Source organism: Bradyrhizobium sp. 157, assembly GCF_023073815.1.
GTDB lineage: Bacteria > Pseudomonadota > Alphaproteobacteria > Rhizobiales > Xanthobacteraceae > Bradyrhizobium.
Genome location: NZ_JADPKF010000120.1, coordinates 339,405 through 436,332, shown reverse-complemented (window position 1 = coordinate 436,332; position 96,928 = coordinate 339,405). Strand labels below are relative to the sequence as shown.

Sequence of the window (96,928 nt, the reverse complement as noted above, 5' to 3'; positions counted from 1 at the left end):
CTGGTCAGGAAGATCTTCGGATGGAAGACCGATGGCAGCACCGCGAGATCAAGTCCTTCGACGTGGGTCGTGGTTGACTGTTTACGGGTAAGAATGAAGTGGTAGGAGAAGAAGTGCACCAGTGTGCGATAAACAGCCCGTGCTGGGCTGAATGAGTCGTCTCGTTCGATGGTCTTCTCACCAACGTTCAAATGTCACCTGAACTGTTTCCACCCCTTAGTAAAGGATCAAACCGGATGAATGTTCCTCAACGTTGCGAAGCCACTGACGCTTCTTCGGACTCGGCCCCGGGGTGCATCGTGTCGCCGTGTTGTGGAACCCTGACAATCCGACGAATGCTTACCAAGTCGAACTCGTGCTGGAGGCGGCACGGGGGCTCGGTCTGGAGCTGACAGCCCTCTCGGTGCGGCTGGCGGACATCGATAACAGCTTCGCCGCGCTGGGAGAGAGGAGCCTCGACGGCCTCGTCATCACCGACGATTCATCGCTAATTCCCCTCATCCCCCGGCGGATCGCGCTCACCGCAGAGCGGCGCTTGCCGGCGATCTATCCATTCAGCGACTCGGTTCGGAGAGGAGGACTGATGTCGTACTCGGCTAACCTTTTCAAACTATGGCAACGCGCCGCGGGCTAAGTTGATCGCATCCTCAAAGGGGCGCCTCCGGCGGAGCTTCCCGTCAGCAAGCGACGGACGTTACCCTGATATCAACCTCGATACCGCTAAGGCTCTCGGCCTCGACATTCCAATGACACTGCTCGCCGGCGCCGGCGAGGTGATCGAATAGCTACGATAACTGCTGCGGTGCACGAGTCCGTTCCTGGCAGATTTTGTTGCAAAAGTCGAAAATCGAACGATCCCGAAAATCTCGCGAAGGTGATTTTCAGAGAGCTGTAACGTTGCGAAGCCACATCACGCCGCTACGCAGGTCCGTGGTCGTTTTTCCGAGGAACGACGTGGTCCCTCACGTCGCCACGTGCAACACGCGTCAGCGCCCCTGAAAATTTTCGTTCGTCACCCCAAAAAGACTTTTACAACGAAATCGGCACAAAACGGACATCGATCCGGCAATGGTCGATGTCCGCCATCGAGGTAAAGCGGAAATGCGGTAGCGGTGCCATCACGTTGGCTTTTGACCCACACCGGAAGTCCCCCTTCCAATGAACCTCCGCTGTCATGTCGCAAAATATTCGGGTCGCAAAACATATATTGCACTAAACCGCTGTCGCGGTGGAGCACGACGGCTCAATGCCCGCGACTAGGGAAGTGGCTCCGCTGCCCGGCGACAGATCGGCCCGGGCGGGTCTGCCAGCCCTTAGCTGCGTATGGCGGCGCGGAAGCCGACGAAGCTCAACGCGCCCGCCACGGTGACGGCAATCCAGCTCGCCCAGAACGGCACATCGACGCCATTCAAGGTGACGGACCACCCCATCACAATCCGGATCAACTGCAGAAGCGCGATCAGGGCAAAGATGGCGGCGGCAAGCGTGCAAAAGGTTCTTATGGTCACTGCGCGTCTCCGATGGCACGCGAGGACGTGCTCGTTCCCCCGCAGCCAAAATGGGGAGGGGCCAGTGCGGCGGCCACTCCCCTTAAGCAGGGAAGTGGCTTAACAGAGCCATTCTCGATGTGTCGCACAATCGCCGTTTCGCGACGTCGCGAGTCGGGATCACTTCCGCCTTTGGCACAACCGGCGATTGGAGATCGGGCAGAGCATGTCCGCTCTGCCCGGGTATTTCAGACATCAACTTGTTCCGCTATTGCCAAGGCGAATGTGCCCACCCCGAAGGTCATCAAAGGATAGTTCGTCAGGTTCGTGTTGGTTTCCGGGGATGGAATAGCTCTTCGGTGGACTCTTTCGGGTCCTTGATCCGAGAGCGGTCCTTGCGATCGTTCTTCTGTGCTTCGAGCTTCTGCAGGAAACGGAAACGCGGCGATCGGGTCGCGTGCCCCGATCGGCCGTGCTTGGTCATGCCGAAACCCTTTTGGCCGCCATGCGTCACTTGATCACCAACGAAAGCGGTGCGGCTCATTTCTTGCGTGCTGGCGCCGCCACCGGGCCAAGCTTGATGCGGTTCGCCGAAAGCACAAGTCGGAACAGGATTTCTACGCTGCGGATCTCACCCGCACGTAAGAGCCCGGCGCGTTTTCGATAATCGAGAGCTTGCCACCGCCGGGTTCTCGCGCAGGAACGCGATCGGAATCAAGTCGCGTTACCCATTCGTCCCAGACCGGCCACCAAGAGCCTTGATGAGGCGTAGCGCCAGCAAACCATTCGTCAGGGCGCGGCGGCAAATTGTCGTTCGTCCAGTGACCGTAGCTGCTGCCTGGTGCGCTGATCACGCCAGCAATATGGCCAGACGCCGACAAAACGAACTTGACCGGACCGGAATAGAAGCGGGTCGCTGCATAGGTCGATTGCCATGGCGCAATGTGGTCCTCGCGCGCAGATAGAATGAATGTCGGCGTCGAAATTTTCGACAAGTCGATCGGGGTATCGGCGAGGTTAATACCGTCGGGTTTTGCAAGGAGATTGTGCTGATACATCGAACGCAAATAGAACGAATGCATCGCTGCTGGCATGCGCGTCGAATCGGAATTCCAAAACAGAAGATCAAAGGGCATTTGCTCTTTGCCGAGCAGGTAATTATTGACGACGAAAGACCAAATCAGGTCATTCGCCCGCAACATATTGAACGCCGTCGCCATATCTTGCGCTTCTAGATACCCGCGCTCGCGCATCCGTCTTTCGAGAGAAGCTAATTGCGCTTCGTCGATGAAGACGGCCATCTCACCCACGTCGGTAAAATCGACGAGTGTCACGAAATACGTGGCACTTGCAATACGGCCGTCGCCCTTCGCGGCCAAGTAGGCGGCCGTCGAGGCGAGGAGAGTTCCGCCGAGGCAATAGCCGATCGTGTTGACGCTCCGCTCTCCGGTTGCGGACTCGATGACGTCCAGTGCCGCCAAAGGTCCCTCGATCATGTAATTTTCAAAGGTCTTTTCCGCGAGCTTCTCGTCGGGATTTACCCAGGAGATGACGAAGACCGTATGGCCTTGATCGACAGCCCATTTGATGAAGGAATTCTTCGGCTGTAGATCGAGAACATAAAACTTGTTGATCCACGGCGGCACGATGAGCAGTGGACGCCTTCGGACTTCCGGCGTCGATGGCCCGTATTGGATCAATTGCATGAGGTCAGTCTGGTAGACGATTTTTCCTAGAGTCGTGGCGATATTTTCGCCGAGGCGGAAAGCCCTCATGTCGGTCATCGTAATCGAAAGCCGGCCGTTGCCGCGTTCCAGATCGACGAGAAGATTCTCCAAGCCACGTAGCAAGTTCTGTCCGCCAGAATTCAGCGTTTCGGCGAGGACCTCCGGATTTGTTGCGACGAAATTGGAGGGCGACAAAGCGTCGACGAATTGGCGAGTGTAGAAATCCACCTTGCGAGCGGTGGCCTCGTCCATGCCCTGGACTTCGCGGATTGCCGTAAGAATCGATTTGGCAGCAACGAGATAGCTGTCTTTCACGAAACCGAAGATGGCATTCTCGCTCCATTCCGGATGCTTGAAGCGCTTATCTTGCGGAGCATTGGCTTCCTGCGCGCAGGGCATGAGCATGCGTTCGGCGGTCTTTTGCCAAACATTCAAACCGCCGTAAAATAGATCGATCTGAGCGCTCGCGACCGCCGCGGGGTTGGTCATCATCTTCGTCATGAGTTTGAAAAAATCGAACCCGAGGCTCGACGTGTCGCCAATGCCAAGCTTGACCGCGTCCGGCTGATTCGACACGAAACGTTGCATCAGTATCTGGCCTTGTTTGGCGATTCTCTGCAATTGCGCCGCAAGGACGAGCGGGTCCCATCCGGGCTGCACTAGTTTGTCGGCCATATCTTTCCCCTAGTGGTTATCAGACCTGTACCAGGAGCTTTGGCTGGTTCTGAAAGACTACCACCTTGCGATCAGGTGGGATCAAGAAATGAACGGCTCGGTTTCCCAGCCAAGGTTGCCATTTTGCGATGCAATCAGAATTGTGCGTTGCGAGACTCCCTCCCGGCACGAGCCGTAACTTCGCCTGAATAGACATAGAGGGCGAGTGGAGCGTCTGTCTCCGCAACGCTCCAAGGAGGGCCAGGCGCGCATTCGTCGCACCGGGCTTCTCCATGAGCACTGTGTTCTATCGACCCTAAAGGAGCGCCAGCAGGGGCGATCAGGGACCCTTGCAACCTATTGCTTGTTGCCGTAAGCGTCGACACGCTATTGGCGGCGATCCAACAAGGGCAGTGGCCCTGCGCTGACGAAGCGGAGGCGCGCGAGAGCTATTGTTTGCTCCGAGGCTTGCTTGATTTCCGTAATGGCACCTTTGAGACATGCCACCCGGTTCTGAACTTGTCTGCTTTCGGGGCAAACCGGAAGCGCTCGGCGTACCGTCGGAATGACGCGATTGACCCCTTTCGGCCGTGTGGGTCACTGGTTTTGAGCGAATTGCTTCTGCCGCGCCCTGGCCATGTGAGGCCTCTTTTGGATGAACGTGGGATCGGGTAGTCTTCTTTAGAGCTGCTCATCGAGGCGGGACGTGCCGACGTCTCCGTTGGAGGTGAATGGGCAGCGGGGATCCGTCAGCGGGCATCGCACTCTCAATACAGCCCGACAGTCCTCTTGGCCGGTCTCTCCACTGAGCACTCGCTGCGCGCGCGGCACACGGCGATGATTACGCAAAATGCTTACTTTGAGCCTGCTAGCTCACCTCGGGCGCAGGCCGTGCCCTCATGTGATGCGATCGTTTGGGGCCCGCTTCAGTTGGCGCTTCACAACAAGGGAGGACGCACATGGTTAGAAAAATAAATCCCGAGCCAGGCGATCCGACGGCGGGTAACGGAGTTCTAAGCCGCCGAGGGCGCGACTCGTTTGCAAAGCTCAGTCCTGCGTTTCAGCCGCAAGAATGCCCAGTGACCCCAACTAACGGCGGGAGGCAAAATCATGACCATCTCCCAATTTCGGCAACTTGCGGCCTACAATCGCTGGGCCAATGCGCGCCTGTACGCCGCTGCACTTGATCTATCGGATCAGGCATATCGGCTTCACATCGGCGTCGTCTTCGGCAGTCTGCACGGCACATTAAACTACTTGCTGCTGACCGACCGCCTCTGGCTGAAACGGCTGACCGGTGAAGGCAACCATCCGAATCGCCTTGACGCTATTTTGTATGAAGACCGTGCCGAATTAACCTGGGCGCGTATCGATGAAGACAATCGGTTGATGGCGGTTGTCGATCAGTACGACGAAGTGACACTTGCCAGTCTCCACGGCTACAAGACATCCTCCGGGATGCCGCAGTCTCAGGTCCTCGCGGATATTCTGTTGCACCTATTCAATCACCAGACCCATCATCGCGGACAAGCACATGCGTGCTTATCGATCTTGACGGGTGGCGAACCACCTTCGCTCGACTTGCTGGCGTTTCAGCGCGGCGGCACAGCGCCCGATCTCAAAACGCTGATCCGACACGGACGGGTGTAGGGAGCCGGCCCTTTTGCGGCGGCAGGCTTTGGACTCGTCGAAGCACTGCTTTGATACGGGCGAGGAGTTCGCGGGGATTGAATGGCTTGCTAACGTAGTCATCGGCGCCTACTTCCTGGCCGACGATTCGATCGGTCTCCTCCGCCATGGCAGTCAACAGGATAACGGGGAGGTCCGTGGTGCTGCGCAGATGGCGGCAGAGCGACAATCCGTCCTCGCCTGGCATCATGATATCAAGAACCACCAGGTCCAGAGCACTTCGTTCGAGCAAACGGCGGAGTGCGACAGCACTCTCCGCAAGACTGATCCGGTAGCCGTGCTGCATCAAGTATTTGCCGACCAAGTCGCGAATATCACGATGATCGTCCACGACGGCGATGTGCGGTGTCGATTCCATCCAGGTGCTCCGTTCCGGATCATACCGAAGTCCAGCACCCAACCCATCGGAAAAGTGCAACAAAATGTATACGATCGACTGAAATCAAGTTTCTCGCCGCATAGTCTAGCTGACCGCAAACTACGCGGATTGCAGACGATATTGACATGCTCACGCACCGATATCTTTGTCGCAAACTATCGCAAACCCGCATGCCTGGTAAGACTTGATGCAATCTGGGAACCCGCATTGAAAGCAACTTCATTGAAGAGCGGATGACAGGAGCGGTCATCACCGACGGCCGCTCCAACTCTCGCGAACTATGCAACGCAGCATTCCTGAGACAGATAGCGACAATTCCCGGCAGCCGTCGGCAAAGTTCTGCGACATCGGGACCCCATCCTGCGCATGTTCAACGAAGCAGGAGCGTTACATGTACGATGCGATGCGCGCCGTTTCCCACGGGGCTGTTCCGGAAATCTCGAGAGGCTCGTCAGTTAAGGGACTACGCCACCCAGAAGAGACTGTTCCCTCGCAGAGCCGCAGTTCGGATAAGTTGGCTGCTGTTCTTCTGTTGCGGAATATCTCGACCTCGGCCACGCCCCTTGATTTGCCGTATAGTGGAGGTCGCATGGCTATTTCGCGCCTCGTGACGGAAGGCGACTGTTTGGCGTGCGAGCAAAATCTTAAGTTCGTATGCGGACTGCCCAATTTTACTTCTTCAACTAATGGGGCGCGCGGTCCATTTCGATTAGGGCAACCGAATTGAATAGATTGAAAGCTTGTGAATTCGACAGTTGCAGTCGGCTTATTGAAGCTGAAGGCCGTGTCACGCCGTTTTGACCAGCGCTTCGCGACGCTGCCATATTTATGTGCTCCGTGTTCGGCCGACGCGAAGCTGGTCACCGAGGGCGATGGGGTTGTAGTTCCGAGCGAAAGGCCCCTGCCATGGCTTTGACCCCGATGATCGGAGAAGGGCAACTCCGCGTCACGCATGAGGCTCCATCCGAGCCGCCGGACACGCGCTCATGGCTCGATGGCGCAATCGTCTTCGACCATCGCCGCTGGTCCTGCCGGGAAGCCGAACTAACCTGGACGGCGCCCTCGCATCTCATTGTGCTGACCCATACGGGCAAGACCGCGCGAACCCGCGTTTCGTGCTCCGGCGAACTCGTCTATGACGGCCGAGACGGGCCGGGTGCGCTCTCTTTCATCCCCGCAGGTGTCGAGCGCTCCGGCAGCTACCGCGAGGCGGATCTCGTCTACTCCGCCCTTTGGCTCGATCACGCTCAATTCAAACGTGAGGGTTCAGCGGAAACGCTGCCGATCCTGGTCAATCGTGCCGATGCGGTAATCACCACGCTCCTGACGGCGCTGCATGACGATATTGCGCACGGCAGCAAGCCTGACACTGCCTATGTTGAGCATCTCGCCGCCGTTGCGATGCATCGGGTCATGGCGCTCGACGGCGCGAAGCCCCCGCCAGCAACACACGGCGCGCTCGGCAAGGTGACGCTTCGCAGGGTCCAAGAGTATGTCGAGGAGCGCCTTGGCGGGGAAATAAGGCTAAGTGATCTTGCCGCCCTCGCAGATATGGAGATCGATTCCTTCGCGCGCCGCTTCAGGGCGGCGACCGGAATGGCTCCGTATGCCTTCGTGATCGAGCGTCGAATTTGCCGCGCCGAGCAGCTTCTAGCGAATGCCGACCACGAAATTGCGCTGATCGCGGCCAGGCTCGGCTTCTCCAGTCAGAGCCATTTCACCACTGCGTTCAAACGCCAACGAGGCATGACGCCTCGAGCCTACCGGCAACAGCTTTTTTCCTGAATCCTGCAAAAGCAGCCGGAATCCTGAAAGAACGCCCAAGCGGCCCACCCATCTCGCGTCGAGCAAGCACGCGATGCGAGAGGGAGCGAGTTCGACATGGCCGAATGCAGGAACCGGTGCCTGGAGAATAACGGGCCGACACGACGGAGCGTCATTCAAGGGAGCGCGGCAGCGACGGCGCTGCTCGCAGTTGGTATCTCCGACACCGTGCCGGCAGTTGCTCAGCCCAGCGGTCGTATCGAGGCCGCAGCTGGAACGATGAGGCTCTCCGTAAACCTGACCATCAACGCCGACCCGGCTTCAGTCGAACTCGATCCGCGCACCACATTGCTGGACGCGCTGCGCCATCAGCTTGGCCTGACCGGCTCCAAGAAGGGCTGCGACCACGGTCAGTGCGGTGCTTGCACGGTGCTGATCAACGGCAGGCGGGTCAATTCCTGCTTGACGCTCGCTGTCATGCATCAAGACGACGAGATCACCACGATCGAGGGACTGGCCGCGGGTGAGGCACTGCACCCAATGCAGGCCGCGTTCATCGCGCGCGATGGCTTCCAGTGCGGCTACTGCACGCCGGGCCAGATCTGCTCGGCTATCGGGATGCTGAACGAAGCCAAGGCCGGCTGGCCGAGCCATGTCACCGGCGATCTGGTTGCGCGGACAACGTTGAGCGATGCCGAAATTCGCGAGCGGATGAGCGGCAACATCTGCCGTTGCGCCGCCTATCCCAACATCGTCGCTGCCATCCGTGACATTGCCGAGAGGACCTGAGCGATGCAGCCGTTTACCTATGAGCGCGCATCCGGCCTGCGCGAGGCGGCCGCCGCGGTGGCCGCGCGTCCCGATGCCAAATTCATCGCCGGCGGCACCAACCTCATCGACCTGATGAAGCTGGAGATCGAGCGGCCGACGCATCTCGTCGATATCAGCCGCCTGCCATTGCGCTTGATCGATGAGACGCCGGAAGGCGGTCTGCGTATCGGGGCGCAGGTTCCCAACAGCGACCTCGCAGCGGATATGCGGGTGAGAACCCGCTATCCGCTGCTTTCGCAGGCGCTCCTCTCGGGTGCCTCCGCCCAGCTGCGCAACAAGGCAAGCACCGCCGGCAATCTGCTGCAACGTACACGCTGCCCGTATTTCTATTGCCGCGACATGCCCTGCAACAAGCGCTCCCCCGGCTCGGGCTGCAGCGCGCTCGGCGGCTTCAACCGTCTTCATGCAATTTTCGGTGCGAGCGAGGCCTGCATCGCGGTCCACCCATCGGATATGGCGGTGGCCATGACGGCGCTCGACGCACGCGTTGAGACGATACAACCCGACGGCCGCTCACGGGTTTTTCCAATTGGTGACCTGCATCGCCTGCCAGGGACGACGCCGCATATCGAGACTACGCTCGCCCGCGGCGAGATGATCACCGCCGTGACTTTGCCGCCACCGCCGCCAGGCCGGCAGCTCTACCGCAAGGTCCGCGACCGCACCTCCTATGCCTTCGCGCTGGTCTCGGTCGCGGCGATTGTCGATGCCGCCTCCGGACGCATCCGCAGCGCACGCATCGCGATGGGAGGCGTCGCGCCCAAGCCTTGGCGCTCCATCGAAGGCGAGCGTGCTCTTGGCGGACGTCCTGCGGGCGATGAGATCTTCGCCGCAGCTGCCGATGCGGCTCTTGCCGGTGCACGCGCCGAAGGCCACGCCGCCTTCAAGATCGAGCTGGCGCGGCGCACATTGCGCCGGACGCTCGCTGAAACCTCCCAAGGCGTTTGAAGAGAGACACCTGAAGAAAGACATCGGAGGAAAAAGACGATGGCTCAAGACCACATCGTCCAGGCGAAATCGCGCGCCGGCGCCACGGCAATCGGTCAGCCCGAGGATCGTATCGACAGCGTACTAAAGGTCACGGGGAGCGCACCCTATGGCTACGAGCACAAGCTCGATCGCGCGCCCGCCTATGGCTTTATCCTTGGCGCGAGCATCGCCAAGGGACGGATCGTCGAGATCGATACCGGCGATGCCGAGCGTGCGCCCGGTGTCAGCCTGGTGATGACACACAGGAACGCACCGAGCCAGCCGTCCTTCGGCCCGGCCGTGACGGCAACTGTGCCGGAGGTGTTCATGCGCGCGCGGCCGGTGCTGGTGAGCGAGCTTGTCCGCTATCATGATGAACCGGTCGCGCTGGTGGTCGCCGAGACCTTCGAGGAGGCGCGCGGGGCGGCGGGGCTAATCAGGCTGCGCTATGCGAGCGAGCCCGGCGCGTTCGACCCTGCGGCACCGGATGCGGAGATCTACCGGCCCGAACGCACCAATGCCGGCTTCGCGACGGACTCGACACTCGGCGATTTTGATCGCGCGTTCGCCCAGGCGCCGTTCAAGTTCGACGCCGTTTATGTGACGCCGTTCGAGAGCCATAACCCCATGGAGCCGCATGCGGCCATCGCCGAATGGGATGGCGATCGGCTGACCGTCCATACCTCGACACAGACGCTGGCGAACATCCAGGCCGGCCTGGCCAATACGCTGCGCATCCCGCCGCAGAATGTCCGGGTCATCAGCCCCTTCATCGGCGGCGGCTTCGGCGCCAAGCTGATCGTTCATCCCGAGACGGTCTGCGCCGCACTCGCCGCCCGCGTTCTCGGCCGGCCGGTTAAGGTGGCTCTGACGCGCCAGCAGATGTTCGCCAATGCCGGCCATCGCCCGGCAATGAGCCAGCGGGTCAGGCTCAGCGCGAACCGCGATGGCCGCCTGACCGCGATCGGGCATGAGGTCACCTCCTCGACATCCCGCTTCGAGGAGTTCGCCGAACAGAGCGCGGTCCCGACGCGGGCGCTCTATGCGGCGGCGAACCGCCGTACGACGCATCGACTCGCACGCCTCGACATCAATCGCGGCGAATGGATGCGGGCCCCCGGCGAAGCTTCGGGCCTGCTCGCGCTCGAATGCGCGATGGACGAGCTTGCCGAGAAGCTCGGCCTCGATCCGATCGACTTGCGCGTACGCAACGAGCCGGAGCGCGACCCGGAACGCAACGTGGCCTTCTCCAGCCGCAACCTGATCGCCTGCATGCGCGACGGGGCCGAGCGCTTCGGCTGGCGCGACCGGCCGGTGAAGCCGGGCAGCCGCCGGCAAGGCCGCAAGCTGATCGGCTATGGCATGGCAGCCGCGATCCGCGCCAATTATCTCGGGCCGGGCTCGGCGCGGGTCGCCATCGATGCGCTGGGCCAGGTCACGGTGAAGGCCGATATGACCGATATCGGCACCGGCACCTATACGATCCTGGCGCAGGTCGCGGCCGAACGGCTGGGCGTGGCGCTCTCGGCCGTCAAGGTCGAACTCGGCGACAGCCGTTTGCCACGCACCGCCGGTTCGGGCGGCTCATGGGGCGCATCCAGTTCGAGCACGGCTGTCCACAATGCCTGCCTGATATTGCGGGAGCAGATCGCATCGGCCGCCGCGTCGCATGAGCGTTCGCCCTTGCGAGGCGCGAACATGTCGGAAGCGCGTTTCGAGGGCGGCGAGCTCCGGCTCGGCTCGCGCTCGGAGAATCTCGCCAGCCTTCTGGCCCGGATCGCGCCGGCCGGACTGACGGCCGAAGGCTCTGCGGTTCGCGGCGAAACCTATCGTACCTATTCCCAACATGCCTTCGGTGCGCATTTCGCCGAGGTCGCGGTTGACATCGATACCGGCGAAGCACGGCTGCGGCGTATGCTCGGCGTTTTTGCCGCCGGGCGCATCCTCAACCCGAAGTTAGCGCGCTCGCAAATAGTCGGCGGCATGATCTGGGGCGTTGGTGCGGCGCTGATGGAAGAGACCGTGCTCGATCCTCGCCACGGCCATTTCGTCAACCACGATCTCGCCGAGTACCACGTGCCTGTGCATGCCGACGTTCCAAGCATCGAGGTCATCTTCCTTCCCGAGGAGGATGACAAGGGCAACCCGCTTGGCGCCAAGGGCATCGGCGAGCTCGGCAATTGCGGGGCGGGCGCTGCCGTCGCGAACGCAGTTTACAATGCAACAGGGGTCCGGGTTCGCAAGTTCCCGATCACGCTCGACAAGATATTTCCCGAGCTACCTGTCGGCTGAAGTCCATCCGACCGAACGCGCGGCCGCGAGAGGCCAATGCGGCATCGCGGGTAAAGGGACCATTCGCAATCGGCACGGCCGCTTTGGCTCTCGCGTCGCTGCACATTCACATGAGAGGTCGCAACTATGGCAAAAAGGAAATTCACCCGGCGGCAGGCTTTGAACGTTTCGGCGGTCGGGCTTGCCACAAGTGCGGCGATTCAGTTCGGAGTTTCGGGCAAAGCTTATGCTCAGACGCCGATCGCCGGCTCAGCTCTTCCGAACGGAGCCTATGCCCACAACGTCGATATCGTCGGTTATAGTGATCTCGATCATCGGCCAGCCTTCAAGATGGCGATCCGCGAGGTTGCGGGCAGATGGTATCTTTATGTGGGCCATTTCTGGCATCGCGGTTGGAGCATTATCGATGTTACCGACCCGTCGCGTCCGCATGTGGCGAGATTCGTCGAGTATCCGGGCGCCAACACTTGGACGCTCCAGGTCGACCTGTCTGGCGACACGATGATCACCGCGCTAGAAAAGCCTTTCGCCAATTTCGGCGGCGATCCCAGCGCGCCGTTCGGCGAGGGCGTGCTGATCTGGGATATCGCCGACCCGCTCAACCCGCGCCAGCTCGGCCATTACCGCACGGGTGGCATCGGCACGCATCGGAACCTCTACGCCGGCGGGCCCTATATGCATCTCGCGGCCGGCATGCCGGGATACAAGGGCAACATCTATGTCATTGTTGATATCTCGGACCGCGCTAACCCGCGCGAGGCAGGACGCTGGTGGGTGCCCGGTCAACATGAAGCCGGCGCTGAAATGGCGGCACTCGCCACTGTCGCCGCCGACGACCGATTCAGGACGCTGCTGAGGCCACAATGCAGATGCGGCGGGTTCTGCGGCGGCGAGGATGTTTCGCTGCACGGTCCGCCCTATGTCATCGGCAACCACGCCTACTTGCCCTATGGGGCGGCGGGGATCATCATTCTCGACATCAGCGACGTCACTCGGCCACAGCAGGTTGGCAACCTCGGCTTCAGTCCGCCATTCCATTCCCGTTTCGGCGTGCACGGCGTCCTGCCTATTCCAGAACGCGGCATCGCCTTCGCTAACTCCGAGAACGTCACCTATTCGCGCGGCGGCGCCCATCATGCGTCAATCATTGACATCTCCGATCCGCGCCAGCCGGAACTGCTGTCGTTGCTGCCCGAGCCGATTCCACCGGCGGAGGCGCCGTATCGCGATTTCACGACGAGGGGCGGCTGGCGCGGGCCGCACAATATGAACCACCATCAGCACCATCCAGACGTGCAAAAGCAGGGAAACCTCTTCTACCTTGCGCATTTTAACGCTGGCGTGAGGATCTACGACGTGACCAACGCGCGGCTTCCGCGCGAGGTCGGATACTTCATTCCGCCTGACCCCAAGCGGCGTTACGGTCCGATGCCGGAGGACAAGCTGGTTCTGCAGACTGAGGACGTCCTCGTGGATCGCCGGGGCTTCATCTACATCACCGACAAAAACCAGGGGCTCTGGGTCTTGAAGTACGCTGGCGCAGCATGAGCTTTCGACCTTCTCAAAATCTCGGAGGATTAGACAGGTCACTGGCGAATTCAAACCACTCTTAAAGTCGGTCAAACGGAAGCTAATCACCATTAGCGAATGTTGGTATCGGTGGTTGCGTGTCCACGATTGAACCTATCAGTCGGATTGCGTTGTGCAGTTGATCTCCTTCGACTGCCGATCTTGTCGTGGCGCGCAAGTGCGCCGCGGCGAAGTAACCCGTGCCGATCGTGCGCCTGCGTTGTTCGAGTCTTGGTGGTTCTGTGGTGAGCTTGGCTTTTGATTGTCAGCAGACTATCGAGATCGCGTATTGACGTTGTTGCAGACTCGACACGATTCGAACGCGTGAGCTCCAGAGGGGTCCCTATGCACTTGAGCTATGCGAGCATCTCAGCTGTTTACGCAACGCTTAACCACTTGCAGCCGCGATGCGCCACCGCATGGAGCGAACTCTCCAGTTCTATTACGACGTTGCCGAAACGGATGTCGTCGATTGGATCAGCCAAGTTTCTTGAGTGGCGTCGAGATCGCGTCGGCGGCGAGCGATTTTTGGCCACCGTGGTGAAGTGCCCCCATTGTGCCCCAAGTCGTTCGGGGCACACCCTAGGGAACGGATCCATTAAATCATTGATTGTAAAGGAGAATGGTGGACGCACAAGGGATCGAACCTTGGACCTCTCCCGTGTGAATCTAGCGCGCAGGTATAGCCGCTGGGTGCAAACAGGACGAATCGTAACCGTTTGTCACGAGGTTGTATGATGATGGAGGCGAACATGCGCCCCTTTTCGAATTTCCGCGAATTCGGCCGCTTTCGCCCGATACCGAGGTTCGTAGCCCTTTCAATGTATGTGTTTTAGAGAGTAAGAGCTGAACTCGCGGTGGCCTCATGAACTGCCCTATGCAAAGGATTGGATGAGATATCGTAGGTTTGGTTGGTGTAGGGAAAGGCGGTAGCGCTCCCCCGCTACCAAAGCTGCGATTTCCTACGCTTCTCTACGATTGTCTACGCTTTGTTCGATTTCCCGTGACTACTTTCCTTAGACGGAAGCATTCAAACGTGCAGTAAGCAATAGGCAGTCGTGGTCTCGGCGTGGAGCGCCGCTACGCGCTCATCTGCGCGAGCGCCCGGTCCTCGCGCGGCAGGTCGAGCCGCTCCCAGACATCGATCAGCGCCTTGGCGAGCGCGTCGATCATGCCATCGTCGTGATGTGGCGAAGGCGTGATCCGCAGGCGCTCCACGCCACGCGGCACGGTCGGGTAGTTGATCGGCTGGATGTAGATTCCATGTTTGGTGAGCAGGAGGTCGCTTGCCGCCTTGCAGTTCTCCGGATCGCCGACGAGGACCGGTATGATGTGCGTCTCAGTCGGCATGACCGGGAGCCCGGCCGCCACAAGCACGGCCTTCGTGCGCGCCACGCAGTACTGATGCTGCTCGCGCTCGCGGTTGGAACTCTTGAGGTGGCGGATCGCCGCGGCTGCAGCGGCACAAATTGCCGGCGGAAGTGCTGTAGTGAAAATGAAGCCAGGCGCGTATGATCGCACCGCATCGATCAGCGCGGCATCGCCCGCGATGTATCCGCCAAGACAGCCGAACGCCTTGGCAAGCGTCCCCTCGATGACGTCGACGCGGTGCGCTGCGCGCTCGCGTTCTGTGATACCGGCGCCGCGCGGGCCATACAGGCCGACCGCGTGCACCTCGTCGCAATAGGTTATCGCCTCGTAACGCTGAGCAAGATCGAAAATTCCGTTGATGGGGGCGACATCGCCATCCATGGAATAGAGGCTCTCGAAGACGATCAGCCTCGGCCGTTGGGGCTCGGTCCGCTTGAGCAGCTCTTCGAGGTGGCCGAGATCGTTATGGCGCCAGATATGCTTCTCCGTTCCGGATTGGCGGACGCCCTCGATCATCGAGTTGTGGTTGAGCGCGTCGGACAGGATCACGCAGCCGGACATTAGCCGGGCAATCGTCGCAATGCCGGCCTGGTTCGAGACATAGCCGGATGTGAACACGAGCGCCGCCTCCTTGCCGTGCAGGTCGGCCAACTCGCGCTCAAGCTCGACCAGTGGATGACTGGTGCCGGCGATGTTACGCGTGCCGCCCGCGCCGGTGCCCATGCGGATCGTGGTTTCGACCATGGCGCCGATCACGCTCGGATGTTGCCCCATGGCCAGGTAGTCGTTGGAGCACCAGATTACGACGCTACGCGGGCCTGCGGGCGAGTGCCAGATGGCGTGGGGATAGCGCCCGGCGATGCGCTCAAGATCAGCAAAGACGCGGTAGCGCCGTTCGTCCCGCAGCCGCGCGAGGGCACGAAGGAAATAGCCGTCGTAATTCATGACAGCCTCCCGATTGCGACGTCTCAGATGTCCGTGCGACATCCCTGGTCAGGACGCGCTCTCATTGCGTTGGTCGACCCTGATGACTGGCATTCTCGCGAGCCTTTGCGATGGCGCTGCGCACCGCCTCGGCAATGCGCTCGCCTGGCGTGTCGGCGTCAAAACCGCGCACGAATTTGCCTTCAGCGTCCATCAGGTAGAGGTAGGTGCTGTGGTCCATGACGTAGTCATCGGCGCCTGGCCCGTTCTTACGGGGTGCGTAGTAGACGCCATAATCCTGGGCAACGGCAGCGATCTGCTGTGGCGTGCCGGTGAGCCCGACGATCTTCGAATCAAATGATTGGGTGTAGTTCCCCATAACCGTCGGCGTGTCGCGCTGCGGATCGACTGTGATGAACAACGGTTGCAGCTTGTCGGCGTCGGGGCCGAGCTTCTCGAGCGTGGCGGAAATCTCAAGGAGCGCCGTCGGGCAGCTATCGGGACACGAAGTGAAGCCGAAATAAACCAGAAGCCATTGCCCACGGTAGGTCTGCTCGGTGACTGCCGTGCCCTCAGGTGAGGTGAGTGTGAACGGGCCGCCGATCGTCACCGGCAAGTTGGCTGCGCCCACGAGCGGTTGGCTCAACACCAACGCGGTCGCGACAGCAATGCCGAAAGGGATTGCCCGTCCGAGGTCCGAAAATATGGAACGGCGACGCATCAATGCCTCCCCGCGGCGGCGGTTGGCCGCCACAAACTTCCCTCCCGTTTCAGCGGGTATTTCTTAGACGATTTTTGCCCTCAGCGTTCATAAGCTTTGCTTAAGATCTCGCAAAGCAGTTCTGATTTTCCTAGTCCCTGCAAATGGCGGTTAGCTCTCGACGAGTTTTCCTGCGGACATCAAAGATCAACACCAAAGATCAAGAGAGTGCTGCGATGACTGGCTTAGTCGTTAAGTGGCTGATCGGGGCGTCGTCGATGGTCGCGGCGGTGGCAACGCCGCTCCCAACCCAAGCCTACGAAGCTGCCGCGGTTACGGGTGGCGGATCGATCACCGGCAAGGTCGTCTTCAACGGAACCCCCGGCACCCGCAAGGTCATTCCGACCAAGGACATCGAGGTGTGCGGTGGCCCCTTCGAGGAGACACTCATTCAGGTCGGGCCGGACAAGAGCGTACAGAATGCCGTCGTGTATCTGGCCGATATCGCGAAAGGAAAAGCCTGGCCGGCGGAAGCCAAGAAGCCGGAGATCGACAACAAGAAGTGCAAATTCGAACCTAGCATTCAGGTGATACGTGTGGGCGGCCTGGACGTCGTCAATAGCGACCCGATGCTCCACAACACGCACGGCTATTACGGCAAGCGCACGGTGTTCAACCTCGCGCTTCCCAACCAGGGTCAGCGAATTCCCGTCGAGTTGCCGCGGCCGGGCGAAGTGCGCATCGATTGTGACGCGCATGGCTGGATGGAAGCGTTTATCTATGTCGCCGACAATCCCTACTACGCCATCACCGGTGTCGACGGCAAATTCACCATCTCCGACATTCCGGCCGGAAACTACAAGCTGCTCGTGTACCACCCCTTCACCGGTCCGAATGAGCAAGCTGTTGCCGTTGCGGCGGGGAAGCCGAGCGATCTGAATATCGAACTGAAGAAGGGCACCTCCTTGATGCAAGGCGGCTCCGGCAAGTAACGGTTTTTTGCGGCTCTACTCGCGACAATCGAGCCGAAGAAGCAAGAAATGTGGTGACGTCGCGAACGGTCGGAACCCGCGTCGGGGAGAGGAGCGACGCTTTGTAGCGACCCATCGCAAGGGAGGAAACCTATGTCCGAGCTTGAGCGCGACCGGCGTGAAATAGCTGCGGTGCTCCAACAGCCCGGGGTGCATCCTGACCCCTCGCTGCGGATTACCCGGCGCACCTTTATTCACAAATCATGTCTGGTCGGGGCGGCGACCGTAGCCGAGACCTTCGCCTGGTGGCCGCTGCTCAACACTCTCGACGTCGCTTATGCGGCCGAGGCGCCGTTCAAGTTCGCCTGGATATCCGACACCCATCTCTATCCGAAGTCCCTCAATACGCGTTTCGTCGATAAGACGGTGCGTGCCGCCAAGGAGGTGCAGGCGATGAGTCCGCCGGCCGACTTCCTGATCTTTGGCGGCGACCTGGCTCAGCTCGGCAAGGTCGAGGAACTCGAGCTCGGCGTGGAGATCTTGAAAGAAATCAACATCCGCAAGGTCTACATTCCGGGCGAGCACGATTGGTACCTCGACATGGGTAAGAAGTGGGGCGAACTGTTCGGTCAGCCCAACTGGACATTTGACCATAAGGGCGTGCGCTTTGTCGGGCTCGACACCGTCAGTCGTGGTCCGGACTATTGGACGGCGAGGAAGATGAGTCCCGAGGAGCGCATGGGTCACATGGCCACGCTCGACGGCACCGTCGCTGGCCCGTGGGCGGGCGTCGGCCGCGATCAGCTCGACTGGCTGCAGAAAACGCTTGCCAATTGGGACCGGAACCGGCCGGTCATCATCTTCAGCCACAATCCGCTCTACGAGTACTATCCGCCGTGGAACTTCTGGGTGCGCGACTGGCGCGAGGTGAACGAGGTGCTCAAGCCCTACACCAAGGTCACCAACCTTCACGGTCACACGCATCAGGTGCTCTACAACGAGATCGGCACTATGCGCTCGATTGGCATGCTGGCAACCTCATGGCCTTGGCCTTACGCCCCGGAGGGGGTGCCGAAGTTGACGAAGCCGATGATTCGGGTCGACCCCGGCGATCACTTTGACGGGGTCGGTTGGGAGAAGATCAACGTCGACGCCCAGGACAAAGTCGACGTCGAATACATCATGTGGCGCAAGCAGGTGTTCGCGCAGTCTCCGGATGACTATGCGAAGAGCATTCCCGAGGTTATTCGGCCTCGGATCGCTGACAATATGTGGCCATACTAGGAGGAATGGGCATGACCGCGTCGATAACATGCCGTTTCATTCTGTTCCGCGCTGCCCCCGCGGTAGCGCTTGCCGTTCTGGTCGGCCCTGCGGGTGCACACAAGGACCCGGTGACGCCACAGCTGTTGGCCGCCTACCAGCAAGTGTTCATGGAGCAGGTCCGCAAGGGCGACCTGCTGTTCCACGGCGATGCTGCAACCGAGGAGGCGATGGGTGTCGTGTTGTCCAAAACGGGAATGGCATGCGCTATGTGTCATCCCATGACGGCCGATACCCACCCCGCCACCTTCCCGAAGTTCCAGGCGCAGATGGCCAAGTTCGCGACGCTGCGCGATATGATCAATTGGTGCATCGAGAAGCCCAACCAGGGAGAAAAGATCGCCGATGACTCGGACGCGATGAAGGCTTTGGAGGCGTACATCTACTGGTCGCAGACCGGCACGGTGTTGAACCCGGGCAAGTTCTGATTTCGACGCTGCGAAGCGGAGACTTCTAGCGCGGGTCATTGCTGTCGAAGCTGCATCCGCTTGAGAACAGGAGAGAATGCATTAGCAGACAGGCAAGGGGAATGCTCCATGGCGGATGTGTTTCCTGCTGAGAGACTGCGCGGCAGGTTCAGCGGGATCAATCTGGATGATCTGGTCGATTGGGTGGTTGTACGAACGTGGCTTTATTTCGGCATGTTCTGGCTCCTTGTCACGCCATCGATCGGCGTTGCTCTTTCAAGCCTCTTCAATCATCCCGATTATCTCGGCAACGAAATAGGGCTCACCTTCGGCAGGCTGCGGCCTGTGCACGTCAATGGCGTCATCTTCGGCGCCTTTTCGACGCTGTTCATCGGCGAATGCTATTACCTTGTGCCGCGCCTGTGTGGCGTCCGCGTGGTCTGGCCGCGACTGGGCGTTCCGCTGGCCTGGCTATGGAGTATCGCCGTTTTCGCCGGTCTGGTGTCGCTGGCATTCGGCCAGAATCACGGGCTCGAAGCCGGCGAACTTCCACTGTTCGCTGAAATCCCGATCTTCATCGTCGTCGCCACGGTGACCGCGCAATTCCTCATCACCATCGGGCAGCGACTGGAGCCGCCGCTTTATGTTGCGCTCTGGTACCTGATCGCCACCTTCATCTGGACGACGATGAATCTCGTCCTCGGCAGCTTTATCCTGCCCTACACGATTTCCGGCATCAACAGCGCGGCGTTCCACGGTTTGTACATCCACTACATCGTCGGGCTGTGGCTGACGCCGGCCGGCTATGTGCTGATCTACTATTTCCTCCCCGTTGCCGCGCACAATCCGCTGTTCGCGCACAAGCTCTCTCTGGTCGGCTTCTGGTCGCTCGCCCTGTTCTATCCGTTCGTCGGCATCCATCATTATCTCTACAGTCCAATCGCCGACTGGGCCGAAACGCTGGCGGTCATCACCTCGATGCTTCTCATCATTCCTGTGTGGACCGTTCTGGTGAATTTCTTCGGGACGATGACGGGCAAGTGGCACGAGTTCGGGCGGAACCTGCCTGCCAAGTTCCTGATCATGGGCTCGCTGATGTATCTCATCGGTTGCTTCCAGGGCTCGACCGAAGCCTTGCGCTCAATCCAGCAGCCCACCCACTTCTCCGACTTCGTCATCTCCCACTCGCATCTCACCGTATTCGGGACCTTCGTGGTCTGGGCGATGGGCGGTCTGGTCTATGTCTGGCCGCGGGCATTCAAGCGCGAGTTGTGGTCCTTCACGCTTGGCAATTGGTCGTTCTGGCTGATTACCGTCGGCATCTCCACCATGGGCCTGGTGCTGACCGCCGCTGGCCTGCAGCAGGGCTTTCAGTGGATGAGCGGCACCGAATGGCTTGATACCGTAGTGTGGATGCAGCCCTACTGGCTGGTGCGCACGATGTCTGGCATCAGCATGGACATCGGCATGTCTCTCTTGGTCATCAATTTGGCAATGACGGCGCTGACCAGTCAGGTCGTGGCCCGGGCGCCGGCGATTGAGCCCGGAGTGATCCCGGTTGGGAGGCCGGCCGAATGAGCGCGCATGACGACGGCACTCGGCCGCGTGGTGGAGAGGGCGAAAGCCGTGCCGCCCGGTGGCGGGCCTGGTTGCGCTGGCGCTGGAAGCCTGAAGCCATCAGCGCGCGCTTCGTCGCGCTGGTCGCCGGCATCATCTTCTTCTTCCTCGCCGTGCTTACCCAGGGCGTTCTCCCCTTCATCGAGCCATCGGCCCGTACCACCGAGGTGACTGCCGTCGTCCGTACCGATTACGGCCAGCTCAAATGGATGCTTAGCGACGCCACCGATTACACGCCGACGCAACAGCTCGGCCGCCAAATCTATCTGCGCGAGGGCTGCTGGTATTGTCATTCGCAGTATGTGCGCCCCGTAACGGGCGAGACGCGCCGCTGGGGCCCGGTGAGCGAGGCCGGCGAATACGCCTATGATGTGCCGCATCTGTTCGGCACCCGGCGCATCGGGCCGGACCTGACCCGGGTTGGGCTCAAATACAGCAACGAGTGGCATTTGGCCCACTTCTGGAATCCGCGCGAGCTATTGCCTGACTCGATCATGGCACCGTATCGGGCACTGTTCGAAACACCCCGGGATCCGGTCAAGATCGTCGATGACGGGGCCGGAAATCGCACGCTGGAAAATAATGCCATCACGCAAAAGCTGTTCGACTTCGAAAGCAAGGTGCAGATCAAACTCACCCCGAACGCCGCCGGGCTGCTGTTCGTCCCGTTGGAAGCACGCGATAAGGCCCCGGCGATCCTGATCCCGAACAACGAATATATCGGCAATACGGTCACGATCGCGGCCGAGACGAAAGAACTCGAAGGTCTGATCGCTTATCTGCAAAAGCTCGGCATGAACCGTGGCAAATGGCGCGACGTGTTCGAGCCGCAGCAGCTTGAGGTGACGCAGGCCACGCTGCCGCGCTCTTCCGAATGGATTGCCTATGGCCGGGTTGTCTATGAGCGGCGGTGTGTCGGCTGTCATGGCGTCAAGGGCGACGGGAACGGCCCCGCTGCGACGTTCCTGTATCGACAGCGGCCGCGAAGCTTTGCAGCGGCGGTCTTCAAGTTCAGGTTGACCAAGGAACCTGTTCCGACCGACGGTGATCTCTTGCGCACAATCACGCGGGGCGTGCGCGGCACCGCCATGCCGCCCTGGTATGAGCTGCCGCTTACGGATCGGCTCGCGGTCATCCAATATATCAAATATGAGCTTGCGGTCGATCGCTCCGATCCGGCGAAGCCGTATTCGTTTTTCATCGAGGAACCGCCGGGCGCTCCCTTATATATTCCGCAACCGCCGGTCCCATCGCAGCAGATCCTCGCGCGCGGCAAAGAGGTCTGGCGAATCGCCAAATGCTGGGAGTGCCATGGCAATACCGGCAAGGGTGACGGCGAAAAGGCTGCCGGCTTGAAGGACGATCTCGGCTTTTCGATCCCACCCGCCGATCTGACCACCGGTCAGTTCAAGTCGGGTCCGGCGGTCGAAGACATCTTCCGGACCATGACGACCGGATTGAGCGGTACGCCAATGCCTAATTATCGCGACTCGCTACCAGAGGAAGACCGTTGGGCGCTCGCCTATTACGTGCTCTCGCTCTCCGCCTTCACGGATCCCATCACGGGTGAGCCGCTCCCGATCGCGTCCGCCGATCGCACTGCGCTCAACGATCCCAAACTGCAAGCGGACACGCCGGACAAAGCCTATATTCCGAACGGGCGCGCGCAGAGGACCGGCAGCTCGAAGGCGGCGCGTGGCAGTTCGCGTGGGGAGGCCGCGGCCAAACAACCTTGAGCGGCCGCCAGGGAGAATGAACCATGATCACCAATTTCGAGATCGTCGGCCCCTATCTCGCCGCGTTGATGATGAGCCTCGGTGCGGTTTGCATCTTCGTTTGGGGCGTATTCTCGGGCGCGTTCCATGGGGCAGATGAAGCAGCTTTACGATTCTATCAAAGGGAGGTCGGCGATGACGGACCTGCAGCAGAGCGACCCGGAAAGCCCGACGCACCCCAAGCTGGAGGTGCGTGAGAGCTCGCCTCCGGAACTGGAGGAATATGCTGGCGGCACTATTCAGGCTCGCGTTGGGTATATCCCGGTGTGGCTGCTTGTCACCTACGCGGTCCTGTTCGCCTGGGGCCTGTACTACATGTACGCCTATTGGGGCGGCGTTGGGCCGGGGCGGCCTGACTAGGCCCGCTGAATCCGGGGACTGGTTAGGGGACTCGTTAGAGGGAGAGCGGACATGCTGGCAGCGAAGATTATTCTCGTGGCCGCGGGCCTGAACCTGCTGTTCCTGGCGGGCGAACTGGCCATGAACGTGGTGCTGATTTCCCTGCGCTGAGGGAGGAGACCATGCTGGAAAACACGGCTTTCTTGTTTGCTGATGCAGGCCCGTCCCAAGTCATCGCCTTCCTGATCTATGGGACCTGCACCATCGGCTTCTGCGCCTGGCTGATTTACCTCGTTCGAGAATAAGGGATGGCGCAGCCGAAGCGTGGACTCACGAGTAAGCAAGGCGTCTGCGATGATCGCCTATGTTGTCATTTTCGCAGCGGGGTTCGCCGGCAGCTTTCACTGCATCGGTATGTGCGGCGGGTTCGCCTGTGCGCTGGGCAGCGATCCGCAGGGACGCGGTGCGACAGTTCTGCGCCATCTGCTATATAATACGGGTCGATTGACAACGTACTGCTTTCTCGGTGGGCTCGCGGGTGCCCTCGGCCAGGTCATATGCACGCCGCAGGGAACGACAGTCCCGCTGCTGAGCGGTCCGCTTGACAGCGGTCAGCGAATTCTCACGATCCTCGCCGGACTACTGATGATCGCCATGGCGCTGCAGTTTTTTGGCCTGCTGCCACGCCTGCATCGCATCACGCCCAGCTCCGGCGCGGGTACCCTCGCGGCATCCCTGCGTAGCCTGTTGACAGCGCCGGGACATGCCGCCCCGCTCGCGTTTGGCGTATTCAACGGCTTCCTGCCGTGTCCGCTGGTCTACGCCTTTGCCGCGCAGGCAGCGAGCACGGCCGGGGCGCTGCACGGCTTCCTTACCATGGCCGCTTTCGGGCTCGGGACCTTTCCCGCGTTGTTGCTGACGGGAGGCGTCGGCCAAGCACTTGCGCCAGCGTGGCGGCAGCGTGGCGTCTGGCTGGCCGGCAGCTGCATTTTACTGCTCGGTCTCGTCACCCTCGGCCGCGGCGTCCTCCCTTTCGCCGCGCACCTCGCGCATGGCTGGCCAGGAGGATATCCCGCATGACGGCACAGGACCGTACACTTTGCAGCCATTGCCTGTTACCTATCGGGCGGCGGGCAATGCAACACTCCGTGAACGGTGAGGCTTGCGTATTCTGCTGCTACGGCTGCCGTATTGCCTACCAGGTGAAGAACGGCAAAAACGAGGAGTGGGAGGCCGCTTGGCTGCTGATTCGGCTCGGTGTCGGCGGCTTTCTCTCCATGAATATCATGCTGTTCAGCCTGCTCCTGTACAGCGACGCCTTCAGCGGCGCGGATGCGGAGATGCTTCCCTGGATTCATCTCCTGCTCTGGCTGTTCGCCACACCTGCGGTAATCATTCTCGGCGGACCGTTTCTGCGCGAGACTTGGCTCAACGGCAGGGAGGGGCGCCTGACCTCCTCGGCACTCATCGTGCTCGGCGTCGGCGCCGCCTACCTTTATTCCGCTTTTGCCACCATCGAGGGCAGCCCGCACGTTTACTTCGATACGGCCACCATGGTGCTGATGCTGTTCACCGCGGGCTACTATCTCGACGCCGCCGGGCGTGCACGGGCGGCGCGTGACCTGCAGCCGCTCTTGGCCGCGGAAAGTGAGTGGGCCACCGTCGTCATTGGCGACGGAGAGTACCGCCGGCCGGTGCGCGAGGTTGCCGCAGGTGTGCTGGTTCGAGTTCGGCCGGGCGAACGCATTCCCGTCGACGGCGTGATCATGGAGGGCGAATCGCACACCGACGAGGCCCTGATCACAGGCGAAAGCCGGCAGATCGCCAAGGGCGTCGGCTCGCATGTGATCGCCGGCAGCATCAATCTTGACGGGCCGCTCCTGATCCAAAGCAGCGGCGTGGCAAATGCGACCCGCTGGGCGCAGATTTGTCGATCGGTACGGGATGCATTGATCCGCCGCAGCCCAAGCCAGCGTCTCGCCGACAACATTGTAGGCGTCTTCGTGCCGATCATTCTCGTGCTGGGCATTGGAGCGTCCGTGTACTGGGCGCGGCACTTGCCGTTCGACCGTGCGCTATTGATCGGCCTTGCGGTACTGGTGGTGGCCTGTCCCTGCGCAGTCGGGCTGGCGGCACCGATGGCCACCTCGCTGGGCATCGGACGGCTGGCCCGACACGGCTGCCTGGTGCGCGACCCGGCCGCGCTTGAGGCGCTGGCGCGCATCAGGCTGATCGCCTTTGACAAGACCGGCACGCTCACCTCGGGTCAGGCGCGCGTTGTCGCTATCGACAGCGATGGAACCAGCGCCGATGTGGTGCTCGCGCATGCCGCCGGACTGGAGCGCCATTCCGAGCATGGCTTGGCCCGCGCTATCGCTGCAGCGGCAGCTGCGCGCGGGCTCGAGCCAGTCGCCATCCACGACGTTCGAGTCGTGCCGGGGCATGGCATCCGTGGCAAGTCGGACGGTCGGATCGTAGCGGCAGGCAGCGCCGCATTGATGCGGGAGTTGGGTTGGTCGCTCACGCCAAATCTGGCTGAGTACGGGAGACGGCGTGAAGCGAGCAGCCATTCCGTAGTCTATGTCGGCTGGGGCGTGCGGGCATATGCTGTGCTTTCACTTGACGATACGCCGCTGCCGGAGGCGCACTCGACCGTCGAAGCGCTGCGCCGCCGTGGGGTGCGCGTGACGCTGTTGACCGGCGATCTTCCGGCAGCCGCAGTGCGGATTGCCGCTGCGGTCGGAATTGAGAGCGGCGATACCGAGGCGGGCCTCACACCCGAGGCCAAACGTGCGGCGCTGGAACGCCGCCGGCGTGACCATGGCATGGTAGCGATGGTTGGCGACGGCCTCAATGACGCGCCGGTGTTGGCCGGAGCCGATGTCGGGATCGCCGTCGGTTCGGCGACGGACCTCGCTCGCGAGGCCGCAGCGGTCGTGCTCCCACCCGGGGGGCTACGGACGCTGCCGTGGGTGATCGACGTCGCTCGCGCAGTTCGCGTGACCATTCTCACCAACCTAGCGTGGGCGTTCGGTTATAATCTCATCGCCATCGGGCTGGCGATGGTCGGAGTCCTCCAGCCAGTGCTGGCGGCGGCGGTGATGGCCGGCTCAAGCATCATCGTCGTCCTGAATTCGCTGCGGCTGGAGCGGCTGCCCGAACCAGTTCCATCCGCCGCGGCGGAGAGCGCTCCTGCACCTCGCAGCGCGGCCGTTGCGGTCAACAATGAAGCCCTTCAAGCGGGTTGAGCCGCGGCTAGTGCCTATTTGAAGTTTCCACCGGAGTTGCTGCGAGCTCATCTCAGAAACTTCAAATCAGAAAGCGGCATAGCCGAACGTGTCACGCGTAAAGGCAGTGTACCAGCTTTGCGCCTCGAGCGCGGTCCGGTGGCGGGTTTCGCGGCTTTCCTGCACCTGGCTGACGAAGTTGTCGACGATCTTGATCGTTCCGGCCGCTGGCTTGAAGCTGACGGCATTGCTCACCGCATCGTCGGGACTAAGAAAAGTATAGCAACTGTTGAACAAGTGGGGCGGAACGCGCTCAGATCCGATAAGGGCCGCGGCGATAGCAAATGCACAAGCCTTGGCCTGGCTATTCGCAACGAACGCCGATTTCGGCATGTCGCCGGCACTGCTCGCATCGCCCACCACATGGATTCCCGGCTGTAGCTTCGATTCGAACGTTATGGGATCGATCGGGCACCAGCCAGATTGATCCACGAGGCCGTTTTGCTGCGCGAACTGGCCGGCCATTTGCGGGGGTATGACATTTGCGACCGCGGCCTTGAATGTCTCGCTCGCAGTCTTGACTGATCGCTCCTTCACGTCGATGGCCTTTATTCCACCGGTAAATTGGGCAGGTAGCCATTCGATCATACCCCGATAGTGTCGCTCCCACGCATCCAGAAATAGATCCTGCGCGTTGAAGCTATCTTTCGCATCGAGGATCAGAATCCTCGATCGCGGCTTATGCTGTTTGAAATAATAAGCAACCAGGGAGGCACGTTCGTATGGGGCGGGCGGACAGCGGAACGGGTTAGGGGGCGCAACGAGCACGAAGACGCCGCCATCCTCCATGCTTTCGAGCTGCCGTCGCAGCAGCTGCGTCTGCAGGCCTGCGTTCCAGGCATGCGGGATGACCTGCGTTGCCGCCTCGTCATACCCTTCGAGGGCCTCGTAATTGAACGCGATGCCAGGAGCAACGACGACGCGGTCGTAAGGCAAATTTGGACCACTCTTGAGCCCGACGGTCTTTGCGACCGGATCAACCGCTGCCACGGATTCATGAATAACATTGATGCCATATCGTTGCGCCAGCGTCGTATAGCCATGCGTAAGCGACTCGAGCGAGCATAGCCCGGCGAGATAGAGGTTGCTGAAAAAGCAGGTCGTATAGTTCGGATTTGGCTCAACCAGAGTGATCTCGATCGTTGGCGCGCTGGCGGCCAAGTACTTGGCGGCCGTGGCACCGCCGATGCCGCCGCCGACGACGACAACCCTTGCCTTGGCCTCGCTTGCTACCAATCGAGGGTTGAGCGCCGCGAGGGCCATCGTTCCCGTCAAGTAGCCGAACTCTCGACGCGTCCGGGACTTCATGGCCTAGCCTGCCTGTTCAGCGCTGCAAGATAGCGCGCCACGATCACGATTTCTTCATCGCTGAGCGACAGGGCGACGGCGCGCATGATATGGCCCGGGCGCTCACGCGATCTGTACGCAAGCATTGCGCGGGTGAGCATCTCCGGACTCATGCCGAGGATCGTCGGAATACTACCATCGCCGCCATCCAGACGATGGCAGGACGCGCACATCGCGGCGAGTTGGGCTCCACCATTGCGGCCCGCTGCCTGGCTGGGATCGGCGAAAGTAATGAACGAACCTGCAGCAATGGAAGCGGCGATGATTTTGCGCATGTTGAGTCCGGCTCCATCCCCGTATCTGCGATCGCCGATCCCTTTGCTCATGGCGTGAAATGGAGCATGGCAACATCACTACAACAACATTAGGCGACAGTGAGCTGGTGCTCCAATACATAGATGCCGCCGCCATCCTCCTCCCAAACGAATTCGAGCCGGCCGCTCTCTGTCGCGCGCAAGTAGAACTCGATAAAAGGATTCGCCGCCATGGCTTCGTGGAGATCGACGCTGAACACCACGACGCCATTGTGGCGGCAAGTAAACTTGTTGACGATCTTGCGCGGGATGACGTTGCCTCGGTCATCGTGCCGCAACCCGGTCTCCATCGGATGGCTGATCAGGGTCTTGACCGGAAACACTTCACCGCTCGCGGCGGCGCTTGGCACTTGTACACGGGGTGTCGGAGCGAACATTCCGCACCTCCTTCCGGGATGTCATTTGCATCCGTTGGTGGCGACCTCGACCCAGGTCTCGGTCATCAGCAACGTGCCGTCGTTCATCTCCGCCACCGCCAGAACATATTGCGGTTCGGCAAGGCGAATGCGCGTCGACACGCGGGACTCGCTGCGTTGCGGGACGAAATGAAACGTGGCGACCTCAATTAGCGGGTTTCGTGGCGCCAGCACAGAAACGTGCCTGACGTGATCGGCTTCCGTCATGGGACTATCGATCGCGAGCGTAAGCGGCACCGTATAGCCGTTCGGAAAGACCTGCGGCATGATCAGATGCAGACGATCCGATGCGATCGGGGTCTTTCCGGTCAGCTGCTTCACGAGTTTCCCCGCGTCGTCGCTCGGCGGCGATGTTGAGGCAAGGGCGGCGCTAGCAATTCCGGCGCTCCCGGCAATGGCGGCGCTCAAGACGCTTCGGCGCGTAATGCCGACTGGCTTTTTCTTCTCCAACGCGAGATCCTCCCTACCGACAGGTGGAACTCTCGAAGTGGGCGCTCGATATCTCTGGACGCTGAAATCTTACCATGGGAGTTCTCGCAAGACGATCCCTTCTCGCTGCTGCTACAACCGTCGGCGCGGCCCCGACATTGACGGGCTCACCCGACAGCCGCGCTGCAGGCGGTCGTGTGCGCGATCGCGATCGGCTCAGAATTCCATGTCGCCGCGATGGTGGTCGTGGTCATGGCCCGGCAAAGGTGGAGGCGGCGGCGTCGGCAGCTCGGCAACCATGACCTCAGTGGTGACGAGTAGGCCGGCGACCGAGACCGCGTCCTGCAGCGCGGTGCGTACCACCTTGGTTGGATCGATGATGCCCCTGGCGACTAGGTCGCCGTACTCGCCGGTCTGGGCATCATAACCCCAGTTGTACTGCTCCTTCTCCAGGATCTTGCCGATCACCACCGAGGCGTCGTCGCCGGCGTTTAGTGCTATCTGGCGCGCTGGCCAACAGACTGCCTTCTTGACGATGTCAACGCCGTGCTTCTGGTCCTCGTTGGCTGGCTTTACCCGGGCGAGCACCTTGGCGGCGCGGAGCAGGGCCACGCCGCCGCCCGGCAAAATGCCTTCTTCAACCGCGGCGCGCGTCGCATGCATCGCGTCGTCGACGCGATCCTTGCGCTCCCTCGCGTCGATTTCGGTCGCCCCGCCGACATGGATCACTGCCACCCCGCCGGCGAGCTTGGCGAGCCGCTCCTCTAGCTTCTCGCGGTCATAGTCGGAGGTGGTCTCCGCGATATGCTGCTTGATCTGGTTGATGCGGGCCTCGATGTCCTCCTTCTTGCCGGCGCCGCCGACGATCGTGGTGCTTTCCTTGTCGATCACTACCGTTCTGGCGCGGCCGAGCATGTCGAGCGTGGCGTTCTCAAGCTTCATGCCGAGATCTTCCAAGATGGCGGTACCACCGGTAAGGATGGCGACGTCTTGGAGCATCGCTTTGCGGCGATCGCCAAAGCCGGGCGCTTTCACCGCCGCGACCTTGAGCCCGCCGCGCAGCTTATTGACCACGAGAGTGGCGAGTGCTTCGCCTTCGACCTCTTCCGCGATAATGAGCAGCGGCTTACCTGTCTGCGCCAGGGCTTCCAACAGTGGCAGGAGTTCCCGCAGGTCCGAGAGCTTCTTCTCATATGCGAGGACGTAGGGATTCTCCATCTCCACCTGCATCTTGTCGGCATTGGTGATGAAGTAGGGCGAGAGATAACCTCGATCGAACTGCATGCCCTTGACTACATCGAGCTCAGTCTCAAGCGACTTCGCTTCTTCGGCCGTGATCACGCCCTCATTGCCTACCTTTTTCATGGCCTCGGCCAGCAACCTGCCGATTTCGGCGTCGCCATTGGCGGAGATGGTACCGACCTGCGCGATCTCGTCGTTGGAAGTTATCTTCTTCGAGTTCCTCTTGAGATCCTCGACGACAGTCTCGGCCGCAAGGTCGATGCCGCGCTTCAGGTCCATCGGATTCATACCGGCGGCAACTGCCTTGGTGCCTTCGCGAACGAGGGAAGCCGCCAGCACTATTGCAGTGGTTGTGCCGTCACCGGCGACATAGGAGGTCTTGCTCGCGACCTCGCGAACGAGCCGCGCCCCCATGTTCTCGAATTTGTTCTCAAGCTCGATATCTCCGGCGACCGTCACACCGTCCTTGGTAATGCGGGGTGCGCCAAACGACCTTTCCATTACCACGTTGCGGCCCTTGGGCCCGAGCGTCACCTGCACCGCGTTGGCGAGAATGTCGACACCGCGCAGCATGCTTTCACGCGCCCTACCGGAAAATGCGATTTGCTTGCCTACCATGGATGGTTCCCGATTTGATCAGGTGACCTCGCCGGCGCCGAGGGCGTCCAAGTCCGAATGCGGTCTCCCTTGTCCGCACAACAGCGACCCTCGGAGCGTGCACGTGCGGCGCGCTCGCGCTGGTGATTTCAACCCACACGATTTCAAGCCGTCCAATGTTTTAAGCTAGCGGCCAAAAAGCCAATCAAATTGCTTTGCCGCGGCATTAAGAATATCTTATCGGGGTGATCACGACCCGGCAGCTATGTTATCTTGATGCGCTTGCCCGTCATCAACATTTCGGACGAGCCGCGGCGGAGTGTTGTGTCAGCCAGCCCGCTCTTTCAATGCAGATCCACGAACTGGAGGGGCTTCTCGGAATAGAGTTGATCGAGCGGCGCCCGGGCGCGCCGATGTTCACCGAACTTGGCATCGAGATCGCGCAACGCGCCGGAGTGATCCTTGGTGCAGTGCGCGACCTGACAGACTTGGCTCAACACAGAGCCAAGGTGCTGAGCGGAACGTTGCGCCTTGGCGTCATCCCGACGCTGGCGCCGTATATATTGCCGCGGTTGCTTCCGCAACTGGAGCTCGGGTATCCCGATCTGCGCCTTGATTTGGTGGAAGCACAGACCAAGGTGCTGCTCGCGGATCTCGAGCGTGGCGCTCTCGAAGTATTGTTGTTGGCGTTGCCGCTGAAGGCGGCCGCGGTTGAAGTTTTCCATCTCATGAGGGACCGCTTCCTCTTTGCTGTACCCGCCGACGACCCTCTTCCGGAAACGGTGCGCGTGACGCCCGGCGAGGTGAAGAAGCGTAAGCTTATTCTGCTGGAAGAAGGCCATTGTCTGCGAGATCAGGCGCTCGAATATTGTGTCAAGGGGCGTTGGACTGTGACCTCGAGCCTCAGTGCAACGAGCCTTGCAACGGTCATGCAGATGGTGGCGAGCGGGTACGGCGCCACGCTAGTTCCAGAAGTCGCGGCCGATGTCGAGTTGCGCGACGACCGAGTAAAGCTCCTTCGTTTTGTTGAACCACAGCCCGGCCGCAGTATCGGGCTGGCGTGGCGCCGGACGTCTCCACGCAAGGCCGACTTCCTTGCGCTTGGTCAGATGGTGAAGAACGCGCTGAACGCGCCCGTCCGGCAGCAATGTATCCGCCACGAGCGCACCGACCTGCGAACGAAAATCTAGTAGAAAGCAGTCGGGGTCCAGTGAAACCGCGCAAGGCGCTGTCACAGTGCCGTCGCCAACACGATGTCGTACGGAACAACCTCGAGGCAGGAGTTGTCATCGGCGCCGAGGAAGGCGAAAAGCCTTGCAATAAACCCATCATGCGGAAGATTGAAGAGGGTATCGTAAGTTCGGCTGGTGTGGAGAGAAGCGGCAGCGCTTCCTGACTCGAACCCCGACGGCCCATAACAGGTCATGCACGTTGGGTAGCGGTTTGCAGCCTATTGAAATAGCCCGGCTCCGGAGCTCTCGCGGGCGATGCGTGTCATTCCGACGAAGGAAAAACCTATTGTGTCTTCGATGCAGGTTGAACGACACATTTGTCGGAGTGGACATTGATATCTCGGTGAAATCATACGCCTCTTAATCAGCGGGTCTGTCGGAATCTGCGTCCGCGCACTTAGGCGCTCGCCAGTGCTTGTTGGGCGACGGTCTTGCGCCGGTCATCGATTTCGATCGATGTCCAAGGCGCGCCGCACAGCCAGATTGGCAATCTTGAAGATTGAAATCAGGGCGAGGATTTCGGGAGAGCACGCCGCCGAGGAAAGAGGCGTTCTGGATCGTTGCACCGTGAGCAACTCGCCAAGAGAACGCCGCAACGAAATCGCAACGAATTGGGTGAAACGACCGTGAACAAAACGAGACGGTATCGACCGTCACAGCAAGAAAAATCAATGGCTTAGAACACGTGCACTGCGTTCGGGACGCAGGGGCTTCTGCCTGCTACTCCCACCGTCCCCTTCAAGTTCAATATTTGTAGGCGCACCACAGCTATGCCCTCGATCTGAAGGCCGCGCTGAACAAGGATATCGGCGAGGATCTTGCGCCTTCGATGCAGAGCCGCAACGAAACCTCACTCCGGCTGAATGCTGGCGTCCTTTACAACCTTCGCCCATTTCTGGATCTCGGAGCGAATATGATCCGCGAATTGTGATGGCGCTCCGCCGACGGGTTCGACGCCCTGGTCCACGAAACGGCGCTTTACATCGTCCATTTTGAAGATGGTATTCATCTCGGCATTCAGCTTTTGCACGATCTCCGGCCGCATGCCTGCGGGCCCGACGATGCCGAACCACACGGTGACCTCGTATCCGGGAACGCCGGCCTCCGACACCGTCGGTACGTTTCCGGCGAGTGCCGCGCGTGTCTTGCTGCTGACGCCAAGCGCCCGCAATTTGTCGGCTTTAACCTGGGGCAATACGTTCGGCGTATTGTCGAAGGCGGTATCGATGTGCCCGCCGAGCAGGTCGTTCACCATCGGCGCGCTGCCTTTATAGGGAACGTGCACGATGTCGATCCCGGTCATGCTCTTGAACAATTCCATCGAGAGGTGGTTGGACGAGCCGATACCGGTGGAGCCATAGCTGACCTTGCCGGGATTCTTCCTCGCGTAGTCGATCAACTCCTTGACGGAATTGATCGGCAACGAGGGCTTAACAACGAGAAGGTTTTGCGTCTGACCCGCGAGGATCAGCGGGGTGAAGTCCTTCACCGTATCGTAGGGAAGATTTTTGTAGATGCTGGGATTGGCGCCGAAGGGAAACGCCACGCCGAGCAGGGTGTAACCGTCAGGCGCGGCCTTGGCGACGCCTTCGGTGCCGAGCAGCGTGCCGCCGCCCGGCCGGTTCTCGACCACAACCGGAACGCCCCAGGCTTCCCCGAGCTTCTGCGATACGATCCGTGCCAGCGTGTCGTTGAATCCGCCGGGCGGGTAGGGAACGATGTAGCGGATGGTCCGGTTCGGGTAGTTGTCCGGATCGGCCGGCATCGAGGCGGTCTGCGCCGACGCGGCGGTGACGCCGACCAGGAGAATGAGGAGCGCGCGGCAGGCGAAGTGAACAAGACGGCGTGCGCTCGACGTAACTTCAGCCCGCAGCGTGTCAGACATAGCATGGTCCCTCGATCAGTGGATGCGCGTTGATGAAAGCTTCATCGATCTCGACGCCAAGCCCGGGTGTTTCCGACGGCTTGACGCACCCGTCGGCGTCGAGCGTGTAGGGGATGCCGCCAACCTCGTCGCGGAACGGGTTGTGCCTGGCGACATCGCCCTCAAAGTATCCGGGGAGATCGACGGCCGCGAGCACGTTGATGGTCGCGGCCATGTTGATGCCGGTTGCCGAGGTGTGCGGATTGAACGACAGCTTCCACGCATAGGCCATGCCGGCGATGCGGACCGCTTCGGTGACGCCGCCGGTCTTGGACAGATCCGGCTGCACGTAGCTCACGGCGCCGTCTTCAATCAGGCGCGTGAACTCGAAGCGGGTGTAGTGGTTTTCGCCGGCCGCCAGCGGCGTGGTGCCGAGCGATGCCGCCGTCAGATAGGAGCGGTAGTCCTGCGCCGGGAACGGTTCTTCGAGCCATCCGATCTGCAGCTCTTCATAGGCCGGCATCACGCGGCGCACGTCATCGACGGTGTAGCCGGTGTTGGCGTCGACCAGGATCTCAGTGGCGTCTCCGACCGCTTCGCGGACGGCGGTGGCGCGGGCGACATCGTCGCGGGGGTTGTCGCCGACGCGAAGTTTTATCGCCCGATATCCCTGCGCGACATAGCCGAGGGCTTCCTGCGCGAGCGATTGCGGTTCCTGCCAGCCGAGCGAAATGCCCCCTGCATAGGCCTTGATAGGTTTTGAAGCGCCGCCGAGCAATTTGTATAGCGGCCAGCCGGCGGCCTTGGCCCTGATATCCCACAGTGCGAGATCGAGGCCGCTCAAGGCCATCGCGGCGGCATATCCCATGCCGTGGCTCGCCAATTGCATCTGGTAGACGCGCTGCCAGACGCCAACGACGTTCATCGCATCCATACCGACGACGAGTTCGGAGATCGTGGTATCGATCAGTTTGGCGATCGCGCCCGGGCAGCGGCCGTGATGGGCCTCGCCCCATCCGGTCAGGCCTTCATCGGTGGTGACCTTTACCAGCACCGCGTCGCGCTTGACGGCGCGGCCGATGCCCAGCCTGACGTTCTGGCCCTCCGGTACGCGGTAGGAGATCGGAACGGCCTTGATCGATGTAATGCGCATGTTGGACCTCATGCCGCCTTGTAGGCGGGATTGACAAGATTGAGCGGCTGTTCGCCGCGCAGGATACGAAGCATTTCCTCGGCTGAGCCGACTGCCATTGCGCGGCCGCTGGTGGCGGTGATCCCCGCGGTATGCGGCGTCAGCAGCAGGTTTGGACAATCGAATAGGACATCGTTCGACGGCAATGGTTGCACCTCGAACACGTCGAGCGCCGCACCGCCGATCTTCCGCGAGCGCAGCGCATCGATGAGGGCAGACGTCTCGATCACGGCGCCGCGCGAGACATTCACCAGCACGGCGGACGGCCGCATCCGCCCGATCAGATCGCGGCTGACCAGGCCCCGGGTCTCGTCGGTCAGCGCGCAGCAGACCGCGATCGCGTCGCTGCGTGCGAACAGGTCTTCAAGCGAGACTTCCTCGATGCCGGCGGGCAGCGATCCCTTGCGGCGGGACGTGCCGAGGACCGTCATGCCGAAACCGTCGCGTGTGATATTCGCAATGCGGCGGCCAATGGTACCGACCCCGAGGATGCCGAGCACCGACCCGCTCAATTCGGTCAGGCCGTCCGCGGCGGCGCGGGAAGCCGCCCAGCCTTCGCTGCGCAGGCGTCCATCCACCCGCTGCAAAGGCCGGCGCAGATGCATCAGGGCCGACATTACGTATTCGGCCACCGCGTTGGTGTTGCTTCCCGGCAGGTTGGCCACCGCGATGCCGCGCGCGGTGGCGGCGGCGACCGGGATGAAGTCGAGACCGACGCCGTGGCGGACGATGCCCTTCAGGCGCGGCGCATGACCGACGATGTCGTCGGGCAGCTTGGCACGCACGATGATCCCGTCGGCATCGCTGGCCCATTCGCGCAAGGTTTCCGGCCGTGCATCGGGCGGGACGATCAGGCTGACATGCGGTGCGAGTATAGCTTCGCCATCGGGATGCATCGCGTTGGTCAGCAGGACGATTGGTTTGTCAGGCATCTGGTGCAGGTCCCTCGATAATCGGATTCTGCAGGCGGCCAAGGCCCTCGACCTCGACTTCGACGGTCGAGCCTGGCTTGAGCCACGCCGGCGGCTTGTGCAGAGCGGCCACGCCGGCCGGTGTGCCGGTGGCGATGATGTCGCCGGGCTCGAGCGCCTGCAGGGCGGATAGATAGGAGACCAGATCGGCGACGTCGAACAGCATGTCCCGCGTCGAACCGGACTGCAGCGTACGGCCGTCGACTTTCAGCGACACCGCCAGCACGTGAGGGTCCTTCACTTCGTCGCGCGACGCGAGATACGGCCCGAACGGCGCAAACGTCGCAAAATTCTTGCCGCGGTCGAAATGGCCGTCGGCTTTGATGATCTCGCTGGCGCTGATGTCGTTGAAGCAGCCATAGGCAACGACGTGATCGAGCGCCCGGTCCTTGCCGACATTCTCGGCGCGGGTGCCGATCACGGCGGCAAGTTCGGCTTCATAGGTGACGCCGCCGATCCCCGTCGGCAGCACGACCGCCTGTCCGGCCCCGGTAATCGTTCGCGGCGCTTTCACGAACAGCACCGGTTTCTCCGGCGGCGCCATGCCGCGCTCGGCCAGCGCATCGCGGTAATTATGCGCAATGCCGAAGATACGTCGCGGCTCGGGTAACGGTGCCGTCAGCGTGACGGAGCTGATCGGAAGTTTTGCGTCCTCTGCCAGGCCGTGCACGCGGATACTTTCCACCGCACCGGGGAGGCCAGATCGTGCCCGCCTCGGATCGCCTGACAGTGGAAGCGAGGGTCGCGCCGCAGGATATCGATCAGGTCAAGATCGGACAGGCCGCAGGCTTGCGCTTTTCTGCCTTCAACCAGCGCACGACACCGGAGATTAGCGGTACCGTCAGCCGCGTCTCGGCAGATGTGACTACTGAGCAAAGAACCGGCATGACGTTTTACACGGCGCGGATTGCGATAGAGCCGCATGAAATCGCGCGTCTCGGCGACGTCAAGCTGGTGCCGGGAATGCCGGTCGAGGCCTTCATCAAGGCCGGCGATCGTACAGTGGGTTCCTATCTGACCAAGCCGCTATTGGACCATGTGGCGCGGGCATTTCGCGAGCGCTGATAGCAAATTTGTTCAGAAATCGGGTAGGCGAATGCAAGCTTTGGATGGTTCCAACAGCAGCTAGCCTTGTAATGTAGCGCCCTCTGTCTTTTTATCGTTCGCCATCAGTATGAACTGGCTAGCTGACCTTCGACCTGTCAGAACCTTTTGCGGGTTCCAGCACTTGGGTAGGATGGGCCGGGGCCCTGGACGGGGGATATGATGACGGGACTTGCTCAACTGGCAGTAACACCACGTGACCGCTTTCTTGAGATAGCAAAAAAGAGCTCGCCGCCTTCGAGCGACGGGAGCGCGAATTTTCCAAGAGGAGCGTGAAGAGCTGCAGAACTGCGGAGCCGCTCCGACAAGAGTGCCCGCTCGTTAATCTCGAGGCCCGGGCGCGTCTGCTGAACTTCAGATTCAGGACACTAGCGTCTCGGCGCGCTTCATGGTGCGAACAACAGATAGCCCAGCGTCGAACCTCGCTCATTGAGGCTAGATACCTGCTTGCCTGATGATGCGCGACATATGGCGGTTTCGGAAGAAACTCGCTCTCGGTGTTCGTTGGCGGTGTGGGCATGCTACGAGATCGCGATGATCTCAAGCTCCTGACCGGATGTGCCGACGACATCCCCAACAGCTTTGCCCATCAGAAGTCTTGCCACTGGTGATACGAAGGAAATCGAACCGGCCTTGGGGTCCGCTTCGTCCTCTCCCACAATACGATATTTCTGTACGCGCCCATCGTCTCGCCTGAACGTCACTGTGCTCCCAAAGGCGACAGTTTCATTTGACGTCGGATTGGGGATGACCTGAGCGGTCCGAACTCTCGCCGCAAAGTAGCGCACATCACGCAAAGGGGTTGCTGCTTGCCGCCGGCGCTCATTCACGTCTTCGATCTTCTGCGCGGTCTCGTACGCCTCGCGAGCCTGGTGGAGCTGAAATTCCAGAGCCTTTAATCCTGCTTCCGTAACAAGGTTCGGATGAGGTGAAACCGGGCGGTCGGGAAGCAAAGTCTCCGACGCAGTTTCGGCACTGTCTTCCTTGGTAAAGGCAACGCTCAGCTCAGGACTCCTTTTGAGGGAGATATGCAAAAAGCGGTTGGCGACAAGAGCGCGGACTCGTCAAAGGAACTGCAGCGCAACGCTCAGCGACTTCTACGAATCATATACCCCGGAGCGAGACGGCGCCATTATCAAGTTGTGTATCACTCGACAGAAGCCCCGTGGCAGTCTTCTGCTGCACATGCCACGGCTTGATGCATAGTATTTTCTGAGGGCGCGCCCGACCGTCGCATCATGGAGCCGAACTGCTGCAGCCTTGCTCCGCCGGCACTTCCTCGGCATTGGGGTCGCCCGGTGCCGTCGCCCAGGCCAGTTCGACGAGCGTTACGATCCGCTGACCGGCACCGTCGAGCTGGCAAACGATGAGACCCTGCTCCTCGATGTAGGCCAGCAGACGCCGTGCACGGCGCAACGAATGTGAGCCATAGGCGCGCGCAATCGCTGCATCGCCTGGGCAGGGCCAACCTTCCTTCGCGGCGCGGGCGATCATCATGAAGACGCCCTGCATGTCCTCCGGTAGAAGTGAGGCGCGCACCGAGACATCCTGCCACCCATCACCCTCTGCCACATCGGAGCCGAGCCCGGCGCGGGCGCGCGTCAGCATGCGACGGAAGTCACCCAGCTCCGGCACGGCCGAACCGAGGCCCTCTATTCGGCAGCGGACCACGAATTCCTGATAGAGGACGCCGATGGCACGGAATCCCGCGTCAGGTTCCGCCATGACGGCGCGCAGAATACGGTCTACTCGCTCACGCCGCTCCGCCAGTTCCTCAGCGCCGAGCGGCTGCTCCACCGCTTCGGGACGGATCTCCAGCGCCGCGGCTTTCGCCGCCATGAGTTGGCCGAGGAGGTCCGGCGGCGAGCGGCGCTGGGGCCGATTATTCTCGGGCGGCGGCGCTGCCAGGATGATGGCGCGTGCGTCCGGTGTCGCTTCCGGCAGAGGCATCAGGCGCGGGGTCGCGTTGCGCGGCGTGGTGTCCGTTGGACCAATGCGCAGCCCGAGCGGACGACGGGAGAGCGCCGGTCCCAGCGCCATGAAATGCCCGCGCTCCAGATCCCGGAAGGCCTCTGCCTGTCGCCGTTCCATGCCCAGAAGGTCGGCGGCGCGCGCCATGTCGATATCCAGAAAGGTTCGGCCCATGAGGAAATTGGACGCCTCGGCCGCGACGTTCTTGGCGAGCTTCGCCAGTCGCTGGGTGGCGATGACCCCCGCAAGTCCGCGTTTGCGGCCACGACACATCAGGTTCGTCATGGCGCCGAGCGAGAGTTTGCGCGCCTCGTCCGAAACCTCGCCGGCGACTGCCGGCGCGAAGAGCTGCGCCTCATCCACCACCACCAACATCGGGTACCAGTGGTCGCGAGCGACCTCGAAAAGCCCGCCGAGAAAGGCGGCGGCGCGCCGCATCTGGTTCTCAGCGTCGAGCCCCTCGAGATTGAGCACCGTGGAGACGCGATGGATGCGCGCGCGCTCGCCGGCGACCTGCAGGCCGCGCTCGGTATGGTCCTCGGCATCGATCAACAGGTGGCCGAAACGGTCGGCAAGCGCCACGAAGTCGCCTTCGGGGTCGATGATGGTCTGCTGCACCCAGGGGGCACTCTGTTCCAGCAGCCGGCGCAGCAGATGGGATTTGCCGGAACCCGAATTGCCCTGCACCAGCAGACGAGTCGCCAGCAGTTCTTCAAGGTCCAGAGTCGCCGGGGCGCCTGCCGTCGTGTGTCCCATCTCGATCGCAACGGTCATGTCTCGACTCAAAGTCTCCTTGCGGAGGCGGGCTTAACAACCTGATCGCAGTCCGTCGAGCGCCCATGGCCGACCACTCGGTGTTCTCCACGGCGTAGTCAAAGTTTTTCAAACGGTTAGAAGCCAGCGTGTGCACGACTTGTGCACCTCGCAGACACCATCAACGATAGCCAAGTTGCTTGCATATCGATGGGGGTGTTGCCCGTGCGTTACTCACTCTTCCTGACTACACTTGCGGTACTGCAAAGCTAATTGACATTGGCGGTGCATTGCCGAGGTGCAAGGGTTCGGTCTGTGGCCAGCGCTGCAGCGCTGGCGGTTGAGCGGGCAAGCAATCGCTCTACCCGGCCTTATCACGCGACCGCTCGCGTAAATCGCTTACGGTATTCGGCAGGGGTGACCCCAACGTGACGTGCAAAAGCACGCCTCAATGTATCAACGTCGGCAAAGCCGCATTGTATCGCTACCTGTTTTGGGGCCTCACGGCCAAACTCAAGTAAACGTCTGGCGGCGTTGACACGGACCTCCTCGACCCAGGTTGCAGGCGTAATTCCGACTTCGCTGCGAAACAGCCGAGCAAAATGTCGGGAGCTGAGCCCCATGCGCTTCGCCAAGCTGGCGACGCTGTGATCCAGTGCTGGATTGGCGGCGATCCAGCGCTGCAACTCCTGCAGTGCCGAGCGACCAGCCGGCACCGCTTCGCCCTTACGGCTGAATTGCATCTGGCCTCCTGGCCGCTTGAAAAACATCACGAGCTGGCTAGCGATTCGCATGGCGATCTCGCGTCCGATATCCTCCTCCACAAGGCTGAGCGCCAGATCGAGGCCCGCAGTGACGCCGGCCGCGGTTCTGAGGCGGCCGTCAGCGACGTGAATCGCGTCATGATCTACGATGACAGAGGGGAATTTCTCGGCCAGCACGTCAGCTACCGCCCAGTGCGTGGTGACCCGCCGGCCATGGAGCAAGCCAGCGGCCGCGAGGTAAAACGCGCCGCTGCATACCGACCCGAAGCGTCGTGCCGCGGGTGCCCGGCGACGAAGCCACTCGACCACAACGCCATCTGCCGGCGCCTCGGCGGCGTTTGGGCATCCCGCGACAAGCAGCGTGTCGATCGATTCATTGAAGTCGCGGTCAATGACCCTGTCGGGCATCAGTTGCACACCCGACGAGCTACGAATTGGGCCCGGATCTCCTGCTGCTACGAACAGCCGGTACGCCGCACGACCGGCCTGAGCGTTTGCTTCGGCGAAAACGTCCAGCGGCCCGGCGACGTCGAGGAGCTGCACGCCGGGCAGGGCTAGGATCACAACAGTCTTCGATTTCACTTTCATGGCGGTGTCCGCCTTTGCCTGCATTTGTCCGTTTTTGACGTATCACGTCAATTGCAGACAAACTAGCGCGGTCCTATCGTTTCGGCGAGTGAAAAGTGCAGGAGAAGGCAGTGACATTTATCGTCGAAGATGCCGCCATTCCGGATAGCAAGTTGGCGCGCGCCATCACCGAATATATCCGCGACACCGAGACGGAATTGCTCTTCAACCACTCTAGCCGCGTCTATCATTTCGGTGCGCTGGCCGGAGTTCATCGCGGGCTCAAATTCGATCGCGAGCTGCTCTACGCCGGTGCGATGTTTCACGACATCGGCCTGATGCCCAGCCACAGCAGCAAAGACGAGCGCTTCGAAGTCGACGGCGCCCATGCCGCGCGCAATTTCTTGCGCAGTCACGGCATCTGCGAAAAGGATGCCTACACGGTCTGGACCGCAATAGCGCTTCACACCACGCCGGGCGTGCCGCAGCATATGCATCCGGTCGTCGCCTTAGTCACCGCAGGCGTCGAAATGGATGTGCTGGGGCTCACGTTCCAAGAATATTCCGAGCAGGAACGCGAAGCCGTCGTGAAAGCGTTCCCACGTACGCCGCACTTCAAGGAAGACATCATCCAGGCGTTCTACGACGGCATCAAGCATAAGCCGGAGACGACCTTCGGAAATGTCAAAGCCGACGTGATCGTCGACAAGGAGCCAGGTTTCCAGCGCGGCAACTTCTGCAGCGTGATCCGCTGCTCGCATTGGCACGGCTGAGCGCATCTTACTCCATTGTGCTCCCAGCCATTCAACAAAGGAATAGTCTTATGACCAACAAGCCACCACATCTGACCCATGCCACCGGCGCTCCGGTCACCGACAATCTCAATATCCTGACTGCTGGCCCTCGCGGACCGGCCCTCCTGCAGGACATCTGGTTGATCGAGAAGCTTGCTCATTTTGACCGCGAAGTGATTCCGGAGCGGCATGCACGCCAAGGGCTCTGGCGCGTTCGGTACCTTCACGGTAACTCACGATATCAGCCGGTACACCAAGGCGAGGATATTCTCACAGATCGGCAAGCAGACGCCGATGTTTGCGCGGTTCTCGACCGTCGCCGGCGAGCGCGGCGCAGCTGATGCCGAGCGCGACATTCGGGGATTCGCTCTCAAGTTCTACACCGAGGAAGGCAACTGGGACGTGGTCGGTAATAATACCCCAGTCTTCTTCTTCCGGGACCCGCTGCGCTTCCCCGATCTGAACCACGCAATCAAGCGCGACCCGCGCACCGGTGTGCGTAGCGCCGACAACAACTGGGATTTCTGGACTTTGTTGCCGGAAGCTCTGCATCAGGTCACGATCGTCATGAGCGAACGTGGGATCCCGCGCAGCTACCGCCACATGCACGGATTTGGAAGCCACGCTTATAGCTTCATCGACGCTGCCAATGAACGGACCTGGGTGAAGTTCCACTTCCGTACCCAACAGGGCATCGAGAATCTAACCGACACCGAAGCGGAAGCTTTGGTCGGCAAGGATCGCGAGAGCCATCAGCGCGATCTGTTTGAAAGCATCGAGCGTGGGGACTTCCCGCGCTGGACAATGTTCGTGCAGGTAATGACGGACGAGCAGGCCAAGGCCTCCCGCTTCAATCCGTTCGACTTGACGAAGGTCTGGCCGAAGGCGAATTTCCCGCTAAACGAGGTCGGCAATTTCGAGCTGAATCGTAATCCGGAGAACGTCTTCGCCGAAGTCGAGCAGGCCGCGTTCTCGCCCGCCAACGTCGTTCCGGGCATCAGCTTTTCGCCTGACAGGATGCTCCAAGCGCGCCTATTCTCATATGGAGACGCCCAGCGCTATCGGCTTGGCGTCAACTTCAACCACATCCCGGTCAACGCGCCGAAATGCCCGTATCACAGCTATCACCGCGACGGGGCGATGCGGACGGACGGTAATCTCGGTCGGACGCCGACGTATTACCCAAACAGTCACGACGAGTGGACTGACCAGCCCGCGCTCAACGAGCCGCCGCTCGAGATCGACGGGGCGGCCGCGCACTGGGATCATCGCGTTGATGACGACCACTATCAGCAGGCGGGCGATTTGTTCCGCAAAATGAATGCGGCCCAGCGCCAGGCATTATTCGACAACACGGCGCGTGCCCTGGGCAGCGCCGCGATCCATATCCAGGAGCGGCATATCGTCAGCTGTACCAAGGCCGACACGGCTTACGGCGCCGGCGTTCGCGAAGCCCTCTCGCGCCTCGCAGCGGTCCGGCCGGCGAAGAGCAGCCTCGCGGCGGAATGACAGAAATCGACAGACGCTGCGCCGGGGATAACCGGCGCAGGAGACGATTGTCACTAGCCTCCCGGCACGTTGCTCCTATCGCAAGCGTTCAATGTCGTCGGCCGATCCGCCAATGGGCCGACGTTCAGAGGTGGACTAGGCCCTGGCGTCCAGCAGGAGAGCAGGGGAGAGGGTCTGCCTCCGAAGCTTCCGCGTACCTTCTCGCTCGTTCGGGATAGATCTCTAACCATTGACTCGCGCTTCGAGGCAACTTTCGGAAATTCGAAGTACGGTTGTTAGTTCCCAGTACTCATCGAGTCGCGCCTCTAGTTTACGTTGGAACTAGCTATGGCTGCCGTGGTTTTCTCAACGTGCGGAAGAAAGATAATGCAGCACATTCCAAGCCTGATCAGAGAGGCCGGTTCACTTTCACCGCGATAACGAGAGCGCAATGGCCAACCGGCGCAGTATCTTGAAGGCAGGAGCGGTACTGGCGGTCAGCATTGCAGGCAGGACCGAAGCCAGCCCGATGAAACACGTATTGATGCTTGGCGATTCCATTTTTGACAACGGTGCTTATGTGGGCGGAGCGCCGGACGTCCGAGCTCAGCTTCAATCGCTGATGCCCATGATAGAGATCAGCTTCCTTGCGAGAGATGGCGCCGTTATATCCGATATTCATGCCCAGCTTGGTCGGGCACCGCAGGCCGCCACTCACGTCGTGGTGAGTATTGGAGGAAACGACGCGCTCATAGACTCTGGAGTACTGGAAGAAAGAGTTTCCGATGTCTCGGGTGCACTGGAGAAGCTACGGCTCATAGCCGAAGGCTTCCGCCAAAATTATGCTTCGATGATGAAACTTCTCTCCGGACAAAATGCTCCCATCGCGGTCTGTACCATTTACGAGCCCCGCTTCCCCGACCCGGCGCGGCGGCGATCGGCTGCGACCGCACTCAGCATACTAAACGATGTGATCACAAGGGAGGCGTTTTCGGCGGGCGCATCTCTGATCGACCTACGGCTCGTTTGCAGCGAGGACAGCGATTTCACGAACGCTATAGAGCCCTCGACGACGGGTGGCCTCAAGATCGCGCGGACGATTGCCAGGTTCGTGGGCGGACAGAAGCCAAGCGCCGACGTTTTCGCAGACCCGTAAGCACAGGTAAGATGACCCCATTATGCACCAGCCGCCTCGTTGAGCTGGAGGTCGGGCAACCAGGGATGCTGACGCGGTGCTCAGGATTGGAGTCATTTCGGATACCCATGGACTCCTACGCCCGCAGATCGAGCAACGTCTCGCCGGCGTGGCACATATCGTCCATGCTGGTGATATCGGTCGATCAGATGTCATCGCCGGCCTCAGGCGGATTGCGCCCGTCACTGCGATCAGAGGGAATGTCGACACCGGTCCCTGGGCGAAGCATTATGCGGACACCCAAACGGTAAGACTCGGCGGGCATTCCATCTACGTCCTGCACGACATCCATGAACTGCAGTTCGATCCGATGTTGTGTGGGATCGACGTCGTCATTTCCGGCCACTCGCATCGTCCGCGGATCGAGACTGTTGGTGGGGTGCTCTATCTCAACCCAGGCAGCGCTGGACCACGACGTTTCAACTTGCCTGTCACCCTGGCGACATTGGATCTAACGGCAAGCGGCCCCGGACCACTAATTCACGATATCGTTGGTGCCAGCTGACCGGCAAGGCTTCTTCGGTTGAACGTCATGTCTGAGCAGATATGGTGCACAAGGACCGCACGGCAGCTTATCTTGAGACAGCCAGAACTCATGCGATCCTGAGCGTGCTGTGTCGGCATCAAGGCCAATCTTCTTTAGCGCTTCCCTGGCTCGAACTCTCGAAAAGCTGGAAAAAGTCGGCCTATTAAGCCGATCAAGAACGATAGACCCCGTATTCAAAAACCGCGAGTTGGATAAAACCGTACTGGTCGGTTTGAGCGGCACCAATTTAACCATCAAGCGGCGCCGCAATCGGGTTTGGCGTGGCAAAGACGCCGTGCGGAGGCGGTTCATGCACCTGCCACCCAAGCCCATTCAATTAACTCTGACCCGCTTTAAAAGATGCATTTGTGAATTGGTCGCCTGCGAGCCGCGGGCGTCCGTGCGCCCGGTATGGAGAGCGCGATACGGCGCACGCGCGAAGGCAATCCTGAGGGCGAGTTCGGCCTTCCGAACCTCTTTGCGAAGCTGCTGAATCTCGAGATAAGTTTTTGCAATATCGACGGACATAAATGTGATCTCAATCGAGCGAGCCGAATTAAACCACGAACTATATATCACTTGTTCGGGTCACAACGTAAAGATGAAACCGGCAATGGCGTACGAGTGCTATGCCATACAAATGGGCTTGCCTAGTGTCGGCGATTTTCGCGGCGGTGCATAACCGGTGGACGGCTCGACTTTTGCGGGTTGCCGCTGGATTACCGCAGGACGCCCTGTTTTACCGCAAAGGCAAAACGATCGACGAATGTCTCGAGGCCATCTCGTTGATATCCCTCGAGATTCTCGGCCGCCGAGCGAAGGGAGGGGTGCGGCCGCTGCTCAATCGCATCCAGATCCGCGGAAACCGCCTCAAGGGCGTATCGCAATCGTCGCAAATCGGAACTGAGCTTCGTATCCACGGCCGCCAACGTTGGAACTAAAATTAACCAATTAAATTTTAAAGCTATAATACAATATTGCGGCGGTCAACGCCGAGGGAAGACACTCAGCGATTTTAGGGGCTTACCCCCGTAAGATCCCGGCTTGCATTATTTGATCTGAGTGCTGTCGCTCCGGTTTTGGCACGAAGGCGGGCAGACGCGACCCGCGTCACACGATGAAATTGGAAAATTTAAACGTCGGTCATCGGCAATTTCGCCGGCGCAGGCCTTGGTGGTCGGCGCGGCCGACCCAAGCCCGCTTCAGTGTACTCATCTGTGGACGCCCCGCGAGATGCAAGCGATTTGTGAAGCGCATTGGCGCGTAGTCGGATGCTGCCATCTGTCCGGCCTCTGATGCAGCGATGGAGCTGCGGGCCCGTATGGGAGTTCGCAGACCGGAACCAAATCATAAACGCGTGCTCTGTAGGCACGATGAGTACACCTGGTTCTTCCGGCCTCGTCTCGCCGACTGTTGCGCCATACCCTCCTTAGACCGACTACATCTCCGACGACCTCAGGTCCGCTGGGCTTACGCCCTGGCTGCGACCGGAGCTCTGTAGTTTTCCTGCTTTACGAGTAGCGCCCAGACGATCCGCGCCATCTTGTTGCGAGCGCGACCGTTACCAGCATGCGCGGCTTGCGAGTCAGCATCTGTTCGAGCCAAGAACCCTTTGGCGCGCCGCGTTTGCTCGCCTGTTGCACGACGGCGCTGCTGCCGATGATGAGGAGGCGCCTAAGCGTGCGTTCGCCCATTTTGGATGTCGCGCCGAGCTTCTGCTTGCCGCCCGTCGATCTTTGAAGAGGCGTCAGACCGATCAGGTCGGCAAGCCTTGCCACATGCGAGGGCCCCTTGGGTGCGATCCAACCATATTCCGTGAGATGTCCCCGGATCGCGTTGATGAGCTGCGTTCGCTGCCGCACTAACAGGTCACGGGTCCGAAACACCAGACCCGCCGCCTGTTGCTGTTCGCTCTTCACGGCCACGAACCGCATGCTCGGCCGCTGCGCTGCTTCGCAAATCGCCTCGGCATCGATCGCGTCGTTCTTCTGCCGCTTCACGAACGGTTTTACATAGGCGGGCGGGATCAGCCGAACTTCATGGCCAAGCTGGGTGAGCTGACGGGCCCAGTGATGTGCTCCACCACAGGCCTCCAGCGCAACGGTACAACTCGGCTCAGTTGCAAAGAAATCCAGCAGCTTTCCTCGGCTAATCCGCTTGCTGAACATCGCTCGACCTCGCTCATCGGCTCCGTGAACGTGAAAAACGTGCTTGGCGATATCCAGACCGATTATGATAACCTCTGACACGGACGCCTCCCTTTAAGTGGTGCTCAACATCTCCACTTTGGCACATCGATGCCGTCGGCGGGGGCGTCCACCCCATCATAGGCTCGATAACGGGACGTACCGAGGTTGAATGCCCACTTTGATCTTAAAGCGACGTACTTGCTGCGCGGAAGATCCGGCGCGGTATAAAAAAAGAAGCCGCCTTGCGGCGGCTTCTCAATCCAATCGGAGCGCTGATCAGGCCACGAACGTTGCGCCGTTGCGACGGCGATAAGCTATAAAACCCACACCAGCGAAGCCAAGGATCAGCATCGCCCAGATCGAAGGTTCGGGAACGGGTGTCACCACGTCGAGCGATACGTTGTCGAAGTACTGCGAGGTAACGCCACCACCGGGTGCGAAGATACGCGTGGCCTGGAGCTGGAGGGTATGCTGGCCCGCTGTAAGGTTGGTGGTGAATTCCAGCGTGTTGCGCAGTGTGGTCGACGTGCCGGGGCCGACGAAGTCAAAGCTATCCAACACGACTCCATCGAGCAGGACGCTCACAAGGCCGAACGCCGTGAGGCCATTCACGCGGGTAAATGCCGCAATATCGGCCGAGAATGTCGCCACACCGCCCGTCGTCGTGAACGTCTGCGACACGCCACCACCTTCGCCGGGCGCGGAATTGTACGGAGGATTGATCTTGCCTGCGTTCAGGAACAACGCGTCCGAGACGCCAGAACCTGTCACGTTGAAAGACACGACCGAGGCGTTCTGCGGCTGCGGAGCACCTGGCAAGCTCGGGGTCGCCGCGATCGTGCCGTTTGCGGTAGTGTACGAGGTCCAGCCCGTCAGACCCGATTGAAAGTCCCCGTTCGTGATCACCTCGACAGCCTTGGCTGGCACAGCGGACACAACAAGAAGAACAGCGCAAGACAGTTTAGCGATAGTCCGAACCATTTAGTTATGCTCCGTTGAGAATCCGCGGCGGACGCTGAATGGTCCCTCCGCTACGGCTCAGCAGATGACTGCATCCCAAGGCTGGACCAAGTTCTTATTTAAAGTTTACCAGCCCCCAACATCATCTAATGCTGTAGTATGACACGTTAATGATATTTTTAATCCCGCTTTGATCGCTTTGCCTCAAGCAACAATTGCGCAGTTCGCATGGCGGTGTTTCTTTCGCTCTCATCCATCGCATTCGTTGCGATGTTAGATGTCAAAAAAACCTCACGAGGCGCGGTTCCAATTTAAATTCTGGCTGCCGAGATTACGCGGTGAGGGCGCTTCCATCGCACGGCGATACACGATGAAGCTGACGTCGGTGATCGCGAAGTGCTGATCCAACCTCGATTGCTTGGAAGGCGATGCTGACCGTAAAGAGTTTGGCTTGGACTCTTCGTCCGCTACTTTTCTCGACCCTCACACCGCCAACGCCGTAGCAACTCGCGTGATTACAGGGGGCGCCTGATGCAAAGGCAATTTGCGTACCGGGCTTGTTACCGCCGCCAACTAACCGCCGGATCAGCTTATCATTCGCGATCCGCTTGAGTGGCAAATCACCCCCGCGCGATCAGGCATAGCGCTCGAGATCCCGTCGGCGGCGTTGCTGTCAGGTCGATGGCGGCTTTTCGTCCGCGCCGGCAGCGACCGGCCCCGGAGCAGACATCGCCGCAGCCTTCAGGCGGGTCGGATCACGCTCGCCGTCGCCGGCCACCTTCAAGATCGTTGCAGCGAGTGATCGAAGCTGCTGGTCCGATACCGGTTCAGGCAAGGAAGCTTCGGCATCTTCCAAGGCCTTTGACATCAGCTCGATCGTTTGCGGACCAAAGGAGGGGCCGCCAAATTTGCCATGGTCCAGCTCCTCGATAATCCGGCGGGCCTTTCCGCGCTGCTCGGCTTCCTCAGCCTGGAGATTCGTCGCGGCATTCTGCGAAGCTTCGCGCTTCGCATCGGACACAGAACTCCCGCCTGGGTGCATGATCTTTTCAGGCACAAACAGTTCAAGAGCAAATTTCAAGGTGTCTCGAAATCTCATCTTGCTTCGGCCCTGTCGTCACCTCGGCATATGCTTGGCAAATCTATACGGTTGCGCGGTCGTTGCTATTCCAGAAAATCCGAATCATCTGGGAATCCAGCCTTTCGTATTTTCGAAAAAATGCAACGTTGTTGATCGGGCAGCGGTTCGGTAGGCTGTACAAAACTCCCTTTCCATCGTTGGTCTGGCGGTCGGCCGGTTCAGCGAACAGCGTGGCGAAACCGGTACGCCCAAGGAGACTAGATATGGCGCGAGCTTTCAAGGTTCGTTCCGCAGAGCGCGATGCTCAGACCGACAACGAACGGCTTGGTTCAATTTCGGCCGCCATCGAGGCCGCGGTCGCTTCCATCCAGAAGGAGCGGGACGCGCTACGTGCGCGCGTCGATGCGGCGCGCGATCAGGCAGCCTTTGCCACGGGCACTGATTACGATGAATATCTGACGCGGGACGCCAAGGACGCGGCCAGGATCAAGGAATACGAACAGCAAATGGCTAGCGGCGAAAAACGCACGCAGGAGCTCGAACGTCAGCTTGGCGGCCTGGGTGCCGTTCAGGAAGTCTTCAGCCGGTATTTCGCTGACAAGGTGCGTTAAATCGCACCGCAGAAATCGTGGATAGTCCCCGTTTAAATCGCATTTCCGGGATTATACCCGCTCTGAGTGCCGAATATTGAGCCAGGATCGCAAGTGCAAATAAGCCGGCCGGCTCGTCAGCCCCAGAAAATACCCCACCTGAACGGTGATGATGGGGAGCGCCACGACGGCTAAACCGTCCAGCAAACCCTGGCCGTTGGCCCAGGCCGAAACGATGTAAGCGCCGGCGCCCAATACAGACAGCGGAAGCAGCGCTAAAATATTAAAATGGAGGCCCACATATATGCCGGCACCGCAGGCGAGAATGGGCAGCATATGTTAACTCGCTCCAGGATGCGATTAAAGCGGATTCAAACCGATTAAATATTGCGTCGCACTCCCACCGAGTGTATGGTCGCGGTATTAACGAAGAGTTACTTAGGCCTTTTAAGGTCTGTCGGATTTATGGTCCGTGGCCAATAATCGGACAGTTGGCACCAGTAATACTGCGCGGGCATTTTTCTCATGTCGATTGGAGCGGATATTGGCAACAAGGTAGGCCAACTCGACCAATCCGCTGGCGGTCCTCCCGCTCGTTTCTCCAGCAATGCCGTCCCTTATCTCTTGTCGACCGCAGATGCGTTCGTGATCCTGCTGTCCAGCGTGGCAGGCGGCATCGGCTATCAGTTGACCGTCGGCAACTCGGTGCCGAACATTCTCCCGCATTGCGCAGTGGGGTTGTTGGCGAGCTTCATTCACATCCTGCGCATGAGCGGCAGCGGCTATTACGATTTTCCGGACAGCGCTAAACCGCGCGTCGAGATCGGCGAAATACTGATCTGCTGGTTCACGACAGGGTTGCTGCTCGCTTTCTTTGCGTTTCTGCTCAAGATCGGCGTCGATTATTCGCGCGGCGCCTTTGTAGTGTTTTATTTTGTCGCGCCCGCAGGATTACTCGCCGTCAGGAAGGGTACCAAATTGGCCCTGGCGGCGGCCGTTTCGCGCGGCGTGATCGGCCGGCGGGATATCGTGCTGATCGGCGATTTCCACGAGATCGCCGCGTTGGAGCCGCGCGATCTCCTGGTTTTCTTCGGCACTTCCGAAGTCAGCCGCTTCACGCTCAGTTCCGAAGACGATCTCGCGAAGCGCGCCTCGACCGACCTCAATGTCATCAACGCCGCCGCAAACTTCGTCAGGCGCAACAATTGCCGGGAAGTCATGCTTGCGATGCCCTGGGAGGAAGCGGGCCGGCTTGAGTTCATCCGCGAGCACATCAAGACGCTTCCGGTTGCAGTGCGGCTCTTGCCGGATATGCGGGTTAGAACGTTGACGAATTATGCGTCATCGGCGCGCCAGCGCGTCCTGGCCATCGAGATTCAGCGCGCGCCGCTCAGTGCCGCGGAACGGTTCGTCAAGCGCGTGATGGACATTGTCATCGCGGCGCTGGCGCTGGTGTTCTTCCTGCCCATCATGGCGCTCACAGCTATCGCCATCAAGCTGGACAGTCCCGGGCCGGTTATTTTCCGGCAGTTCCGCAAGGGGTTTAATGGCAAGCAATTTATGATGTTCAAATTCCGCACCATGACGGTGCAGGAAAACGGACCCGCTGTTGTGCAGGCCACCCGCGACGATCCCCGGGTGACGTCCATCGGCCGGCTGTTGCGATCGGCAAGCATCGATGAACTGCCGCAGCTATTGAACGTCCTTAAGGGAGACATGTCCCTGATCGGTCCGCGTCCTCACGCGCTGGCCCATGACAATTATTTCGAGACGGTATTGAGCGAGTATGCGTTCCGGCATCACGTCAAGCCCGGCATGACCGGATGGGCGCAATGTAACGGCGCGCGCGGGGGCACACCTACGATCGAGCACATTTCAGAACGCGTAAAGCTCGACCTCTGGTACATCAACAACTGGAGCCTATGGCTGGACATCCAGATACTGATCAAGACCTTTTTCGAGGTATTGCGTAAGCGTAACGCTTACTGATTGCCAACAAATGAGGGAATCTTCGTGGCGCGATGAACCATAGGTTGCGGGCGCCCTGGCAGGGAACTCGCCGTCGGCGGCTCAGTGACACCCAGTGGTCCCGTGCCATGCCAGTGAGTCTCCCAGGCCTTCTCACGATTTGGTGAGCATATGGACGGTTTGATGCTTTGCAAACCGCATTCTGCGCCGATTTGTCCCCCAAATTTACAATTTTACTGGAAAGGGCCGGCGCCGGACTTATAGTTTGTTACGAATCGTGATGGTCGCGGGTGGGATGAACAAGAAGCCAAATTTCGATGGAATGTCGGTAGACGAGTTATGGCAGCTCCATGAGGAGCTCAGTCAGGTGCTCTCGGTTCGATTGACGTCAGAAAAGCGCGAGCTCGAGAAGCGGTTGGCGCAACTTCGGCGTGAGAAGGAAATGCGGCAAACCGAAGCTGCGGACCCGCAAAGGGCGCCGCGCGAGCGCCGCAAGTATCCGCGCGTATTCCCAAAATATCGAAATCCCGAGGAGCCTTCCGAAACCTGGTCGGGTCGCGGCAAGCAGCCTCGCTGGCTGACGGCCGCGCTGAAGACCGGTCACAAGATCGAGGAGTTCGTGATTGGCAAGCCGGAAGCCGGCGGCGAAAGTCCTCGCCGCCGCCGCGCATAGCCGTCTTTTGATGGCTGCGAGGCTGGTCTCATCGGAGGTCCTCATGAAGCTCGCGCTCTCTGCCGCACTGTCCCTGCTGCTGATCGGAACTGCCGCGGCAGGTCAAAGCAACGTCTCGATCGGCAAACTGCGCCTGGCCGATGCCGCCACCGACGCCTGCTTAGCCAATTGCGCAAGCCAGAACGACGCCTGCAAGCGCGTATGCCCGACCACGCTTGGCGCACCCTGCCAGAGCGCATGTGACAGCCAGGCCCAAACCTGCCGGCAAGGCTGCCGGAATAGATAGCTGACCCGTCGCGACGCTCTCGATCGGGCGGAAGGCCCTCGCGACTAATTCGCGGCCTGCGTGTAGAACTCAGCTTCGGCGTCCCAGGCCGCCGCTTCGCTCCAGCCCAATCCAGCCCCGTCAACCCGATCCGTGTTGATCCGGACCATCGGCTCGGTGAACTCCTGCTGCTGCAGCAACGTGACGGGGCAGGCAACCCCAAGGCGGGATGACATTTCAGCGGCGAAACGTTGAGCAAAGGCGCCCTGGCTCTCGACATAGAAGCTCGGATTGAACTTCGTTATGCCCGGATGCTGTGGCACGCCCTCGGCAAACGTCGCGTAGGCTTTCGCCAGCAAATCAACATGAATGTTGTCCCGCACGTATAGCGGTGTGCGTACTGTCGGCACTTCGCCCTTGAACCAGGACCGTATCAAATAGCTGCAGAACCGCGGCTCCTCGAACGGTCCAAAGGGATTCGCGATCACGAACTTCCCGAGGTTGAACTGCAGGGTTTCGCTCAGAAAGCGATAATATTGCCAGGTGAGGCCCTTCGACAGTCCGTAGGGTGAAAAAGCTCTGAGCGGTGCATCGCCTGCACCTTCGTCCTGCTCGAATACCGAGCCGGTGAGTACCACGCCCGTTGGCCCGCGATCCATCATCTTCTTCAGGGCCGCGCCAAGGTTTTTCGTATTGTCGGTGACGGCGCCAATGACATCGAAGTCCGGGTTGCGATAGTCACCGGTTTGGGCCGCATGCTGGCACAACAGATCCCACGAGCCGGTGCCTGCGAGATCGAGAAAGCGATCCGAGCCAAACGGGCAGTCTTCGACGACTTCGGCAACGCGGCGAAGCTCGGCCACGCGACTGCCGCGCAGGCCCGAATAATCGCTGCCCCTGAGGGGAGCAACGACGGTATGGCCCCTCGCGGCAAGGCTGCGCGCAAACCACAGACCGGTAAACGAGCTGCCTCCGGTCAGAAGGATTCTCACGTCAGACCTCGCAAGGATTCGATGCCGTGGAATACCGGGTCGAAGTCCGGCCAGCTCTGATCTTTAGGCGAAACCTCCGCGGGCTGGCGCGGCCACTCGATCCCGAATCGCGGATCGTCGAAGCGCAAGCCGCGTTCCTGCTCGGGAGCGTAGAATGCATTCACCAGATAGAACGCTTCCGTGTCGTCCGTCAGCGTCATGATGCCGTGCGCAAACCCCTGCGGAACGAAAATCATCGTTCGATTTTCTGCGGTGAGTTCAACGCCGAACCACTTGCCGAAGGTCGGAGAGTCCGGCCGCAGATCGACAATGGCGTCGTAGAGGGCGCCGCGGATACAGCGCACCACCTTGATTTCTGCGGCCGGCGCCAGTTGATAATGCATCCCGCGCAGGGTGCCGGCTTTCGCACTGAGTGAGTTGTTGATCTGAACGATCGACATCGGCACGCCGGCCGCTTCGAACTCCTTCTGGCAAAAGAACCGCGCGAAAAACCCCCGGTCGTCACCGCGCTTTTCGAGTTCGATCGTGTAGGCGCCATGAAGCGGCGTAGGGTGAAACTTCACGATTGTCAGCCTTTCAGATTATTGCCAGCGGAGGTCGGCAGACAGGCGGCCCACCGCAATGTGGTCCTTGAGGGTCTTGAGCCGCATCAAGGAGGACGAGCGAAACTCCTTGTCCGAGAATCCCATTCCATTCAGCCCTGCATAGAGGTTCCGCACCGATTGAGCGAGCGGCACCGCCGGGAGATGCGCAGGAGCCAGTTCGGCAAACAGCGAAAAATCAACCTGATAGGAGCGCAGGTCCGGCGGCGCCGCCGTGTTGATGCTTACCCTTGTTCCGGGCATTTCAGCAGCCACCACGTCGGCCAAATCGCGCACCTGATAATTTCCGGCGTTACTGCCGGCATTGACCACGAGAACCCGCCCGCCTCGGTCGGTATCGCGCCCGATGGCCCATTCAATGGCGCGTGCCATATCGGAGACGTCGATCAGCGGCCGCCACGGCGTTCCGTCGCTGAGCACGGTGATCTCGCCGGTGGCGAGCGCGCTAGCGACAAAATCGTTCAAGACGAGGTCGAGCCGCAGGCGATCCGACATGCCGCAAGCGGTCGCGAACCTCAGGCAGGTGACCGTCATGTTGCCCGCGTTGCTCGAGCGAAGCGCGTTTTCCATTGCGACCTTGGACCGCGCATAGGCGGTGAGGGGATTGAGCGAGTCGCTTTCGCGTTTGGGGCGGCCTTCAGCGGCGCCGTAGATGCTGCAGCTCGAGGCGAACACGAAGCGGCCGACGCCCCGCTGCTCGGCCATCTGCGCAAGCGCTACGCTGGCCTTTTCATTAATCGCTTCGGTGACGCCTTCGAATTCCTTCCCCATCGGATCGTTGGAAATCGCAGCCAGATGGACGACGACATCGACGCCATCGAGCAACTCCGGGGGAAAGCTTCTGATATCGCCGAAATGCACGCGATCCAGCAGCGACTCGGGCAATCGGGTCGCTCCGGTAAGATTGTGGGCAAAGAATGCGGTGTCGAAGCCGATCAATTCGGCGTCTGGAAATTTGTGCCGGAGGTGACGCGTAAGAATGGGACCGACATAACCCATCGAACCGGTAATAAGAATACGCATGGAATCTTTCTTCACCATTTCTTCCAGGGAGCCTTATTAGTTGCCCAAAGATCTTCCAAATATCGCTTGTCCCGTAATGTATCCATCGGGTGCCAGAAGCCGTCGTGACGGAACACGCTGAGCTGACCGGCCGTTGCCAGATTCGTCATCGGTTCTTTTTCCCAGACGGTCGCGTCGCCTTCGATGTAGTCGCCGACCTTGGGCGAGAGCACGAAGAAGCCACCATTGATCCAGTTACCGTCGCCGCGCGGCTTTTCCTGAAAGCCGGTGACGCGGCTGCCCTGATGATTGATGGCGCCAAAGCGGCCGGGCGGCTGCGTGCCGGTCACGGTCGCCAGACGCCCCTCGCGGCGATGGAAGGCAATGCTTTCGGTGATGTCGATATCGGCCACGCCGTCGCCGTAGGTCAGGCAGAAGGCTTCGTCATCGCCTATGTAAGGGAGGATTCGCTTGATGCGGCCGCCGATCATGGTTTCTTCGCCGGTGTCGATCAACGTCACCCGCCACGGTTCGGCGTGCTTCTGCAGAACCTCCATCCTGTTTTCGCGAAGGTCGAAGGTGACGTTCGACTGATGCAGGAAGTAGTTGGAAAAATATTCCTTGATCACATAGCCCTTGTAGCCAAGGCAGATGATGAAGTCGTTGATGCCGTGGCTGCTGTAGATCTTCATGATGTGCCACAGGATCGGCTTGCCGCCGATTTCGATCATCGGCTTGGGACGAACATCGGTCTCCTCGGCAAATCGGGTTCCCAGGCCTCCGGCCAGCAATACTGCGCGCATTAATTTGCCATTCAATACGTTGAGATTTATAGATTTAGCGATATTCAGTACATGAAATGGCGAGGGCGCGCGAGGCCGTACCGCCATTTCGTGACAGGATGGTTTATTTGATTTCATCCGTCAATTTACGGGGTTCCCTCACCGCAACGACGTATGAAATCGATTCCGCAAGGCTGGGGTGCGCGCGTTGAGGTTGAGCATGGCCGAGTAAGGTTGATGGGTTAGCTTAATCCACGGCTTTGATTGAGCGATTTATTGCCGAAGCTATGATGAAGCATGAAGCAAAATAGCCTGCGGCGGAAGGTTGTCACCAAGCGTAAATCGCGGGCTCGGCCCGAAGATCTCGCGCAAAAATATCGGGAAGTATGCGAGCTCCGGCGCAAGCTCGAATGCGTTACAGCCGAGATTAATTCCCTTCGTGCGAGAACAAGTTGAGATGTGATTGCCGCGATCTGTCTGCAATGCCGGAGTTCAGTCCGATGAGCCGTTACAACCTGTTTCAATTCACTTCATTTAATCCCGAGCGGGCGTGGGCGGACACCTGGCATCTCTGGACCGTCATGGTGCCGAGGCGCTCGCTCACGGGGCGTCTGTTGTGGGGCAAGGTATGGCGTCGGCATGACGGCAGGCGCTGGATTTACAAGAAGTTCGTCGAATACGAGCCTGACGACCTCGTCTAACGAATTGATGTTTCGCTTCAGGCCTTGCTGGACGCGCGGCTACGGCGTTCCGAATGCAATGCCAATACAGCACCGATGGCGATGATGGTCATCGTCGCCAGCAGACTGGCCGGAGCGGTGCAGTTGATGCACGTCCCAACGATCGAGAAGGCCTCGCTCACGGGAGCTGCGACAAGGTTCGTCATACGTCATCCTGACATTCAGGCCCGAGAGGGGCAGGGCGTAAATTAAATATAGCAGCTTTATCCCGCTCCAGCCAGCGGTGGTGCTCGCCCGGGTGAACTCGGAAAAAGCTCAACGTCAGGGTTTATTTTGATGGGCCCGAAACGGCCCATTATCTCTTGCTTTATTCGCTGCAGGCCTATTTCGGGGCACTTCGTAGTCCACGCACCCCAGGTTCCCGCAATTTACTGTCGATTAACCATGATGTTTTACCGATTATTTACGCGCCAAAATCCTCCGCGGCGCAAAGTGGTTTGGGGGTTTTACTTGTTGCCTTCTTGTAGCCTTGCGACGAGGTTGGCCGCCTGTTGGGCGGCAATACTCGTTGTATCGGGCTGCACCACCCCCATTGCGCCGCCCTTGACCACGGTGTCGCAACCCAGATTGACGGCGGGACAGCCGGTTTCGCTTGAGCAAACCTATGCGTATGACGGGGGGCCTACCGGCGCCGTGCCGCTTCCGTCACCCTCATCGCAGGCCGTTGCGGTTATGGACGGCGGCAACGGCAGCATGATCGGCGGGACTTATACGAAGCGAAAGGCCGTCGGCGCTGATGGCAACGTGGTGCTCAATCTGGCCAGCGTTCCGCTTCAGCAGGCTGCCAAGACCGTCCTCGGCGACATGATCGGCGTGAACTACGTCGTCGACCCTCGCGTCGACGGGGTTATTTCCGTGCAAACGACGCGACCGGTCAGCAAGGCCGAGGCGCTGGAGATGTTTCAGACCGCACTGGCGCCGATCGGCGCGGTGCTGGTGCAAAGCCGCGGCACTTACCGGATTGCGCCGGCCGACCAGGCCGCCACGGGCGCGATCGTGACCGGTGACGGTCCGGCCGACAGCGCCATCGCCGGCAACGGCGTTCGCGTGGTTTCCCTGAAATACGTCTCCGCCACCGAGGTCGCGCGCGTGCTCGAGCCGATGGTGCCGAAAGGCGCCATCGTGCAGGCCGACGATGCGCGCAACATTCTCGCGCTCAAGGGCTCGCCGGCGGAAATCGAAAGCATGCTGGATTCGATTTCGGTGTTCGACGTCGACGTCATGAAGGGCATGTCGTTTGCCGTCGTCCCGGTGAAAACGGCGCAGCCCGAGAAGATGGTCGACGAATTGAAAGCGATCTTCGCTTCCGAAAAGGAAGGGCCGCTCAAGGGGCGCGTGAGGTTCATCGCAAACACCCGGCTTGGCGCCATTCTGGTCGTAACGTCGCAGCCGAGCTATTTGCCGAGAGCACAGACCTGGATCAGGCGGCTCGACGCCAAGGCGGCCGGCTCCGAGCGGCAGCTTCACGTCTACCAGGTGCAGAACCGGCCGGTGGCCGAACTCGCCAGCGTGCTGCAGTCGATGTTCTCGAATGAAATGAAAGTGGTGAAACCGCCGACGCGTAGCGTTTCGCCGCGATCGAAGCAGGCAAGCTTCTCCGGAAGTTCGGCCAGGGCGCCCGGACCGAGTGGGTCGGTGACGGATATGGATCAGAGCGCGGCGGCCGGGCTTCTCCGGGGTGGCGTCAATTCTGGCAATAACGATCTACAGAGCCTGCAGCGCGCGCTGAACAACGAGCCGGATGCATTGACGGCGGATTCGATGGAGCCGCCGCCGTCGTCCGGCAGCGGACCGGGCGGCGAACCGCCGCTCAAGATCGTGGCCGACGAGACCAAGAACTCGCTGCTCATCATGGCCAATGACCGGGATTACCAGCGCGTGCTTCGCGTCATTCAGGGGCTCGATGTCGTCGCCAGCCAGGTATTGATCGAGGCGGTCATTGCGGAAGTGACGCTTAATGACAAGCTGCAGTATGGCGTGCAATGGCAGCTCTCGAAAAAGGGCACGCCGACTGCTTCGTTCTCGAACGCGCTGACCGGCGGCGTTGCATCGGTCTTCCCCGGCTTCAACTACGCGGTCAATGCCGCGAGCATAGCGGCAACGCTGAGCGCCTTGAACGCGCTCACGCGCGTCAACGTCATTTCAACGCCCTCGTTGATGGTCCTCGACAACAAGACGGCTAGGCTGCAGATCGGCGATCAGGTGCCGATCACCACGCAGACCGCGACCAGCACCGTGACGGCGCAAACGGCGATCGTCAATTCGATCACCATGCAGGATACCGGCGTGATCCTGTCGGTGACGCCGCGCATCAACGAGAGCGGCAGGGTGCAGCTCGAGATCGAGCAGGAAGTCAGCGCCGTGGTGAAGACCACGTCATCCGGGATCGACTCGCCGACCATCCAGCAGCGCCGCGTGAAGACAACGGTCGTCGTCAATGACGGCGAGGTGCTGGCGCTCGGCGGCATGATCCAGGAGCAGGCCAGCAAGACCAGCAACCAGATCCCGCTGCTCGGCGACATACCCGGGCTCGGCGCCGCGTTCTCCAACCGGGGCGACCAGGTTCAGAAGACCGAGCTCGTCATCCTGATCACGCCCAAAGTTGTCCGCGACGGCACGGAAGGCCGTCTCGTGACCGAAGAATACCGGCGCAAGATGCATGTCTACATGCCGCACACGACATCGCGCGAGCGGACGCCGGCCAACACGATGCAGCGGATCATTTCACAGTGAAGCGCCGAGCGGCCATAAGAAATTTCTGGCTGTTGTCGAGCATGGCCTGCTCGCTGGCGGGCTGCGTGACCTATGCCTATCCGGTCGAACCGCCTCCGCCCTATGCCGTCCTGCCGGTTGATGAATCGATGAGCTGCAACGGCATCGCGGCGTCCTTCCGCTACGCGGCGCGGCGCGCCGCCCGGCTGGAATATTGGCTGGCGGTGGGGCCCTTGGCGGGCTACGGTTACGAACGATACCCGCTGGATGCGCCCAAGCAGCTCATCGATGAACGCAGGCGGCTCGACGCGCTAACCGATCTGCAGCGCTACAAGGGCTGCACCGTGATGGAGCCCGGCCCTGCCGTCGTCGAGGAGCGTTTGAAGCTCGAAGGCTCGGTCCGTCTGCCGCCGCCACCTCTGCCGCCGCCGGTCGTGCTCAATTCCAAAGGCTAGTTTGCGGCTTTATCGCCGATGCGGAACGTCAGCTTGCTGCCGCGTCGCGAACGCGCAGGCACGCGCGCGCCGCGCCCTGGGCGCGCTCCTGTTGCGCGCTTGATGGATCGATATCCCCGCGCCGCCATTCACGGATGACGAAGGGACGCCCGTTCGCGCCTTCCAGCGAGACCAGCGCCTCTCGTATGAAACGCGTGCCGTCCGAGGCGCTGATATCCGCGCGGATGGTGATGGTGCCGCCCGCGGGTAGTCCCCGCCTCGCGGCCGCTGGCTTTGGCTGGACGTTTAGCAACCTGAGCGTAGCAGGAGAAGCGGCGTTCATGTCGGGCTCAGGCCGTCCGGAGCGAACCGTGACATGGCGAAGCGCTGTCCGAAACAGCCGGGGCGAGATGCCGTCGATCTGATCGAGCTGCATCACGGTCATGAAGGGTGCTTCAGCCGGCTTGATAGCTGGTGTGGCTTGCGCCTTTGGATTGCGGAATTCAACGATCTGCGCGGCGATGCGGGTGCCTTTCGACTGATCGCCCGTGAGCGCGGTGAAGAAGCGCGTCAGCGCCGCCGGGCTTGCCGTGTTCAGGTCGACCTTTCCGGTCTCTTCCTCGACGGTGATCGTGGCGCGTTCGCCGCCGGGCAGCCGGCACCGCAAGGGAAAATTAGTGGCCTGTTCGGGCGTTGCCGCCAGCGCCGCGGCAATCGCCAGGTTCACCGCGCTCTCTGCAGCCATCTCGGCCGCGGCAACTGAGGCGTAGTTCGACGACGTCTTGGTACGGTAACGCGCGCCGACGATGACAGCCATTCCAAGCAGTGTGATCAGGCCCAGCGTCCAGATCACGGCGACCAGCGCGAAGCCCGATTGGCTGGCTCTGGAGCGGGGCAGGGCAGGGCATTCCGGCCGGCCGGGGACGGGGAAGCGGTTCGTTTGAGCTTTCGGCCGGGTTGCCACGTCGGGATGCCTTGCTGGGCCGGCCAAGCGGGGCCTGAACTCGCGTCTTCGCCGATATTTACGCAGGAATGGCAAACAAAGCGTCAAAGCTTTGGTTAATCAAAACCTCCTAGAATCGCGCCGACGCAGACCCCGTGAGACCGCCGAGCGCGAATGGCATTCGATATCCAGCAATTGTTGCGCCCGGCTGCGCCGCGGAGCCAGGGACCGGAATTGCCGGGCCCAAAGGACGCCGGCTTCGCGCAGGCGTTTTCCGACCTTCTGCTCGGCAAGGACCTGGTCGACCCCGCCGCCATCGGCCGCGCTCGGCGGGCCGCCGACGCGGCCTCCGAGCGTTTCGACCTCGTGCTGGTAAAGCTCGGCCTGATCTCCGAGGCCGACCTTTGTCTCACTTACGCCACCTATTGCGGCCTGCCGCTGATCGAACCGGCGGATCTCCCGGCGCGACCCGTTCTGGCTGACCGCCTGCAGCTCTCTTTCCTCAAGACCAACCGGATTCTGCCGATCTCGTTCGATCGTCAGCGCCTGTTGATCGCAACCGCCGATCCCTTCGTCGACGAGGCCGCAAAGGCGATCAGCTACATGCTCGACGTGCGCGTCGATTTAGCCGTAATTGCTCCGGCGGAAATCGAACGCGCCTTGCGGACGCTGTATCAAGACGCGGCGTCCGAGACGCACGCCGAGGAGACCGACGGCATCGCGATCGCCGGCAACGACGGCAGCGAATTCGACGTCGAGCGCCTGCGCGATATCGCCAACGAAGCGCCGGTCATCCGGCTGGTGAACCAGATCATTGCGCGAGCGGTGGAGCGCGGCGCGTCCGACGTGCACATCGAACCCGGACGCGATGCCGTCGCCGTTCGATTCCGCGTCGATGGCTTCCTGCAGCAGGAGCGCCTCGTGCCCGCGACGCTGCGGGCAGCGCTGACGACGCGCGTGAAGATCATGGCCAAGCTCGACATCGCCGAGCGGCGATTGCCGCAGGACGGCCGCATCAAGACCGTGGTGCGCGGCGTCGAGATCGATATCCGCGTTTCGACCTTGCCGACGGTGTTCGGCGAAAGCGTTGTGATGCGAATCCTCGATCGGACCCGGGTGGAGTTGGATTTCACCAAGCTCGGGCTCGACGGCCGGACGCAGGAAAGCCTCGGTCGCCTGATGGCGCTGCCGAACGGCATCATTCTCGTCACCGGCCCGACCGGCAGCGGCAAGACGACGACGCTCTATACTGCCCTGAAGGATCTCAACCGGCCCGAGCTGAAACTGTTCACCGTGGAAGATCCGATCGAATATCAGCTCTCCGGAATCAACCAGATCCAGGTGCAGCCGCAGATCGGTCTCGACTTCCCAACGGCGCTTCGCTCGATCCTGCGCCAGGACCCTGATATCGTCATGATCGGTGAAATCCGCGACCTCGAAACCGCGCGTATCGCCATTCAGGCGGCGCTGACTGGCCATCTGGTGTTTTCGACCCTGCACACCAACAGCGCGATTGCCGCGATTACGCGCCTGATCGATATCGGACTGGAACGTTATCTTCTGGCCTCGACGATCGCAGGCGTGATGGCGCAACGCTTGGTCAGAAAGCTTTGCCCGGCCTGCGCGCGACCGCACAGCGACAGCGAACGCGCGCACGGCAAGCTGAAGATGGCGATAGCCGCCCATCCGCAAGTGGATTGGTCGCATAGCCGCGAGCCGGTCGGCTGCGAGGCTTGCGGCAATACCGGCTATAGCGGCCGCACCACGATCTCGGAACTCCTGGTCATCGACGATGCCATCCGCGAAGCGATCGGAAGAAGGAGCCAGGACCAGCACACGGTCGAGCAGCTTGCGCGCGAAGCAGGCTTTCACACGCTCTACGAAGATGGCCTGGTGAAGGTCGGGGCCGGCGAGACTTCGCTTGAAGAAGTCCTTCGCGTAACCCGCGCGTCTTAAAGGGAGCACCGGCCTTGGCAACCTTTCACTACAAGGCGTACACCGAGCGAGGCGCCGTCACGGCGGGTACGATCGTTGCCGAAGGCCTCGATGCGGCGATCGATGCGCTCTATGGCTCCGGGCTGACGCCGTTCGAAACCCATGGCCTGGCTGACCACGCGGTGGAACGGCCGAGCCGACCATCGACCTCTCCGCAGGAGACGGAAGCCTCGATCTGGAAGCGGGAGCTCGTTCAATCAAACCGCTTCAGCCTGAAAGAGCTGACGGCCTTTACGGTTGAGCTGGCTTCGCTGATCAATTCCGGGCTGACGCTCGATGCCGCGTTCAGGATCATCGCAGGGCCGGGCGCCGCGCCGAAAACCGTGCGGCTTGCCAACGGGCTTCTCGAGGACGTGCTGGCGGGATTGCAGCTTTCGGAAGCGATGGCGCAACGAGCGGACGTGTTTCCGTCGGACTACCGGGCCATCCTGGCCGCCGGTGAAGCCGGAGGGGTCACCGGGCAGGTATTGACGCAGATCGCCGAGCTCCTGGCGCGCCGGCTCGAGATTCGCAACAAGATCGCATCGGCGCTGGTCTATCCCTTGATCCTGATCCTGATGTCGCTGGTATCGGTCGTCGTCATCGTCTTCGTGCTGATACCCTCTATCTCGCCGATCTTCGTCGACGCCGGCCTTTCGCTGCCGGGCATCCTGCATTTCTTCGAGGAGGTTCAGGACAATTGGTTGATCGTCCTGCTCGCTGCCGGTCTGTTTGGTGCAGCCGGTTTCGTATTGTGGAGGAAGGCGAAGCAAAATCCCGAGATCATGCTCAGCGCCGATCGGTTGAAATGCGCGCTGCCTGTCATCGGCCGGCTCATTCAAAACCGCGAAGCCGGCGGCTTTGCGCGCGCACTTGGTACGCTGCTGGTTGCAAGGGTGCCGTTGATGTCGGCGATGCAGACCGCGCGGGCGCTGGTCACCAACCGGCACCTGAACGCGCTCTATGAGAGCGCCATCAAGCGCGTTCCAGAAGGCACGCCGCTGCACCGCGCCTTCAATAGCGAAGGACTGTTGCCGCCGGCATCGCTTCGCCTCGTCGCGGTCGGAGAAGAGTCCGGTCAGCTCGGCCCGATGCTCATTCAGGTCGCGACCGTAATCGAGGCCGACCTGCAGCGGCGCATCGAGCGCATGGTGGGCCTGCTGACGCCGGCTCTGACGCTGGTCATCGGCGGCAGCATCGGTGGCCTCATCATGCATGTGATGAGCGCCGTGCTCTCGATCAACAATCTCGCATTCCAATGAAACGCCCCGCCCGATCGTCAGCAGGGTTCACGCTGGCCGAGCTGCTCGTGGTTATCGGGATCATCGGGCTTGCCCTTGCCGGCACGCTCTCCGCGAAACCGAAGGCCGCGGCCACGCGCGTTGCCGTCACGGCCCGTTCCGTCACGGCGACGCTTCAGCTGGCGCGCGCGCAGGCGATGTCGAGCAATGCCGAAACGCTGTTCCGGATTGACGTGGAGAAAGGCCGCTTCGGCGTGCTGAATTCCATGCACAATCTGCCGCGCGGAATGACTGCCGCTGTGGTGGTTGCCGAGACGGAGCGTTCGGGCGATCTCGGCGGCATCAGATTCTATCCGGACGGCCAGTCGTCCGGCGGCGAGATCGCGCTGACGCTGGATGGTCGATCGGCGCGGATCGCCGTCAATTGGCTAACCGGCGAGCCTCGGTTGACTCAATGATGGGCGCGCGATCCAGCCGGATGTTTGTCAGGCGCGGCGGCGAGCGCGGATTTGCGCTGATCGAAATCCTCGTTGCCTTCCTCATCCTGGCCCTGGGGCTCGGCGCGATATCGACGGGCGTGGTGGTGGCGATGCGCTCCGATGCGCGCACGCAAGCCAATCGCGCCGTGCTGCGGGTGGCGCAATCGCGCCTCGAAGCGGCAGGGGTTTCCGAGGCGCTTGCGCCGGGCTACCGCGAAGGCTTGATTGCGAATAAATTCCGATGGCGGCAGACCGTCACCGAAGTTCGCCCCGCGAGCGATACGCGTCAGTCGCAAGGCGCCCGGCCGGTGGCTACAACCGGTGCCTTCAAATCGTTCTGGGTTGAAATCGCCGTTGAAGCGCCGGACGGCACCGCCTCCAAACTCGCGGCGCTGAAGCTTGCCGCGGAGGCGAGACAATGAACCCGGCGCTACGCAACCGGCGGATCTCTCGCGTGGCTGCCCGCCGAAGGAGCGAGCTGGGACTCACACTGATCGAGTTGCTGCTGTCGCTCGCCATCCTGGCGATCCTGACGGGCTTCCTGGCCGGCGGATTGTCGATGGCACGGAAGGCTTTCGGCGCTGATCGCGCAAGCGAGATCGGAAGTGAAACCAGTGCCGCGATCCAGACCGTGGCGGCGTTGGTTGCGTCAGCGCTTCCGGCCCGGTTCGACGGAGCAGGTCCGAAAGATGCCATCGGGTTCGATGGCCGCCCACAGGTGCTGTCATTCGTTGGACTGAGCGAGGGGCGCTCGCTGCGGGGCGGGCCGCACAAGATCGTCTTGCGGCAGAGCGGCGGCGATCTCGTCGTCGATTTCGTCCCGCTTAGCGGGGCCCGATCGAAGGAGAATTCCAAACCGCCGCTGACCCGCGTCGTGGTGCTCAGCGGCGTACGCGAAGTTCGCCTTGGATATTTCGGCACCACGGACACGAAAGTAAAGCCGGCCTGGCGTGCCGACTGGAGCCGCGCCGAGCGACTGCCGGACCTGGTTTCAATCCGCATTGAATTTGAAGATGAACGGCGCAACGAACCCGCCACCGTCGTAGCCCTCCGTCAGGGCTAGAGCTTGAGGAAAGGCGGCAGCCGGATTTCCGAAAGATCGTGCCCAAACAATATGATGAAGCAATGATTTAATGCAGGTGAAGCACGTTCTGAGGTCCGGCCCAAGCTTCACGCAGCGTGTGAACGGCCCGCTCGTTACCCTTCGTAAAGAATTAGTAAATAGGCTTCGCTCATTCGAATCGAATACCTCGATCCGAGAAGTGACGATCATGCCTGTCGCCGATCTGCCCGCAGCCCGAGCCGGTGGCCTCCACGTCCTCACGGCGTGGGGCAGGAGCTTTGCGCAGTGGTGGCTGTCGGGTCTGCGCGACGCAATTCCCGCGCGATGGCGTGAATGGGCCGAGGGCGAGGCGAGGCCGATAGCAACGCTTTGGCGGGATGGCAACAGCATCACATGCCGTCTGATGTCTGCCGCCGGGCCCGCGGAAATCCGGATTCCGTGTCCTCAATTCGACACGGCCGCACTCGAACAGTGGCTCACCGAGCAGGGCGTGTCGCGGGAAGCGACGATGGTCGCGCCGGTGATTTCGCGCGAGCTGTTCTTCCGGCGCGAGTTGAGCGTGCCCAAGGCGGCCTTTGGCGCCCTGCCCAGGATTCTTGACCAGGACATCGTCCGGCGAACGCCATTCCAGCTTTCGGACATCTGGCATGCCGCAACCGCTGTCGGAGAAGAATCAAATGGCGTCGTGCCGATGTGCCACTGGATCATCCGGCGCGATCGCGCGGAGGCGGCTTTGTCGGAGCTTGGCCTGACGTCGCGGGATGTCGACTGTCTGGCGGTGGCAGACGCCGGCGGCGAGGCTCTACCCGTGATTACCTTCCGCGCCGCCAGCGACGAAGATCCCGCTTGGGCGCTACGGGCGGTTCGGCTGCTGGCCGTCGCCGCGTTCGGGGCCGTCCTGCTCGGACTGGTCGTGTTCGAATGGCGCCAGGCCAGCGTCGCCGCGGCAGTCGAAACGGCACTTAGCGAGGCCCGGCAATCCGCCCAAAGCGGTCGCGACGGCATGGACCCCGCGGCGCGTTTGTTCGCGATGAAGGCCGAGCCGGGCATCCTCGCTGTGTGGGATGAGCTGTCGCGCATTCTGCCCGATCATACGTTTCTGACCGAGACTCGCATTGCCGACGGCACGGTGACGCTGTCAGGGTTTTCGGCGGACGCCGCGCGGCTGGTTCGCCTCATCGACCAGTCTCCGCTGTTTTCGGGCGCGACCCTGACTTCAGCGATCACCCCGGATGCGAACGAGCGCAAGGAGCGTTTTAGTATTGCGTTCAAGCTGCGCGGCGCCCGCTCGGCGCGGCCGTCCGCAAGATCCCGGACCGCGCCATGATGCAGAACCTGAAATTGGCGCGCGGGACGCCGTTCCTGGCCTTCAACGCCGTTGCCATTCTCTTCGTTATCGTCTTCTTGTTCGCACCGATCCTGGCCCACTTTGCCGACAGGGGCGAAGAGATCTCGGACAATGCAGCGCAGCTTGCGCATTTCCAGAACGTGACGCGTGCGGCAAAGAAGTCGGCCGGCAGCGTCGGGCTATCCGGCGATCCCTTCCTTCCCGGCAATGAAGAGCGCATCGCCAGCGCCGATCTGCAGGCCAGCCTGAAGTCGATGGCCGCGACTGCCGGGGTCAATCTGCTCGCGATCCGCGGATTGCAGGGCGGCCGGTCTCAGCCGCTGCACATGATTGCCGTCAGCGTCGAACTCGAAGGGCCGTTGAAGGCGATTCGGGACATGATCTTCACGATCGAGAATCAGACACCGTTGTTGTTCGTCTCCACGGCCTCGTTCCGCAGCCTGGCGGATGGCGAGGATGGCCCGATCAGGGCGGAGCTCAGGGTTCAGGGTGCAATCCGCGACGGTTCGCGGTCTCTCACCATGGATGGCCAGCAAGCCGGCCGCGGACTGGCCACGGCGGAGCGGATGCCATGACGTTGTTGGGGCAAATGGTCCAGCTTCGGCTCTCGGGCATCGCCGGCTCACCGCGGCAGCTCGCAGCCTCCAGGCTCGCCGCCATGCTCGGGCGGACCGATCTTCCCGGCCGAAGCGAATTGGCGGCGCTGCGACCAGCGACGCGCGGCCTGATCTTGGGGTTCTCGGCCTGGATCGGGCTGGTCGCAGTGGTGACGCTAAGCGCTGTGATTTCGCTCGAACTGTCGACGGTCACAGCGCCAACATGGTTCGGCACCGGCGGGCCGGTCGCCAAGGCCTCCAGTGCACGCGCGACCACAGGGTTTGAGAATATCGTGCAGCGCCCGCTGTTCTCGCGCAACCGGCAGGTTTTTGTCGCGGCCGAGCCGGCCGCGGCGCCACCGCTGCCGATGACCGCGACATTGGACTCTGGAATTGCCCTGAAAGGGGTGTTCATGAGCGACGGCGTCGCCAAGGCGTTTCTGGTTACGACGCAAAGCCCGGTGGGTGTGTGGGTTGAGGTCAACGGGCAGATTGAGGGCTGGCGCGTCGCCGCGGTTACGCCGGAGCAAGTCGTGTTGGAGGGGCAGGGCGAGAAGCTGACCGTTCCCCTCCATGCGAGCGGGAGATGATACGCTCGCTTCGCAAAACCTCTGACCGTACTGGCCGCTTTTTCGGCGAGGCGCTGGCGTGGCGCCGGCCAGGGCGGCAATACGCTGTCGTGGCGTGGGGCCTGATAGCCGGCGCGGTCTGGCTCGCCATCAGCCTTGCAGGCGATCCCGGCTGGGCACTGCCGGCCTTCGCAGGCTGCTACCTCGTGGTTCTGCTGGCCTCTATATGCGCCATAGACGGCCGCTACGGCATCATTCCGGACAGCATAGTCCTGGCGCTGGCCGCCGGCGGAGCGCTACAGGCCTATCTGTGGGGCGCGGCAGACTTCTGGTGGCGTGGATTTGAGGCTGCCTTGGTCTTTGCCGCCGCCGCGCTGTTCCGCGCCGGCTATCGTTGGCTGCGCGGCTTTGACGGTCTCGGTTTCGGCGACATCAAGTTTGTCGCAGCGGGCACCCTCTGGATCGGCGCGGAAGGCATTCCCGGCTTGCTGTTAATTGCGGTGGTCTCCGCTTTGATCAGCCTGCTGATCCTGAGATCCGAAGGGCATGATCTTCACGGTAAACAGGCGATCTCCTTCGGGCCGCACCTTGCCATCGGCCTCTGGTGGATCTGGGTTTTGGGCCAGCAGCCGGTTTAACGGAAGGTGGACAAGATAGGCCGATTGCCGGCTCAGTAGATCGCGCGTTTGTGGACGTAACAGAAAAGCCGCCCGAAAAGCGGCCTTTCGTTTCATTGGACGAAGATGGGGTCAGGCGGCCTGGACGGCCGGCCGCAACTTCCGGCGATAGGCCATGAAGCCGATGCCGGCAAAGCCGAGGCGCTGCTGACGAAAGAAGTCAGTGAAAGCGCGGTGCACCGGACGGGAATTAACAGGGCAAAGCGTGAAAATCAGCCCGTCGTGCGCGGCGAAACTCGCGGGAAATGCCTGCCGTAGCGCGATTTTCTGCGAGAATTCCCGCAAAAGGTGACGGGAAATTCTAATAGTTCAGACGGCAATAGTTAACACCGGCGCCGGAAACCGCATTCGCAGCGGCTCGCGGTGGGGATCAAGCCTCATCATCACCTTCACGACCAAATATGTTTGACGGCTGCAATTTTTGTCGCTTAAAGTCGCTTTAGCGATCCGGCCCCAGTGGGAGCCGCTGAGCTCAGAAACCCGAGCAAACCGAACATGACGCGTCGACGCGGCTAACCGCGCCTCGGTGTGCTTTGCTTTTTCTGGGCGGCTTTCTGGAAAAACAAGGCTCACTCCGAGGCGCTAGCAAGGAGTGAGGTGATGAGCAAAGACCGACGGGACAAGGGCGTTGCGCGCTCTGTCGCCGCATATGAGGTCGGATACGGTAAGCCGCCGATCGCAACGCGGTTTGGGGTTCGGGCACAACCTGATCGAGCAAAGAGCCGGATAGCTAAGGCTAAGTCTGCGGCGCTCGATATAACCGCCCTGCTCAATCGGCCGATCCAGGCCAAGGTCGACGGCAGGTTGAAAACGATTCATCCGCACGAGGCGATGTTGCACGGGCTGTTCAGGCGCGCCGTGGAGGGCGAAATTCGCGCGCTCCGGGAGTTTATGCAGCAATGCAAGCGCGCCGGCCTGCTCGATTCACCCGCTGAAATTCACCAGAGCGTCATCCATGTCCCTCACGGCGTGCCGGGGGACCTTGCCGCGCGCCTGGTGAGGTACGCCGGCCCTCCGCCGTGGGACTCAGAGCTCTTCGACCAACTGGAGGCCGAATATCATCGCGACATCGCCAACATTGAAAAGCTGAAATCCGAAGCAAAGGCTAGGGCCAATGAGCAAAGTTGATGGCGGCGCCTCGGCGGAGGGTCGCGCCCCGCCGCCGGCTAACGCACAATTCCGCAAGGGCCGCTCCGGCAACCCTCAGGGGCGCCCGAAAGGGTCAGTTAGCACCGATGGCTTGACGCGCAAGTTCGCGTTGAAGAAGCAGGTCGTCAAAATTGGCGGCAAGCGGCAGAAGCTCAGCCGGCTTGAGATCGTGATACTCAAGCTGACCGCTCTGGCAGCTGCCGGAAAACCGGCGGCCGCCCGGCTCATGCACGAGCTACGTAGCCTGAGTGTCCCGCGAGAACTCGATCACCGCTACGGCGTGCTGATCGTGCCAGCTGAAACCACGGTAGAGGCCTTTATCGCCGAGCAAGAAGAACTCAACAAGCACCGCGTCGAGCCCGGCACAGAGGTTAACATCGAACATGAAGAATTCGTCAAGTCGGTGCGAGGTGAACCCACCGCTTTGGGCGAGGCTTTGCTGGCGTTTCATCGCAAGTATCACCACAACCCGACCTAGCCGCTTCCCCCAAACCGGGCAAACCTAATGGCCGATCAACCCAACCTCTACGATCTCTTCGATGCAACTAGCCTTCAGAACTGCAAACGGCTTCTTCAAAACGGCGAGATCCCCACGCCGGACCAGCTGGCTGACACCCTGGAGGCCAACCCTAGCAATCCGCCCCTCTGGTTCATGGACCTCATCGCAAAGAGCTTAAGGGGCGAGCTGAAGCGAAAGCCTGGCCGTCCTAAGGATTCCTTTCTGTCGCAATGTCGGCTCGCAGCGGCCAAGCAAGATTACCAGGCATGGCTCGGCTGGCTTACGCGGCGGAAAAAGACTTCTGGTCTTGGAGGCTGGTCGATCCTGCGCGGTAAGGACTGGTGGTGCGGACCGCCTCACGAACGCGCTGCGAAAATCGTAGTCCAACGATGGCACCTTCATATCAGCTGGCGATCCTTTTTGAATCGCGTGTCTTCAGAAAAATAGCGCCCCTATTGTCCTGAATGATCGGCGCCTCAAGGGCCGGTACGGCTCTCCCTTGTGCATCCAAGCCACAAGGGAGACCAAAATGTCCGAAATCCTACACCGCCATCGCCAGCTTACGATCGGCTATCAACAAACCTCCGAACTCAAGCCGCGCTCCACAAATCCCCGCACCCACTCCAGCAAACAGATCGCCCAAATCGCGACCGCGATCCGAAGATTTGGTTTTACCAATCCTGTCCTGGTCGACGACCACAATGGCGTCATTGCAGGCCACGGCCGCCTCCAGGCCGCCAAGACAATCGGCCTCTCTGAGGTCCCAACGGTCCGGCTGTCGGATATGAGCGAAGCGGAAATTCGCGCCTATGTCATTGCCGACAACAAGCTTGCTGAAAATGCCGGCTGGGATCGGGCTTTGCTCGGCCTCGAGCTTCGCTATCTATCGGAGCTTGACATCGATATCGATGTGTCGATTACGGGATTTGAAGCGTCCGAGATCGACATCTTGATCGACGAGGTAGGCGGAACGCAACCCGACGAGGCGGATCAACTTGTCGAGCCCGCCAAAGGACCGGCTATTAGCCGGCTCGGTGATATCTGGCAGATCGGCAAGCACCGGCTGATCTGCGGCGATGCGACCACGCCCGAGACCTACCAGGCGCTTCTGGGGCAGCAGCGCGTGCAAATGGTCTTCTCCGATCCGCCCTATAACGTGCCGATTGCCGGGCACGTCTGCGGGCTCGGTAAAGTTCAGCATCGCGAATTCGCAATGGCCGCAGGCGAAATGTCGGAGCCCGAATTCATCGGCTTTCTCACCTGCGTCTTCCGCCAGCTCGCCGCCTGTTCCGAGGACGGCGCGATTCACTTTCAATGCATCGATTGGCGTCACATCGGACAAATGCTAACTGCCGGCGAGCAAGCCTACACCGAGCTCAAAAATATCTGCGTCTGGGCCAAGACCAACGCTGGCATGGGCTCGTTCTACCGCTCGCAACATGAGCTTGTCTGCGTCTTCAAGTCAGGAACGGCGCCGCATCGAAATAACATGGAACTGGGCAAGTACGGCCGCAACCGAACCAACATCTGGAATTATCCCGGTGTAAGCGGCTTTGGTGACGGCCGCTCGGATCTCGTGTTGCATCCAACCGTCAAGCCTGTCGCTTTGGTCGAGGACGCAATACGCGATTGCTCGCAGCGCAAGGACGCCATATTAGACCCGTTCGCCGGCTCGGGGACAACGCTTGTGGCGGCGGAGCGGACCGGACGGGTCGGCTACGCTATCGAGCTTGACCCGAAATATTGCGACGTCATCCTGCGCCGCCTCCAGGCAACCTGCGGCTTGAAAGCGGTGTTGCAAGCAACTGGCAAGACGTTCGAGTCCAAGCACCTAGCTAGCTCCAGCAACCCGCAGGCCTAGATCCGGCAAAATGGCACCGCATGCGCAAGCACCAAGTTCTTTGCACGCGGTTTGAGGCAAGCTAGGTCATGCGATCGGAAAGCCACTTGAGAAGACCGGCATCGATCGCGGCGCTGGCTATTTTCGCGGCGGGCCAGAGATGCACTCTTGGATCCGCCGACGGCCGAAGCGGCTTGGGGGCGCTGTGATAGACAAAGAAAAAATGATCATAATTTCCGTCGCGCCTGAAACGGCCGAGATAGTCCTCGAATTCGGCCTGCGACGAGCGCGATTTGATCTGCACCCATGCGGTTTCACCGGAGATCGGCTGCCTTAGGACCAAATCGACATCGGCCTGCTCACCTCCAAGTTGGCTGATGCGTTGCCAGCCCCCGCGGTGGAAAATCAAATCGACTAAGGTTTCGAAGTCCTTCCAATCAAGCTTACGGATCATGCCCTCGGTGGTCGCCGTTAGATGCGAGATCAGCGTCTCGGCCTTTTCCCGCAACGGCTCACTTTCACCTTGGATTCGCCTTAGCAAATAATTGGCCTGCTTTACCGCGCAAAGCGTCATCTGGTAATTCGCAGTGCTGATAAGGGCGGAACTCAGGCTGCGGATACCGAGAGGAATTCCGCTTAAGCTAGTGTTTCGCCAGCCGCCCGTTGTGCGACGAAATCGCGATGGTGCATCAAGATCATTCTTGTGACCTTCGAGTACGCAGGTCTCCGCAAATGTCCACCAGACATGACCATCTGCGATGGTAAACCATAGCGTGTCGCTACCGAGCTGATAAAAATCCTTCAACTCGCGCAGACCCTGCCCCACGCCGCCATTTTTTCGGCCCATGGCAATGAGCTGCTGGCGTACTTTTTCCCAATTACCTGCCACGCAGGCGGCGTGATCTACCGCACGATAGCCGAACGGCAAGATATCGTTCCGCAACGCTTCAGCCGCCCACTTTCCCCCTTCGCCGAGTTTAATGTAGCGCACGGCGCCAACCTTGAGAGCTATTGACCTGCCAAGCGCGCGCTCGGCCGTCGAGACACCCATACGGCAAACAATAGCCGGCTCGCGACGCCGCGCCTCTAGCCGCGATGCGGCCCTATTCTTCTTGGGCATCTAGGCAAACCCTTAAAACATTCAACCGCCGACCACTTCGCGTGCTTCGGCGGGGAAGTCGAGCGCCTGGCCGGAAAACTAGACGATCAAAGTTAATGATTATCCCTTTTTGGGATAATCCGAACTCGGGATCAAATTGCTTGGCGTTCGAATCGCGAACGCCGGCGGCGATGCAAAAATCCCTGAAATCTGCCGAGTATCGGCGCCTTATCGAGCTTCTTGTCGCAGCGCGACATAAGGCCGGCATTCGCCAGCATGCGCTGGCCAAGAGAATCGGCAAACCGCAATCCTTCGTCGCCAAATATGAGGGTGGTGAACGGCGCCTCGACGTGATCGAATTCATCGCAATCGCCGAGGCACTTGAGGTTGACCCTACCAAGCTGTTCAGGCAATTCGTGCGAACCAAGGGCAAGTAGGACATACAAGCGAGCGTCAAAAAACGGTACCAAATACCCACGGTGAGAGACGCAAGATACCGCTAAGCGAAAGGAGATTTTCTAGGGAAGGCGGCGATCAAACCCGCCCCGCCCCATAAACCCTGTTCCGTGCTACCGGACCGCCTCATCATGTTTGACGCTTCGACCAGCACAAGGCACCAAGCCTTGCGCGCTTGCGCTGCTTCCTTTCGCCTTGCGCAATGGCATGAGGCAAGTTGTTGATGCCCCGCTCGATCCACTCTGCATCAGAGGCTAATGTTCTTCCGTCGGCGCTCCGGTTTCACCTGAAGTCCGGAGAGTTCAGAACATATTCGCGTCGCTTTGGCGACATTTCGATTTCAAAATGCTTGGCTAGATTTGACTTCTCCTTGCGTTACCATTCACTCGGGCTGCCCTGGCCATATGAGGTCGGGCCTTCGCTGCCGACACCACTGCTATCAACTCCGTTGTTCGATTGGCTTCGTTTTGTCAGCTGTGGCTTACCTCATTGGTTCGTTGTCAATTCGGAGTGCCCGTTTCTGCTTCGCGAAGGCGGCGCGCTCATAGCGCTCCAGGCCGCGCAGCCGCTTAGCCCATTTCGCCTTTCGGGACTCTAGGAGTGCGACGAGAAGCCCATGTCGAACGATGCCGATCCGTCTTAGCTGCAGCGTGGCTCGGACAAGCTCGGTAGCGTCTCCATCACACCGCTTGGCGCCGTCCATAATTGCGTTAGTAAGCGCCTCTACGACCGAATCGTCGCCCGACGTCGGCTGCGATAAACCGTGGCAGAATGCATTGCGACGCGATTTAGCCTTTCCTAAGCGGGTCTTGGGGCCGGTACTTCGCTTAGCGTTCTTTCGATTGGCTTCGATTTGTCGTTCGGATGCCATTCCTTAAGTCCTCACCTGTCCGGCCGCTATCGTGCTTCTTTGACCGCCGCGCTTCAAGGGCGGCTCGCAAGCAATCTTACTGCAGAAAAGAGCAACAATCTTGCTGCAGAAAGGACTGGCATTCGCCTCCGAATGGAGCGTTACTGATTCGGCCGGGAGCACAGAAGCAGCGGCATCTCACCTCGCAACAGCGGGGCTTAAGGCAGTGCGGCGAGTAACGCCGCGCTGCTTTGAGTAGGAGATAGCGGTGAGTGCTGTTCAGACCGATGGCGCCGAAACGCCGAAGCTTCAAGTCTTCAAATTCAACCCGAACGACCGGCGTCATTTCATCGGCGGCTCGGATGCCCGTATCATCATGGGCAATGACGATGCGGACCTCCTTCGTCTCTGGCGAGAGAAGCGCGGGGAGGCCGATCCACCCGACTTTTCTACTAACCTTGTCGTTCAGCTCGGCACCGTCACAGAAGAGCTGAACCGCTCCTGGTATCAGCGCTCCACCGGTCAGACTGTCAAGGACGTCCAGCGGCGAGTACGCCATCCCGTCCACAAATGGATGGCAGCAACGCTCGATGGCATCGTCGAACAGACCGGCGCTGTGTTCGAGGCCAAGTTCATGCTGCCCTGGGCCTTCACTGAAGAGGCGGCGGCCGAGAAACACATGGCGCAGCTGCAGCACAACATGTGGGTGATGGCCGCGCGTTCCGCCGTGCTTTCAATCATCACCGGTGGCGGCAAATGGGTGGAGCTCAAGCTGCACGCCGATCCGCTCTACCAACATCTCCTTCTAACCGCTGAGAAGAAATTCTGGCGCTGCGTGCAGACCGGTGAGCCGCCGCACCTGTTCGGGATTGAACCGCCGCGCCCCCGGCTCGAAGCGGTCAGGGTCGTCGATATGACCTCGTCCAACCTGTGGGCGGAGCTTGCAGCAACATACTTGCAGACTCGCTTAGCTCACCAGGATCACGAGACCGCAAAGGCTGAGCTTAAGAAGCTCGTGCCCGAGGATGCCAAACAGGCGGTTGGACACGGCATCCGGGCCAAACGCACAAAAGCAGGCGCGATCAGCTTCGACCCCGTTCAGACGGAAAGCGCCAATGCACCAGTCGAGTGAGCGCATTGGCTCAATTGCGGCTGCGCTTGCGAAAGCCCAAGCCGAACTGACTAATCCGGAGAAGAACCTGGTTGCTACCATCCGCTCACCCTTTCCGCGCGAGGAGGAGCGCACCTTTCGTTACGCCTCCCTGGCAAGCGGTCTCGATATCGTGCGGAAGGCCTTAAGCCGGCAGGAGATCGCAACGATCCAAACTACTCGGGTCGACCTGCAATCCGGGCAGGTTCACTTGACTACGCTACTTGCGCATTCCTCCGGCGAATGGATCTCCGCCGACTGGCCGATCTGTGCCGCAAAGGATACTGAGGCGCCGCATCGCATGGGAGCCGCTTTAACCTATGCGAGGCGTTATGCGCTGTTCGCACTGGTAGGTATTGCGGGTGAGGACGACCTCGATGCACCGGATGTCTTGGTCGGGTCACCGCCGCCCAAGCCAAGAGCTGGCAGCGGTCACAGCGGCAAACACGACAAGCCAGTTTTGCATCATCTCCCACCGCTTGGCCAAGATCAGTCCGCCCAGACGCGAGACCAAATGCTGGGTGAGATCGGTAGCTTGACAGCCGAGCACGAGCTGCTCGCCTGGGCCAAAGACGGGCTGCCCCGGAAGAACACGCTGCTCGAGGCGGATGCCCGATCTATCGAGGCGGCCTACCAGCGGAAGCTTGCAGAAGCCGCATTTCCCGTAGCGGATACAACAGGCAGAGGCTCACAACGGGACCCGTCCGATCGCAACGTCGCACAAGACACGGCCATGCTCGCTTTGCCAAAGGACCCAGTGCGTAAGCGAAGCAAAGCACATCTATCATTCGTGCGAGGACAGCCTTGCCTGATCTGCCAACAAACCCCGTCGGACCCACACCACCTCAAGTTCGCGCAACCAAGAGCCCTGGGACGCAAGGTTAGCGATGAATTCACGGTGCCGCTCTGCCGTATGCACCACCAGGATTTGCATCGCCACGGTAACGAGAAGGCCTGGTGGGCGAACATGCAGATCGCGCCAATGCCTGTTGCTGAGCAATTGTGGAACGCAAGCCAGGCCGTCGGCCAAGATGGGCCCCCGGCTACCCCCTCCCACACTACACTGGTCGACAGACTCGCAACATGAATGCGCCCTTTGGTACCGCTCAAACCTTTAAACTAGCCACCTTGCCCGCGGAGCTCGAGGCCCTCTCGCCCCCGCCCTTGCTTCTGCCGGGTGAATCACTCGAAAAATATCAGCTAATGCGTCAAGCAATATTCGCCGAGTTAGCACCACAATCCGCGATCGAGTGGCTTCTGGCGATCGACATGGTGGAATTGTCCTGGGAGATCCAACGATATCGGGTATTGCGGCACAAACTGTTGGAACACTATCGCGAAAACGCAATTGCACAGAGTTTGCACCATATCGATCTGGCAGGAATACCGCCTGAGATTGAGCCCGTCGCCGTCAACCATATCCGGCGAAACGCACTGAACTGGCGAGTCAATCCAACGGCGAGGCGCGAGATCGAGGCACGACTTGCAGCCTATGGCTACGATTCGAATGCGATCAACACGCAAGTCTATCTCCAAGCGCGCGACGTCTTCTTGGTCTTCGAGGCGCTGCTCAATAGCGCGCAGAGCCGGCGTTTGTCTCTCCTCCGCGAACTAAAGATTCGACGTCAACCAAGAGGCCCGTGCTAAGAACCTGGCCCAGGACGCCCGCTTTGCAAACCTTCCTGCTCATGGTCTTCGGAGTTCTGAATTCCTGGAAAAGTAACATGATTCAAGGTGATAAATTGAAGAGACCAGCAGTTTTCTTCGACACAGACGGAGTGCTGAATGAGGAGGGTATGTTTTCGAGATCAGTAAGCTGAGGTGGATAGATGGGGCACGGGGAGCGGTAAAGGCCGCTAACGACGCGGGATGCTATGTATTGGTAGTTAGGGAATCAATCAGGCGTGGCCAGGGGCCTTTGCGAAGAAACTCACGTTGAAGCATTACATAATTGGATGGCGGCCGATTTGGCGAAGATCACATAGACGCGTTCGAATACTGCCCTTACTATCCCGACGCATTGATAAAACGGTATCGCCGGGTAAGCCACCGGCGCAAGCCCGGGCCCGGGATGATCAACCATCTCTTGGAGCGTCCAGTCGAGATCACCGGTAGCATTCTCTTAGGCGACAAGCCGAGTGATCTAGAAGCAGCGCGAGCCGCGGGAATAAAAGGATATCTATACGTAAGCGGCCATCTTGCCCAATTCTTAAGGCCGCTCTTGCCACACAATAAAGGCGAAACCGACTGAACGAGTGAAGCAATCGCGGTTGCAATCTCGTCGGTTACCAAGTAGACGCGCTGTTCAGATGCACTCTAGATTGCGATGCATGTTTGCGCCACCGTAGAGAAAACCATGCATTTTTTATGAATTTTGAGGAGGATTCATTGCACCCGCAGGTTCCGCGGCCGTGCGTGGTGAAATTGGACGTTCGATCCTGAGCTAGCAAATTTAAATCGGGGTAGCCCCAATTTCAGGACGCCCGGTCCTTGGCAGACCATGGCCGCTGGGCGATTCGAGCGAACAGGATCCCCGCCGCGCCGCCTGCCATTTTCTCCAACGCATCGATCAATGTGCCGTGTCGGTCCGGTGTCAGGGTCTGCGCGATCTCCAGAAACGCCGCAGCGCCGAACACGATGCAGCAAACAAGAATCGGGCGGCGCGGATAAGCGACACCGAAGAGAGCACCGAGGAGGGCAAAGGCGATCACGTGCTCGAAATGAGCATAGGTTTGCATCTCGGGACGCATCAGGTACGGCGAGAGCTTGAAATAGATGGCATAGACAAAACCGACATGCGTCAGCGTCGCATAGGCGATCGCGATGACCGCGATCCATGCCGCAGCCATGGCCAGCCGAGTAATACGTTTCTTCATCTTGGCGTTCTGCACTGGGACAAAGTTTCTTTCGAGATAATAGGATCTTTAACCTTACCCCGGACTGGCAGGTCAGGGATTTGACGGGCCTTGCGGTCATCGGCGGTAAACTTTCCGATAAGGGAAATCATTGATTGCGCTCCGATCGCTTAGGCGAAGTCCAAGGGATTTGCGATAAGATTGCCAAGAGACAAAATCAACTGCGGATGGGTCGGGTGTTTGCGGAACGGCGAAAAAGCGAGCGTCGCTCCTGTGACGGGGCGGTAAAGATTCAGTTCGGGGCCGGCACTCTGTCACGCGATTGCACAATTACGGATATCTCCGATGGCGGTGTGCGGGTGATCGCCGAAAATCTCGATGTGCCCGATGAGTTCACGCTGATTCTTTCAACAGGCCGCCCGCGGCTGTGCCGGCTGGCGTGGCGCATCGGATGCGAGTTCGGTGCCCAGTTTATCGATCATCTGGTCGCGGCGCCGACACAGGATTCCGCTCCGCGGGGCAGCGCAAGGACACCGGAATATGCGTAAGGCCCATTCAGCTCTGCTTGCGCTTTGCCTGGCACTTACGATCGCGCCGGACATTGCGGCAGCAGGCGGAACACTCATTGTCGTCCCGGGATTTCGCGGCCTTGGCTATCCCGGCGGCTATGGCTACGCGCGCCTCTACGGTCATCCGTTTGACGACGGCTACGATTATCCGTTCGGCTATGGCGAGTATGCCGAGTATGGTCCATGGGCTTATCGCCGTGTTGACGCTTGCTATGTGCTGCGTCGGGTATGGACCGCGAGAGGCTGGCGACAAAGAGCGGTTAGGATCTGCGATTGACGCTAGGCTCGATCCGGCCCGATCCCGTTCGCGCGCCTTAGAAATCAAACGCCCAGGCGAGGCTGTGCAGAAGCAACCACGACCAGCCGATCATGGCTGCGGTGATGGCAAACAGGTAGACGAGCCTGGCAACCCTTGAACGCATGATGTCACTTCGAGGCAAGTCGATTGACGCCGGCCGGCGCCCGTAGCGCGGCCTGAGTCCGAAAGACGGCCTGGCGCAGCCTCAACACTTCTGCGTACCGGTCGCTCAGCGATTTCTTCGGCAATTCATCGATACTTTTGGGTTTGCTCAAACGCTGACGTTTCACACAATGCTCCACAGTTCATGCAATCAATTTGGCCGAATATGGCAACTCGAAAGCAACCATAGTTTCTTACGGGTCGTCCGCAACGCGACTCGCGCGTTAAGCTTGATGCACGCGCAAAAGGTTAAATCGGGAACTCTGTTCGGACGCTTGGAGTAATGCTCCGTCGATCTCAGAGGGTCGAACCAGCGCTGCCGTTCTGCGGAAAGTAGCGCGATCCACAAACGGATGCAGCTTAACTCCGAATGATGAAAGCTGAGAGACAGCACATCCGGACTGGTTACCTGGGTGATACAGCAGGTGCCCTGCCGGCGTTGGCGCGCCATGACCAGGTCGAAAGGATACGCTCGGCGTCGGCCTCAAGGAGTTTTTGCTTCGTTATCACTTCGTCCTTCACCAGTTTGAGGTCTTCGTCCTGATAGAAGAAATCGGAGCAGCGTGAATTGTAGTCATTGGCAAGCGCGTTATAGGCGCGGATGTCCTCGCGGCCTTGTACGTGTCGCTTCACGATACGCAGCCGCTCTTCCTGAAATCGGCAGTAGCGGACGTATTCTCGCGCGAAGCGCTGGCCCTTGCCTACGGGAGGAAGCAACTCCGGCTCGGTCTCCTGCTGAGGTGGATTGGGTGCTGAGACGACAAAGAATGCCGCTCCCCTGTCGAGAGCCCGATACGCCACCAACAAGCCAAGCATGACCAGCAGCGCCGAAGCCGCGAGCGCGGCTTTTACGTGGGGGAAGCGGCCGCTCTCGACCGGCACCGCAACGTTCTGGTCCTGCATGATAGCGGTCGAACTGGCATGCAGCATTTCGCACAGTATTTCCCCGACTTCGGCGAGGCGTGCAGCCGCATCCGGAATTGACCCCGAAAGCGACGAGCGCGTGATCCAGAACCTGCTGCGCCGTAGGGTAATGCCGGTGGCGGCAGAGATCGCCGAGCAGGTCAAAGATGCGATCGGGGGTGATGTTCGCTCCCGGGTCGCTGATCCCCTCGTGCGCGTTCGCCAACAGCAGAGGCTCCAGATCGAGGACCAGAGCTGCAGCGCTTCAGCAAGGTTCTCGACCGAGGACGCGTCACCCGGTTGTCGTTGCAGTGCCTGGCTGGCACTATCGACCTGCTGATCGGCCTTGAAGCGCATCTGCGCAGTTGCGCGCCGATGGGCCTCCAGCAGGAGGGAGTGCGTTTGGATGAGCGGCCGTTTGCCCGTTTCCAGGACTGCAGCAACGGCTCTGCTGCCCTTTCAAGTGGATCGTATGCTCCGATAGCGGCCACCCAATGCGCATTCAGGAGATTATTCAACCCATCCCTCACACTCGCCAGCGAGGGCGGCGGCCAACCGGCTCGATATCGGAGCGCCTGCAGGACCTGATAGATTTCCAGGACATCGATGGAATTGTGCGCGTCAATCAAGCCAACGAGCAGTTCGCACGATGCACTCCGGCGAGCCACGTAGCGCGCAATGAAATTGGCTCTTGCGATCGGAGAAAGCCGGGATGACGTTCGCAAAATATCTTCGTCGGAAACATCGGCGGGCAGTTCGGTGAAAAAGAGATCGACGCGATCGGGCGTGCTGCCGAGGGGATAGGAGAGTTCGCTCGGCAGGCGCCGGACCGGGTCCAGGATAGCTGCCTGGGCTTCGGCCAGGCTAGTCTCGGGCCAGATATGCATCTCCCGTGCGTGGGCGAGGGCAGCCTCTATCTCCAGGACAGTCGCGCCAGGATCGATTCCCAGGAGGCCGAATGGTTGAGCTGACGGATCAAGTCCGGAAGGCAGGGTATTGTTGGCTGAATTGGCAACCATGTCGGGAATGCCGCCGTGCTCCCGGCGCTGTTTCTTGTGGAAGAGAGTGGCTATGCCGAACCGTTCGTCGAGATGGTTGATGGGTCAGCCATGTCGAACTCATCTCTGAGCCGCACGCCGATGTCCTGCACCCGCGAACGCCAGAACTCTCGATGAATGCGGGGGCCGGCGTCCGGCCGTGCTACACAGAAGGCTTCGATCAATCTCATCGACGGACATAACGCGATTCCGGATCGGATTTGAAAATCACGAAGTCAAGGCCGGATTCTTGACGTCGGTGACCTCAAAACCTTTGAAAAACACGCTGTGCCGGATTGAATCGGAAAGGTGCTGAGGAGGTGTGGTGTCTTCCTTCCCCGTGAGAATGACCCGCAGCCGCCAGAGCGACAGGCCTACAATTCTGCAAATGTCGACCATGGCAGCGTAAAACACGCCGTGGTTCTTCAGGAAGTGACGCCGGCGAGCTTCCAGGAGATAGGATGGCAAACGCTTGGGCTTGTTGTTCACGCCGGTCGACTGGCCCACGAGGTGGACCACACGGCTTGTGGGAACGTACCAGGTGGGCCAGCCCTGCTTTTTGGCATTGAAGCAATAGTCGATGTCGTCGAAATAGGTGAAGAAGCCCTCATCGAGCAATCCCGTCGCTTCCATCGTCTCGCGCCGGATGATCATGCTGGCGCCGGAAACCCAATCCGTCTCGAAGGCATGGTCGACCACGGGTGGGGCCACCACCCAGCGGCTCAAGAGCTTGCTGACCAACCCCAGCTTCAGGCTGGCCTCGAACTCTCCGAGCGGCGTTTGAAAGCGGAATGCGGACCGTTGCGGCGTGCCATCGGGATCTTCGAGCCGGCTGCCGGCGATACCGACTTGCGGGTTCGTGTCCATGAAGTCGACAAGTGTCTTGAAGGCGTTCGGCCGGACGATGGTATCGGAGTTGAGCAACAAGAAATATTCCGGCTTGTCGGCCGATTCCAGCGCTGGTCGCAGGATCGCATTATTGCCGCCGGTGAATCCGAGGTTCACGTCGAGCACCTTGAGGGTGCACCAGGATGACCAGCCATTGTCGTCGATCGCCCTCCGCAGGAGTGCGGCGGAACCATCTCCCGATCCATTCTCACAGATCGCGACGTGGATGCCGGGGACGCTGGCGATTTCCTTGGCGACCGAATGCAGGCAATCAATCGCAAGCTGGGTGACGCGGTAGTTAACAATGACGACGAGCAATTTCACGGTATGAGACCAATCGGTGCAAACAATCGGCGATCATAAATCTTGCGGATCAGAAAAGAAAAGACATCTTTGGGGCTTTGTTTAATGCATTGGCATAAACCTTAAAGCCGGCCCTTTGTGCCTGCGGTGTTAAAAGACCCGGGGGTGAGCCGGGCCTGGCAAGTCGCCAATCTTTCCATCCTGGCGGTCGTTATCGCAATGCCGGCGGAATCGATGTCGACACCGGCGACAGCGTGCCGCGGGATGCCAGCATTCGGCGCAGCCGGTCGATCAGGAGGTAGATCACCGGCGTCGTGTACAGCGTCAGGATTTGCGAAACCAACAATCCGCCGATGATGGTGATGCCGAGCGGCCGGCGCAGCTCGGTGCCGGGGCCGGTCGCGATGACCAGCGGAATGCCGGCAAACAGCGCCGCCATCGTTGTCATCAGGATCGGCCGGAAGCGGGCGCGGCACGCCTCGAAAATCGCCTCCGCCGACGACAGGCCACGGTGGCGCTCGGCATCGAGCGCGAAATCCACCATCATGATGCCGTTCTTCTTGACGATGCCGATGAGAAGAATGATTCCGACGAAGGCGATCACGGTGAGCGGCGTGTTGGTCACCTGCAGCGCCAGCAGTGCGCCGAGCCCTGCGGACGGCAACGTCGAGATGATCGTGATCGGATGGGCGAGGCTCTCATAGAGCACACCTAGCACGATATACATCGCCACCAGCGCGCCGAGGATCAGCAGCGGCTGCCGCCCGCTGGTCTTGTTGAAATCGCCGGCATTGCCGTCAAAACTGCCGCGAATGCCTTCCGGCATATGCAGTTCTTCGACCGCGCGCTGGATGTTCGAGATCGCGACCTGGAGTGGCACGTTGGGAACGAGGTTGAACGACACCGTGGCCGACGGGATCGACTGGGTATGATTGATCGCCAGCGATGCCAGGCTGCGGTCGTAGCGAACGACAGCCGACAGCGGCACCTGCGCGTCGTTGGCGCCCGCCACAAAGATGCGCTCGAGGTTGGCAGGATCGCTCTGGAACTTCGGGTCGATCTCCAGCACCACCATGTATTGGTTGCGCTGGGTATAGATGATCGAAATCTGCCGCTGCGCAAACGCGTTGTTCAAGGCGTCGTCGATGTCCTTGACGCGGACCCCGAGCGTGGCGGCGGCATTGCGGTCGATCGCCAGCGTGAGCTGCAGCCCGGCGGAGTCGCGGTCGGTGGAGATGTCGGTGATGCCCTCAACCGTTTCCATACGTTTGGCGACGATCGGGGCCCACTTCCTGAGCAGATCGACGTCGACGCTTGATACCGTGTATTGGTAGTTGGAGCTGCTTTGACGTCCGCCGGCACGAACATCCTGCGCGGCAAACATATAGAGCCGCACGCCCGGCATCGTTTCCAGCTTCTTGCGCAACCGGTCGATCACGAGTTGGGTGGTCAGCCCAGGTCGCTCCTGTGGCGGCTTGAGGCTGATGAAGAACAACCCCCGGTTCGCCGTCATGCTGCCGAGGATCGATCCAACCCCGGCGACGGCGTCGTCGGATTCGATGGCGTTTTCGAGCTGCTGCTGAAATCGGGTCATCGACTGGAACGAAGTGTCCGACGAACTTTGCGAGGCTCCGACGATCAGGCCGCTGTCGTCGATCGGAAAATAGCCCTTCGGGATATTGATGTAGAGCACCACCGTCAGCGCGATGGTGGCGAAGAACACGATCAGGGTCAGGAACGGAAAACCCAGCACCGCCCGCAGTGTCCAGCTGTAAAAGGAAACCATGCGCGACAGCGTGCCCTCGACCAGCCGATCGAACCGGGTCGTGCGGCTGGAGCTGGTCTGCTTGATGTAATGCGCGCAGATCATCGGCGTGACCGTGAGCGAGACCAAGGTCGAGACCAATACGGCAAAGGTCAGCGTCAGCGAGAACTCGCGCAGCAATCTCCCGACGATGCCGTCCATGAAGATCAGCGGCGTGAACGCTGCGATCAAGGATAGGCTGATCGACAGCACCGTAAAGCCGATCTGCTTGGCGCCTTCCAGCGCGGCCGGATAGGGCGCCATGCCGCGTTCGAGGTTGCGGTGCATGTTCTCAATCATGACGATGGCGTCGTCGACCACGAAGCCGACCGAGATCGCCAGCGCCATCAGCGACAGATTGTCGATCGAGAAACCGGCGAGCCACATGCCGGCGCAGGTGCCAGCCAGCGCGAGCGGCACCGAGACGCCGGCCGCAATCGTCGGCGTCAGCCGCCGCAGGAAGACGAACACGACCATCATGACCAGAAACGCAGCCGCCAGCAGCGTGAACTGCATGTCCAGCACGCTGGCGCGGATCGTCGTGGTGCGGTCGACCAACGTCGATATCTCCAGGCCGGCGGGCAGCCATCGCTTCAGCTCCGGCAGCAAGGCTTTTACGCGGTCGACGGTGTCGATCACGTTGGCCTCGCTCTGCTTGGTGATCTGGATCAGGACCGCCGGCTGCTTGTTGAACCAGGCGATCGAGCGGTGGTTGCGGACGGAATCCTCGACTTCGGCGACATCGGCCAGGCGAACGAAATTGCCGGCGGAGCTCTTGACGATAATGTCGCGGAATTCGGCCGCGGTGCGCATCTGCCGGTTGGTCGAAATCGTCTCGCTCTGGCGGCCGCCATGGAAAATCCCGACCGGCCCCAGCGGATTGGCGTTGATGATGGCGAGCCGCACGTCGTCGGTCGCAATCCCTGCATTCGACAGCGCCACCGGATTGAGCGCTATCCGCACTGCCGGCTGATCGGCGCCCGAGACGGTGACTTCGCCGACGCCCGGCACCTGCGAGATACGCTGCGCGATCACGGTGTCGGCAACGTCGTACATAGCGCTGGTCGTCAATGTCTTCGATGTCAGTGCCAGCACGAACATCGGCGTCGCCGAGGGGTTCGCTTTCCGGAACCGCGGCAGCATCGGCAGGTCGCTCGGTAGGTCCACGAGCGAGGCGTTGATCGCCGCCTGCACGTCGCGCGCGGCGCGGTCGATGTTGCGGCCGATCGAGAATTGTAGCTGGATGCTGGTGTTGCCGAGCGAACTGGTCGAGGTGATCTGCTCGATGCCGGCGATCTGCCCGAGCCGGCGCTCCAGCGGCGCGGCAACGGTCGCCGCCATCACGGCGGGATCCGCGCCCGGGCGGTTGGCGAGCACCCGGATCATCGGAAAGTCGACGTTGGGAACCGCCGAGACCGGCAGGAAGGCATAGGCGACGATGCCGACCAGAAAGAGCCCAATCGCCAGCAGCGTGGTGCCAACCGGCCGTCGGATAAAGGGCTCGGAGATCGATGCCACGGCTGCTTTCCTGCCCTATTACTCCAAGAGAAGAATGCATTGCCCGGAGAAGCAAGCGTTTTAGCGACTAATCATCCGCCATTTAAATTAGCTTTTCGAAGTTCGTGATACTCCGAGCGGGGTTGAGAATGCCGAACGGAAGCTCACCGGTCGAGGGTAATTTGCGCCCCGTGCAGTGCGCAGGTTTAAACTGGGCGCTGGACGTTAAAATCGACCGGTTGACTCGCGAAGGCACTGTCGCCTCGATGCTACGACATCGCCCGGGTGATCAGCCTGTTGATGCGATTTGGCTGGAGGCGGAGCTGATGGCTTTGATCGAGCTTTGTTCTTGCGAGAATGGAGAAGCCGCTATCCATGTACATTAGCGCCTGACAGCGCTGCATGAGGTCAAGTTCAACGAACATGTCGAGCGTGATCTGCTCTGCCACGGTCCCGCCGCGTATGCCGTCCTGCGTGACTTGGCCTGTGGTGTTGGCCTCAAACTGGTGGAGCGGGCCGTCCCCCTTTCCGGGGAGCAGCTTCGGCCGGACGACGAGGGTCGGCAAGAACTCGCGCATGGTTTTAATGATCTGCATCGAATCGCAGAATAAGAATGGCACCGCATTAGAGATATTGAGCTTTTGAGTAAAGGCACGGAAATCTGCTGCAACTTTACGGCAGAATCTCCTTTCCGCCGCTGCTTGGCTCGACGTTCCCACGAGCGAAGCAGGCATATTGTCCGAAAACCGGCCAGACAGGCCCGGTCGGTGGACATCGTTGCGCGCGTTCATTGATAGCTGACGCGCCAAAGCGGTGGGCCCAAGCCAGTAGGCAGCCCGTGCTCCCACGTTCTCGCCATTGCCGTGACGGATGTGGATGCCCACGGCGAACGCGGAGCCGACCTGCTGATCCCAAAATTGCTGCGCCTCGGTGCGCATCGGGTTGGCGAGGCGGAGCTCGGTCAAAAGCAATCTCACCATTTCGGGCGGGGGAGGAGGCTCGACCCATTGGTCTAAAACAATGGTCGGTTCGGTCGGGTTTTTGTCTGACGTAACGAGGCCGTTTACCGCAGCTAGCTCGTCCGCGCTGTGCTTTAGGTGATTTGAGCTTGCGAGGCTGGCCGGCGTCCATTTTTCCGGCCATATCGGCGTCAGGTATTGGAGGTTTCCGACGGTATCGTCAGCGATAACCCGAACCCCTCCCAGTGTCTGCCGAGGCTCAAAATAGTTGAAAAAGCAGTTGCGGCTCATGGTCGGGTCTGAGTTGAATCGAGATCCCCGCCAGTCCACAACCAATGTCCGACCGGCGCGCCGTGCAAGCCACCATGCACCGATCAAACACGAGAGATGATCACCAATCCCGCCAAAGCAGTGCCTTGCAACCACGAGGCTTTGGCCAATCTGTGTGACAGCGCCGGCCAAGAAATGCTGCTTTTTCATGCTATTTTTCGGTCGACATTGGGAACCAGCCGCGTTGCCAGCGCGCTTCAACCGACTACATGCGCAATCGATCTGAATGGTCGCAACAATATATCGGACTTAACCTTACTTCGAGCAACGCTCCCATTTCAGAATCGACGCTGCAAGTCGCAACAGCACCACGCCGCAATAATTTAAGATCTCGCTTTAGATTTGCGGTTACCCTATCTTTGGAATCTCACAAAGTGTAGCTTGACGTTCCGCCGACGTCCCCAGCATGCCGATTCGTCTAGTTAGCTCGCGCAGCACGCGCTTATATTCAAATTAAATACATTTATATAGGATACTCGGAAGCCGTGTACTGGATTAAATCCAGAGCAACTAGTTTGTGATCGGCGGAAATGGTGTCAAAGCGCTGATTTTAGCTGAGTCGCAGCCCTTTTTGGCGGATAAAGTGCCTCTTTTAGCTGCAAATGCCGTCAAGGCGAGCTGTTCTGGGTACTAAATCTAAAGTTCAGCCTCGCATTAATAGTCTGTTGACTCTTCCTCGTCGGCTCAGTATGAGTAAACAGGATTTAATTTTCAATAAGAGGGGTTAGTATGAAGCGATCCAACATTTTCGGAGCTGTTGTATCTGCGCTCATTTTGTCTTCCAGTGGGGCAAGCGCGGCTATCATTAATGGTGGTTTTGAATCGGGTTTTTCCGACTGGACGGTCGTTTCGGGGACTGATCCGCAGTACGCTCCGGTCGTGATTGCCTACGGGCAGTCCAGCCCGTATCCGACGGGAGCCTTTGGTGAAAGTATTCCTGCGGCGCCCGGCGGCGGTCAGTATGGCGTGTACTTCGTTTCGGATTTCGCTGCGCAGTCTATATCGCAGTCGGTCGTTTTGGCTGCCGGCACGGCCTACACGGTCAGCTACAATATCTACGCACCCACTAATGGAACGCGCAATCCCTTCGACGCTCTTCTTCAATCGTCGACGGCAGGCAGCCTTTCCCCGGTCTTTACAGCCAAGAGCTTGGGTGCCGGATGGACGAACTATTCGGGCGTCTTCGTTGCCGGCGCGTCGCCCTATTCGTTCAATCTTAACTTCAATCCTCTCGGGGGAGGGTCTGCAACCGCGGCTGCTGACTTCGTGGTCGACAACATCGGCATCACAGCCAACGTCCCGGAGCCGGCGACCTGGGCGATGATGATCATGGGCTTCATGGGTATCGGCTTCCTGGCCTACCGCCGAAGGACGACGCCGACGCCCTTCCGTTTGGCTTGATTGCTCATTCACTGCTTGTAGAATAGGCCGCCGAAAGGCGGCCTATTTTTCTGCGCAATTTTTTCTCGTTGATTTACTTCAAATTGACCCTTGGTGGAGCTGTTCCACCTCGTGAAACCTTTTGGTGACCGTGGACCCGGAGGATGATCGCGAGATCCGCAAGAAACGGACCCGGGGCGCAATCACCATGTTTACGACGATGGAAAAGGGACAAGCCAGGCTTCGCGGCGGTGGCCAAATGGAGCGCCGTCGAAGGCGGAAGGACGCGGGCTACACGCTGCTCGAACTGCTCGTCGTGATGGGCATTCTAGCGGTTCTGACCGCAACCGCCACGCCGCAGCTCATGGGATATTTCGGCAAGGCCAAGACTCAGTCGGTGCAGTTGCAGATCGAGAATATCGGCACCGCGCTCGAGCTCTATTACATGGAGAACGGCGCCTATCCGAGCGCCAGCGCCGGGCTGAAAGCCCTAGTCGAGGCGCCGCCGGAGGCGCCGCGCTGGAACGGCCCGTATCTGAAGAAGGCGAAGAACCTGCTCGATCCTTGGGGGCGACCGTATCAATACGCCATCTCCGACGGTCAATACGAGGTCTATTCGCTAGGGCCGACCGGCAAGGCTGCTGCTTCTGCGGCCCAATCATCGTCATTCCGAACGTCGGGAGGCTAGTCGAAGTTCCGATTGCGATAACGAGTTCCAAGGTATCCGTTCGTTGGTTGAAACGTTGTGGTTTCAAACTCCAAGGCGCTCGGCTCTGACCGAAGTGTCCCCTCACTGGACAAGTGATTTCCACTTCAGGAAAGGTTTCTCCAGGTAGCGAAAGCTAAGATGTGCGCTCGCAATCAAGACGATCCCAAAAAGCAGTTCTCGGGTCACGTTCGCTAGCGGAACTTCGTTCACGAGCCTCAAGACCGGCATATGGAGCACATAAAGCCCATAAGATATCCGACCAACATGGACGACAGGTCCCCACTCGAGGGGTCGACATGTCCAATGTCGTTGCATCGCGAGCACTATAAGCGAAGCTGAAAGGAGGTTGATAATTGAATATCCCCACACAAACCCATATCCGGGCATTAGGTACATGGAGTAACCAAAGCTCCACTTAATCGCTGCGCGGTAAGCGATATGCTGGTAAATCAGGACAGATAATCCAAGCGTCGCGGCAAGCGCGGTAAGGCTAGCAGCCAGCAACGCGGCGCGCTTCCATTCATACAGCTTCCAAAGAGAAATAGCTGCTCCGATGGCAAAGGCATCAAATTGCGAAAACGTTATCGAGTAGATGTTTCGGCCAATCCAATCGTCGTCGTGGCCTGCGAAAAGAAGGTAAAGAAGGAAGCGCGCAAGAGGTGTAAGCACGATCAGCAGAATGACAAGAAGTTTGAATAGGGGACGCGGAGCCATCCACACGAGGAGTGGCCAGATTAGATAGAACTGCTCCTCCACCGCTAACGACCAAAAGTGGACGAACGTCGGGCCGATATCCTTTTCGAGAAGCCGACCAAAGTTAGTCGTATAGGTGAATAGAAATATCCTGTCTGCCCCAAACGATGATGGTAGTCCGGTCATCGCGAACACCACCGACGCGACCGCGAGAAAGGTGAAATAAAGAGGAAATATTCGGAGCGAGCGTCGCCAATAGAATCGCCTGAGATAATCTCCTAGACTCTGTTTCCTTTCTGTCAGAAGGATGCTCGTTATCAAGTAGCCGGACAGCACAAAGAATAGCTGTACACCTACCCAGCCAGGCAGAAACAAACCAAGATGAAATAGAATTACCAGAGCTATCGCGAGAGCTCGAACACCATCAAGCGATTTGATATAATTCATTATGGTTAAATTGGCCTAAGATCTTGCTTCAAAAGGTCGCGACGATGAATATCACCGAAAAACCACTATTCAAAGGGGGGTATTACTCAAAAGAGTTTGCCATGACGGTTGTTGCACCACTTGCATGGCTCTTGTCTTTTGTTTCGGCAGAGTATGTCGCCTTTAAAGCTATTGGACACTAGTGGAAGTCCTTATGAACCTCAGTGTATTGCGATTAAAGTCTGCGATTATCGGCTCGCCGTTGGAGTTCGTCTTCAAGAAGATCCGTCGCGTGGCCGACGTGCTGCGGTTTCTACGATTTCCCGAACTGCAGGAGTTGTCTCTTGAAGAGGTTTTGCTGCCAAAGATACTGTCGCAGATCCTCCAGCCATCATCTTCCGTCCTCGACATAGGGTGCCATATTGGTTCTTTCCTAAGTTTGGCCATGAAGTACTCTCCGAACGGCAGGTCGATTGCGATTGAGGCGTCACCGACCAAAGCAGCGTGGCTTCGACAAAAGTTTAAGAACGTAAGAGTTCTGGAATTGGCACTCTCTGACAAGAATGGCGAGGCGTTTTTTGAAGAAAGAGACGATGCGCCCGGGTACAGCAGACTTCAAGCTGATCGCCGCTCGCAACTGGCGCGGTCGATTACCGTGGCGACGCGGACGTTGGATAGCCTGGAGCTTCCGCGGGTAGACCTCATTAAAATAGATATTGAGGGTGGTGAACTAAGCGCTCTGCGTGGCGGCGCGGGGTATATTAGTCGAGCCAGGCCATTCATTATATTCGAATGTGGTCCGGATTTCAGTCTTGCTGAAGTTGGAGTTGAGCGTAGAGATTTATTCGACTGCTTCGAAACCTACGGATATGACGTGTTTACCTTCTCGGACTTCATCCACAAGAAGGGGCCACTTGCCTTTGATGAATTCAAGAAGTGCGGGATTTATCCATTTCGAGCTTTTAACTTCCTTGGAGTTCCAAAGGAGACAGAAGCTGGATCCCGAGCAAAGCAAGACGCATGCTGATGTTGAAGCAGCTGTCTACAGAAATACCCTCCATCCCAATCGCGCGAGCGAGATAGCATGCACAGTGGAGCGAACTTTCTTGCGTACCTCGCTCTATTTTGCTGGCCATTTGTTGGCATTGTTCTCTTCTTCGTCCTGCGTCCGCCGATAGCCCTCGCGATTTCAATTCTGGGTGCAGATCTGCTCTTGCCCTCAGGGTTGTCGATCAAGTTTGAGATGGTTCCTGCTATTGACAAGAACACAGTTGGCAGCCTCACGGCGTTGGTTGGAGTGATCTTTTCGCTCCGGCGCATACCGACACCACTGACTTCCTCAGGCTTTGCAAACCTATTGCTGCTCGGCTATTTCGTCAGTCCATTCGTTACGTCTATATTGAATGGCGATCCGATCTATGCTGCCGATCGGGTCCTTCCTGGTGTTGGTCTCTACGACGCTAGCTCGGCATTCATATCTCAGTTTATCCTCTTCTCACCTTTTCTAGTCGGCAGGCAGATTTTCAGGAGCACGCGAGACATTTCTGACGTTCTTCTGGTGCTTGTCGTGGCTGGCGCCCTTTATTCAATATTGATGCTCTTCGAAGTGCGTATGAGTCCGCAACTTCACTATTGGATATACGGATATTATCCGAGTCAGTTCGCGCAGGCGATTCGAGGAGATGGGTTTCGCCCAATGGTGTTTGTTGGGCATGGGCTCCTAGCATCTTTCTTCTTGATGACGTGCTTGATCGCAGCAAGCGCATTCTGGCGCTTAAACATCAGAACGATCAATCTACCTCCGGGCATCGTGGCCGGATACTTGGGTGTTGTGCTTTTGCTTTGCAAAAGCGTTGGGGCGTTTCTGTATGGCTTTACTCTCGCGCCGCTTGTCAGGTGGGCCAGCCCGAAAGCCCAGATCCGTGTTGCACTCACTCTAGCGATCATTGGACTGACTTACCCGGTTACACGAGCTTTCGACTTATTTCCAAGCAAGGCGCTAGTCGATATTGCGAGCACCTTCAGCACCGATCGCGCTGAGTCGCTTCAGTTTCGTTTCAAGAATGAAGACGAGCTCCTTGCCAAAGCTTCAGAGCGTTTTTGGTTTGGATGGGGGCGTTATGGGCGTAACAGAGTATACAACGAATACGGAGATCAAAGCGTCACAGATGGACGCTGGATCATTACATTTGGCCAATTTGGCGCCTTTGGTTTTATCTGCGAATTTGGATTGCTTGCAATTCCGATCTTCCTTGCGATTGGTGGCCTCAGGCATGTCGGTAGTCGCAGGGCGGCAGTCTTCTTTGGGGCTCTTGTGCTGATTCAGGCTGTGAGGTTGATTGATCAATTGCCCAATTCATCGATCAATCCATGGGCTTGGTTGTTATCGGGAGCGCTGTTTGGATGGATTGAAGCCTCTTCCCATCAGGCTCGATGTCGAAAAATGGCGAGAGTAGACGGAAGCTCAAACGTACGCGTGTCCAGTAGTAGAATGACAGAGGCATAGCCCGCTATCAACGAGGGTTGTCCCTGGCGATAAGGTTAATCAACTCGATGGATACTCATCAGTCTGAAATTCTCGCAGGGCGCTCCGAACGCAACCGCGTCGCGCTTTCAGCCGAGAGCAAGGGTCAATTGAGAGATCGGACCGTCCGCGGTGGTGTGACCAATCTAATCGCGCAGGCCGCATCTCTTCTGCTGCAACTTATTTTATCTGCCATCCTGGCGCGCCTAATTTTGCCGTCTGATTTCGGTCTGCTGGCGATGGCGGGAACAGCAGTCGCCTTCATTAGTGTATTGACGACTCTTGGTCTGACTGTTCCTACGATCCAGAGTAACTCCATCACGCAGGAGCAGATAAGTACTCTTTTCTTCCTTAATGCGGTTGGAGGGATTATTTTGTTCGGGGTGATGTCACTCGCCGCACCGATCTTCGGCTATATTTTTGACGACGGTCGCGTTCCCTTTCTTATAATTCTTCTGTCACTATCGATCCCCATAGTCTCTCTTACAGCTCAGTTCAGCGCGGTTTTGGCGCGCAACATGCGTTGGCTGACCATCCAGGGCATCAACCTTTCAGGGCAGATAGTAGGAGGGGGCACCGCAGTGTTTCTGGCCTGGAATGGCTGGGGCGTATACGCGCTGATCGTTCAATCGACTACATCGTCGCTTTTTGTGTCAATCCTGATTTGGCTTGCTTGTCCATGGCGCCCCTCGCTTCTTTTCAATCTTAGGTCGGTAAAGTCTGAGCTCGCAATGAGCGCGGACATGTTGGTCTTCAATCTTTTGAACTATGCGCATCGGCAGGCAGACAATCTGATAATTGGCGGTCGCTGGGGGGCATTAGAGTTAGGCTATTATTCGCGTGCGTATAATCTCACGACGCAAGCCAGTTCGGCGGTTACTGGGCCGCTGACCAACGCTCTCGTTCCCGCACTTAGTAGATTGGCTGACGACAGTGTACGCTGGAGAAAGGTCTTTCTCGAGTCTGCATCTGTAACAGCTGCGGTAAGTGGAGGGCTTTTCGCTACGCTTTGGGCTGTTCGGGAACCGTTAGTGGGAATTTTGTTTGGAGAGCGATGGGGACCTGTTGTGCCAATTCTCGGTTATTTGGCGATCGCAGGTCTTTCTACCTCTGTCTGTTCCGCTTTTTCTTGGGCGTTCATTTCTCTCGGCCGAACGCGCAATCAACTTTACTGGATATTGCTGGCGTCGCCTGTTTTGGTTCTCGCTTTTTGGTTGGGCTCGCCGTTCGGTGGCTTGGGCGTTGCGATTAGCTATGCAGTAGCAGTATTTCTTCTCAACTTTCTATATGTAGCAATTGCTCTGAACGGAACTCCGGTTACGTATGTGGACGGCCTTTCCATAAAGCTCATGGCATATTCTGGGTTTGGAGCAGTCGTTCTGGGCAGCCTAACGATCGGTCCATACTTGTCATTCGAGAGCGCAATTGTCAGACTTTTGCTGAACGGCGCTTTGGCGGGCGTCTCTTATGTTGTAGTCGTGACGCTGGCGGCTGTTTGCATTCCTGCTTGCGCAGGCGTGCAGAGGCTACTTCGGACCGTCGCCAACAAACTGAAGGCACCGCCTCGGAAAAATAGCTAAACGCTAATTGCAAGGAGTTTCTGTACATGTTTGGGCTTGGATTGAGGCGAAAAGTATCCGTGCTCAAGAATGGCTATATAGACTGCTCGCGAGGTGGGTTCTACGAAGAGGATGAGTTCTACAAGCTAGCCGAAGCGCAAGCCCTTTCGACCTTTCTCCGTCGCTTTGACATTGACTGTGTACTGGATGTTGGAGCGAATCGTGGTCAATATGCGACCGCTCTTCGGAAGAACGCTGGATATGCTGGACATATAGTTTCGCTTGAACCAATACCGATAGTCTTTGAGGAGCTAGCTCGGAACGCCGCCCGCGACCCCCTTTGGCACTGCGAAAATTGTGCACTTTCGGACGTTGCTAAGCAGCAGGATTTTCATGTCATGCGCGGTGATCAGTTCAGTAGCTTTTTGGCCCCAACTTCAGAGGAGTTTTCGTTGCTTGAGGAGAGAAACAGCATTTCCTCAACTATCACTGTCAATGCCCAGACTTTGGCTGAGGTGTACGAGCACTGGAAGAAACGCATCGGATTTCGTCGGCCATTCCTGAAACTGGATACACAGGGATACGATCACGTCATCCTTTCTTCAGGCGGAAGCTCGGTCTCTTGCTTCTTAGGAATACAGTCGGAGGTCGCGTTTAAGCGCCTATACGTCAATGCGCTAAGCTTCAGTGAAATGGTCAGCTTCATGGATCGAATTGGGTTTGGCTTGTCCTTCATCTTCCCAAACAACGCCGGTCACTTTCCAAATTGCATCGAACAGGATGCGATCTTCTTCAACAGATCATTCCAGCCAATCAAGTGAAAGCTGAGTCCGAGTTTTTGACCTAACATGCGCATACTCATTGCCTCGAATGACTTGACTTTCAATCCTTCGCTTGTGTCTGCTTACGTGGAGCGTGGACATGAGGTTACGACGGGCGTATCGAACTTCGCTTTACGACTTGGTAGATACGATATCGTTCACCTCCATTGGCCAGAGGAATTGGTGGGGTTCGGCACAAACTGCTCTCATGCCGGGCGGACGGCAAGCGCATTGGATTTGCTGGAGTGGTGGTCTCAGCGATCTGTTATCGTAGCGACAGTTCACAACCTTATACCGCATGCAACCGAGCGTACCGATGGACCAGAGGCTAGGTACTTCGAAGCATTCTACAGAAAAGTAGACCTGATCTGTCACTTCTCGCATCACTCTCGATTGAGGTACTCTCAGGTGTATCCGGCGCTAAACTCCCGCGTCCACGTCGTCCACAGCTTGAATAACTTTTCTCACCTTGAGGTGTTCTCAAGAGGGGTTGATCTGGCGCGTGATCGCCTCGAGTTGGAAAGAGGGCGCCCGGTCCTGAGTGTTGTGGGCGCAATGCGTAAGGTCGAAGAACTGCATCTTCTCCGTGTGGCGTGGAGTTTAACCAATCCTCGTGGCGCAACTCTGGTTCTTGCAACTGATCCGCCTTGGGGCAAAATGCGACTTGGAAGGCGCCTGCTAGACAAGGCTAGGCATTATCTGTGGCTTCGGCAGCTGGAAAATGTGTTGAATGTTGGCGGAAATGTAGACGACGAAACTCTTGTCAGTCTAATCGAAGCAAGCAGTGCAATTATCATTCTCCGTTCTGGTGAGCACTTGAACTCTGGATTGCTTCCGCTGGCGCTAACTTTCGGAACCCCCCTTATTGCTCCAGCTTATGGCATCAATGCAGAGGTGCTACTTGGGACGAAGAATCATCTGTATCAGCCCGGGAATGCTCACTCTCTAAGCGCCGCAATTTTGCGATCTTTGAACACCGATCTTGAGGATGCTAGAGTTCAAAATCTCGAGATGTCTCGCGAATTTGGTTGGTCAAACATCTTGGATGAGATTTGGGACGAGATTGACATCGCAATCAAGAATAAGGGCAGTCGATTGTGTGGGTGAATAGGGGCCATTGTTTACTCATACGAATCTTTTGAATGGCGATCTTGCGTAAGACTCAGAGTCACGCGCGCTCAAGTGGTCCCGATTGCTTTGAGTTTGGCGGCTCCGCGGGCCAGTTTTTGCCGCAGCAGCTGAAGAGGAGATGGGAAGGATTGCTGGATCTGTGCCTTGATGGGCGTGGTTAGTATAGTCCTCGCATCTGCCGCGATCCATTCACCATATTCCTTCGGCCCGGCGAATTTTCTCATTCGCGCCGAATAAGCCGCGAACTGGTCCCACCCACCTGGCCTATTCATTCTGCAATGTGGAGATCTCGGATCATCAAGATTTTCGGCAAAAG

The 96,928-nt window shown here is 59.6% G+C and carries 90 protein-coding genes and 6 pseudogenes (1 of these 96 running past the window's edge); 58 read left to right on the top strand and 38 right to left on the bottom strand.

The window, feature by feature from the left end; translation table 11 throughout:
* Positions 1–191 (bottom strand): annotated as a pseudogene (locus IVA95_RS37715) (hypothetical protein); the annotation flags it as partial.
* Between the two features lie 101 nt (positions 192–292).
* Here IVA95_RS37715 and IVA95_RS37710 point away from each other — a divergent pair.
* Positions 293–634 (top strand): hypothetical protein, encoded by a 342-nt coding sequence (locus IVA95_RS37710; RefSeq protein ID WP_247515131.1) that lies wholly within the window; start codon positions 293–295, stop codon positions 632–634.
* 679 nt (positions 635–1,313) lie between these two features.
* On the opposite strand, the gene IVA95_RS37705 is transcribed toward IVA95_RS37710, so the two are convergent.
* Together IVA95_RS37705 and phaC are read right to left on the bottom strand one after the other, a co-directional pair.
* Entirely contained in the window at positions 1,314–1,508 is a 195-nt protein-coding gene (locus IVA95_RS37705) for a hypothetical protein (RefSeq protein ID WP_247515130.1), read from the bottom strand.
* Between the two features lie 596 nt (positions 1,509–2,104).
* The gene (gene phaC, locus IVA95_RS37700) at positions 2,105–3,889 is read right to left on the bottom strand and encodes a class I poly(R)-hydroxyalkanoic acid synthase (RefSeq protein ID WP_247515129.1); all 1,785 of its coding nucleotides are present in this window, start codon (positions 3,887–3,889) and stop codon (positions 2,105–2,107) included.
* A 1,089-nt stretch (positions 3,890–4,978) separates the two neighbouring features.
* On the opposite strand from phaC, the gene IVA95_RS37695 reads away from it, so the two are divergent.
* Positions 4,979–5,518: a DinB family protein gene (locus tag IVA95_RS37695; protein WP_247515128.1), complete on the top strand. Its 540-nt coding sequence runs from the start codon at positions 4,979–4,981 to the stop codon at positions 5,516–5,518.
* 1 nt (position 5,519) lies between these two features.
* On the opposite strand, the pseudogene IVA95_RS37690 reads toward IVA95_RS37695, so the two are convergent.
* Positions 5,520–5,915, bottom strand: a pseudogene (locus tag IVA95_RS37690) (response regulator); the annotation flags it as partial.
* A gap of 927 nt (positions 5,916–6,842) precedes the next feature.
* On the opposite strand from IVA95_RS37690, the gene IVA95_RS37685 reads away from it, so the two are divergent.
* The 5 genes from IVA95_RS37685 to IVA95_RS37665 all read left to right on the top strand — a co-directional run bounded on the left by IVA95_RS37685 (position 6,843) and on the right by IVA95_RS37665 (position 13,340).
* Complete coding sequence (locus IVA95_RS37685) at positions 6,843–7,721, top strand: AraC family transcriptional regulator (RefSeq protein ID WP_247515127.1); 879 nt, start codon at positions 6,843–6,845, stop codon at positions 7,719–7,721.
* A gap of 96 nt (positions 7,722–7,817) precedes the next feature.
* A complete protein-coding gene (locus IVA95_RS37680) occupies positions 7,818–8,489 on the top strand; it encodes a 2Fe-2S iron-sulfur cluster-binding protein (RefSeq protein ID WP_247515126.1) in 672 nt (223 codons plus the stop codon).
* 3 nt (positions 8,490–8,492) lie between these two features.
* Positions 8,493–9,479 (top strand): xanthine dehydrogenase family protein subunit M, encoded by a 987-nt coding sequence (locus IVA95_RS37675; RefSeq protein WP_247515125.1) that lies wholly within the window; start codon positions 8,493–8,495, stop codon positions 9,477–9,479.
* Positions 9,480–9,518: 39 nt separating this feature from the next.
* A complete protein-coding gene (locus IVA95_RS37670; protein ID WP_247515124.1) occupies positions 9,519–11,792 on the top strand; it encodes a xanthine dehydrogenase family protein molybdopterin-binding subunit in 2,274 nt (757 codons plus the stop codon).
* Positions 11,793–12,122: 330 nt separating this feature from the next.
* Positions 12,123–13,340 (top strand): hypothetical protein, encoded by a 1,218-nt coding sequence (locus IVA95_RS37665; protein ID WP_247515123.1) that lies wholly within the window; start codon positions 12,123–12,125, stop codon positions 13,338–13,340.
* 1,101 nt (positions 13,341–14,441) lie between these two features.
* On the opposite strand, the gene hemA is transcribed toward IVA95_RS37665, so the two are convergent.
* Positions 14,442–15,677, bottom strand: coding sequence for a 5-aminolevulinate synthase (gene hemA, locus IVA95_RS37660; protein ID WP_247515122.1), 1,236 nt, complete (start codon positions 15,675–15,677; stop codon positions 14,442–14,444).
* Between the two features lie 61 nt (positions 15,678–15,738).
* Positions 15,739–16,410, bottom strand: a complete 672-nt coding sequence (locus tag IVA95_RS37655) for an SCO family protein (protein ID WP_247515121.1) — start codon at positions 16,408–16,410, stop codon at positions 15,739–15,741.
* A gap of 224 nt (positions 16,411–16,634) precedes the next feature.
* On the opposite strand from IVA95_RS37655, the gene IVA95_RS37650 reads away from it, so the two are divergent.
* The 9 genes from IVA95_RS37650 (at position 16,635) to IVA95_RS37615 (ending at position 26,036) form a co-directional block, all read left to right on the top strand.
* A complete protein-coding gene (locus IVA95_RS37650) occupies positions 16,635–17,348 on the top strand; it encodes a carboxypeptidase regulatory-like domain-containing protein (RefSeq protein ID WP_346658101.1) in 714 nt (237 codons plus the stop codon).
* A gap of 132 nt (positions 17,349–17,480) precedes the next feature.
* A complete protein-coding gene (locus tag IVA95_RS37645) occupies positions 17,481–18,611 on the top strand; it encodes a metallophosphoesterase (RefSeq protein WP_247515119.1) in 1,131 nt (376 codons plus the stop codon).
* Between the two features lie 11 nt (positions 18,612–18,622).
* Positions 18,623–19,078, top strand: coding sequence for a hypothetical protein (locus IVA95_RS37640; RefSeq protein WP_247515118.1), 456 nt, complete (start codon positions 18,623–18,625; stop codon positions 19,076–19,078).
* A 108-nt stretch (positions 19,079–19,186) separates the two neighbouring features.
* Complete coding sequence (locus IVA95_RS37635) at positions 19,187–20,635, top strand: cbb3-type cytochrome c oxidase subunit I (protein WP_247515117.1); 1,449 nt, start codon at positions 19,187–19,189, stop codon at positions 20,633–20,635.
* Positions 20,632–22,410, top strand: a complete 1,779-nt coding sequence (locus IVA95_RS37630; protein WP_247515116.1) for a cytochrome c — start codon at positions 20,632–20,634, stop codon at positions 22,408–22,410. Before IVA95_RS37635 ends, IVA95_RS37630 begins: the two co-directional genes overlap by 4 nt.
* A 23-nt stretch (positions 22,411–22,433) precedes the next feature.
* Complete coding sequence (locus tag IVA95_RS37625; protein ID WP_161853373.1) at positions 22,434–22,646, top strand: hypothetical protein; 213 nt, start codon at positions 22,434–22,436, stop codon at positions 22,644–22,646.
* A 324-nt stretch (positions 22,647–22,970) separates the two neighbouring features.
* Positions 22,971–23,093, top strand: coding sequence for a hypothetical protein (locus IVA95_RS38915; protein WP_256470377.1), 123 nt, complete (start codon positions 22,971–22,973; stop codon positions 23,091–23,093).
* Between the two features lie 49 nt (positions 23,094–23,142).
* Complete coding sequence (locus tag IVA95_RS37620) at positions 23,143–23,868, top strand: sulfite exporter TauE/SafE family protein (protein ID WP_247515115.1); 726 nt, start codon at positions 23,143–23,145, stop codon at positions 23,866–23,868.
* Between the two features lie 56 nt (positions 23,869–23,924).
* A complete protein-coding gene (locus IVA95_RS37615; RefSeq protein WP_247515114.1) occupies positions 23,925–26,036 on the top strand; it encodes a cation-translocating P-type ATPase in 2,112 nt (703 codons plus the stop codon).
* A gap of 66 nt (positions 26,037–26,102) precedes the next feature.
* Here IVA95_RS37615 and IVA95_RS37610 read toward each other — a convergent pair whose 3' ends face one another.
* From IVA95_RS37610 to groL, 5 genes are all read right to left on the bottom strand, one after another.
* On the bottom strand, positions 26,103–27,338 hold the full coding sequence (locus IVA95_RS37610; protein ID WP_247515113.1) for an NAD(P)/FAD-dependent oxidoreductase: 1,236 nt from the start codon (positions 27,336–27,338) through the stop codon (positions 26,103–26,105).
* Positions 27,339–27,379: 41 nt separating this feature from the next.
* The gene (locus tag IVA95_RS37605; protein WP_247515112.1) at positions 27,380–27,697 is read right to left on the bottom strand and encodes a hypothetical protein; all 318 of its coding nucleotides are present in this window, start codon (positions 27,695–27,697) and stop codon (positions 27,380–27,382) included.
* A gap of 89 nt (positions 27,698–27,786) precedes the next feature.
* Positions 27,787–28,113: a thiosulfate oxidation carrier complex protein SoxZ gene (soxZ, locus tag IVA95_RS37600; RefSeq protein WP_247515111.1), complete on the bottom strand. Its 327-nt coding sequence runs from the start codon at positions 28,111–28,113 to the stop codon at positions 27,787–27,789.
* A 21-nt stretch (positions 28,114–28,134) separates the two neighbouring features.
* Positions 28,135–28,473 (bottom strand): thiosulfate oxidation carrier protein SoxY, encoded by a 339-nt coding sequence (locus IVA95_RS37595; protein ID WP_247515110.1) that lies wholly within the window; start codon positions 28,471–28,473, stop codon positions 28,135–28,137.
* Positions 28,474–28,797: 324 nt separating this feature from the next.
* A complete protein-coding gene (gene groL, locus IVA95_RS37590; protein ID WP_247515109.1) occupies positions 28,798–30,441 on the bottom strand; it encodes a chaperonin GroEL in 1,644 nt (547 codons plus the stop codon).
* Between the two features lie 224 nt (positions 30,442–30,665).
* Here groL and IVA95_RS37585 point away from each other — a divergent pair, with 224 nt between their 5' ends.
* Entirely contained in the window at positions 30,666–31,610 is a 945-nt protein-coding gene (locus IVA95_RS37585) for a LysR substrate-binding domain-containing protein (protein WP_247515108.1), read from the top strand.
* An 892-nt stretch (positions 31,611–32,502) separates the two neighbouring features.
* Here IVA95_RS37585 and IVA95_RS37580 read toward each other — a convergent pair.
* From IVA95_RS37580 to IVA95_RS37565, 4 genes are read right to left on the bottom strand one after another with little or no spacing between them, the layout of a single operon-like run.
* A complete protein-coding gene (locus IVA95_RS37580; protein ID WP_247515107.1) occupies positions 32,503–33,537 on the bottom strand; it encodes a tripartite tricarboxylate transporter substrate binding protein in 1,035 nt (344 codons plus the stop codon).
* Positions 33,530–34,669, bottom strand: coding sequence for a mandelate racemase/muconate lactonizing enzyme family protein (locus tag IVA95_RS37575; protein WP_247515106.1), 1,140 nt, complete (start codon positions 34,667–34,669; stop codon positions 33,530–33,532). Before IVA95_RS37575 ends, IVA95_RS37580 begins: the two co-directional genes overlap by 8 nt.
* 8 nt (positions 34,670–34,677) lie before the next feature.
* The gene (locus IVA95_RS37570) at positions 34,678–35,640 is read right to left on the bottom strand and encodes an NAD(P)-dependent oxidoreductase (RefSeq protein WP_247515105.1); all 963 of its coding nucleotides are present in this window, start codon (positions 35,638–35,640) and stop codon (positions 34,678–34,680) included.
* Positions 35,633–36,349 carry a fumarylacetoacetate hydrolase family protein gene (locus IVA95_RS37565; RefSeq protein ID WP_247515104.1) on the bottom strand — a complete coding sequence of 239 codons (717 nt, stop codon included), beginning with the start codon at positions 36,347–36,349 and terminating at the stop codon, positions 35,633–35,635. Before IVA95_RS37565 ends, IVA95_RS37570 begins: the two co-directional genes overlap by 8 nt.
* A 32-nt stretch (positions 36,350–36,381) precedes the next feature.
* Between IVA95_RS37565 and IVA95_RS37560 the strand changes: the two are divergent.
* Positions 36,382–36,744 (top strand): annotated as a pseudogene (locus IVA95_RS37560) (HlyD family secretion protein); the annotation flags it as partial.
* A gap of 560 nt (positions 36,745–37,304) precedes the next feature.
* On the opposite strand, the gene greA reads toward IVA95_RS37560, so the two are convergent.
* The 3 genes from greA to IVA95_RS37545 form a co-directional block, all read right to left on the bottom strand.
* Positions 37,305–37,787, bottom strand: coding sequence for a transcription elongation factor GreA (gene greA / locus IVA95_RS37555; protein WP_247515146.1), 483 nt, complete (start codon positions 37,785–37,787; stop codon positions 37,305–37,307).
* A gap of 232 nt (positions 37,788–38,019) precedes the next feature.
* On the bottom strand, positions 38,020–39,528 hold the full coding sequence (locus tag IVA95_RS37550; RefSeq protein ID WP_247515103.1) for an ATP-binding protein: 1,509 nt from the start codon (positions 39,526–39,528) through the stop codon (positions 38,020–38,022).
* Positions 39,529–39,881: 353 nt separating this feature from the next.
* Entirely contained in the window at positions 39,882–40,859 is a 978-nt protein-coding gene (locus IVA95_RS37545; RefSeq protein WP_247515102.1) for a GlxA family transcriptional regulator, read from the bottom strand.
* A 110-nt stretch (positions 40,860–40,969) separates the two neighbouring features.
* Here IVA95_RS37545 and IVA95_RS37540 point away from each other — a divergent pair, with 110 nt between their 5' ends.
* The 4 genes and pseudogenes from IVA95_RS37540 to IVA95_RS37525 all read left to right on the top strand — a co-directional run bounded on the left by IVA95_RS37540 (position 40,970) and on the right by IVA95_RS37525 (position 44,820).
* Complete coding sequence (locus tag IVA95_RS37540) at positions 40,970–41,611, top strand: HD domain-containing protein (protein WP_247515101.1); 642 nt, start codon at positions 40,970–40,972, stop codon at positions 41,609–41,611.
* A 50-nt stretch (positions 41,612–41,661) separates the two neighbouring features.
* Positions 41,662–43,141: pseudogene (locus IVA95_RS37535) on the top strand (catalase).
* A gap of 430 nt (positions 43,142–43,571) precedes the next feature.
* Positions 43,572–44,276: an SGNH/GDSL hydrolase family protein gene (locus IVA95_RS37530; RefSeq protein ID WP_247515100.1), complete on the top strand. Its 705-nt coding sequence runs from the start codon at positions 43,572–43,574 to the stop codon at positions 44,274–44,276.
* A 76-nt stretch (positions 44,277–44,352) separates the two neighbouring features.
* Positions 44,353–44,820, top strand: coding sequence for a metallophosphoesterase family protein (locus IVA95_RS37525; protein WP_247515099.1), 468 nt, complete (start codon positions 44,353–44,355; stop codon positions 44,818–44,820).
* A 354-nt stretch (positions 44,821–45,174) separates the two neighbouring features.
* Here IVA95_RS37525 and IVA95_RS37520 read toward each other — a convergent pair whose 3' ends face one another.
* Positions 45,175–45,369 carry a hypothetical protein gene (locus IVA95_RS37520; protein ID WP_247515098.1) on the bottom strand — a complete coding sequence of 65 codons (195 nt, stop codon included), beginning with the start codon at positions 45,367–45,369 and terminating at the stop codon, positions 45,175–45,177.
* Positions 45,370–45,494: 125 nt separating this feature from the next.
* Here IVA95_RS37520 and IVA95_RS37515 point away from each other — a divergent pair, with 125 nt between their 5' ends.
* Entirely contained in the window at positions 45,495–45,782 is a 288-nt protein-coding gene (locus tag IVA95_RS37515) for a hypothetical protein (protein ID WP_247515097.1), read from the top strand.
* A 529-nt stretch (positions 45,783–46,311) separates the two neighbouring features.
* Here the strand turns inward: IVA95_RS37515 and IVA95_RS37510 are convergent.
* From IVA95_RS37510 to IVA95_RS37500, 3 genes and pseudogenes are all read right to left on the bottom strand, one after another.
* Positions 46,312–47,090, bottom strand: a pseudogene (locus tag IVA95_RS37510) (IS110 family transposase).
* 216 nt (positions 47,091–47,306) lie between these two features.
* A complete protein-coding gene (locus IVA95_RS37505) occupies positions 47,307–48,011 on the bottom strand; it encodes a PEP-CTERM sorting domain-containing protein (RefSeq protein ID WP_247515096.1) in 705 nt (234 codons plus the stop codon).
* Between the two features lie 652 nt (positions 48,012–48,663).
* Entirely contained in the window at positions 48,664–49,011 is a 348-nt protein-coding gene (locus IVA95_RS37500) for a hypothetical protein (protein ID WP_247515095.1), read from the bottom strand.
* A 323-nt stretch (positions 49,012–49,334) separates the two neighbouring features.
* Between IVA95_RS37500 and IVA95_RS37495 the strand changes: the two genes are divergently transcribed.
* Positions 49,335–49,682, top strand: a complete 348-nt coding sequence (locus IVA95_RS37495) for a hypothetical protein (protein WP_247515094.1) — start codon at positions 49,335–49,337, stop codon at positions 49,680–49,682.
* Between the two features lie 51 nt (positions 49,683–49,733).
* Here IVA95_RS37495 and IVA95_RS37490 read toward each other — a convergent pair whose 3' ends face one another.
* Positions 49,734–49,997 carry a hypothetical protein gene (locus IVA95_RS37490; protein ID WP_247515093.1) on the bottom strand — a complete coding sequence of 88 codons (264 nt, stop codon included), beginning with the start codon at positions 49,995–49,997 and terminating at the stop codon, positions 49,734–49,736.
* 189 nt (positions 49,998–50,186) lie between these two features.
* On the opposite strand from IVA95_RS37490, the gene IVA95_RS37485 reads away from it, so the two are divergent.
* The 3 genes from IVA95_RS37485 (at position 50,187) to IVA95_RS37475 (ending at position 52,588) form a co-directional block, all read left to right on the top strand.
* Positions 50,187–51,650: an undecaprenyl-phosphate glucose phosphotransferase gene (locus tag IVA95_RS37485; RefSeq protein WP_247515092.1), complete on the top strand. Its 1,464-nt coding sequence runs from the start codon at positions 50,187–50,189 to the stop codon at positions 51,648–51,650.
* A 274-nt stretch (positions 51,651–51,924) separates the two neighbouring features.
* Complete coding sequence (locus IVA95_RS37480) at positions 51,925–52,302, top strand: H-NS histone family protein (RefSeq protein WP_247515091.1); 378 nt, start codon at positions 51,925–51,927, stop codon at positions 52,300–52,302.
* A gap of 43 nt (positions 52,303–52,345) precedes the next feature.
* The gene (locus tag IVA95_RS37475; RefSeq protein ID WP_247515090.1) at positions 52,346–52,588 is read left to right on the top strand and encodes a hypothetical protein; all 243 of its coding nucleotides are present in this window, start codon (positions 52,346–52,348) and stop codon (positions 52,586–52,588) included.
* Positions 52,589–52,632: 44 nt separating this feature from the next.
* On the opposite strand, the gene IVA95_RS37470 is transcribed toward IVA95_RS37475, so the two are convergent.
* Genes IVA95_RS37470 through rfbF form a run of 4 tightly spaced genes read right to left on the bottom strand, consistent with a single transcriptional unit; the run spans position 52,633 to position 55,966 of the window.
* Positions 52,633–53,559, bottom strand: coding sequence for an NAD(P)-dependent oxidoreductase (locus IVA95_RS37470; protein WP_247515089.1), 927 nt, complete (start codon positions 53,557–53,559; stop codon positions 52,633–52,635).
* The gene (rfbC, locus tag IVA95_RS37465) at positions 53,556–54,122 is read right to left on the bottom strand and encodes a dTDP-4-dehydrorhamnose 3,5-epimerase (RefSeq protein WP_247515088.1); all 567 of its coding nucleotides are present in this window, start codon (positions 54,120–54,122) and stop codon (positions 53,556–53,558) included. The genes IVA95_RS37470 and rfbC overlap by 4 nt, the downstream gene beginning before the upstream one ends.
* Before the next feature lie 18 nt (positions 54,123–54,140).
* Positions 54,141–55,184 carry an SDR family oxidoreductase gene (locus IVA95_RS37460; protein ID WP_247515087.1) on the bottom strand — a complete coding sequence of 348 codons (1,044 nt, stop codon included), beginning with the start codon at positions 55,182–55,184 and terminating at the stop codon, positions 54,141–54,143.
* A gap of 11 nt (positions 55,185–55,195) precedes the next feature.
* On the bottom strand, positions 55,196–55,966 hold the full coding sequence (gene rfbF, locus IVA95_RS37455; RefSeq protein ID WP_247515086.1) for a glucose-1-phosphate cytidylyltransferase: 771 nt from the start codon (positions 55,964–55,966) through the stop codon (positions 55,196–55,198).
* A gap of 479 nt (positions 55,967–56,445) precedes the next feature.
* Between rfbF and IVA95_RS37450 the strand changes: the two genes are divergently transcribed.
* Positions 56,446–56,646, top strand: coding sequence for a hypothetical protein (locus IVA95_RS37450; protein ID WP_247515085.1), 201 nt, complete (start codon positions 56,446–56,448; stop codon positions 56,644–56,646).
* 17 nt (positions 56,647–56,663) lie between these two features.
* Here IVA95_RS37450 and IVA95_RS37445 read toward each other — a convergent pair whose 3' ends face one another.
* The gene (locus tag IVA95_RS37445; protein WP_247515084.1) at positions 56,664–56,831 is read right to left on the bottom strand and encodes a hypothetical protein; all 168 of its coding nucleotides are present in this window, start codon (positions 56,829–56,831) and stop codon (positions 56,664–56,666) included.
* A 487-nt stretch (positions 56,832–57,318) separates the two neighbouring features.
* Here IVA95_RS37445 and gspD point away from each other — a divergent pair, with 487 nt between their 5' ends.
* Both gspD and IVA95_RS37435 read left to right on the top strand, forming a co-directional pair.
* Positions 57,319–59,418, top strand: a complete 2,100-nt coding sequence (gspD, locus tag IVA95_RS37440) for a type II secretion system secretin GspD (protein ID WP_247515083.1) — start codon at positions 57,319–57,321, stop codon at positions 59,416–59,418.
* Positions 59,415–59,852 (top strand): hypothetical protein, encoded by a 438-nt coding sequence (locus IVA95_RS37435; RefSeq protein ID WP_247515082.1) that lies wholly within the window; start codon positions 59,415–59,417, stop codon positions 59,850–59,852. The genes gspD and IVA95_RS37435 overlap by 4 nt, the downstream gene beginning before the upstream one ends.
* A 28-nt stretch (positions 59,853–59,880) precedes the next feature.
* Here the strand turns inward: IVA95_RS37435 and IVA95_RS37430 are convergent, their stop codons facing one another.
* Positions 59,881–60,795, bottom strand: a complete 915-nt coding sequence (locus tag IVA95_RS37430) for a type II secretion system protein GspK (protein ID WP_247515081.1) — start codon at positions 60,793–60,795, stop codon at positions 59,881–59,883.
* Between the two features lie 153 nt (positions 60,796–60,948).
* Here IVA95_RS37430 and IVA95_RS37425 point away from each other — a divergent pair, with 153 nt between their 5' ends.
* The 13 genes from IVA95_RS37425 (at position 60,949) to IVA95_RS37365 (ending at position 72,230) form a co-directional block, all read left to right on the top strand.
* Positions 60,949–62,730, top strand: a complete 1,782-nt coding sequence (locus IVA95_RS37425) for a GspE/PulE family protein (protein ID WP_247515080.1) — start codon at positions 60,949–60,951, stop codon at positions 62,728–62,730.
* A 14-nt stretch (positions 62,731–62,744) separates the two neighbouring features.
* The gene (locus tag IVA95_RS37420; RefSeq protein ID WP_247515079.1) at positions 62,745–64,010 is read left to right on the top strand and encodes a type II secretion system F family protein; all 1,266 of its coding nucleotides are present in this window, start codon (positions 62,745–62,747) and stop codon (positions 64,008–64,010) included.
* Positions 64,007–64,447, top strand: coding sequence for a GspH/FimT family pseudopilin (locus IVA95_RS37415; protein ID WP_247515078.1), 441 nt, complete (start codon positions 64,007–64,009; stop codon positions 64,445–64,447). The genes IVA95_RS37420 and IVA95_RS37415 overlap by 4 nt, the downstream gene beginning before the upstream one ends.
* 20 nt (positions 64,448–64,467) lie before the next feature.
* Positions 64,468–64,890, top strand: a complete 423-nt coding sequence (locus IVA95_RS37410; protein WP_247515077.1) for a type II secretion system protein — start codon at positions 64,468–64,470, stop codon at positions 64,888–64,890.
* Positions 64,887–65,531: a prepilin-type N-terminal cleavage/methylation domain-containing protein gene (locus tag IVA95_RS37405; protein ID WP_247515076.1), complete on the top strand. Its 645-nt coding sequence runs from the start codon at positions 64,887–64,889 to the stop codon at positions 65,529–65,531. Before IVA95_RS37410 ends, IVA95_RS37405 begins: the two co-directional genes overlap by 4 nt.
* 208 nt (positions 65,532–65,739) lie before the next feature.
* Positions 65,740–66,858, top strand: coding sequence for a PilN domain-containing protein (locus IVA95_RS37400; RefSeq protein WP_247515075.1), 1,119 nt, complete (start codon positions 65,740–65,742; stop codon positions 66,856–66,858).
* Positions 66,855–67,454: a type II secretion system protein GspM gene (gene gspM, locus IVA95_RS37395; protein WP_247515074.1), complete on the top strand. Its 600-nt coding sequence runs from the start codon at positions 66,855–66,857 to the stop codon at positions 67,452–67,454. The genes IVA95_RS37400 and gspM overlap by 4 nt, the downstream gene beginning before the upstream one ends.
* On the top strand, positions 67,451–68,065 hold the full coding sequence (locus tag IVA95_RS37390) for a hypothetical protein (RefSeq protein ID WP_247515073.1): 615 nt from the start codon (positions 67,451–67,453) through the stop codon (positions 68,063–68,065). The genes gspM and IVA95_RS37390 overlap by 4 nt, the downstream gene beginning before the upstream one ends.
* Positions 68,066–68,154: 89 nt before the next feature.
* The gene (locus IVA95_RS37385; protein WP_247515072.1) at positions 68,155–68,682 is read left to right on the top strand and encodes an A24 family peptidase; all 528 of its coding nucleotides are present in this window, start codon (positions 68,155–68,157) and stop codon (positions 68,680–68,682) included.
* Positions 68,683–69,249: 567 nt separating this feature from the next.
* Positions 69,250–69,849 carry a hypothetical protein gene (locus IVA95_RS37380; RefSeq protein WP_247515071.1) on the top strand — a complete coding sequence of 200 codons (600 nt, stop codon included), beginning with the start codon at positions 69,250–69,252 and terminating at the stop codon, positions 69,847–69,849.
* On the top strand, positions 69,836–70,348 hold the full coding sequence (locus IVA95_RS37375) for a DUF5681 domain-containing protein (protein ID WP_247515070.1): 513 nt from the start codon (positions 69,836–69,838) through the stop codon (positions 70,346–70,348). Before IVA95_RS37380 ends, IVA95_RS37375 begins: the two co-directional genes overlap by 14 nt.
* 27 nt (positions 70,349–70,375) lie before the next feature.
* Positions 70,376–70,816: a hypothetical protein gene (locus IVA95_RS37370; protein ID WP_247515069.1), complete on the top strand. Its 441-nt coding sequence runs from the start codon at positions 70,376–70,378 to the stop codon at positions 70,814–70,816.
* 82 nt (positions 70,817–70,898) lie between these two features.
* Positions 70,899–72,230 (top strand): DNA methyltransferase, encoded by a 1,332-nt coding sequence (locus IVA95_RS37365; protein WP_247515068.1) that lies wholly within the window; start codon positions 70,899–70,901, stop codon positions 72,228–72,230.
* 61 nt (positions 72,231–72,291) lie between these two features.
* Here the strand turns inward: IVA95_RS37365 and IVA95_RS37360 are convergent, their stop codons facing one another.
* Positions 72,292–73,329 (bottom strand): restriction endonuclease, encoded by a 1,038-nt coding sequence (locus IVA95_RS37360; protein WP_247515067.1) that lies wholly within the window; start codon positions 73,327–73,329, stop codon positions 72,292–72,294.
* Between the two features lie 170 nt (positions 73,330–73,499).
* Between IVA95_RS37360 and IVA95_RS37355 the strand changes: the two genes are divergently transcribed.
* The 5 genes from IVA95_RS37355 (at position 73,500) to IVA95_RS37335 (ending at position 78,015) form a co-directional block, all read left to right on the top strand.
* Entirely contained in the window at positions 73,500–73,745 is a 246-nt protein-coding gene (locus tag IVA95_RS37355) for a helix-turn-helix transcriptional regulator (RefSeq protein WP_247515145.1), read from the top strand.
* A 1,137-nt stretch (positions 73,746–74,882) separates the two neighbouring features.
* A complete protein-coding gene (locus IVA95_RS37350) occupies positions 74,883–75,746 on the top strand; it encodes a YqaJ viral recombinase family protein (RefSeq protein ID WP_247515066.1) in 864 nt (287 codons plus the stop codon).
* On the top strand, positions 75,730–76,851 hold the full coding sequence (locus IVA95_RS37345; protein ID WP_247515065.1) for an ERF family protein: 1,122 nt from the start codon (positions 75,730–75,732) through the stop codon (positions 76,849–76,851). Before IVA95_RS37350 ends, IVA95_RS37345 begins: the two co-directional genes overlap by 17 nt.
* Entirely contained in the window at positions 76,848–77,411 is a 564-nt protein-coding gene (locus IVA95_RS37340; RefSeq protein WP_247515064.1) for a hypothetical protein, read from the top strand. Before IVA95_RS37345 ends, IVA95_RS37340 begins: the two co-directional genes overlap by 4 nt.
* A gap of 424 nt (positions 77,412–77,835) precedes the next feature.
* A complete protein-coding gene (locus IVA95_RS37335) occupies positions 77,836–78,015 on the top strand; it encodes a hypothetical protein (RefSeq protein ID WP_247515063.1) in 180 nt (59 codons plus the stop codon).
* Positions 78,016–78,238: 223 nt separating this feature from the next.
* Here the strand turns inward: IVA95_RS37335 and IVA95_RS38635 are convergent, their stop codons facing one another.
* Entirely contained in the window at positions 78,239–78,655 is a 417-nt protein-coding gene (locus IVA95_RS38635; protein WP_247515062.1) for a VanZ family protein, read from the bottom strand.
* Positions 78,656–78,846: 191 nt separating this feature from the next.
* On the opposite strand from IVA95_RS38635, the pseudogene IVA95_RS39235 reads away from it, so the two are divergent.
* Positions 78,847–79,098, top strand: a pseudogene (locus tag IVA95_RS39235) (PilZ domain-containing protein); the annotation flags it as partial.
* A 61-nt stretch (positions 79,099–79,159) separates the two neighbouring features.
* A complete protein-coding gene (locus tag IVA95_RS37320; protein WP_247515060.1) occupies positions 79,160–79,465 on the top strand; it encodes a hypothetical protein in 306 nt (101 codons plus the stop codon).
* Positions 79,466–79,614: 149 nt separating this feature from the next.
* Here IVA95_RS37320 and IVA95_RS37315 read toward each other — a convergent pair whose 3' ends face one another.
* The 5 genes from IVA95_RS37315 to IVA95_RS37295 all read right to left on the bottom strand — a co-directional run bounded on the left by IVA95_RS37315 (position 79,615) and on the right by IVA95_RS37295 (position 87,519).
* Positions 79,615–79,776 carry a hypothetical protein gene (locus IVA95_RS37315; protein ID WP_247515059.1) on the bottom strand — a complete coding sequence of 54 codons (162 nt, stop codon included), beginning with the start codon at positions 79,774–79,776 and terminating at the stop codon, positions 79,615–79,617.
* Positions 79,777–80,053: 277 nt separating this feature from the next.
* Positions 80,054–80,578, bottom strand: coding sequence for a hypothetical protein (locus tag IVA95_RS37310; protein ID WP_247515058.1), 525 nt, complete (start codon positions 80,576–80,578; stop codon positions 80,054–80,056).
* Positions 80,579–81,816: 1,238 nt separating this feature from the next.
* Complete coding sequence (locus IVA95_RS37305) at positions 81,817–82,800, bottom strand: glycosyltransferase family 2 protein (RefSeq protein WP_247515057.1); 984 nt, start codon at positions 82,798–82,800, stop codon at positions 81,817–81,819.
* A 190-nt stretch (positions 82,801–82,990) separates the two neighbouring features.
* Complete coding sequence (locus IVA95_RS37300) at positions 82,991–86,101, bottom strand: efflux RND transporter permease subunit (protein ID WP_247515056.1); 3,111 nt, start codon at positions 86,099–86,101, stop codon at positions 82,991–82,993.
* A gap of 248 nt (positions 86,102–86,349) precedes the next feature.
* Complete coding sequence (locus IVA95_RS37295; protein WP_247515055.1) at positions 86,350–87,519, bottom strand: nodulation protein NodZ; 1,170 nt, start codon at positions 87,517–87,519, stop codon at positions 86,350–86,352.
* 579 nt (positions 87,520–88,098) lie between these two features.
* On the opposite strand from IVA95_RS37295, the gene IVA95_RS37290 reads away from it, so the two are divergent.
* Together IVA95_RS37290 and gspG are read left to right on the top strand one after the other, a co-directional pair.
* Positions 88,099–88,770, top strand: a complete 672-nt coding sequence (locus IVA95_RS37290; RefSeq protein WP_247515054.1) for a PEPxxWA-CTERM sorting domain-containing protein — start codon at positions 88,099–88,101, stop codon at positions 88,768–88,770.
* Between the two features lie 124 nt (positions 88,771–88,894).
* Entirely contained in the window at positions 88,895–89,437 is a 543-nt protein-coding gene (gene gspG / locus IVA95_RS37285) for a type II secretion system major pseudopilin GspG (RefSeq protein WP_247515053.1), read from the top strand.
* A 102-nt stretch (positions 89,438–89,539) separates the two neighbouring features.
* Here gspG and IVA95_RS37280 read toward each other — a convergent pair whose 3' ends face one another.
* Entirely contained in the window at positions 89,540–90,598 is a 1,059-nt protein-coding gene (locus IVA95_RS37280) for an acyltransferase (RefSeq protein ID WP_247515052.1), read from the bottom strand.
* A gap of 44 nt (positions 90,599–90,642) precedes the next feature.
* On the opposite strand from IVA95_RS37280, the gene IVA95_RS37275 reads away from it, so the two are divergent.
* The 6 genes from IVA95_RS37275 to IVA95_RS37250 all read left to right on the top strand — a co-directional run bounded on the left by IVA95_RS37275 (position 90,643) and on the right by IVA95_RS37250 (position 96,588).
* Positions 90,643–90,780, top strand: coding sequence for a hypothetical protein (locus IVA95_RS37275; RefSeq protein ID WP_247515051.1), 138 nt, complete (start codon positions 90,643–90,645; stop codon positions 90,778–90,780).
* Between the two features lie 11 nt (positions 90,781–90,791).
* Positions 90,792–91,604 carry an FkbM family methyltransferase gene (locus tag IVA95_RS37270; protein WP_247515050.1) on the top strand — a complete coding sequence of 271 codons (813 nt, stop codon included), beginning with the start codon at positions 90,792–90,794 and terminating at the stop codon, positions 91,602–91,604.
* Between the two features lie 57 nt (positions 91,605–91,661).
* On the top strand, positions 91,662–93,083 hold the full coding sequence (locus tag IVA95_RS37265; RefSeq protein WP_247515049.1) for a hypothetical protein: 1,422 nt from the start codon (positions 91,662–91,664) through the stop codon (positions 93,081–93,083).
* A 47-nt stretch (positions 93,084–93,130) separates the two neighbouring features.
* Complete coding sequence (locus IVA95_RS37260; RefSeq protein ID WP_247515048.1) at positions 93,131–94,681, top strand: lipopolysaccharide biosynthesis protein; 1,551 nt, start codon at positions 93,131–93,133, stop codon at positions 94,679–94,681.
* A gap of 26 nt (positions 94,682–94,707) precedes the next feature.
* Positions 94,708–95,481 carry an FkbM family methyltransferase gene (locus IVA95_RS37255; RefSeq protein ID WP_247515047.1) on the top strand — a complete coding sequence of 258 codons (774 nt, stop codon included), beginning with the start codon at positions 94,708–94,710 and terminating at the stop codon, positions 95,479–95,481.
* A 555-nt stretch (positions 95,482–96,036) separates the two neighbouring features.
* Positions 96,037–96,588, top strand: coding sequence for a glycosyltransferase (locus IVA95_RS37250; protein ID WP_247515046.1), 552 nt, complete (start codon positions 96,037–96,039; stop codon positions 96,586–96,588).
* Between the two features lie 71 nt (positions 96,589–96,659).
* Here the strand turns inward: IVA95_RS37250 and IVA95_RS37245 are convergent, their stop codons facing one another.
* Positions 96,660–96,928: the end of a glycosyltransferase family A protein gene (locus tag IVA95_RS37245; RefSeq protein WP_247515045.1), read on the bottom strand. 580 nt of this gene lie beyond the right edge of the window; 269 of the gene's 849 nt are visible here — the last part of the coding sequence; the start codon falls outside the window, past its right edge; its stop codon occupies positions 96,660–96,662.

Bases quoted from the DNA above. Each gene is read 5' to 3' on its own strand.
- IVA95_RS37645 (WP_247515119.1), top strand. From the start codon at position 17,481: ATGTCCGAGCTTGAGCGCGACCGGCGTGAAATAGCTGCGGTGCTCCAA.
- IVA95_RS37665 (WP_247515123.1), top strand. From the start codon at position 12,123: ATGGCGATCCGCGAGGTTGCGGGCAGATGGTATCTTTATGTGGGCCAT.
- IVA95_RS37580 (WP_247515107.1), bottom strand. From the start codon at position 33,537: ATGTCTGACACGCTGCGGGCTGAAGTTACGTCGAGCGCACGCCGTCTT.
- IVA95_RS37360 (WP_247515067.1), bottom strand. From the start codon at position 73,329: ATGCCCAAGAAGAATAGGGCCGCATCGCGGCTAGAGGCGCGGCGTCGC.
- IVA95_RS37375 (WP_247515070.1), top strand. From the start codon at position 69,836: ATGAGCAAAGTTGATGGCGGCGCCTCGGCGGAGGGTCGCGCCCCGCCG.
- IVA95_RS37480 (WP_247515091.1), top strand. From the start codon at position 51,925: ATGAACAAGAAGCCAAATTTCGATGGAATGTCGGTAGACGAGTTATGG.
- IVA95_RS37485 (WP_247515092.1), top strand. From the start codon at position 50,187: ATGTCGATTGGAGCGGATATTGGCAACAAGGTAGGCCAACTCGACCAA.
- IVA95_RS37575 (WP_247515106.1), bottom strand. From the start codon at position 34,669: ATGCGCATTACATCGATCAAGGCCGTTCCGATCTCCTACCGCGTACCG.
- IVA95_RS37505 (WP_247515096.1), bottom strand. From the start codon at position 48,011: ATGGTTCGGACTATCGCTAAACTGTCTTGCGCTGTTCTTCTTGTTGTG.
- IVA95_RS37635 (WP_247515117.1), top strand. From the start codon at position 19,187: ATGGCGGATGTGTTTCCTGCTGAGAGACTGCGCGGCAGGTTCAGCGGG.
- IVA95_RS37495 (WP_247515094.1), top strand. From the start codon at position 49,335: ATGGCGCGAGCTTTCAAGGTTCGTTCCGCAGAGCGCGATGCTCAGACC.
- IVA95_RS37405 (WP_247515076.1), top strand. From the start codon at position 64,887: ATGAACCCGGCGCTACGCAACCGGCGGATCTCTCGCGTGGCTGCCCGC.
- IVA95_RS37425 (WP_247515080.1), top strand. From the start codon at position 60,949: ATGGCATTCGATATCCAGCAATTGTTGCGCCCGGCTGCGCCGCGGAGC.
- IVA95_RS37365 (WP_247515068.1), top strand. From the start codon at position 70,899: ATGTCCGAAATCCTACACCGCCATCGCCAGCTTACGATCGGCTATCAA.
- gspM (WP_247515074.1), top strand. From the start codon at position 66,855: ATGATGCAGAACCTGAAATTGGCGCGCGGGACGCCGTTCCTGGCCTTC.
- IVA95_RS37545 (WP_247515102.1), bottom strand. From the start codon at position 40,859: ATGAAAGTGAAATCGAAGACTGTTGTGATCCTAGCCCTGCCCGGCGTG.
- IVA95_RS37650 (WP_346658101.1), top strand. From the start codon at position 16,635: ATGGTCGCGGCGGTGGCAACGCCGCTCCCAACCCAAGCCTACGAAGCT.
- IVA95_RS37260 (WP_247515048.1), top strand. From the start codon at position 93,131: ATGGATACTCATCAGTCTGAAATTCTCGCAGGGCGCTCCGAACGCAAC.
- IVA95_RS37355 (WP_247515145.1), top strand. From the start codon at position 73,500: ATGCAAAAATCCCTGAAATCTGCCGAGTATCGGCGCCTTATCGAGCTT.
- IVA95_RS37640 (WP_247515118.1), top strand. From the start codon at position 18,623: ATGACCGCGTCGATAACATGCCGTTTCATTCTGTTCCGCGCTGCCCCC.
- hemA (WP_247515122.1), bottom strand. From the start codon at position 15,677: ATGAATTACGACGGCTATTTCCTTCGTGCCCTCGCGCGGCTGCGGGAC.
- IVA95_RS37620 (WP_247515115.1), top strand. From the start codon at position 23,143: ATGATCGCCTATGTTGTCATTTTCGCAGCGGGGTTCGCCGGCAGCTTT.
- IVA95_RS38915 (WP_256470377.1), top strand. From the start codon at position 22,971: ATGCTGGAAAACACGGCTTTCTTGTTTGCTGATGCAGGCCCGTCCCAA.
- IVA95_RS37280 (WP_247515052.1), bottom strand. From the start codon at position 90,598: ATGAATTATATCAAATCGCTTGATGGTGTTCGAGCTCTCGCGATAGCT.
- IVA95_RS37625 (WP_161853373.1), top strand. From the start codon at position 22,434: ATGATCACCAATTTCGAGATCGTCGGCCCCTATCTCGCCGCGTTGATG.
- IVA95_RS37475 (WP_247515090.1), top strand. From the start codon at position 52,346: ATGAAGCTCGCGCTCTCTGCCGCACTGTCCCTGCTGCTGATCGGAACT.
- IVA95_RS37610 (WP_247515113.1), bottom strand. From the start codon at position 27,338: ATGGCCCTCGCGGCGCTCAACCCTCGATTGGTAGCAAGCGAGGCCAAG.
- IVA95_RS37550 (WP_247515103.1), bottom strand. From the start codon at position 39,528: ATGACCGTTGCGATCGAGATGGGACACACGACGGCAGGCGCCCCGGCG.
- IVA95_RS37670 (WP_247515124.1), top strand. From the start codon at position 9,519: ATGGCTCAAGACCACATCGTCCAGGCGAAATCGCGCGCCGGCGCCACG.
- IVA95_RS37265 (WP_247515049.1), top strand. From the start codon at position 91,662: ATGCACAGTGGAGCGAACTTTCTTGCGTACCTCGCTCTATTTTGCTGG.
- IVA95_RS37490 (WP_247515093.1), bottom strand. From the start codon at position 49,997: ATGCTGCCCATTCTCGCCTGCGGTGCCGGCATATATGTGGGCCTCCAT.
- IVA95_RS37615 (WP_247515114.1), top strand. From the start codon at position 23,925: ATGCAACACTCCGTGAACGGTGAGGCTTGCGTATTCTGCTGCTACGGC.
- rfbF (WP_247515086.1), bottom strand. From the start codon at position 55,966: ATGCGCGCAGTATTGCTGGCCGGAGGCCTGGGAACCCGATTTGCCGAG.
- IVA95_RS37295 (WP_247515055.1), bottom strand. From the start codon at position 87,519: ATGAAAAAGCAGCATTTCTTGGCCGGCGCTGTCACACAGATTGGCCAA.
- IVA95_RS37695 (WP_247515128.1), top strand. From the start codon at position 4,979: ATGACCATCTCCCAATTTCGGCAACTTGCGGCCTACAATCGCTGGGCC.
- phaC (WP_247515129.1), bottom strand. From the start codon at position 3,889: ATGGCCGACAAACTAGTGCAGCCCGGATGGGACCCGCTCGTCCTTGCG.
- IVA95_RS37255 (WP_247515047.1), top strand. From the start codon at position 94,708: ATGTTTGGGCTTGGATTGAGGCGAAAAGTATCCGTGCTCAAGAATGGC.
- IVA95_RS37520 (WP_247515098.1), bottom strand. From the start codon at position 45,369: ATGTCCGTCGATATTGCAAAAACTTATCTCGAGATTCAGCAGCTTCGC.
- IVA95_RS37630 (WP_247515116.1), top strand. From the start codon at position 20,632: ATGAGCGCGCATGACGACGGCACTCGGCCGCGTGGTGGAGAGGGCGAA.
- IVA95_RS37250 (WP_247515046.1), top strand. From the start codon at position 96,037: ATGCGTAAGGTCGAAGAACTGCATCTTCTCCGTGTGGCGTGGAGTTTA.
- IVA95_RS37275 (WP_247515051.1), top strand. From the start codon at position 90,643: ATGAATATCACCGAAAAACCACTATTCAAAGGGGGGTATTACTCAAAA.
- IVA95_RS37320 (WP_247515060.1), top strand. From the start codon at position 79,160: ATGCGTAAGGCCCATTCAGCTCTGCTTGCGCTTTGCCTGGCACTTACG.
- IVA95_RS37340 (WP_247515064.1), top strand. From the start codon at position 76,848: ATGAATGCGCCCTTTGGTACCGCTCAAACCTTTAAACTAGCCACCTTG.
- IVA95_RS37460 (WP_247515087.1), bottom strand. From the start codon at position 55,184: ATGCGTATTCTTATTACCGGTTCGATGGGTTATGTCGGTCCCATTCTT.
- IVA95_RS37335 (WP_247515063.1), top strand. From the start codon at position 77,836: ATGATCAACCATCTCTTGGAGCGTCCAGTCGAGATCACCGGTAGCATT.
- IVA95_RS37675 (WP_247515125.1), top strand. From the start codon at position 8,493: ATGCAGCCGTTTACCTATGAGCGCGCATCCGGCCTGCGCGAGGCGGCC.
- IVA95_RS37410 (WP_247515077.1), top strand. From the start codon at position 64,468: ATGTTTGTCAGGCGCGGCGGCGAGCGCGGATTTGCGCTGATCGAAATC.
- IVA95_RS37390 (WP_247515073.1), top strand. From the start codon at position 67,451: ATGACGTTGTTGGGGCAAATGGTCCAGCTTCGGCTCTCGGGCATCGCC.
- IVA95_RS37345 (WP_247515065.1), top strand. From the start codon at position 75,730: ATGCACCAGTCGAGTGAGCGCATTGGCTCAATTGCGGCTGCGCTTGCG.
- IVA95_RS37605 (WP_247515112.1), bottom strand. From the start codon at position 27,697: ATGCGCAAAATCATCGCCGCTTCCATTGCTGCAGGTTCGTTCATTACT.
- IVA95_RS37400 (WP_247515075.1), top strand. From the start codon at position 65,740: ATGCCTGTCGCCGATCTGCCCGCAGCCCGAGCCGGTGGCCTCCACGTC.
- IVA95_RS37685 (WP_247515127.1), top strand. From the start codon at position 6,843: ATGGCTTTGACCCCGATGATCGGAGAAGGGCAACTCCGCGTCACGCAT.
- IVA95_RS37445 (WP_247515084.1), bottom strand. From the start codon at position 56,831: ATGACGAACCTTGTCGCAGCTCCCGTGAGCGAGGCCTTCTCGATCGTT.
- IVA95_RS37680 (WP_247515126.1), top strand. From the start codon at position 7,818: ATGGCCGAATGCAGGAACCGGTGCCTGGAGAATAACGGGCCGACACGA.
- IVA95_RS37450 (WP_247515085.1), top strand. From the start codon at position 56,446: ATGAGCCGTTACAACCTGTTTCAATTCACTTCATTTAATCCCGAGCGG.
- IVA95_RS37290 (WP_247515054.1), top strand. From the start codon at position 88,099: ATGAAGCGATCCAACATTTTCGGAGCTGTTGTATCTGCGCTCATTTTG.
- IVA95_RS37530 (WP_247515100.1), top strand. From the start codon at position 43,572: ATGGCCAACCGGCGCAGTATCTTGAAGGCAGGAGCGGTACTGGCGGTC.
- IVA95_RS37570 (WP_247515105.1), bottom strand. From the start codon at position 35,640: ATGCCTGACAAACCAATCGTCCTGCTGACCAACGCGATGCATCCCGAT.
- IVA95_RS37270 (WP_247515050.1), top strand. From the start codon at position 90,792: ATGAACCTCAGTGTATTGCGATTAAAGTCTGCGATTATCGGCTCGCCG.
- IVA95_RS37370 (WP_247515069.1), top strand. From the start codon at position 70,376: ATGGCCGATCAACCCAACCTCTACGATCTCTTCGATGCAACTAGCCTT.
- soxZ (WP_247515111.1), bottom strand. From the start codon at position 28,113: ATGTTCGCTCCGACACCCCGTGTACAAGTGCCAAGCGCCGCCGCGAGC.
- IVA95_RS37310 (WP_247515058.1), bottom strand. From the start codon at position 80,578: ATGCTGCATGCCAGTTCGACCGCTATCATGCAGGACCAGAACGTTGCG.
- IVA95_RS37415 (WP_247515078.1), top strand. From the start codon at position 64,007: ATGAAACGCCCCGCCCGATCGTCAGCAGGGTTCACGCTGGCCGAGCTG.
- groL (WP_247515109.1), bottom strand. From the start codon at position 30,441: ATGGTAGGCAAGCAAATCGCATTTTCCGGTAGGGCGCGTGAAAGCATG.